We start from the raw sequence: 112,520 nt of genomic DNA on the forward strand, positions 1-112,520 counted from the left end.
CGCGGCGTACGCCCCGGATCCGCCCGGCCCCGGGCTGCCGCCCACCTGGCCGCTGGTGTCGCCGGACACACTCGCCGGCGCGGGCTGGACGGCCTTGTCCAGACCGGACTTGACCGCGTCGTCGCCGGACGAGACGCCCGTGCCGCCGCCCTGCGAACCTTCCTTGCCGTCTCCGTCTGCGCCGGTCGGATTGGCGGCGATGTCGCCGGGGAAACCGGCGGCGTCGGGGCCCTGCGGTGGGGCGCCCGCTCCGGCGGCAGCGCCACCGGTTCCGGCGGTGGCCGCAGCCGCAGCGGCCTTGCGGGCGGCCTTCTCGGCATGCGCCCTGGCGATCTGCGCTCCGGCACCGCCGGCACGGTGGAGGGACTCGCCGTCGGTCCCGTCGGCCGCCCAGTGCACGAACTTGAAGACGGCGTACGGGCACAGCAGCACCAGGATCATGATCACGATGCCGGACATGACGTCGGCGAGAGCCGCGATGCCGTCCTTGGCCTCGGTCTTGCCCATGGCGGCGATGCCGAGGATGAAGATCACGGTCATCAGGAGCTTGGAGACCACGAGGGTGGCGGTGGCTTCGATCCAGCCCTTGCGCCAGCGCCGGGCGACCTCCCAGCCGCCGCCGGCGGAGGCGAACACGGCGAGGGTGACCATGACGAGGATGCCGACCTTGCGGACCATCATCACGCACCAGTAGAGGAAGGCCCCGATGGCGGCGCCGAGTCCTGCGACGACGGGGACGAGCCAGCCCAGGGCCGTCAGCGACCCGATCTGGTCGACCTTCACGATGCGGCGCACGGCCGACTCGATGTTCAAGTGGGCGGTCTTGAACAGGCCGTCGCTGACGGCGTCGACCACTTCGACGGCGACCGTGGTCAGGGCGATGGCGCAGAAGGCGAACAGGACGCCGGACGCGGTGCCGGTGAACGCCTGGGTGAGGGCTTGTCCGTCGCGTCGGACAGCGGCCCGCACCAGTTGCGCGCAGAAGGTCGCGACCAGCAGAGTCAGCCCGAGCGGCAGCAGCATCTCGTAGTTGTCGACGAACCACGTCGCGTTGAGGTCCACCTTCGTGGTGGTGTCGACCGCCTCGGCGGCCAGATCGGCTGCGGCGGCTGCCAGTTCACCGGCGGACTTCGCCATCCAGTCACCGATGGCCTTGCCGGGATCCGAGGCGAAATCCACCGCGTCACCGACGGAGCACAACTTGTCTGCCAGGGGGTAGTCACAGAAACCCACGGGGAGTTACTCCTCCTTTCGTGTCTCAGGCGCGGATCACTGCGTGACGCTCGGGGCGATGGCGGCCAGGGTGCAGTCGTGGCTCGGGCGGCATTGGACGGCGAGGGTCACGGCCCGTTCCTCGGCCCCGCTGCCGCCCTTCTTCCAGGCGATCTGCTGCGTGCCGTTGACGGTGACGACGTAGATGTACGCCTCGGTGATCGCGGACGGGTCGTCGGCCAGCGCCTGCTTGAACGCGGAGGGGTAGTGGCCCTCGGTGACGTGGGCGGTGGCGTGCTGGTCCTGGTCGGACATCCGCGACCACAGCACCGGATCGGGTACCTGACCGGAGACCGAGGCCCAGTCGGCGTACTTGGTCTCCGTGGCCATCCAGGCGCGCATGCCGGCGAGCTGCTGGTCGCGGCTGGTGTCGCGGGTGTCGTAGGACCACAGCATCTGGGCCGCTGCCTTGGCGTAGGCGACCGGCTCGGCGATCTGCGGGGGCTTGGGCACCGATCCGGACCCGGACGACGGCTCCGGGGCAGCCTCGCTGGAGGACGGGCTGCTGTCAGCCGGGGCCGACGCGTCGGTGCCCGCAGCTTGATGGCCGCTCCCGCCGCCGGTCACCACGGCGACGATCCCGGCGATGGCGAGCAGGACGGCGACGACGCAAGTGACCATCGCGATGCGCCGGTTGACCGACCAGCCCACGCCGTACGAGGACAGCGAAAGGAAGGGGAGTCGGTTCCGCATCAGTGGACCTGCGCCCCCAGGCCGGAGAAGAAGGCGACGATCCCGTTCGCGGCACCCAGACCAAGGGCAGCGCCGGCGGCCACGACCGCGCCCTTCTTGCCGTTGGCTTCGGCCTGGTGACCACCGGTGTGGTGTCCCCAAGCCCATACGCCCAGCGAGACGGCGAGGGCGCCGACTACGGCAATGATCCCGAACAAGTTGATGCTGTTGACGACGTTCTTCAGCACGCTCAGGCCGGGCAGGCCGCCGCCCTGGGGTGAGATTCCTGGGTCGTAGGCGAGCTGGATGACGCGGTCTGCGAGAGGGACGGACATAGGTATGGCAAGGCTCCTTGCGTACGCAGGCCCGGTGGGGGCCGACGGGAAGGGGGGAGGCGCGAGGCGACTGCCTTGGGAGGGAAGGCCGGCAACCGTGCGGGAATTGGCCGGCCCGGATGACACCCGTGGCGCGGCAGGGTGGCGTGCACGAAGACATGCAGGTGTCGTCTCGAGACCGCAGCGGGGCCACAGTTCGTGCCAGGGCCTGCCGGCGGCAGCGCTTTGACTCACATGGCGGGGCGGCGGCCGGGGTGCGCTACTTCGGGATCGACGGCTTCGGCGCGGGGTTGGTCTTGTAGGGGTTCGCGCAGTTGTAGATCATGTAGCCGCGCAGCTTCTTGCCGTCGGCCTTCCGGGTGACGGTGCCGCGGGTGTACCAGGTCTTCTCGGCCTTCTTGTACGCGAACTGGTCGTAGACGACCTTGTCGTGCCGGTAGCCGATGCCCACGACCGTCGACGTCTTCGACGGAGCCTTGCGGACCTTGACCGCGCTGCAGCTGATCGTGGTGGTGTCGGTGTCGTACGCCTGTGCCGTGGAGGCCGTGACCAGGCCGCCTGCGGCGACGCCCAGGGCCAATGAGGCTGCCGTGATGGCACGCTGGGCGCGGTGGTGGGTTATCAAGGAAATGCTCCGTACTGTGGAATGGGGTGGCCAAGGCTGCGGGTTCTGTGAGGCTCGTCCGCTCAAGTGCTGGCGAAGCCCAGGGGATATCCCGGGCAGGGGCGGTGCGGTGGGGCGCACCGGTGGTCAGATCACGCGTCGCGCGGCGAGAATGTCCCAGTTCGCGAGCGCAGTGATGCGAACTGGTTTTCCAGTTCTGGGTGCTTCGATCGCGAGTCCCGAGCCGAGGTACATGCCGACGTGCTCGGGCCGGGCGGCGGTGCCGCGGCTGAAGATCAGGTCACCGGGCTTGAGCTGGGCGGGCGGGACCGCCTTGCCCTCGTTGACCTGCGTGTACGTGGTGCGGGTGAGTGTGACGCCGGCATGCGCGTACGCCTGCTGCATCAGGCTGGAGCAGTCGCAGCGGCCCATCGGGTCGGGGCCGTGCGCGTTCTTGCAGGACCCGCCCCACTGGTAGAGCGTGCCGAGCTGCTGCATCGCCCACTCGATGGCTGCGCGTGCCTTCGGATCTGCGTCCTGGGGGATCTTGTAGCCCTTGGGGACGCTTCCCTCGGGGATGCGGCCGAAGCCGGAACCGTCCTCACCCGGAGTGCAGCCGCTTGTGCCGGGCGACGGCTGTTTGCTCTGGTCCGCACCCTTGCCGTCCGTGTCGTTGCCGCCGCCGGGGAAGGTCTGGACGATGGCCTCCTGCAGCACGGTGGCCAGGTTCTCCCACTGCGCGTAGGCGTCCGGCAGCCCGGACTTCTGCACGGCCTGGGCGGCCTGGGTGACGGTCATCTGCTGCCAGCCGTCCACCTTGATCAAGTGTTCGTAGAACTGCTCGGAGGCGTAGACCGGATCACGGATCTGCTGGGCGCTGCCCCAGCCCTGGGAGGGACGCTGCTGGAACAGCCCGAGGGAGTCACGGTCCCCGTAGTTGAGGTTGCGTAGCCGGCTCTCCTGCATCGCGGTGGCGAGCGCGATGATCTGTCCCTTCTTGGGGACGTCGAGGGAGAGGCCGGTGGCCACGATCGTTGCCGCGTTGGGGACTTGTTCGGCGGGCAGGTCCAGGCCCTCGACGTGGACGTCTTTGCCGGACGCGCCGTCGAGGATCTTGGTGACCTGCTCGGCGACCTTGTCGGTGTCGATGTCGGTCAGACAGCTGCTGAAGGAGCCGCTGCTCTGCACCGCGTCGGCCGAGGAAGCGAGCATCATGCCGGTGCCGGCGATCAGGATCGGGGAGAGGAAGACGACGCCGATGCCGGCGACGAGCGCCTTCAACCCGAGCGGACCGCTCGCCGGTCAGCGAAGTCGGACAGGGGCGGGTAGCGAGACGTCATGAACGTGTCCTTCGGGGTGCGGTGTCCGGCGTGCCGCGTGCACTAGGCGAGTCGGAAGGGCGCGGCAGCCGGGGTGGGCGATCAAGGCGGGCCGGTGTGGGCGAGTTGCCGCTCGCTCCGCGTCGCCGGGCCGTGAGCTAGATGTGCCGGGACAGGGGGTACCTCCGTGAGGCGTGGCGGGGAGTAGCCAGCGGCGGTGTGCGCCGGGCGGTTCAAAAACTGTAGGCGCAGATCGGCGGTTGACCAAAAAGTCGGCGTGGGGTGCCGGAAACCGATACCTCGGCAGGGCACTTCTTGGTCGTCGGCGGTTTCGCCTCTACAGTTTTTGGACTCCCCCTCGCCCTCCTCGGTCTGCGGCCCCGGGCGTCTGCATGCCCACTTCCGGCCCGCGAGGACTCCTGAGCGAGGCGGCTATTTCCCTCCGCGTTTCCGCACCCGAATCGGGGTTCCTCTTTGCCTTTTTCCCTGCACCAGGGCGACGCTCTGGCCGTTCTCTCCGGCCTTCCGGACGGCTGTGTCGACTCCGTCATCACCGATCCGCCGTACAACTCGGGCGGTAGGACGGCGAAGGAGCGCACCACCCGCTCCGCGAAGCAGAAGTACACCTCCGCCGACGCCCAGCACGCCTTGCCGGACTTCACCGGCGAGAACATGGACGGCCGCTCGTACGGGTTCTGGCTGACGCAGATCATGACCGAAGCCCATCGCCTCACGAAGACCGGCGGCACCGCGCTGCTTTTCACCGACTGGCGCCAGCTCCCCACCACGACGGACGCGATCCAGGCGGCCGGGTGGCTGTGGCGCGGGGTGCTGGCCTGGCACAAGCCGCAGGCCAGGCCGCAGAAGGGCCGGTTCACCCAGAACTGTGAGTTCATCGTCTGGGCGTCCAAGGGCGCGATCGACGGCTCCCGCAACCCCGTCTACCTGCCCGGCCTCTACAGCGCCTCGCAGCCCTCGGGGGCGAAGCGCCAGCACATCACGCAGAAGCCCGTCGAGGTGATGCGCGAGCTGGTCAAGATCAGCCCCGAGGGCGGCACGGTCCTCGATTTCTGCGCCGGCTCCGGCTCCACGGGCGTCGCCGCCTTGCTGGAAGGTCGCGATTTCATCGGCGTGGAGAAGACCGAGCACTACGCGTCGATCGCAGCCGACCGGCTCACCGAGACGATCCGCGAAACGCTCACCCAGGACGACGTGGTTCTCACCGTCTGATCCTCTACTGCGTATTCCATTCCGGGGACTCGCGCACCCTCCCAGCCTTTTCCGGAGTCCGCCGAGATGCTCGTGCAACCCTCCGGCGGGTCGGTGCGCCGTGCATTCCGCTTACCTGTCATCTCGTGTCTCGTAGGAGGCCGTACCTTTCATGTCCGAAGCCATAGAACCCGCAGACGGCGCGGAATTGGAACCGGTTCGCATTCCGGACCCGCAATTGGAGGGGATCGAGGCGAGCGTCCGACGGCTCATGGAGCAGTCGGCGCAACAGGCCCAGCAGCTCGACCATCTCGCGTCCGCCCCCGTGCCGGGCGGATCGCCGTTCGCGGCCTTCGGCATGCCCGGGCTCGGCGGGCCGCCGGCTCCGGCCGTTCCGCCAGAGCCTCGGCCGATCCTGGAACTGGACGGAGAGGACCGCGAGGACGAACTCGACGCTCTGTCGGACTGGGTCGACGACTTCTTCCTCCCGGTCTACGGGGCGGAGGTCACCACCGCGGCGCCCTGGTGCCTGCAGTGGCAGGAGCACGACGACGTCGTGGCCTGGCTCCACGCCCTGTGGCTCGCCTACCAGCAGCACAAAGACCCCGAAGCCGGGCTCTCCGGCCTGTTCGTGTGGCACCGGGACTTCCTCACCCACGCCGTTGCGGCGATCCGCGCGCCGGGCGGGCCGCTATCGGCCTGCATGACCTCTCCCGACCGGCCCGCGCACCGCCTTCTGCCCGGCCCGCCGCCATCGGTACGCACGGAGACGGCGCCGGCCACGGCAAAGGCCCCAGAGCCGGACGAGCCGACGTCATGACCGCGGGACAGCCCGCCTTCGGCCTGAGCTTCGACCCGCGCGCGCTGACCGATCTCCTCCAGGCGCCCAGCGATATCCGCGACCTCACCCTCGCCTACCTGCAGGAAGTCGTGAACGCGCAGCGCTTCGGGCTGCGCCTCGACGGCGATCTGGAGGGTTACCGAAAGCTGTTCGTGGATTCACGCAAGGACTGGCGCGTCGTCTACGGCGTCCGTCCAGCGCCTGCGGAGTCCGCGCACCTGAAGGAGATTCACGTCGTCGCGGTCCGGCCGCGTGCGGGCAACGACGTCTATGACGAGGTCGGCCGCCGCCTGGGGATGACCCGCCGGCCGCTGAGCGCCCGCACCCACGCGGCCCGTTCCCGTTCCCCGCAGCTGACCACCCGCACTCCCGCGCCCCGGCCCGGCCCGTCGTCCACTGCACTGCCGGGCCTGCCCCGTCCCGCACACAACCCCGCGCACCATCACACCCGCTGAACGCACGGAGCGTCGCCTATGCCCCCTGAACCCGCGCCGCCACCAGGCCGGCGTGCGGTGTCCCCGCTCGACCACCGCATCGAAGCCGTCACCGGCCACGACATCGACTCCCTGTGGGCTTTCCGAGACCGCGGCGTCCTCGACGAGCCACACGCCCACTTGGTCGACCGGCACCGCGAGCTGGCCAAGACCCAGACCAGCGTCACTTTCTACCTCCGCCTCCTCCATCGCCTGTCCAGCGGCGAGTTCGAAGTCGATGACGCCCTGTTCACGCGCATCGACCGCACCGTGACCCAGCTGGAGGAGGCCACTGACGCGCGAGATACCGCTACCCGGGAGGTGCTCGCCGCCCTGGAGCCGATCGACGCCGCTGGGGCAGCCTCGGCACCCGGCTCGCAGCAACTCTCGACGGACGACCAGGCCGCGCTGCTCGCCATCGCCGGCGGCGCCAAGCTCTACGAACACCTGTTGACCGGCCGGATGTCCGTGACCACTGCCTCCAGCACCCGCATCCCTCACGCCAAGCTCCAGCGGCTGGAGGACGCCGGTCTGGTCGTCCGGGACACGGGCCACCCCGTGCACGCCGGCCAGCCGGTCGCCCTCACCGACGCCGGACGCGCCGCGCTGTTCGCCGCCCGGCGGACCCCCACGACCCAGGCACCCAAGCTCCCGGCCCGCCCCGGCACGTCGCCATCTGCCCCTGCGCAGCGGCGCTGAACTTCACCGAAAGGCCCTTGTTGTCTCCCACCGAACCGCCACCGGCTCGGAGATCCATCCCCCAGGTCGACTTCAAGCTGGACGACTTCGACGCCGACGAGGAGATGTACCGCGACTTCTACCGCAAGGTCGCCGTCCGCGAGGACATGCTCGTCCCCCTCGCCGAACACCACAACGAAGCGCACAGCTACTACGTCCTGTTCGACCGCACCGCCACCTGGGGACACCCCGGTATGCCGCAGGTCCTCGCCGTTCATCTGCAACGGGACCGGGAGAAGAAGACGTTCGCCTTCGAGCAGGCGCCTCTGCCGCTGCCCGCGATGGCGCAGTCCTGGCTCATCCACCGCGGCTGCCCGCACGACGCCATCAGCCTCGACCCGAAGTCGGGACCGCCACCGGCGGACGAGGCCACGCGGGAGCTGGAGCGACGCCTCGCGGGCGACGGCGACCACTACGCCCTGGGCTACTCCTACACCTGCGACGACCCGGACGACATGGTCACCGTCGTGGCACTGTGCGCCCTGGACGCGCGAGCCCCCAGCCCGTTCCGTGTCGTGGTCGAGGAGGTCGACACCGACACCTGGACCCACACCCTGCGCGAGGGCGGCTTCGACACGAAGGATGCCGCCCTGCAGTGGTGCGACGACCGGCTCACCGGCGAGGCCGGTCCTCTCCCTCCGGTCCGCCCGGCAGCCGCAGCCAGCCGTCCGGCCGGTGTGGCGAAGGCCCTCACTCCGCTGGCGCCCGGCCGTTCGCGCTGAGCATCGCCGTCGACGCGGGCTGCGCAACATAGCCGACGATCGCCGGTTAGCCAAACCGGCGATTCTCCGGACTCTTGTACAGCCGCCGGAACAACTCCCGCAGCGCTATTTCCTGCAGTCCCTATGCCTTCACGGGGGTTTCTTCCGCATGCGCTCCACCCGAATTGCCAACTCCGTGGCAATGCTCGGCGCGCTCGCCCTGCCGATGCTCTCCGCCGCTACCGCCAGCGCGGGACCCGCAGCCGTCTCCGCGGCCTCGGCGAGCAGCTGCTCCTCCGCGCCGCCGCTGCGGTACGAGGTGCACGCTCAGGCCGTGACCATCCGGTCCAAGGCCAGCTCGAAGTCCACCGCGCTCGGCGTGCTCTACAAGAGCCACACATTCAGCGTGGACAAGAAGTCCGGCAACTGGCTCTACATCACGGACAAGACGACCGGCGTCAAGGGCTGGGTGTCCGGCACGTACGTCAACCGCGACGTCCGCATGCGCCTGGACTGACAGGAATTCAACAGGCGCCCATAGGCGGCTGAGCCACCGAATACGGCGTCCCCTCACATTCCCTAAGGCATCGGCACCATTTTCAGAACAGGAGCTTTCCTTTTGTCCGACGGCATATCCGATGACGCTGAGGATGTCGTGGGCGTGCTCACCGAACGGATCGAAGCGCGCTTCGGCATGGACATGGACCAGTTGAAGGCCGCGGTCGCCGCAGCTCCGATGGCGAATCCTGCCGCCACCGATGTCGTCCGGTGGTATGGCCTTCTCGTCGAGGCTCAGTCCGTACTCGACCGCGCGGAGAACGATCTTCTCACAGCGCTGGAGACTCAGCCGAACGACGTCGACGACCCGACGATGGGCCTCGCCCACCGCGTGAACGCGGCCGTCACCGCCCGCGACGGCCGGGCCATGGTCGTGCGATGGCTCCTTGAGCCCGACGCTCCGGGCAAGAAGGACCTCGCCGCCGAACGGCTCGCCCTCCTTCGCCCCCGAACCGGTCCGGCGGTGCAGACCAGCGCTCCCCACCAACCAGCGGGTACACCCGCGCCGGCGTCGGCGTGGCGGGCGGGAAGGCCGACTCGATGAGCCCGGTCAAGGCCAGCACCATGGACGCCGACCTGCAGCAGGTCTTCGGCAGCCCGGTCCCCGAACTGCACGAGGCGGCCGTCGGCCACGATGCCTCTCCGGCCCTCGCCCGTGCCCTGGAACTGCGCTCGTTCCTGGCCCTGACCGAGGAGCAGGTCGTCCGCGTCCGCGACCGGGTGCACGCGGACATGGACCCGGACCGCGACATCGGCGAGCTGTCGGCGGACAAACTCCGCTTCGACGCGCAGTGGCTGGAGGCCGCGCTCGACGCCCGCGACAGCTACCGCGCGGCCCTCGGCGAGCTGCTGTGCACCATGCCCCCGCCCGACCCGCAGGCCAGGCCCGTCCGCATGACGCAGCTCAAGGCCACCGTCACCCTGCCCCCGTCCGCCGCCCCGGCACCCCAGCGTGCCGGGACGGCCCGGGCCCGCCGACCCTGAAAGCCCCGGATTGCCCCACCTCACGTCCACCGAAATCGCCGGACGGATCGAGGACCTGTACGGCGTGCCGCTCGCCGACCTCGCAGCCCACGCTCAGGATCAGCCGCCCGGCATGCTCTCCGCCCTGCTCGGCATGCACGACGACCTCGCCCTCGCCGAGCGCAGCATCGACATCCACCGCGATCACCTCGCCCGGCTCGTCCACCCCGAGCGGCAGATCGGCCGGCACGAGGTCTCTCACCTCCTCGACGGTTCCCGTCGGCTTGCCGAAGCCGTCGCCGTGCGTGATGTCCAGGCCAAGTCAGTTGCCGCTGTTCTCCAGAGCCTCACCCGCGTCCCGGCCCCAGCGCAGTCCCCGCAGACGCCTTCGCCGTCGCTACCGGCTCCGCCCCTTGAGGCCCAGAGCGCGGCGCACAGCCGCTGACCCGCAGGCGATCCCCCTCAATTCACCCAGGAGTTCCTCCCTTGGCCATCACCGCTCTGCCTCCCGACACCGACGCCGACATCGCCCGGGTCACCGAGGCCCTCGCCATGATCACCCCGCGCTGGAACGTGAGGATCCTGCTGGCACTCTCCGGCCCGCCGCTGCGGTACACCGAGCTGGCGGCCAAGGTGTCCTGGCTGCAGAGCGGCCAGCTCCACCCCAAGCTCAAGTCGCTGTGCGACGCCGGGCTCGTCGAGCGCGCCGAACACACCGCACGGCAAGTGACCTACGGCCACACCGAGCGGAGCGTGGCCCTGCTGCCGGTCCTGCCGATGCTCGTCACCTGGGCCGAGGAGCATCTGGAGACCGCGGACCACCCGCTGCCCGCGATCGAGCAGATCGAGGACAGCCTCACCCTGCTCACCCGGCGGCACGCCGCCGCCATCCTGTGGGTGCTGAAGTCCCGCGAGGAGGTCAGCGGGCGGGCCCTGGCCCGGATCGTGATGCCCAGCAGCGACTGGACCAATATCTACCCACCGCTGCGGCAGCTCGTGGCCGACGGCCTGGTCGACTCCGAGGGCACCGGCCGGCCCTACCGGCTGTCGGCGGCGGGCGACGGCCTGGGTCCCGTCCTCGGCGCGCTGTCCGCGTGGTCCGCCGGGCAGCCCCTCAACGGGGCGACCTGCCACCCGGTCTGGGGGCTGCCGCAGGCGACGTCCGCGCCGAAGCCGTGGGTTAGCAGCCCCTCCCGGCCCGCCCCCGCGACACTCCTTCCGGTCCGGACGGGCGAGTCTGCTCCGGCCTGGCAGAGCCGCGATCTCTTCTCCCATGCCATGATCGCCCGCCCCAAGGCGGCCGTCCCGGCGGGAGGCCCGCGCCGATGACCACCCTCTTCGCCCCCGCCGAAGTGCGCAACGCGGTCGAACTGCTGGCCTCTCGCTCCTTGATCCGCCTGGTCACCGAGATCGACGACAACGGGGCGATACCGGCACGACGGCTGGCCGCCACCCTGCCCGACCTCTCCACGCACGAACTGCGCCGCGCGTTCGAAACAGCCCGCACCCACGCTCTCGTCCGGACCGCGCCCGGCGCCGCACTCGAACTCACGAACGCTGGTGCGGAGTTGGCCGACCTGTACGACGCGGCGGCGCGATGGTCCCGACGCCACGCCTCCCCGGCACCGGTCTGCGCGTTCAGCACCCGCGTCCGCCACGTCCTCGACCTGCTGACACCCTCGCTCGCGGCCGACAGCGCCGAGGCCGAGGCGGACCTTGCCCGTCCCCGCGCCCTCCTGCTCCAGTGGCTGACCGGCAACCCGCAGGTCACCGCCCTTTCCGATCCTGAGCCGGTCGCGTGAGCGCAGCGGTCACACCCCGGCAAGCGAGATACACCGCCGGGCTGATGCGCGGCATCTACCTGCCGCGCACAGCGGACGCGTTGGCGTTCGCGATGTCCACCTACGGCATCCCGCTGCTGGTCCTGGCCACCACGCGCTCCGCCGCTCTGACGGGTACTGCGTTCGCCCTGGAATGGATCCCGCGGCTGGCAGCTTTCGGGTGGGCCGGATCGATCGTGGACCGGCGCGGGGCATCCGTGGTCTTCCGCCTCGCTTCCCTCGGACGCGCGCTGGCCCTCGCCGCCGGCGCGGTCCTCCTCCACCTCCACCCGGTCGGCACTGTCGCGAGCGTGACCGTCATGGTGCTCGCGGCGGCCACCGGAGTGCTCACCGAATTCAGTTACATCGCGGCCGAGACCGCGGGCGCCGCCGCCAGCCGCCGGGCAGGTGCACGGGCCCATCGTGTCCAGGCTGTCCTGCTCGGTATCGACCAGACCGCGACGCTGGCCGGCCCGGCGCTCGCCGGACTGCTCCTGCTTGCCGGGCCGCCGCCGATGCTCGCCGTGATCACGGTGCTCTCGCTGCTCGCCGCGCTGCTCGCTCTGCGCACACCTCCCTCGCCCGTCGTTCCGGCCCGCGCGCCGAAAGGGCGGCCCGGCGCCGGCCTCCTCACTGGGTGGCGCACCATCCGCTCGCTGCCCTCGCTTGGCTGGCTGGTGACCGGGCTGACACTGTCCAACCTGGCCACCGGACTGCTCCAGGCGGCCGGTCCGGTGATCATCGTCGAGCACTTCGGGCAGTCCACCACTGCCGTCGGCCTGGTCTGGTCCGCAGCCGCCGGAGCGACGCTCCTCAGCATCGCGCTCTGCCGGTTCGCGCTGGACCGTCTGGGCCTGTGGCCGGTCGGAGCCGCCTGCGGTGCTCTCGCCTCGCTCGCCTGCCTCGCCACCGCCCAGGCCCCCGACTACCTGTCCTACCTGGTCCTGGTCGCGATCCTCATGGCGGCAGACGGCGGCATGGCGGTGGTCCTGCGCACCCTGCGCTCCCGCCTGATCCCAGCGGAGAAGTTCGGCAGCACCCTGTCGGCGACCGTTCTCATCCTGCTGCTGCCGTTCCCCGTCGCCGGCGTACTGACCGCGCTCACCCCGCCTGACGCGATGGGCCACGTCATCACGGCCTGCGCCGTCCTGCAGGCCCTCGGCCTGTTCCTCGCCTTCGCCCGACTGCGCACGGATCCCGCCCTGCGCACCTGACCCTGCTTCGTCCCCAGCCTGTGGAGAACCTCCATGCCCCCACCGTCCTCGGGAGGAACCGCGCCAGCGGTCGCACCATCACCGAGCAGTTCAACGCCTTCGACGCGCACAACCCCCACGTCTACCGCGCTCTGGAAGGCCTCGCCAACCGCCGCTTGGCCGCAGGCGCCGCGCGGGTCAGCCTCAAAGACCTCTGAGAAGACCTGCGCCGCCAACTTCCCTACGGAGTCGCCGGGCTGAACAACAACTTCACCGCCCTCTACGCCCGCCGTCTGATCGACGACCACCCCCACTGCGCCAGCGTGTTCGAACTGCGCCGCCGCCGCGCCGCCTGACAACCCCCTCCTTTCCCTCGCTTCCGCGCCCTCCTCGGCCGGACGAAAAACGCCCGTCGGGCCACCTGGCAGGCCCTCGTCAGCACAGCCACCGCAGTCTGCGGACTGCGCGAGCAGCCTCGGCCCGAGGCCCCACCACACCGGCCGCCGCGCGCCGGCTCCTCGCCGAGCAGCCGTCCTGTGCCGCTGCGGTCCGCCACCTCATGCCCTGCGAAATTCCTCCCTCCCATCCCAAAGGAGCTTGCTCTTGTCCGACCGCCCAGTCGTCCTGGTCGTTGCCGCAGCCGACATGGAGGCCGAGGCGTACCGCGGGTACTGCCTTCAGTCCGTGGCCGCCGCCTATGACGTTGTCCTGATCACCGGCGAAGAACCGTCGTGGGAGGTGCCGTACCTGCGGGACTGCGTGGTCGTGTCCGATCCGAGAGACCAGGCGGAACTGTCCGCGGCCGGCCGGACCCTGGCCGAACGCTACGACCTGGCCGGGGTCTTCACCTGGACCGAGTGGTACCTCGTCCCCGTGGCCCGCCTCGCCCGCCGGCTCGGCCTGCCCACCACCACCCCGGAGGCCATGCAGGCGTGCCGCAACAAGGCCACCTCCCGAGCCCTGTTCGCACGGCACGGCGTGCCGTCGGCTGCTTCGGTGAGCGTGCGCACTCTGGCCGAGGCCGAGGCGGCGGCCCAGCAGATCGGCTATCCGCTCGTGCTGAAGCCCGCCGCGCACGCGGCCAGTATCGGCGTGATCCGCGCCGACACCCCCGGACAGCTCACCGCTGCCTTCGCGTTCGCGGACCAGGCGGCCGGGCTCGGGCGGGAGTCCACCAGCGTCCTCGTGGAGGAGTATCTCGACGGGCCCGAGGTGTCGGTCGAGTGCGTCACCTACCGCGGCGAGACCACCGTGGTCGCGGTCACCCGCAAGACGGTCAGCGCTCCGCCGTTCTTCGAGGAACTGGCCCACTGCGTGGACGCCGCCGACCCTCTGCTCGACGTGGTGACTCCCGTGGCCCGGGCCGCGATCCGCGCTCTGGGGATCACCGACGGCGTCTGCCATGCCGAGATGCGGCTGGTCGACGGCCGGCCGCGGCTGGTCGAGGTCAACGGCCGGATCGCCGGCGACATGATCGGCCACCTCGTCCGGCTCGCCACGGGCATCGACCTGCCGCGCGCCGCCGCCGACATCGCCTGCGGCCGGGCACCCGACCTCACCCCGACCAAGTCCTCGGCCGCCGCGATCCTGCTGCTCTACCCGGACACCTCCGGCACCCTGCTCCGCCTCGGCCTCGAAGGCGTCAACCCGGACTGGGTGGACCGCGTGCACTTCCAGCACCAGGCCGGCGACCAACTGCTTCTCCCGGCCGACGGCGGCAACATGTGGACCGCGCGGATCGGCTACCTGATCACCACCGCACCCACCGCGGACCTCGCACAGGCCCGCGCCGAGGAAACCGCCCGCCGCATCCAGGTCCACGTCGAGCCCCGCCCGGCCGACGAACCTGTCGCCGCTGGGCGCCCCGCATGAGCCGCACCGGCGTTTCCCTCCGGCGCAGCCGTGCCCTGCTGACCAGCTACTTCCTCGGCCTGGGCATGGTGATGGCTGTCTGGGGCGCCCGGATGCCGGCCGTCCAGCACGCTGCCCACCTCACCACCGGCAGCCTCTCCCTCGTCCTGCTCGCCGCCGCTCTCGGCATGGTCGCCGGACTGCAGGTCGGCGGCCGGCTCGCCCGGCCCGAACGCCTCCCCGCGCTCCTGATCGGCGGAGCGGTCGCACTGGCGGCAGCACTCGCCCTGCTGGGGCAATGCCGGACGCTGGCCTCGCTGCTCGCAGCGGCGCTGGCCTTCGGCGCCGCACACGGTGTCCTGGACGTCGCCGCCAACACCGGGGCGGTCCGCTGCCAGAACGCCTACGGCAAGCCCATCATGTCGTCCCTGCACGCCGCGTACTCGATCGGCGCGCTGGGCGGCGCAGCCCTGGCCGCCGCCACCGCCGGCACAGCCCACAGCACTCTGTTCCTTGTGGTCGGCACCGCACTGACGGCGAGCGCGCTCGTGGCCGGGCCGCGCACCCTCACACTGAGCGGCGCGGAACCCAAGATCTATGCCTCCCAGGGGGCCGACCGGGACCGGGCGCCGGGGAGGGTATGGCTGCTGGGTGCGATGGCGGCCGCCAGCCTGTTGGGGGAGGGAGCGGCAGCCGACTGGGCGGCCGTGCACGTGCACGCCCTGCACGCCGGTACGGCCCTCGCCGCGAGCGCCTTCGCCCTCTACAGCACCGGCATGGCGATCGGCCGGCTGACCGGTGACCGGCTCACGACCCGCTTCGGCGCCCCCGCCGTGGTCCGCGCCGGCGCGATGCTCGCCACAGCCGGACTGGCCACCGGCGTCCTGGCCGACAGCGTGGCCGCGGCGCTGGCCGGCTGGGCAGTCTTCGGGCTCGGCTTGTCCGGCACCGTCCCCTCCCTGATCACCGCCGCCGGGAGCCACGGCCCGAGGGCCGTCGCCACGGTGTCCGTCACCGGCTACCTCGGCCTGCTCGCCGGCCCCGCCCTCATCGGCGCCCTCGCCAGCACCACCACCCTGCCCACAGCACTGCTGCTGCCCGCCCTCCTCGCAGCCACCCTCGCCGCCCTCGCCCGTCGCACCCTGGAGAACACCCCCCTTTGACCCACCCCACCAGCCCCGACGCCGTCATCCTCGATTACAACGGCGTCATCGGACTGCAGCCCACCCGCGCCCACTGGCTCCGACTGGCCCGCACCGCCTCCTGGCCCGAAGACGATCTCGCAGGCTTCCAACGCGCCTTCTGGAACGCCCGCGACCTCTACGACGCCGGCCAGCTCAGCGACCTGGCGTACTGGGCGCGCGTCCTCGGCGCCCACCCAGGCGCCCGCCTGCTGCGCGAACTCCTTGCCACGGACACCGCCATGTGGACCGAGACCGACGAGAGCGTCCTGGCCGTCCTCCGCCGCGTCCACGCCACCCGACTGCGCATGGTGCTGCTGTCCAACGCTCCCGCCCATCTCAGTACGGTGCTCGACACCCACGGGTGGCGACGCATGATGACCCAGGCGCTGTACTCAGCCCGACTTGAGGTGTGCAAGCCCGACCCGGCCGCCTACCAAAGCGCCCTGCGGGCCACCGGAGCTCGCGATCCACGACGCGTTCTGCTCGTGGACGACCGCGCCGACAACTGCCATGCCGCCGCCCGATTGGGCCTTCGGACACTGCACTACACCGGCTCCAGCAATGCCCTCCTGGAAGCCCTGGTACTCGCTGCCTGACCCGCCGCCTTCACCACTCAGGAATCTGTGAACCCTCCCGACGACCTGCACACGATTGACGGAGACGTCTTCGTTTCTCCGCGCTACCTCGCCAGCAGCACCTTTACCGGCGACCCAGCCCTCGGCCCGCTCCTCGACCTCGGCTGGGACCTCCATCACGACGACCTCGGCAACGCCTACGTCACCGCCCCCGACCGCAAGGTCCACCTGGGCTACCTCCCCGAGGGCGAGGACGACGGGCTCTGGCGCATCAACGCCTACCGCGATCCGTTCGGGCCGCCCAACTGGGGCGTCTGCTTCAACGACCGTGTCCCCACGGAGTTCGTCCAGGCATTCACCGCTGCCCTCGCCACGGCGTACCAGCAGGGGCCGGACGCCTACCTCACCCGGCCGGTTTCCGGAACGGACGACCACGACCCTTTCCTCGCCGTCGTCCCGCTCCTGAAACAGGGCTGGGAGATCGAGCGCCCGCGCTGGGGAGTCTTCGCCGTCCAGGCCCCGGACGGACTCGCCGGCCTGGAGTTCACCACCGGCGACCTCGATCCGGAAGCCGAACTGACAACCCGAGACGCCCGTTGGCAGCTGTGGGCGGGCAAATCCATCGACCGGGCCGCCTGGTACGCCACCGCCAGCACCGACACTCCCGTCGCTCTGCTCACCGCCGTCACCCAGTGCGTCGCCGCCCCGGCTCCGCTGCCCCGGTGGCGCGAGGAGACCCTCAGCTACATCAAGGGCATGGCCCAACTCACGCCCATCCTCCCGCCCGGACCGCCGACCCCCACTCCGCTCGACGTGCAGCGGGCCGTCGGCATCCGCCGCCCGGCCGCGCTTCCCGCGTCCAGCGTCCCGCGCTGGAGCACCACCAGCCGGCCGTCCCTGCCCGGCCCGCGCCGATAGCACGCTCCCGATCCCGACTGGAGATCCTTCTTGTCCCTGCAGGCTCCTGAGTTCTTCGCCGAGCTGTTCCTCCCCTTCCACGACCACACCGTCGTGGGCACCTCCTACTACGCCACCCCGACCCCGGGCACACCCCTGCGGCTGCGGATCGACTTCAGCCGCACCATCTACGCAGACACCTACGGCGGCCTGCGCCTGGCGGTCGTCCACCCGGACCGCGGCGAGATCGACACGGTGGCACTCAGCTTCGCCGACCACGGCACCTTCCAGCGCCGCGACGAGGCCCACAGCACCCCCTGGAACAGCTCCAAGTACGGCACATTCGACAAGTACCACCGCGCCGGACAACCGCCGTGGGAAGGCGCCGTGTTCACCGGGCTGCGCGACGCCATCGAGCAGTACACCGCCGTCTGGTTCCCCGGCGCCTGGACCGCGTCCGCGACCAGCCGCATCGCGCACACGGCTCCCGCCGTGCCGGTCACCCGCAGCGGCACCCGCGCCCGCTGAGCCGCGCCCACACCTCCAGCCCCGGCATTCCGCACTCTTCAGCAGGAGTCCTGCCCGTGACGACCCACCCCGTGGAGAACCTCGACCCTGCCCAGACCGTGAGGTCCTTCCCCGCCACCTCGCCGGGCCCGGCGCCGTTGACCCACGCGCCGCATGGGCCTTCCCCTATGACGAGGGCTGGCCGTTCGCCCAGACCGACGACGACAAGGCCGCCGCGTTCAGCCCGTGCTTGCGACTGCAGACCACCTACGACCCCCAGCCCGACGAGCGCGGCAAGGGCACATGGACCATCAGCGCACACCGCGTCCCCTTCACCGAGCCGACCTGGCGGATCACCTTCGACGCCACCACCCCCGTCGAGCTGCTCCACGACGTCCACACCGAATTGCTCGACCTCTACCTCGAAGACCGGCACAGCGATCAAGACCGGCTGTTCCAGGACGAGACGGCGCCACACGAGGCGTACGCACCGCTGCTCACCCGCGGCTGGAGCCACGCCGTCAAGACCGACGGCACACAGACCTTCCTCACCCCGGAAGGACTAGGCGGCGTACGCCATCGCTACGCGAACAGCGGCTCCACCAGACCGGCCTGGCGGGCCTGGGGCGGATACCCCAGCGAGCCGCACTGGGCGGCACGCTTCTCGTTCGGCACGCCCACCACGCTGGTCGCGGCCTTCACCGCCTCGCTGATCTCCACCGTGCCGTTGCACCGCGCCGTGAAGGACGTTCCCGTCCACACGCGCCGCGCCCTCTATGTCGCCACCACGACGGCCAAGCAGTCTGGCAGCACACCTGTCGCCCCGCCGCCTCCTGCCCCGGTCTCTGGCCGGAGCCGATGACCTTCCCCGCCCACTTGTCCAAGGAGTCCCTTTCCTCGTGCACGCGCGTCTCGTCCGATCCGCCGCTGCCGTCGCCGTCGCGGTGATCGGTACCTTCACCTGGGCGCCAGCCGCGAGCGCCCAGCCCTCCGAACCGGCCCCCTCGGCGTCTGCCGCTGCCGCCGAGACACCGGCCCTGGACGCGGGCAGCGTCGAGATCACCACGAAGGACACAGCCGGGGACGTCCTCGCCGGCGCCGTGTTCCTGCTGCTCGACTCCGCCGGCCAGGAAGCCGGACGCGGGACGACTGACGCACAGGGAAAGCTGACGTTTCCCGACCTTGCTCCGGGCGTCTACCGGCTCAAGGAGACGGCCACCGGCAGTCCGCTCCACGAGGTCGTCGCCGACCAGGACGTCATCGTCACCCCGGCCGCGGCCACACGGCTGGCTATCATCGACCCGTTCAAGGCCGCCAAGGTTCTGCTGAAGGCCAAGGACGACAAGACCGGCAAGCTCCTGCCCGGCGCGACCGTGAACATCGGCACCGGCACCTCGACGCTGCTCACCCTGACCACCGGCGCCAACGGCATTGCCTCCGCAGAACTGCCCGTGTCGAGCCGTAAGACTCAGTTCTGGGTCACGGAGATCAAGTCCCCAGCCGGATACGGCATCTACAAGGCGACCAAGACGTTCACCGCTGGCCCCGGCGCTCCGGTGACTGTGACCGTCACCAACGCCAAGACCGTGCCTGACCCGAAGCCCGACCCCTCGGACAAGCCGACGCACAACCCCAGCAGCGCCCCGTCCACCCACGCGGAGAAGCCGGGCGGCGGGACCGGAAGGGCTACGCCCTCCCCGCAGGGCAAAGGCACACCGGATGCCGACTCCTCGTCCACCGCCGTGGCCCCGGCCGACGACTCCACGCTGAAGGCACCGGCAGGCTCCCTCGCCCACACCGGGGCCGACGCCACACCGTGGCTGATCGGCGGCGCGGGGGTGTTGATCGCCGCCGGTGGAGGCGCTCTCGCCGTAGCCCGCCGCCAGCGCGCGGACGAGTCCGTCGACGAGGGCTCCACCGTGCGCTGACCTCACCCCTCCCACCACGCAGAGCCCCCGGATTCCACACGGTGGAGCCCGGGGGCTTTGTCCTCGGCGAACGCGCGGATGCGTCGTTAGGCTGCCGCAGTGATCGAGCCTTCCTCGCTGCCCGGCGATCGCTCCGAGCTGCACCTGCGCATCTCCTACGACGACGAACTCTGGGACACCCCACAGGCCGACACGTTGGAGCGATGGAACGTGGCTGTACTCCACCGCCGACGTACTCACGGCAGAGGTCAGGGGACTGCGGCTCCCGGTGGCTGCGTCACCCCGGACTGCCGCTCGTGCACAGTCGAGGACGCTGTCGTCGGGTCAATGACGTTCTTCCGGGTGCACCTCGACCGAGGCCGGAACGCCTACTGGGCCACGGGGGAGGAGTCCGAGGAGCTGTGCGAGATGGCCCAGGTCTTCCTCGATCCAGAGACAGGATCGTTCACGGAGGAGGTTAGCGCGGTGCTGGAGTATGTCGGCTCAGCGCTGCTCGTCATGGACCGAGTGACGCTGGATCCCCCGTGGCGCGGGCACGGTCTGGCGGCCGTACTTGGCTGCGAGGTGATCCACCGGCTCATGGACGGCTGCCGGGCCATCGCCTGTTCACCTGGCATTACCGACCTCAGCAGCCAGCGCCTGACGGACAGGTCCGAGTGGGACCGCGTGAACGCCAAGATCATCCAAGGTTGGGAGAGCCTGGGCTTCCGCCTGTACCGCGACAACGTCTATCTCCTTTCGCCCAGCTCGCAGTATCTGGAGGACCAGCGCGGCGTGCTTCGGAGACGGCTCGCGGAACTCGGCGCCTCCTGGAAGAGAGCACCCTGACCCGAAACCGCCGACTCCTCGCCGACGACCACCCCACACCCTCCGCGCGATCCGGCGGAAGAGTCGTCTGTGCGAACCAGTTGGAGGCTGCGAACAATGAACGCCACCCGTCGGGCGAGACCGTGCCCGACGTTAGACGGTGGTGACGATCCAGCCAGACGGGACCTGCACCCGACCGCACCATCCGGATCGGCCCGGGCCCGCGAACAATCGGTTGAGCGGTGCTGCAATGACCAACCCGTTGCGGCACTCACGCGGCCGTACGAGATTCGGGGCAGCACAGCTGCCCCGGCAGCCAGGTCCCTGTCGGCCCGCGCGGCGTCGACCTCCGGCAGGTAGGGCCAGTAGGGGAGTTGCTGCACCCAGCCGGGGGCGGGACTGGACGGATCGAGCAGTACGCGGGTTCCCAGGTTCGGGAGGATGGGTCGGTGCCGGTCACGAGGCCCGTCCGAAGATGGCTGCCGGGTCGATAACGCCGGCGCCGAACTTCTCGCGGACTCGGTCGACAGCCGCTTCAGCCACCAGGCGCGCTTCACGGGTGTCATCGAGGCTGATCTGTCTGATGGCCTGACCTGCGCGCACCGGGGTTATCCACAGGCCCACACGAGACGGTCTGCCGCGTCGTACGGTGCCTTCCCAACGAGTACGGGGGTGTGCGATGGCGTTCAGGGTGGACCTGGCCGTGCAGGTTGAGGATGCGCTCGAAGAGCTGCCCGCTGCGGGGCATCGCGACGTCATGGAGGTGATCGCGGCCGCCCTGACCAGGCGGGTGTCGTGGCCGGCGCCCGGCGGCTGGGACGGTGCGGTGCAGCAGGGTCGGCGCGCGTGGGTGGCGTACACGGCGTATGGGGACGGCATCGAGGTGTGGAGGTGGGCTGGACCGGATGACGGTCTCCGGCGGTCCCGTTGTCAGTGCCGTCCGGCACGATGCCGCTCATGCCGACCCTGGATGACCTGCCCCCGTACCGCCGGGCGAAGTTGCTTTGGGAGTACGCCCACTTCGGCGAAGCCGGAGTTGATGACATGGTGCGGGAGCGGGCCGGGGAGCCGTGCACCCTGTCGGGCGTATCCAAGCCTGCCTCGCCTCGGGTCGCCGTGCTCGGTGGTGACGACCGGTACCACCTCATGAGCGACGGCCAGATGGTTTGCGGCAAGAGGCATGCCAAGCAGGGCTGGCACCGACAGAACTGCTCTTGGACGGAGACAGACGGAGTGCTGTCCTACGGCTACCGCACGGGCGGTACGTACGACTCGATCGTGCTGGAGTGGTTCGTACAGGCCGGAGCCGAGAGCGTTCCCCTGTCGTCGGTCATGCCGGAACAGCGGTGCCCGGGAGATGACACCTATAGCGCCATGCACATGTGGCCTCCGCCCCCGGCGAAGACCGCCCCGGTCCGGAGGATGCGCGCGGCCCTGGTCAAAGCTCTCGGGCCGGACTGCCACCTGTGCGGCGCCCTGCCCGGGGCGATGGTCGATCACGACTACTCCACGGGCATGGTGCGCGGTCTCCTGTGCAAACTGTGCAATCGGACCGTCGAGGAGTGTCCGCATGTCGACGGCTGCCCGAAGGCCGAGTACATGGACCACCCGCCGGCCGCGCACCTGGCGCTGCCGTATCCGCCGTTCCTGGCGTACAAGCCGACGGAGTCGGCGAGGCGGCAGAAGATCGAGTTGCTCGGGTTCGATCCGCTCGCCCCGTGGCGGCCCGCCTGCTCCTGAGTCGCCGCGGCAACCATCGCGACCGGGCCAGGCCCGGCACACAGGTGGTTTCGGAGGTCTATCGCCGGGCGCACGGGGGCCTCACCAGCGCAGGGCGATTCCTCGGCTGCGGCTGCGTCCGATGAGCCCAGCCTGCTCCAGCCTGGTGAGCTGGTAAGCCACCGATGCTGTGCTGGACAGCCCCACGGCCTCGCCGATCTGCCGCTGCGTGGGCGCCTCGCCGTGTTCGGCCACCCAGCCCCTGATCCACGCCAGGATCCGCCGCTGCCGGTCCGTGAGGCGCCCCTCGGCCGCCTTCATCTCCCGGACCCGTCGGCGCAGGTCGTCTCGCGCTGAGGGGCTCTTGCCGTCCTCCGTCTCCCAGAAGGAGTGAACGGCGACCCGGGCTTCCAGGGTCCGCAGTCGGTTCAGCAACTCGGGCGGCTTGACTGGCCGGCGCGCAAGCACGGCTCGGACGTGGCTCCACTCGCGCATGGCCTGGAGCAGGTCGAGCGGGAACGTCGTGTCGTCCATAGCCCGGATTCAATCATGTGTTCGAATTCTGGGGCCAGGATGCGGATGCTCGTGTGACGCTCAGCTGTGACTGAGTGCGCCAGTTGGTTGTGGCCGCGTTTCCGTGATGCCTACGGCTGGAGGAGGATTCGTGCTCTGAGCAGGGTGAAGGAGGCGCGGCCGTACATCTGGCGCTTGATCGTTTTGATTCTGTTGACGTGGCCTTCGACGATGCCGGAGCTGTAGGGCAGGGTGAGGCCGGCGGTCACGGCCTTGAGGTCCTGGCGGATGGAGTCGGCGAAGACGCCGATGGCATCTGGTCCGCTCAGCTCGGCCTTTTGGATCCAGCTCCGGAGTTGGTGTCCGCGGCGGTGGCGGAGCATGTCTGTGAACTCTCGTGCGAGGTCGCAGACCGAGACGATCTCCGGGCAGGCGTTGCGCGCGGCTTCCAGTTGCGCTGCGTCGGAGGGGCTGAGGGTCCCCTGGGGGCGCATGATCCATGAGGTGATGGTGCGGGGGCTGGGGGGGGGCGCAGTCCGGGCAGGGACCGCGATGCCCTTGCGGGTGGTCATCACGTAGCGGTTCACAACGTGATACCCGCCGGTGTAGCCGAGGGCGAGCAACTCGCGATAGATCTGCATCGAGCTGGTGCAGCCAGCCTTGAAACGATGCTGCACGTGGTCAATGTACGGGTCGAGAACACCGTGGCCGCGATCTTGCGCTGAGGCGAAGAGGTCATCAAGGTCTTTGTTCCGGTAGCGCCGCACTGTTTTGCGGTCCAGACGCAGGCGGCGGCCGATGGCGCTCAGGGACATGCCGGTGGCGACCAGTTCGTTGACTTCCCGGTGGCGTGGGCTGTCGCAGGCAGTCACGATGTCCGCGACAGATCTTCTCCACGGCTGTCGAGAGGTTCTGGAGGAGGTTCCAGCGATCTGCCACCTCCAGTGCGTCGGGGACTGCCTGGCTGATGCCTTGGTGAAGGCCATCAGTCGGTCACGGCAGACGATCTCGGCGCCGGGTTGCTCGCTGAGCCAGGCGGCGACTGTGCTGGTCTCGCGATCAGGCAGCACGTCCACCGGCCTGGAGGTCTCGATGTCGACGAGGACCGTTCCGTAGGTCCGTCCTCGGCGGAACGCGAACTCGTCGATACCGAGTATCCGCGGCGCCCGGTCCGGCACGGCTGGTGCCGTCAGCTGTTCCAGGAGGGCAGTCCGCCGACCGTGGAGTCGTAGCTTCGCGCAGAGGCGCTGGCCAGGACGACCACCGAGCTCTACCGCGACCGCCTTCAAGGCAGACCGTAGCGCGGCCGAACAGCGGCGTCGTGGCTCGGTCAGGCCCTCTGCCTGTTCCGCGAATGTACGACGCCTGCACTGGCGTTGATCACAGAAGAACCGACGCACACTGAGGCGCACGATCATCGTGTGTCTGCCGACGGGCGACCCAGCAATGCGACGCCAATACCGGCTGTGAACCCGAGTGGCAGGACGCTCGCACTGAGGGCACCTTCCAGGCGGTCCGCACCCCGCTGCGTCGATGATTAAATCGTCATCGACGGCCACGACCTGCCGCACCGTGAGGTGCAGGCCGGGGAAGAGGACATCCTCAAGCGTTTCCGTCTTCATGACGGGGGGATCCTCTGGCGGAACGGTCCTGCAATCCGGTGGTCACTGCCAGCCGGCCGCCCTGATCACGGGTGCGGCCATATCAGTGACGGAGCCTGCACCGATATCGCCGATGAAGTCATTGGCTCCCTGCCGTAGTCGTCATGGAAGCGCGGGAACAACCGAACCGAGTCCTGTAGTTGGCTAGTCGGGCGGGGGCTTACCGGTGTGGGGCATTGAGACTTGCACGCATGGCGGCCTGGAGGTCCTTGCGGGCTTGGTGAAACCGTTCCAGTCCTTCGAGGTACTCCGACGACGACAGGGAGAGTCCGGGGTGCGTGTCGAGCAAGTCGCGCCATTGCCGAAGCATTTTGTACGCCTGGTCGGACTTCTCTTGAACCGCCGGCGGGGCTTGTAGGGCGATCCTGTACCGCTGCGTCAGTACCGAGGCGTCGCGAAAGGCGTCCAGAGCCGCCTGGTATCGCGCCGCCGTATCGCTCTCCCTCAGGATGATCACGCGCAAGATGGACGAGCTGTCGTTCAGAGAGGCAAGGTAGGTGCTGTAGAGATCCCGAAGGGTGTCGTGCATGCGGTTCGCTTGCTCGCGACGGGATCGTGCGTGGTCAGCGATCAAGGTCGAGCCGATCCCTAATACGGCGCCGACGGCAGTGCTGAGCAGTGTCCCCCAGTCCATGAGCGGCACCGTAGTTCGATCAGCTCGCCAGGGAAACGGGACAAATGCAGGCATGGACCTTCCCGACGACGTACAGCCTGCCCGCGCATTGGAGGTCGCCATCACGGAAGCGCGGTCAGAACCAACTGGGCTGCTCAGTCACATCAGCGTTAGTTGGCCAGGCGCATCGATGGTTGGCCACTCGGTCCGGCGTTGGAAGATCTACTTTCCGGCCGGGCAGCTCACCCACCCTTGGGGGGCACATGGCACTGGATAAGTCGAAAGTCACCGGACTGCGACGGTTACCTTGTGCCCATGTCATCGCTGTTTGAGGACCTCCCCCTGACGGGTGAACCAAGCGACACACCGCAGCAAGAAGCGGCTGTCACGACAGGACGCCGGTACGTGCCGCCGGGACGTCCGTCCGGGCCTCCTCAGCTGGACTTCCCGCCCGTCCGTAACGGCATCGACTACCTCGCAAGCGTCGTCGAGCACCTGGACGAGAACGAATCGGCCGTCGAACCCCGAGACCTCAAGTACGCCGTGCTGCACCTGCAAGCCGCAGTCGAGGTGCTGCTCAAGGCCCGCCTGCTGCGTGAACACTGGAGCCTGGTGTTCAAGGACCCTGGCAAGGCGACGAGGGCGGACTTCGAGAGCGGGGACTTCGAGAGCTGCGGGACCGACGCCGCGGTCGAGCGCCTCCGTGACATCGCGGGGATTGCCATCGACCGCAAGGAGACCGAGGCGCTCAAGGACCTAGCGAAGGACCGCAACGCCCTGCAGCACTACGGCCTAACGCACAACGCCCACGCCGTCGAGGCTCGCGCCGGCCGGGTGCTCGACTTCCTCATGCGCTTCCTTGACACCCAGCTTCTGCCGCTGCTCCAGGGCCCGGAGCGCGACCGGGCCCAACGGGACATGATCCCGGTGGACGCGGGAGTGAAGAACATCAGCTCCTACGTCAGGCGACGCCTCAACCGGCTGCGTGGGGAACTGGCCGGGCTGACGACCCAGACCATCATGTGCCCCTCCTGCGAGCAGATGACCCTCGTTGTCACCCCCCAGAACGGGGAGTGTCGCTTCTGCGGCCAGTCCTGGGACTCGGCCGAGCTCCTGGCCTTCTCCTACGTCGGCTGCTCAGACGGTTTGTTGGCTCGGGTCTATCCCTGTCCCCAGTGCGACAACAGCGCTTTTGTCGAGAGCGTCCGGTTCGTGGACAGCCTCAAGGGGTCCGACACCCTGTACTGCTTCGGCTGTGCTGTCCGCTACGAAGCCCAGGATCTCTCGCTTTGCACCAGTTGTAGTCGCCCGTGGCCCACCGAGGCAGATGACGACGGCTCGGTCGCGACCCTCTGCCCAGACTGCTGGGAGCAGGTCGCACAGGAAGACGTCGGATGATCGCGTCTTGGAGCGTGCGTCGTCCTTGCTCGGTCGCCGCGTACCGCCCACGTAAAGGAACCGGACACACGACGATATTGGTCGCTAAGCGGCGGAACATCGGGCATCCGGAGGGCGCGCAGTTGGTGGGTCATCCGGACTTCCGATGGCAGGCCCCGGCCGACGGCCGGAAGGCCCCGGCTGGAGCCCCGCAGCCACAGTGTGGCGTGGGCGCCACTCGCCGGTGATCCGGTCCTGATGATCCACGGCTACGCGGACGGTATAGAGCTGGGCAACGTCGACCCGGCGGACGGTCCCCGTCCGCGACCACCCCTCACCTGCCTGCCGACCCGGCAGCCGACGATGTCGCCGCGGCCAGATCCCTCGACCCGCGCGAGCACTGGCCTGAGCGCGCCCGGAAGCACTACGCCCACCTTGTCGCCCCGCGTGACGCGTCTAGGTTCTGGGACCTGTATGGCCAACTATCTCTGAGCGAAATGGCCAACTGTTTTTGAGCGCAGCCCGGTCACCAGCGGTCTCGCCACCGTCTCTGGCCAACTATCGCTGAAGGTCACACCTCGCGTGCGAACCGCGCTGTGACTGAGCGCTTCGCTTGGCCCCTGAGCGAGACAATTGACCCACTGGGCAGTGTAGTTGGCCGCGTCGCCAACGGCCGTGGCCGGTGCACACTGCACACGGGCCGGGATAGTGGTCTACCGACTCACCGATCACCGCGACGAACGGGCGGCGGCGGTACCAGGTGGCATCCATCCTGCCGCAGGCTGCGTGTCGGCGTTTCTGGGACGGTTGCGCCGTCGGCAGTGATGGTCCAGGTTGAGCTGTTCGGCGACCTGGCCACGCCAGCTAGGTCGGTCGTTTGGATGGCCACACATGTTCCACCGTCGCTGCACCCCGTGCCCCTCGACAGTGCGGAGCCAGAGGCCGACCGTTCCGCTTCACCTTAAAATGGATGATATGTACCTGCCGCCGTAGGTGCTGCACGCCACGGAAAAGTTCAAGCCAGTGAGGATTTTCATCGGCGCGCACCACCCGGGTCGCACTCGTGTCCGCGTCCAGGGCCAGCGAGAGCTGACTGCGCTGATCCCGCACCGCCCGAGCATAAGCTGCAGCGCACCTGCTGCCGACCAGCACACATCCGCAAGATGGGGGTCCCGCGCTCGGTCCAGACGGTGTCCGTGCACACCCCACATCAGGCCGGTCACGAACAGCCGCCACATCTGCGTTCGCGGTAGCCGCTGCCGGATACGCCATCTGGCTACGACGACTACGAGCGGCCCGGCGTCGTGGCCAAGAGTTGCCCCGCACGGTTGGGGCTTCCGGAAGGTCTGAAGGGTGTAGCTCCTTTGGAGGGATGGGCCGAGCTGGGACGTCGGTGTCTGGCGCATCGCCCGTGCCCGATGCGGCTGCCCCTCGTCGGAGCGCCGCGGGTAGGCGTGCCGGCCAGGCCGAAGATCGGCCGAGCGGTCCTCGGTGATCAGCGGCGGGACAACCGGAACCGCCGGAAGGATCACACCTCACATGTGAACTCGCGGCTCGGTGCCGGTGAGAGTGGCGGTTGCCTGCCAGAGCCTCTTGGCGACGGCCGGGTCCAGGCCGGCCCGGCTGGGCTTGCGGATCAGTGGGTAGCCCGTGAAGCTGAACAACCCGTCCGGACCGACGTAGGCGTTGCCGGGGACGTCTTGTGTGGCTGCGTACATGAGTGGCAGCGCTCCGTGTTCGACGTCCTGGACCAGGAACGGGAGCCGGTTGACGAATCCCAGTGGCGAGTGCGTGACCAGTCCGGTCCGCGCGACGCCAGGGTGAGCGATGACCGAGCGGACATGGCTGCCCGAGGCGGTCAAACGGCGCTGCAATTCCAGCGAGAACAGCACAACGGCGAGCTTGGACGACTCGTAGACGGCCAGCCCGTTGTACTTGCGGGTGCGCCAGTCGAGGTCGTCGAGGTCCAGCTTGCCGAATCGGTGCAGTTGGCTGGAGACCGTCACCACGCGGTCGGTCAGCCGGGGCAGCAGCAGGTTGGTGAGCACGAACGGCCCGAAATAGTTCGTGGCGGTCTGTACGTCCAGGCCCTGCGCGGTGCGCGCCGCCGGGATGTCCATCACCCCGGCGTTGTTGATCAGAACATCGATGTCGCCGGTGTACGACGTCGCAAACGCACGTACCGAGTCCAGGTCGGCGACATCGAGTTGCCGGACATCGAAATCTCCACGCATACCGGCCACTGCCTGGCGCGCCTTGTCGACGTTGCGCACGGCCAGCACCACGTGGGCGCCGACCCGTGCGAGTTCGCGAGCGGTCACCAGCCCGATCCCCCCGCCGGCACCGGTGATCACCACCGTCGCGCCGGCCATGCTCGGCAGCCGGTCCGCGGTCCATTTGGCCATGGTGAAATCCTCCAGAGACTCTTTCATCTGATTCCTGACGTCGTCCAGTGAAGAGGGCCCGTGCCGACGGATGAAGGACCTGCTCAACCACTGAATGGCAGGGCGTGGCTAACCGTGTTGACCTGCCGGACAATGAGGCGGCCAGGTATGCGACATCCGAGTTGGGGAGCCCGATGATGGACACGGCGGTGGATGGCGAGGGTCTGGCCGATTTCCTGCGCGGACGCCGGGAGTCCCTGCAACCCGAGGACGTCGGGTTGCGCCGCGGCGCACGACGGCGGGCGACCGGGCTGCGCCGGGAGGAGGTCGCCGAGCTGTGCGACATGTCGGCCGACTATCTGGCCCGGCTGGAACGCGGTAGTGGTTCCCAGCCGTCGCAGCAGATGGCAGCGGCCATCGCCCGGGGCCTGCGCCTGACCCCCGACGAACGTGACCATCTGTTCCTGCTGTGCGGGCACCGCCTCCAGACACGGCGACTACGCGAGGCGCACATCAGTCCCGGGCTGCTGCGTGTCATGGACCGGCTTCAGGACACACCGGCGCAGATCGTGGGCACGGTCGGTGAAACGCTGCAGCAAACGCCGCCCGCCGTGGCGCTGCTCGGCGACGAGACGCGTCACACCGGCCCGGCGCGCAGCGCCCTCTACCGGTGGTTCACCGACCCCACCGCCCGCCATCGGTACCTGCCCGACGACCACCACCTGCACAGCCGCGTCTACGTCGCCATCCTGCGCGCCAGTGCCACCGCGCAGGGGCCCGGATCGCCGGCCGCCTCGCTCGTGGCCGACCTGCAACACAACGAGGAATTCGCCGAGCTGTGGAACCGCCACGAAGTGGGACTGCGGTGGAGCAACGCCAAACGCTTCGTCCACCCCGAGGTCGGACGCATCGACCTGTACTGCCAGACACTGCTCGACCCCGACCAGGGGCAGTCCCTGCTCATCTTCACCGCCACACCTGGCACGGAGAGCCACGACAAGCTTGCCCTGCTGACCGTGCTCGGCGCCGACACGTTCGCAGGCTCCTGACGCACGAGCGGCATTCTCGGTGCCGAGCGCATGTGGGTGTAGCTCCTCTCAAGGTACGACCTCACCGGCACCGAGCCGCGAGTTCACATGTGAGGTGTGATCCTTCCGGCGGTTCCGGTTGTCCCGCCGCTGATCACCGAGGACCGCTCGGCCGATCTTCGGCCTGGTCGGCACGCCTACCCGCGGCGCTCCGACGAGGGGCAGCCGCATCGGGCACGGGCGATGCGCCAGACACCGACGTCCCAGCTCGGCCCGTCCCTCCAAAGGAGCTGGGTGCGGATCCTTTCGAGGGATAGCTGAGCTGGGAAGATGCTGATTGACGTGTGGGCGGTGTCGTCGTACTTCTACCGTGGCGAGGTGGAGGTGGGGCGCGATGGTGTCGTTGCCGGAAGAACTCCAGGCGCGGGAGGCCGCGGCTCGACAGCGGGTGGAAGAACTCCAGCCCGAGGCTGCGGAGTTGGCTGTCCGGCTGGAGAGGGCCCGGGCTGATCTGTCGCGGTTGGAGATCACGCGGGAGACCGTGATGGAGGTGCTGGCGGACTTGTCGGCTGCGGACGTGGCGCCGGAGGTGGAGGCGCACGATACGCCGGAACCCAGGGAAACGCCAGCTCCTCACGGTATCGGGGTGATGGCGGTGCCGCCGTGGCGGAAGGGCCTGGTCGCTGGGGTGCTGCCGGACGTGTACCGGGACATCGTGGAGATCGTCGCTGATGCTCCGGGTCCATTGCAGGCCAAGCAGATCGTGCCGCGGATCGGGCTGGAGGCCACCACGGCGAAGATCGAAGGGACGCGGGGGAAGCTGAAGCGTCTGGTGGAGCGGGGCTGGCTGGACGAGGACACGCCGGGACGGTTCACCCTCGCCCGCCATGACGGGGACGCCGGCCACGTCAACTCCCGGTGACCAAGGGGCTCTTCTCCGTAGATTCGAAGGTGCCAACCGAACGAACCGCAAGAAGAGCCGAAGAAGAGCCCCAGATGGAACCCTATGACGCCTTACTCGAGCCTGAAGGGTATGCCGCCTCCCGTGATGCTTTCGAACGCCTCGTCTCGACGCTGGCCGACGCCCCAGCGCGGAATATGGCCCATGACGAGCTGGAGGGCCTGCTCGAACAGCAAGGACGCGAACCGCTGCGGCAGTTGATGCAGGATCACCTCGACCTGCGTGCGAGGACGGAAGAAACGGCGGCCCGCATCGGCGTGGAACGGCCGGTGGTGCGCGGGCCGGAAGGACGGCCTCGGACCTGGCGGGAGAGCAACCATCCCCGCAGGCTGACCTGCGTGTTCGGGCCGGTACGGGTGAACAGGATCGCCTACCGCGGCCGGGGCGTGTCCAACGTGCACCCGGCCGACGAAGCGTTGTCGCTGCCCGCCGGCCAGCACTCCCGCGGCCTGGTCCGGCTCGCGGTCCTGGAAGCCGTGAGAGGCTCCTTCGACCAGGCCCAGGCCGCGATCGAGCGACGATGCGGAAGAGTGCTGGGCAAGCGCCGCCTCGGCGTGGTGATGCGCCCCGAAGCCCTGCGCGAGGCCACCCGTCGGGCCGCAGCCAAGACCGCGGCGGCCGGACGGCGCGGACGCCTGGCTCCCGGGGAGAAACCCAACCGCAAGCGCATGGCAACGGTGGCCTGCGTCTTCGACACCGCACCCGCCCCGCGCCGGCCGCACGACATCGTGCATCCGCCCGGCGGCCGCAGCGAGAGCCGGACGCCGAGGCCGGGTCCGAAAGCGGAGCGCAAATGGTGCACCGCCTCGGTGATCCGTCCTTCGGAGCAGGTCATCACCGACGCCTTCGACCAGGCCCAGGCCCGCGACCCGCAGCATCTGCGGGACTGGATCGTGCTCGTCGACGGCGCCCGCCACCAACTCGACCTGATCCAGGACGAAGCCTCCCGCCGCGGCATCCGCCTGCACGTCCTGCTCGACTTCGTCCATGTCGCCGAGTACTGCTGGACGGCCGCGCACGCCTTCCACCCTCCCGGCAGCCGGGAGGCCGAGACCTGGGCCGCGGACAAACTCACCGCGATCCTCGCCGGACACGCCGACCGCGCCGCCACCGAGATGACCGCCCAGGCCGCAGCCGAACAGCTTCCCGCCACCCGCCACGAGGCCGTCACCACCTGCCACCGCTACCTCACCGGCCACCTCGACCAACTCCACTACGACACCGCCCTCGCAGCCGGCTGGCCCATCGCCACCGGCGCCGTCGAAGGCGCCTGCCGCCATCTGATCGCCGTCCGCCTCGACATCACCGGCGCCCGCTGGGGACTCGACGGCGCCGAAGCCGTCCTCCGACTCCGCGCACTGATAACGAACGGCGACTTCGAGGACTACTGGATCTTCCACACGGCCCGCGAACATCAACGCCTCTCCCCCAGCCCCGACCAGCAGAACTACAGCCTCACCGCCTGATCACGGCGGTCGTTCGAAACGAACTGCACTCCGCCGCCGACCTTACTTGGGGCGACGGCGGCCGAGAGCGCGCGCGAGTTCGCCGACCGGCGCCAGCATGTGTCCGCCATCGCCCGCGCACCACCACACAACCTCGCGATCACGCTCCGAGGCGTGGACGCCGAGGTCATGCCCGGGGCACACCGGCCAGACCTGCCAGGTCCATTCGAGCAGGCTCTCCTGGATCAGGATCGCCAGGCCGGTCAATGCCATGACCGGGTCGTCGCACATGTTCGGCAGGATGGGGCCGTCCCAGTTGAGCCGTTCGCCGTCGGCAAGACGGACACCGGCTCCCACCGGGAACCAGTCCTCCAGGATCTCGATCTCCGGTTCGCCTTCGATCCCACGCGTGGGCAGGTCGCGGGCCACGACTCGCAGTGCGGCGCGCAACGCCTCCAAACGTTCGGGGGCGAGGTCGAAGCCGGGGTCGAAGCCCACATCGTCCAGGATGCGCCGGGCCAGGACGGTCATCTCCGCCTGCGGCACCTCGGCCGGGTTCCGCTCGACGACCTCCAGGACGGCGTCGGTGTGATGGAACCAGTCGAGCAGTTCGCAGGCGAGAGCGACGACGTCCTGTGGGTCAAGGCTGTCCTCGCGCACGCCGAGGTAGACCCTTCGCATCAACTGTTCAGTATCCGCTTCGTACTCAGCCATGGCGTCTCTCACCGGCCCAGTATCCCGACGAAGCACGGTTCCCCGCCGCATGGTTTTCCAGCATGACGTCTGACCCACTCACCAGCGGAACTATGACCCCACAACTTGATCGCGGCCGTCACTTGAAAGGAACCGCACCCAGGTCTGAAATGGCCCCGACCTTCGGAGCAGGCAGGTCAAGGAGTATGTCGGAGCCAGTTGCAGTCGTCGCGGCCACGCAACCGGCAGCGGCTTGTGCTCATCCGGATGTGCTGGCGGGGGAAGGAGTTAGGGCTCGGTTGTCATACCCCGACCATACTGGCCATGCGCCCCCTTGTGAGGCTGTACGCCGATCAATGCGCATCTGCCGCCAGCAATGATGGTGGGCAAGTCTCTTGGCACATGAAAGGGCCCTCGGCGCGCGTTTCTGGCTTCCCAACCTGAGGCGCATCAAGGGCCCAATTCCCAGGCGAACCTGAGAGGAGAAGTACATGCCAGTACCTCAATGTGTGACTGCCCCAGGCGATGAGCCGCTACACGGTGCGCAGCAGTGGCATGTAGTCGTGGTCACTGTGACGATCACAGTGGTCGTGCTTGTATGCGCGGGTGTGAGCCCTGAGTGGCTTTCCGGGGTTGCCGCCCTGGTCAGCGTATTGACAGGTCCATTCAGCACCGCTAGCACCAGGAGTGAAAGGGCACACTATGGCGGGCTGGCTTAGCGCGAAAAGTCCCACTCGCCGAGCTGCCTCGTTCTGGACGTGACGGCGGCCCCCTTCAACCCTCGGAGTGAGGGCGTCTCCTGAGCGTCTCAGGTGGCCAGCGTGGCCACCTGAGACGCTCAGTCGACCACAGGAGTGCGACAGTTTGGGAGTGGAGCAAGTTAACTTGCGACTTCACGCGGAGTGGCGATCGGCTCACAATGAGTTATAGGCGGTGAGCGTAGGTGGCCTGTCCGGCTGACTACGACGCATCACACCAGCGAAGGAGGTCCGTCGAGGTGCGCGCGGACAGCGTCAATGAATGCTTCGATCTCGTCCCGTGCGTGCTGGTAGGACTCGAAGAAGTCGGACAGTATGGCCTCGGGTGGATCGGTCCCGTCGAGTAGCCGGGCCAGACGAGCCACCTCCGCGATGGGCTGAAGTCCACTCTCCCTCAACTCTCTCCACACCGGAACTTCCCTGCAGCTCCAGCAGGCCAGGCCGGTGAGCGTCATAGCCAGGTATGGCCCTCGTCGCGGAAGACGGGCCACGGCCGGTCTGAGGTGTCTGGGGACAGCAACAGGTGCCGGATTCCTGCTGCCCAGCAGTCCTGGTCCAGCAGTTCGATCAGGTAGCGGTCCATTTCTGAGCGCCTCAGCTGCAGTGTCCGGGACAGCTTGGCGGTGAGTCCGTTGGGAATGCGCCATTCGGCCCGGCTGTGCATCTCCATGAGGACCTCGCCAGCTACGAGGTCCTCGGTTCCCGGTGGGCGCACCCACTGCGCTGGGATGTCCCGGGTGGTCAGGTCTGCGGCTAGGGAAGGGCCCGAGGTCTCCACCGCGAAGGTCATCACGTCGCCGATCAGGCGTGCTGCGGCAATGGGGTGTAGGGGGTAGACGCCCCATGGGACGCGCAGCGGGTCGCGTGAGACGCTGTCCAGACTCGTGGCGTGCATGTTCAAGTCGGGCTGGTCCCCGATGCGTGCGCGGCGGCGTGCGGCGTTCCATTGACGGGCCAGCCGTTGTCCGAACTCTTCCGTCGTCCACCCCTGGCCGACCACGCCGTGCAGGTCGACGGCGATCAGGGCACGGCTGCCGGGCATCTTGGCGGCGAAGATCCCGTCTTTGGCGGCGCGTTGGGTCGCGGTCTGCAGTAGCTCCATGTGCGTCAGCAGCGGAGTGTCGATGTCATGGAGCCGCTCGCGGGGGTTGTCCCCGGGCAAGGCGGATCCGGTGCGGATGGCCTCGTACGCGGTCGCGATCCGCTGCTCCTGGACAGCGTTGCGGTACCTGGCGTTGGTCTTGATCTCATAGGTATGGGGTCCGTCGTCCTGCCAGACGGTGATGTCGCCGATCCGCAGGCAGTAGGTCAGGTCGTGCATGAGTGCGAACTGGCCGTTGTCGCGCCAGTGGCTCTCTACGGTCTCCAGCTCTGTCTTCAGGCCAGCCTTGCCCGCCATGATTCCGGGCGGCGCGTTTCGGCACAGGGCCAGGATGTACCGGCGGTCGTGGTTGAAGGCCCTCCAGGCCAGCGCGTCGCCGATCGAGCGGAACTGCCGCGCCACCCGCTCGCACAGCTCGCGCTCGAGGATCCACGTCTTGATGTCGGACGCGTCCAGCCCTGACTGCGGTTCGGGCGCACCGACTTGCGGCGCCTTGCCGGCGCGCATGCGTTTGACCGCCTGGCTGAGGGCGTTGCGGTGGTCCTCCACTTCGAGGATGTGTCGCAGCAGGTCCTGTTGCAGTTCGTAGCCGTCCTGCGGGCTGCGGCAGGCCCGTACGCGCTCGATCAACGGCACCAGGTGTGCCTGCGCGGCCTGGTGTCGGGGATGCGTGATCACCTCTTCGGGCTCGAAGCCCGGATCGAACAGCTTCACCTGCACAGTGTCGTCCCATCATGACCCTCAACGGGACAGCTTTTCCCGCGGTCCGGTACAGCAAGCTGCCGTGACTGGCCAGCACCTGGGCCAGAGCACCGGCTTGCGGTGATGACCGCGTTGCTGTGCTTGTCAAGTCACGCATCGGTTCGCCATTTCGAGTGCTCAGTCACAGGAACAGCGGGCTCTCTCCGGCTTCGCCTTCGGCCTGGGCCGCGGCCTGCTGGTCGGGCGATTAGGGGTGTGCTGGGGGCAGGTCGTAGCGGCTGACGGCCAGGTACGTTTCCGGCGTCGCCGCTTCGAGGAGACTCTCGTCGCCTTCCAGATCGAGTACCGGTTCCTGGGGACGGCGCAGCAGGTCACTCCAGTTGCTTGTGGCGCCCCGTTCGTAGGCGTCGCGGAGCAGGGGACGCAGCCGTGGGCGGGCTTCCTCCTGCTGTTCGCGGAAGATGCGCCGTTGGGTGAGGCGCTGTTCTTCCTGAGCTTCGTCGCTGAGTTCCAGGTCGGCGGCCGGCTGGTCCTCGGCGCGTAGTCCTGGGGTGCGCCGGGCGATGGCTAGGTCTTCCTCGTGGAGGCGCTCGCAGGCGGCGAACAGCTTCCGGGACATGCCGAGGTGGACCTCAGTGCCGGGGATGCGGCAACTCAGAAAGTCGTCGAGGCCCATGGAGCGGATTCCGGCCCGCAGGGTGTGCTGCTCGACGTCGGGCGCTGCTTCCCCGCGGGCGTCGGCCCGCATGGCGAAAGTGAGGCCATCGTCTTCCAGGGGCGTGGTCAGCCCGGAACGCCGGTGACGGGAAGCGCGGTCGGCGGGAACGGGCACGGTGCGCACCTGCGAGGCGGGAGCCGAGCGCAGCGCCAGGTAGGCGAGCATCTGGGCACGGGCCGCGCCGATGAGCGCGTCGTCGCTGTCGCCGAGGTGGTCTTCCAGGTTGCCCGGGCCGGCCGCGTCGTCGGTGCCGGACCCGGCAGGGGGGAGGGGCGGTAGGCCAGGGTGCAGGTCGTGGTCGACGGTGAGAAAGAGATCGTCCCCAGGCCGTACAGACGCCCCGACCAGGACGGTGCGGTGCGCGTGCGCACCGAGGACCTTGCTGCCGGCCGCCAGCTGCGCCCACCCTTTGCGGAGCGTGCCGAGACCAACGTCGCCGCCCTTGGCCTCGACCAGCCAGTACAGCTCCTCCGCCTCGTGGCGCCCCCACAGGTCGGGCAGCATCTTCTTCGGATCCTTGAACGTGTTGCGCAGGGCGGGAATGGGGCCGCCGAGTTCGAGGTGCTCGGTCTGGCCGAGGCCCAGCAACGAGCGGCAGGCCCACTCGGTCATCGTCATGCCCAGCCGGTAGCCGGCGGCATTCTTCGCGCTGCGCTCGGTGCCGTGCGCGTACACCGGGTTCCAGGTCAGGCGCCGGCCCTTGGCGCCCGGTACGGGATGGCGCGGCTCGACGGGGTGCGCGCCGAGGTAGGCGTACAGCGGGGAGACCCGGGCGACGAGTTCCCCGTGTGCGTAGCGCGGCTGGTTCTGCAGGTGCGGGGTGACGTCGCGGCCGACCTCGGTCGCAGCCTTGATGATCTCCCGCCACGTAGTAGTCGGGGCGTACCAACCGTCGGCCGTCGGGAACCCGTCCGATCCTGCCCACGCTTTGTGCTTGGCAGTCCGCCACTGCCTCCGAGGCTTATTCGCCGGCCCGTTTCGGAATAGGACCGGTATGTCGAAGCTGTCCAGGTAGGTCAGCGGCGGCCCGTCGGGAACGTGTGCGGGGATCATGCGCATCACTCTGGCACGGACCCAGACCGCCCCGGCGCCGGGTTTTGCGCGTCCGCGGAGCCGCAGCGGGAGCGGGCTCGTTTGACCACGGGGAAAGTGGGGGGCGGCATCCCAATGCTCAGATGTCGATGTACGGTTCGCCTTCGAAGGGGGAACGGTTGGTCCTGATGGAGTGAACGACGACTTCCATGGTGGGGCGGCCGTCCTGGTCTGTCGGGACGTGGGCGATGGCGTCAACGACGTCCTGTCCTTGCAGTACCTCGCCGATGATCGTGTGCAGTCCGTCGAGGTCCGGCGCCGGCCGGGTAGTGATGAAGAACTGTGAGCCGATGGCATCTGGTTCGGTGGCGGTCAACGCCAGCATGTAAGGCCGCTCGAACGTCAGATCCGGATGGAACTCATTCGGGCGCGAGAATCCTGGCCCGCTGGTCCCATCACCCATCCGGTCCCCCCCTTGGATCATGAGTCCGTCGATCACGCGGTAGATGATCGTCTCGTGGTAGATCGAGCCGATGCCGATGCTGCCAGTCCGTGGGTCTACCCACCTCCCGGTTCCCGATGCGAGAGCGTAGAACTGGATGACAGGCTCCCTTACTTCTTCCAGGAACAGCTTCACGAGGATCTGCCCCAGCGACGTGCTAATCGTCGCGGTGAACTCTTGCTGCATGTGATCCGTCCTGTGCTGCGGCTTACAGATGAAAGGGCTTCATCACATCGAAGCAGGGCATTTACCCTCGTCAGCTTAAAGACACGGCACCTGCTGGCAGAGATGGAGCAGCCGATCTCGGCGGTCCGCAAGGCTGGGCTGCTGGGCCTGGACACTGATCGTTGCGCCACCGGGGTGACCGCATTGTTGGGGGTTTCTGCGCCGCCACAGGCTGGCTCTCGATTTGCGAGCATGGGGGCATGTCCGTGGGCACGGACAGTGGCGGGAGCCCCGCGCCCTCGGCTTCCCGCCACCATCGGTCTGGCCGGGCCTTCGAGTGCCCGGTGTCCGCCATGCTGTTCTGTGTGCGGCCGACGGAGTGGTGACCAGTCAGGGTCGGCAGCGCGATCGATCTGTGCCGCCTGGCAGTGCGTGTGCGATGCAGTTGCCAGCGCCACTCTGCATGGTGGTTGCGGTCTCGCATCCGATCCTGGCCCCCGCCTCGCCGCCTGCGGTATGACCAGCACCGCAGGCGGCGTGAGCGACGGTGCGAACCCGATGGCCCCGCTCTGCGTCGAAGATGTGAACACAGAGCTGGCGTCAGGAACCAAACAAGCTGCTGCACGCCGTGCTTCCGCCAGAGAATGCATCGACGGCACATCCCGAGGGAACGACGTGAACAAGCAAACGAAGCGCCCTGTCGGCCTGGTTCTCGTGCCCTTCCTGGGCATTTGCCTCCTTGCAGGATGCGGCGGCGGTTCGCAAGCCGACGACGGTCACACAAATGGTCAGTCGCTGCAGAGGCAGGAAGAGCGCGCCCGCCAGGTAGCGGATGCCTGGCGGGGGTCCGGGGCTGCCGCTGCATGGCGCCAGGGGTACTACCCCATGGCCGACGCGGTACAGATTCCGGAGTCCGGTTGGCACAGTCAGGCGGACAAGCGGGCCTACGAAACCCAGAACTTCGCACTGAAGGGGAATTTGCCGGTCGCGACCACGGAGCAGGGGAAGATTGACTGGACCGATGGGAAAGCTCTGACTCGTCCGCTGGGGAGGGCGAAGAAGGCGTACCAGTCGTTCGCCCTCAACCGCAGTGAGGGCCCCAGGCTGACGGTGACGGGAGCGAAGCTTGGCCAGACGACGATCATCACAAGCCGGGGAACAGCCACTGTTCCCGCGTGGCTGTTCACACTGGAGGGCTACGACACCCCGCTCAAGCGTGTGGCCGTCACCCCGTCAAAGCTTCCGCAGCAACCGATCTCACAAGCCCGGCAAGGGTCTGCCGGCGGCCTCAAGAGTGTCCCTGGGCTTGCCGGAACAGCGACGGACGGGCGATCCATCACGGTAAAGGCCGCTCACGGAGCGTGCGACGACGGCCCCGTCGTCAAGGCACTGGAAACGGACGAGAACGTCGTACTGTACGCCTCCGTCAAGGGAGCACAGACCGGTCCCTGCAGCGCCGACCTGATCGAACAGAACGTCAAAGTAGAGCTGCAGAAACCGCTCGGGGACCGCATTCTCCTCGACGCCTTCACCGGTCGGCCAGTCCCCTACGGAGAGCCCGACGGGCGGTCGCCGAGCTGGACGTAGACCATTTAGCGACCAGCCCTAGCTGCCGGCTGGCCGATCGCCAGCGGCACCGTCGGAGGCGCCGCACGCCATCTGATCGCCGACCGGTTCGAGATCGCCAGCAGCCGACGGAGCGTCCCCGGCGCCGAAGCCGTTCTGACCCTCCGCACCATCATCAGCTACGGCGGCTTCCCGGCCTACTGGACCTACCACACCTAGAAAGAACGCGGACGCCTCTATCCTCCGCCCAACCGACACAAACACGAATCCCCAGGCGGACTCACGATCTCACTCAAGAACAGCCGCACCCGAGCAGACTTGTTGACATCCAACCCAGTCGACCAGGTCAGCGGCCTGCACACGACTAACTTCGCTGTTGTAGGTTCTCACCGGCCGTGTCACATGTCGCCTTCCTGGCCATTGGCTTTGTAGCTGGTCTCGGCGGGTGCTGAGGTTCCTCAGTCTCAGGGCCGCGTCATTTCTTCACCGGTCGGTGATTTGCTTCGCGTGGTCGAGGGCTGGGAAGAGGGTGCGCGCGGCCTCTGGGGCGGGGGCGAGGAAGATGCCGTCCGCCTCTACGAGGACGGTGGACGGGGCGTCCTCTGTGGTGATCGTGCCTTTCACGAAGAGCTTGCGGTCGTCGGTTCCTGTGATGTGGGCGGTCACCTGCAAGGAGGTCTCCAGGGGGACAGGGCCTTGGTAGCGCATCTGCAGTGAGATGGTCATGCCCGGTTTGCCGACGGCGGCGCAGGCCCAGCCCATCAGTTCGACGAGGAGCATGGTGCTGATGCCACCGTGGCCGTAGCCGGGCGGTCCTTCGTGGGCGATGCCGAGGAGGCACCGCCCGATGACGCCGCCGTCGACGGGCGTGACGTGCATCGGTGGCGCGAGCGGGCTGCCGGCGCCGGTGACGGGGCTGTACATCCGTGCTCCGTCCGGGAACTCATCCACCTCGGCGATCTCTTTCGGTGAGCGGCGGCGGCCGGTGAGCTGTCCGGTGAGGGCGCGGACGCCGTCTGCGTCTGCCAAGTGGTGCTGGGTTTCCGGGGAGGCCGCGGTGCGGACGGTGGCGTCGACGAGCAGGCGCAGCTCGTGGCCGAGGGTAGCGATCGCCTCCCGCTGGCCTTCCAGGCCGCCTTCGGCTGCGGGATCGTGCGGGGTGGTGGTGAGGGGCGCGTTCATCGAGTGTCTCTGTGCGCGTGGTCGCGGGTGGCGACGGCGGAGTCAGCGTGCGGGCTCAGCCGGGGTGGCCTCGCGGACGAAGACGGGCTTGAGGTGCTTCTCGGGCAGGGCCTCGGGGAGCTGTTCCCAGTCGAGGACGTGGGAGACGACGCGTTCGGGTGCGACGGTGCCGGAGGCGGCGAGGTCGAGGGCGTCGGGGATGTGGGCGCGGACGTTGTCGCGGGCGATGCGCAGGGTGACGCCGGTGAGGTACATGTCGAGGAGCGGTAGTTCGCCGGGGCGGAAGTGGTTGCCGGCCGATTCGCAGATGCCTTCGGGGGCGAGGGACTTGACGGCGAGGGTGAGTTGGTCGACGCGGCCGGTCGCCTCGACGGCGAGGTCGAAGCCGTGGCGGATCGGTTCGATGGTCTCGGCGGTGCGGGCGCCGAAGCTCTCGGCGAGCTTGCGGTGTTCGGGGTCGGGGTCGACGTAGAGGACGTCGGAGGCGCCGAGGGCGCGGGCGATGTCGCAGACGTACAGGCCGATGCTGCCGCGCGCGACGACCAGGACGCGGGCGCCGGGGCGGGCCTTGAGGTGGGGTGCGACCAGGCGCCAGGAGAGCGACCAGTTGTCGCTGGCCGCGGCCATGGCGACCGGGTCGAGTCCGGTCGGCAGCGGGACCAGCATGGCGTCCGCGTACGGGACGCGGACCAGGTCGGAGAAGAGGCCACCCCAGCTGCCGCCGATCGGCGCCCCGTACATGGCCATGTGCGGGACCGAGATGCAGTGGGCGGTGAGCCCGGTGCGGCAGTGGTCGCAGGTGCCACAGCTGATGGGCCAGGGCACGACGACGAGGTCGCCGGGCGCCACGGTGGTCACGCCGTCGCCGACGTCGGTGACGCGGGCGACGCACTCGTGCCCGAGCGCGAACGGCGGGTCGATGAAGCCGTGTCCGGCCAGGATCGCGGAGTCCACGTCGCAGGAGGTGGCGGCCACCGGCGCGACGATCGCCTCCTGGTCGGACCGGAGCTTCGGGTCCGGGGCCTCGCGCCACTCGACCGTGCGGCGGGCGACGTAGGTGAGCTCACGCATCGGCCCGCTCCTTGTCCTGCTGGGACAGGGCGACCAGGTCGGCGTAGCGGATGACGGAGCCGCCCGCACCCCAGGTGCCGTCCGGCTGCTCGTGCACGAGCACCCACACCCGCAGCGCATCGTCCGGAGCGAGGCCGGCGGCGGCGAGGACGGTCGTCGTCACGTCCTGGACCAGTCCGGCCTTGCGCCGTTCGGACAGTGCCCCTTGCGGCACCGTCACCTCGACAAGGAAGCGGGGTGCGTCGTCCTCGGCGGTCGTCTGGGTGCCTTCGGGCAGCTCGGCGAGGTAGCTCCACGCCTGCGAGCGGAAGAAGGCGGTGTCGGGCGCACCCTCCCAGCGCAGCAGCACGGCTGCGAGGTCGCGCTGGACGGCGGCGCGGCCCTCCTCGGTGAGGGCGCCGGTCGGCACGGTCAGCCGGATCATGGGCATGGCAGCTCCTATGACGAGTGTTATAGACGCCGCCACGGTAGGCTATGACGGACGTTATAACCAGAGGGGAGCGCACAGGTGGTCAAGAGCAGTGCGCCGTCGCGCGAGCGGATCGTGGCCGGCGCCGCCGACATGATCAGCCGGCGCGGGCTGAGTGCCACGAGCATCAGAGAGATGGCCAAACACGCCAAGGCCCCGCTCGGCTCGACGTACCACTACTTCCCCGAGGGCAAGCAGCAACTGGCCACCGAGGCTGTCCGGTACACCGGCGAGTGGGTGGCCCGGAGCCTGCGCAAGGAGCTGGAGGCGGGCCCGGCCGAAGGGCTGCGGGCGTTCCTCGGCCTGTGGCGCAAGATCGTCGTTGACAGCGACTTCCACGCGGGCTGCCCGGTCCTGGCGGTGGCCATCGAGGAGCCCCCGGCCGACGAGATTCCCCCCGCCCTGGCCGCCGCCGCCGAGGTCTTCGAGCAGTGGGAAGAACTGCTCGCCGCCTCGCTCCGGGCCCACGGCGCCGAGGCCGAACAGGCCGCGCAGCTCGCGACGCTCATCGTCGCGGCTGTCGAAGGCACGGTGGCCATGTGCCGCGCCCAGCGCAGTATGCGGCCGCTCGACCGCACCGCCGGGCAGCTTCAGGCCCTTATCGCCGCCGCGATCAAGGACTGAGCAAGACACCTGCCGGTGCCCCGGCCGAGCTGCCCTCAACTCCCTTGCCCTGCTCGACCTTCCCGGCTGAGAGCACGATGGCGAGCGGATGCTCCAGGTCGTGGGAGATCTGCTGGTCGACGGCGCGGAACGGCGTAGCCGTGAGGGCGCACCCGAGCCGATGTGCAGAGCGTGCTGACCCGTGCGCCTGCCCTGCCCGACGAGGGCGGACGCACAGGAGGCCGGGTCACGCGCCGATCGCGGCGCGGATGGCCTTGGCCTTCTCCCCGGTGAGCATTCGATGAGGGGGGCGGCCCACAACACCACGGTGTCGCCTGGAGAGCCGGGGACGAGCGCGTCTCGCCCGCTGTCACCCGAATGGGCGTCGGCGCTGAACAGCGAGTCTCACATCGACTGCACAAGTGCAGTCGGAGTGCAGCCAGCCCTGAGACTGTGCAGCGAAATTTGCGACTCTACAACTGTCAAAGGACAGCATTTCGCCGGGGGCAGACAGGAAAGATCGCGGAATGACTGGCCAACGTGCGCGACGGCATGTCAACGTAGACGACCTTGTAGGAAACCCCAGGTCAGAGAGGTGATTGCCTGTGACCGTAGCGTCTGTGGGCCTCGGTTTCTCCACCACCGTGGAAGCCTTGCGGCTTCGCGAATGGCAGCTCGGCCCCGGCCAGCCAACGCTGGTCATGGACCAGTTCGCCGCGGAGGAATTCCACCTGATCGTGGACGACCGTGCGGACGTGCACGTCAGCTCGAAGGACGGCCGCTTCTACCTCGGCTGGTTCCCGCTCGGACGCCCCGGCACGGACGGCGAGGGATGGAAGATCGCAGTCACCGGCACGGCCAAGGTGCGCGGCTACCGCCTGTCGTTCGACATCGAGACGCCAGCTGACATTGTCGCCGCCGCCGTGGCGCGTGTGCTGGAGACCTCACGTCGCGTATGACAGCACAGGCGCCCACCGGTACTCCGCGCTTGAGAGTGGCCGGCTCTCCGCCGGCCACCATCCCGTTCCATCGCTCACCGTTTCCCTCACCCATGGAGGCTGTTCGTGACGTCCGCGGAGATGACCGTCGGCGATCTCATCGACCTGCTGGCTGAGTTCGACCGGAGTGCTCCGGTCCGCCAGGCCATGAATCCGTTCTTTCCGATGGCACACCGCTTGGCACAGGTCGTGCAGTCAGTGGACCGGACCGGCCGGACCGTCGTCTACCTCGCCGAAGGACGCGACGAGGACGCACAACTCGGCCACCTGCCTCCCGAGGTCGCCATGGAGCTGACGTGGCAGGGCCCCGTCGAGACACCCCCGCGCCGCCCCCGCCGCCGCGCCGGCGGCAACTAGTGCTGTGACCGCGAAGCTTTGCCGGGTTGCTGGGCCGGTGATCAAAAAAGGAGGGGTCGCTCCCTCCGGGCGAGGTACGGTCCTGCCATGTCCCGATCAGCCGATATTGCCCTCTCCCAGCCCCCCGTCACCGCGGACGACCTCGACCTTGCCGTGAAACTCGCTGTGGCAGTCCTTTGCGAGGCGCCCCCAGCCGCGTGGGAAGGCAAGGCCGGTTCGCTGGAATGGGACTGCTGGGAAACCGTCGAGCACCTCAGCGACGACCTCTTCGCCTACGCTGCGCAACTGGGCCCCAAAACACCGCCCTTGGATGGTGAGGTGCCCTTCGTGTGGGAGAGCCGACGGCCCGGCGGCCCAGCGAACGCCATTCACGCGGACCGCGAGGCGGGGCCCGCCGGCCTGCTGCAGGTCCTGGAAGCGAGCGGTGCGCTGCTGGTCGCCATGGTGCGCACGACGCCTCCGCAGAGCCGCGCCTACCACGTCTTCGGCGTCTCGGACCCCGAGGGCTTCGCCGCGATGGGGATCGTGGAGACCCTGGTGCACACGCACGACCTGGCACAAGGGCTCGGTCTCGCATGGAGCCCGCCTGCCGATCTGTGCTCTCGGGTGCTCGCCCGGCTGTTTCCGGACGCACCGTCGCCCACGGACCCCTGGCTCACCCTCTTGTGGGCCACCGGACGCGCCGAACTACTCGGACACCGTCGTCTCACCACATGGCGCTGGGACGGCACACCCCGGGCATAGGCTCAGGCTTCTCCGCCACAAAGGAGAGGTTCGGTCGGGGTTGGCTGGTCAGGCTGCTGCTGAGATCGGTCGGCCACCCCAACGGATGCCTTTCTCGCTGCGGATGCGGGCGCGTTCCTTGCGTTCGGCGGCCAGGACGTCGTGGTGGCGGGTGTTGGCGTTGCGCCAGCGCAGGTAGGCGTGCAGGGCCTTGGTCTGCACGGTGTGGTTGGGGTGGTTGGAGTTGGCAATGGTGAACTGCCTCAGTGGTCCGAAGTGGGCCTCGATCGGGTTGGCCCACGAGGCGTAGGTCGGCGTGAAGCACAGTTCGACCTTGTGTTTCTTGGCCCAGCGGCGGATGTTGGCGCCCTTATGGGCGGACAGGTTGTCCAGGATCACGTAGATCGGGGCACCGTCGGGCCGGGCGGCGCGGATCGATTTCAGCGCGGCGAGCGTGTTTCCGGCGCCCTTGCGTCGCCGGTTGACGCCCCACAGGGTGTCGTCGCCGACCGAGTAGCAGCCGTGGAAGTACCGCACGCCGTGGGTGCGGTGGTAGGTGGCGGGCAGCCGGTCGGGCTGTTTGCGCTCTGCCCAGCCTGAGCCTGCGGTGGGTCGGATCCCGAGTGGGCCGAACTCGTCGAAGGCGAAGACCCGGTCGGGGAAGCGGTCAAGGACTTCCTCGATGCGGTCCAGCTTCGTCTCGCGGTTCGGGTCGGGGGATTCCTTCCACGTCTTGGTGCGCTGGAAGGTCACGCCGCGGCGGACGAGCAGGCCGCGTAACGCCTCGCGGCCGATCCGGATGACCCGGCCGTGAACTTTCCGCAGGTAGGCGACGAGTTTACGCAGCGACCAGCGGGTAAAGGGCTGGCCGAGCTTGGTGGGTCGGGTGGTGGCCGTCTGGACGACGAAGTCCTCGTCGTCACGGTTGAGCAGGCGGGGACGGCCTCCCGCCCACCGAGGGTCCAGGCAGGCCAGGCCGATCTCGTTGAACCGGTGGATCACATCCCGGACGGTGTCCTCGTCGGCCTGCACCAGCTGGGCGATCACCGGCACCCGGTTGCCGCCGGCGGAGGCCAGCAGCATCATCGCGCGCCGGTAGCGCACCGAGTTGGTGCTGCCTCGGCGCACGATCTGCTGCAGCTTCTGCCCCTCCTGGTCGGTCAGTCTGCGCACACGGACAGGCTCGGCCACCGCGCCTCCAGCAGTCGGATCGGATGTCACCGCACATCCAACCGCCACGACCACCGACCCGGCGAACCTATGCGGTCACAGCACTAGATACGCACCGAGCCCTTGGAGGCGCCCCTGTACCCCGACTTCCCGCTCGACCCGTCCACTCCGCGCGGCGGCCAGCCCGCGTTCTGGGTCGGTCCCCGGCATCTGGCCGGTGATGATGGACGCCTCTACGACGTAGTCGCCGACTCGCTCGACGGCCTGGGCTGGACGAGTCTGACGATCGTCCGCGGACGGCACGAGCCGGACGAGGCGCCGGAGGACCGCCAGGTCCTGCGCAGCACCGTCCTGCACATCAGTCCCGACACCCTGCGCTGGGCACAGTGGAGCCTGGCGGACGAGCCGTTCCACCTGGGAGAACTGCCGATCGCCTGGCAGATCTCCGCTCGCGTCGAGACGAGCAGCCCGCTCGCTCAGTGGTCGGCCTACTTCACCTCCGATGTCCCCGGCGAGGCGGTGACCGACTTCCTCGTCGCGCTCGATGCCCGCGACCAGCCCGCCGTGCCGTTCGTCGGACCCGAGCTGGTCCTCGACGCTGTCGCCGCACATGGATGGTTCCGCGACATCGACCAGCCCGAGGCGGCTGCGACGGACCCGACGTTCACCTCGCACATCAGCCTCGGCGAGGTGCCGCCCCTCATTCAGGACGGCGACCCGCGCGCCCTGACCACTGAGGCCGACGAGGCGGGACCGGCCGGCTGGCAGGCATGGGCCGAGCCCGTGCTCGGCGCACCGTGCTTGTGGGCGGCTTCTTTCTCCGCCGGCGTCCCGCACGACGTCGTGGCCGTTTTCGCCGCCGCCCTCAGCTCGACAGCACCGGTCCTGCGCCGGGTGTTGCCCGAGGCCACCCAGGAGCGGCTCCTGCGCGCGCCGGCCATCTAGCACCTCGCCCCGCGCCGCCACCCGATGAACTCAGCCCGGCTCCTCCTGTGCGGAGGGCCGGGCCTTCTACTTCTCGGGCCAGACCGTAGCGCCCGATGCACTGCCGCCCCCGACTACCTCAGTCGGGGGCAGCATGCGTTGGAAGCCGGTCAATTTGCTGCGGTTGCCTTGGCGAGGGCCTTGCCGAGGTGGCGGTCGACGAGAGCCGGGGAGCCGGAGACGACCAGCAGCAGACTGCCGTCGCGGATCGCGGTCTGCTTGACCACGGTGCTCCGCCCGCCTGTGGTGAACGTCAGGAGCTGGCTCCAATGCTCATCACCGAGGCCGTGGGGCGCAGGCAGCTTCTGCGAGGCCACGTCAATCGGGGTGCCGCCCGCGACGACCTGATAGGTCGGGCAGCCGGTCATGGCGTCGAAGATCCGGGCGATACCGGCGGACAGCGCTTTCGCGCTGTCGCTGTACAGCTCCTCGGAGATCTCCGAGGAGCTGCCGCCGTAGGTGAAGTCCGCCTTCGCCTTGTGCGGGAAGGCGAGCGTGCCGCCGGTCGCAGCGTCACCGCCCAGCTCGCTCAGGGCCGGGCAGCCGATGACAGTGACGTCGTCGTGCTGGGCTAGACGTTCCGGCTTGGGCAGGTAGCCGTTGCCGAGGTCGCTCGGGTCGAGCAGACGGGACGCGAGCGCGGCCGAGGAGAGCGCAGCCGTCTCCTGGACGTCGTCGGACGGCTTTCCCGCCCGGGCGGCGGAGGGGGTTTTGTGCTTGTCTCCGGTGGTGTCGGTGGAGCAGGCGGGCACGGCGAGGAGTGCGGCGGTGATGCCGAGTGCGGTGGTGGCGACGCGAACGCGCATGACGGAACTGACCCCTTGGTGCTAGGCGACGGGTGGTCAGTACGGGCCCGCGGCCCGGTGGGGTCGTAGGGGCGGTGGTCAGTGCCCGAGGTGGCGCAGGCAGTCCTCGAACGTGGCGTGCGTCGCATCCGCCGGTCCGCTGTTGCGGTTGTACCAGGCGGTGTCGAGGCGGGTCTCCAGCTGCTGGTGGCCGGCCCGGCAGCGCAGCCAGATCTGGCTGCGGGTGGAGAGGATGAGCCAGTCCCGGTACGCGCCGCACTTGGCGCAAGCGGCCATCTCGCCGTCGAGGACGAGCGGCTGCTTCCACGGCATCATCTTGCCGTCGACCTGGTCGTGGCTCGGCACGCGCAGCTCGGGCGGAAGGAAGTCGCTCACGACGGCGGCCGGCTTGGCGGGCTCCGGCTCAGGCGCCGACACTCCAAAGCCGGGCGGAACCTGGCCCTGCAGCTGCGCATGCAGTTCGGCGAACTGCCTCTGAGCTTCGCTCGGCTCCTTAGCCCGGCGGCGTATCCGGTGAAACACCCTGGCCTCCTCCTCTACCTTGTCACCTCGTCCTGCGCGTTTCATGATCGTGCCCTACGCCTCCGGCGGTTTCAATTCACAAAGTCCACAGTCGCCTTCGGCCAGGTCAACAGGGGGTTCCGGCTTCTCGGTTGCCCAGATGACGAGTTGACCACGGTGCGTGTCTCCATGCGGCGAGGCGCCGTTGCCATGGTGCGCCCGATCACACGCGTCGCCTCCCTCGACCGCTCAACTGTGCGACGCCTACTGGCTCGACTCGCCGCACCTGCGTCATGCTCGTTTGTCCTGCGGGTGCACCGGTGCCGACGGCCTCCAACGCGGAGCTGGTCGTTACCGAGGCCCGATGTGACGTACGACCATGCTGTGGATTGCGGTCAGCGCGGTGGCGCTAGCCCTTCTCTCGGCGATGCGTTGAGGCCGCGTGTTGGCATCCGGCGGGCTCACAGGGTCTTACGCGATGGCTCCTCTCCGTTGCGCCGCCTGCCGGGCGCGGAGGGCCTGGTCGTCGAACGGCGCGGTGCGGACCGGCTACCTGCGGTGCTGATCTCGGGCAGGTGGGACGCGTCGGCGGGTAGGTCGGCTGTTCGCCGCATCCGCCACACGAGCACGTCACTGACGGAGTCCGCGGTGCCGAGTTCACGGCGTTCTGCAGCGTCGGTCAGGAGGGTGGCCGGGTCGTGGCCGACGACTTCGGCCTCCGCGATGGTGGCGGCCAAGGCGTACCAGCCGGGCTCGGCGAGGATCTGCTCGGCCAGCTCCGGCAGCGCCTCGCGCAACAACGCGGTCTGCCGCTGGAGCATTGGCCTGCCCAGACGCCGGCCTCGCTGGTAGAGCACACCGAGGGGCTGGGCTGAGGCGGCCTGATAGGCGGTGCGCAGGTGCTCGGCGGCCCGGGTGGCGGCTTTGGCCTGCTGGGCGTGTCCCTTTCTGGCGTGCCAGTGCGCGGCGGCGGTGATAAGGAAGAACAGCATGTCGATCGCCATCGCAGTGGTGGCTCCGTCCTCACCGCGGCTGAGGGCCGGCCCGCCGTGTACGAGGTCGCGGGCGGCCTGCCGCAGCGCTCGATCGTGCCCGCGTACGGCGCGGACATGGGAGCGTGAGGCCCGCTCGAAGGTCGTTGCAGCGTCGCGCAGTTCGTGGCGGGTGTGGGCTGCGGACGTCTTCGCGAGGGCATCCAGGACCTCGCCGGCCGCGGCGATGTGGGCGGCGGCGACCGCGTCGGTGCCGTGCTCGACAACGAGCACGGCCTGCCACGCTGCCGATGCCGTCCTGCATCGGGCAGCGGCCGGTGTGCCCGGGCCCGTCCGGACCGCATCCTCCCGCCGGGGGGCCGGGTTGTCCTCAGCATCTGCGGACCAGCGCTCCTGGATGCGGGGCAGCGAGAGGTCGGGTGCGAGGCGTGCGCCGGGGTAGAACACCGGCTCGCCGCCCTTGTTTCGGTCATCGGGCAGGGCGACCTTGTATCCGAGGAGGTCCCCGGAAGGTGCGGCGCGCTTACGGATCAGGAGACCGGCGCCGACGAGCCGGTCGAAGAACTCCTCCTCGCTCCTCGCGCCGGCCACGGCCCGTCGTACCGTCTCGCGTAGCTCTTCGCGGGCGGTCCGCTCGCGGCCCTGGCGCTCGGCTTTGTGGCGTTCGGCGCTGGTGGGCCGCTGAGCGGCTGTGCCGTCGCCGGTTGCGACCTCGTGGAGACCGAGTTCCTTCTCGATAAGCCGGGCTTCTGCCTGGGCGCGGGCGCCGGAGCGGTAGTCGTCGGGACGGTGGCCGTCCTCGGTTACGAGGGTGGCCACGATGTGGATGTGGTCGTCCGCGTGCCGTACGGCAGCCCAGCGGCAGCCGGGCTGTCCGTCGCCGGGGTCGATGCCGGCGGCGGCGACGATACGGCGGGCGATATCGGCCCACTCCTCGTCGGACAGAGTCCGGTCCTTTGGGTCGGCGCGGACGGACGTGTGCCACACGTGCTTGGCCGGACGTGCGTGCTCGGCGAGGGCCATCACGGGCTGGTCCAGGAGCTGCTGGAGGTCCTTGAGGGTGGCGTTCGGGTCGCGACCGGGATCGGGGGACATGCCATCGAAGGAGGCCACGAGGTGGGGGTCGCTGTGTTCCTCGTGCTTGCCCGGGCCGTAGAGGTAGGCGAGGAGCCCGATGGTGCGGGACCCCGAGGAGTTGACGCTGGGGATCACGAGCTGCGGCGCTCGATCAGTCGCGCGGCGGCATCGTGCGCGGTGTCGGCGGCGCGCCGCACAGCGGCGACCGCCGCTTCGAGGTGGGGAGCGTCGGCACCGGAGTTGAGTGCCTTGACTGCCTGGTTGAGGTTGCTGCCGGCCCAGCCGAGGCGACGCCGACTGTCGAACAGGGCGGTGATCACTTCGCGTTCGTCGGCGATCTCGGCGCTGGTGCGGTCGAGGTCGCGGGCGGCGGCGAGCGCGGAGCGGGCGAGGAACCCGGCGACGGACAGATTGCACTGGGCGGCGGCGGACTTGATCAGAGCGAACTCTTCGTCGTTGAAACGTGTGTTTGGCTGATGCTGGCGCTTCTTCTCGGACGGCTGACGCGGGCGCTGACGGACGCGAGGAGCACGCTGGCGGCGTGCGCGGAGGTCAGTCGGCTTCTCCTCCTGCCCCAGCTCCGATCCGCCCCCGGTCGAAGCCTGAAGGACCTGCGCCCCCCGGTGCAGGTCCTCTCGCGCCCCCTCGGGGGCGGGTTCGGCGGAAGCTACGCTTCCGCCCCAACTTGCTCGCCCCAAGACCGAGTTGGGGTCGGGAGCAGATTCCGGGGTGGTGCCGTTCTTGGGCGCGTTCGTCATCGGGATTCGGGCCTCGTGGAGCGGGCGCGATGTTGGATGGTCGCGGCCAGCGCGAGGACGTCGGCTGGCCCTCGAAGGACGTGGACGGGTCCATCGGGATGGTCCTGCACGAGCCACTGACCGGTTGGCGTGAGGACGGCGGCATGCAGGAGCCGTTGGCCGACCAGTACGTGTTCCCAGGCGCTGGCCTCGGCAGCCGTTGGCTCGGAGGGGCGAGAGGGACGCGGTATCACGGTGTGTCTCCTAGAGCGGGGCGGGTGGCGCGGTTGAGCTGGAGTTTTGCCGGGTCAGCCGCATTCGGGGCAGCGGCTGACGTGGCTGCTGAGCGTTCGGGCCATCCGCTGCTTCGTCGAGGCGGCAGTCTTTGCGCTGGACTTCGCTGCGGGCCTGCCCTCGTGCCGTTGGGAGTGGGCGACCAAGAAGCCGATCTCCCGCTCGTACTCCGCGCGGACGGTGTCGAACTGGTGGCAGGTCTTCATCGGGTGGTGTTCCTTGTCGTCGTGGTGCCGTCGCTCCGCAGTTCCTGGAGGACGAGGCTCAGCCGGTCGTTCCGGCCGCCCTTCAAGCCCTCGCGGCGGAGGATCTCCCGCAGCTGCACACGGGTCACTGCTTCGTTGCCGTCCCGTTCGAGTAGGGCGGGGACGTGGGGGCGGACCTGCTGGACGAGCTGGTCCACCGACTGCTCCGGCTCCCCGGGAGGGCGCTGTGTCTGCGGGGTGCGGGGCCGGCCGCGCTTCGCCTTGCTCTTCGTCCTGGTCTTCGTGGTCGTCTTCCGGCGGAGGGGGACCTTGTGTCCCCGGTCCCCGGTGGTGTCGGTCCCCGATTCGGTGTCGGTCGGTCCCCGGTCCCCGGTGGTGTCGGTCCCCGAATCGGCGGCGCTCGGTCCCCGGTCCCCGGTGGTGTCGGTCCCCGAATCGGCGGCGCTCGGTCCCCGACGCGAATCAGGGCCCTGAGCAGGTACTTCTCGCGCACTGCCGCCGGTCCCCGCGCCCGCTGCGTCCCCCGTCGCAGTCTCCGGCTTGGCGGGACCGGTCCCCGGGACCGAGCGAGCTTCTGGGGCCATGGTCCCCGCGACGGTCCCCGCTTCGTGGCCTTCGGTCCCCGCGTCTGCCGATGCATTCGAGTCCGCGATCTCGGGGACCGGTCCCCGAGGGTCACCCGGTCCCCGGTCCGGGTTCAGTTCGCCGAGACAGTGGGGACCGTGGACGGGGATCGGCGTATTCGACGTCGCCTGCGCGGGGACCGTGGCGGCCATTGAGGTGCTGAACGTCGGGGACCAGGGAGAGGGAAGTGGGACCGTGGCGAGCGCGAGAGCGTGCCGACGTGCGGCGAGCTGGTCGAGCAGCTGCGCGCGCTGGAGGGGGTCGGTGCCGACAGAGGCCCTGCCGACCGCCTTCGACAGACGCCGCGTGAGTCGTCGCCCGCGTCGGTTCCGCTGCTGCTCGGGTGTGCGCTCGGCGAGGCGGGCGGCGAGGGCGACCGCGCGTGCAGTGGCCCGGTCCCGGGTGATCTGCGCGGCGTTGCGGTCTCGCGCGGCGATGCCTAGGCGGGACAGGAGCCGTTCGCGTACCTCCCGGCCCAGGACGGCGATCAGACCGTTGGAGGCGGCACCCGGGGTGCGCAGGCGCAGCTCGATACCCATCGCGAGGTGCCACAGCATCGCCGCCATGACCGGCCCCACGAAGGCCCGGACCGTACCGCCGATGGGACCACTCTCGGCGTAGGCGGGGATCACCTGCACCCCGGTGATCACCCAGACCAGCGTGCCCGGTACGCCGGGGGCGCCCTGGGCGGCCAGGTTCTGCCGGGCCATCAGCGCGGTCGCGAACAGGGCGAGTTCGGCTGCGGCGAACATGCCGGCCCGCTCGGCGGTGCCTGCCATGTCGAGGTAGTCGGCCGCGAAGCGCCACGAGGTGTCGGCGCTGTAGGCGGTGCAGCCCAGGGCGGCAACGGCGGCGACCTTGATTGCCGGGCCGCTGAGACGTTTCTGCGGGCGGGTCCCCCGGCGTCGGATGGTCCAGGCGGTCAGCCCGAGGGCGAGGACGGCGGGCACGGCGGCGGCGAGGAGGAGTGTGAGGTCCGGAGCGGCGCTGAGGGCGAGGACGGCGTGGGTCATGCGGCCTTTCCGAGAGGGGCGTGCGCCGGGCTCGACGCTGCCGGGCGGGCAGTCGGCTGCTGGGTACCGTGCGCGGCGGGCGTGGGGCTGCCTTTTGCTGGGGTGGCCTTCTTCCGCTTCTTCTTGGGGCGCGGCACGCCGTAGGTGCGGTCGCGGTCGAAGACCTTGTTGGCGGCCTGCCGGAGTAGGTCACGGGCGTGCTTGTGGCTGATCTGCAGGGCGGCGGCGAGCCGGTCGGGGCGCCACCCGCGTACGTAGGCGTGGTCGATGACGACCTGCCGTTCGGCCTCGGTCAGGTGTACGTCGCGTCCGTGGAAGAAGGCGGTCACGCGCCGGTAGTCGAGGCGCTTGGGCAGTCCGTCGTGCCAGGGGCGCCGCTCGGCTTCGGTGAGCCCGCCCCAGATGCCTTCCTTGAGGACGTTCTCCAGAGCGAAGTTGAGGCAGTCGCTGCGTACCGGGCACCAGCCGCACAGCTCTTTGGCCTCGGCTATGGCTTCGTGGTCCCGGGGGAGCGGGAAGAACACGGCGTCGGCGTCCTCGACGTCCATGCCGTGGCATGCCCCGTGGGTGTGCCAGCTGGTGTCTGCGATACCGCGTAGGCCGCTGGCCGGCGTGTCGTGGGTGGTGATGTGGCGCAAGGGGGTCTCCGATGTGCTGCCGTGCCGGCCGGTCAGGGGGCTCCGGCTGGGATGCGGCGTCGGGTACCGGCTGCGGCGCAGAGGGGGCGCCGCAGCCGAGGCGGGACGGTGGCGTGGTGATGCACCGGACGGGGTGCACCGGCCTTTCGCGCCGGTCAGGCCATGGCGGGCTGCTGGACCTTGGCCTGCTGTGCGGCGGCAAGATCTCGGCGGCCGGGGTGCGGGGTGGCGCGCGGGGCGGTGGCGCGGACCCCGTCGTCGGGGCCGATCCGCCGGCGGCGGCAGGGCTCGCCCGGCTGGGCCTTGCACCACTCGCAGCGCACGCCCAGGGCGTCGGGCTGCCCCTGGACGATCGCCGCCTCCCGTGCTGCCCGGGCGGGCCGGAAGGGCGCGAGGGCGGCTCGGGCAGCGGGCGGAATGCAGGAGCCGACCTGCTCCAGCATCGCCTCCAGCTGCGGATCGGTCCCCTCGCGACCGCTGGTGATCGCACGGGCCTGAGCAGGCTCCGCGAGGCCGGCGGCGACGGCGCGGCGGGTGCCGGCCAGCTCGGCGGCCCAGGCGGCCTGGTCGTCCGGATCGGCGGACGGCGTCGGGTCGGAGTGCCGGGCCAGGCGGTCACGCCGGTAGCTCTCCCAGGGACGGACCACGTCCGCGGGCAGGATCTGGTACGGCGAGGTGCGGATGTGCTGGCGGGCGGCGACGCGGGCGTCCCAGCCGTGTGGAGTGGCCATCGGCACGTCGCCGAGCAGCTCGTGCCACTGGGCGAGCTGGTCGCGGGCCTCGCCCTGGTCGGTGCGGGTGGTGCGGGGGTCGAGTCGGCCGATGTAGGCCAGCAGGGCGGCGGTTTCGCGGCGGTCCACGGTCAGCCCTCCGTTCCGGTCGGCTCGTCCAGAGCGGCGAGAAGTGCGGCGGTGTGGGCCTCGGCGCGGGTCATGCCGCCGGTCGGGGCGGGACCGCTGCCGGGCAAGGCGTACAGGCCGGTGTGGGCGGGGGCGTGTTCGCGGGCTATCCAGGAGCGCCAGTCGGCCGCCCAGGAAGCCGCCGTGCGGGGACTGAATCCGGCGCGGTGGCTGCGCCACTTCGCGTCGGCCGCTCGCATGCCCTGCTCGCCGAGGCGGTCGAGGTGTCCGTTCTGGCGGGCCCAGGCGTGGCTGTCTGGGTCGACCTGCCATGCGTCGGCCGGGGTGACGGCGGCACCACTACTGCTGCCCTTACGGTTCACCTTCGGTTCTCTACGGTTCTGGGGGTCGGATCCCGCACCGTGCGGTGTACGGATTCCGGCACGTCGACGGGTCGGATTCCGGCGTGAGGGGCCGGATTCCGTACCGGCCGGATTCCGGCGCGGGGGCCCGGAATCCGTACCCCTCTTGGGGAAGATTCCGTACCGTCGCAGGCCCTTCTGGTCCTCCTCGTCCAGGTCGGGTACCGGGTCGGATTCCTCCGGAGGCTCGACATACGCCTCCGGGTCCCTACCCCTGGTGGCGGTGACCTTGGCCAGCCACGCAGCAGCGCGGGGCAGCCGGTAGACCGTGGTGCGCTGGGGGCCCTCCAGATGGTCGAGGACCTTGAGTTCCCCGCTCTTGTCGAGGGCGGTGAGCGCGTCCCGTACGGCGGTACGGGACGCGTTCGTGCGCTCGACCAGACTTGAGATGGAGGCCCAGGCGACGCACGTGTCGTCGGCGACCCGGTCGGCGATCGACAGCATCACCAGGCGGGCGGTGCCCCGGCTGGAGCTGTGCTCCCACACCCACTCGCGGGCGTCGACACTCATCGGCGGCCCCCGGTCATGAGAGCGAGCTGCCGCTTCGCCGCCTTGCGGGTGCCGTGCGGCGGGCGGGAGCGGAGAGTCGTCAGGACGAAGGTGGTTGTCGCGCAGGCCGGACCCATGGGTCTTTCGCGCAGGGCAGGAGGCATGCAAAAATCCCCTTTGCAGTGCTGCCACGCTGACGCGCCCCGTGCAAAGGGTTCAGCGTGGTGGTGGGCAATCTCCGTTCCCGTAGGGCCTAGCCGGGCCTTCGTGGGAGCGGTACGTGCCGCTATGCGTCCGGCGTCCGGGAGTAGCCGCTCTCGGGCGCCGTCGCTGTATGCGGTTCTGTGTGGCCTGGTTGGTACTAGCCGTGCTCCTCTTATTCACCGCCCCCGGAGCGGGCTGTCCGAGGGGACGACGAACATACGCACGGCGCCGCAACAAGATCCAGAGTTGGTTCTAAAACTCTGTAGTAGTTGCAGAACGTGAACCCTGAAGGGCGCTCCGTCACCGTGGTTGCCCTCGTGTAGGCATGAGATCCGTGCGCGGTCCGCCGCCTACCGCCGTGGGTAGCGCCGGCGTGACGGTGTGGTCACGCTGCCCGGCGTAAGGGGTGCTGTGGCATCGCGCGGACTTCCTGATGGAGGGGCAGGGGCAGGCTCGAACCGAAGTGGGCCTCGTGGCCGCCCGGTGGAACTGTGGGCGAATCGGGACACCTTCACGTGCAGGGGCGCCCGTCTTTCGCTAAGCTGAAGTTATTCTCGGTGGAAACAAAAGTCAACAAGATGCATAGGCTTCATTTTAGAGAAAAAGCGAGGTCAGATGTCTGCCCGTCACTTCGACCGGCACCGCGCTCGCGCGGTACGGCGAGCCGCCGAGCGCTCCCAGAGCGACGTGGCGGCAGAAGTGGGTGTGGGCAACTCGGCGGTCGCGAACTGGGAATCTGGCCATACCTCGCCCGATCCGGAGAAGCTGCCCGCATATGCGGCGGCGCTCAGGAGCAGCCTGGACGACCTGTTCCCCCGCGAGGGCCTTCCGGATCTAGCCGACCTGCGATGCGATGCCGGCCTCTACCGGTATGAGACGGCCGAGGTGATCGGCACCAAGAGCGCCGGCCCTGTCACCGGAGCCGAGCGCGGCGACCGTCGGCTCAAGGACATGTACGTCCCGCTCCTCGCGAAGAAGTACGGCGTCAGCGAAGTGGAACTGCGCCGGGCACAAGACCGTTCCATGGCCGCAGCTGAGACGAGGAAGAGCAACACAGCAGCAGAGCCCGGCTCTCAGAAGCCCGCCGTTGAGCGCCGGAGCGGGCCGCCGGAATCGCTCGCCGAGAAGATCACTGAGATCCTGCAGCGCTCCTATCCCGGGCCGGACGGTCCGCCCTCGGATGCGGAGATGGCGGCAGAGGTCAACGCGCGCGCTGGAGCGGACCTCATCACCGCCGGCGACTTCGAGGATCTGCGGACCGGTGCCACGGACACGGTGCTCCCTGCGGTTCTGGACGCGCTGGCCGACATCGTCGGCGTCTCGCGGATGTACTTCGAGGCTGATGAGGCCGTGGCCGCCCAGGTCTACGAGGGGCTGAGGCTGCTGGCTGCCGCAAAGCAAGGTGCTGTGGGCCGTGTGAGAGCTCGTGGACTGGGCGCACAGGGCCTGCCGCCCGAGGCGATGGCACTGATCAACGAGCTGGTGGCAGAAATGGCGGAGAAGCAAGAGAACGTAGACGGATAGTGCGCTTCACGCTCTGCTGGTGGAGCTATTTGAATGAATCTCCCCACCCCCTGCTTGCTTGATAACACCAGGCCGACTGGGGCGAGGAGCAGCCCTGGTGGTTTTCAAGGCTGTGGCGGAGGTTTTCTGAAGATTGTCGCGCTACGACAGTTGATGCACCGCCCGGCCGGTCGCGCACTGTTGGTCGTCGCTCAGTCTGCCCCCCGCGGCGGGCCGCTCCGCCCATGAGTTCGGGCAACCGGCTTGAGTGATCCCCTGCTGGCTCTATCCGCGTGGTGTGGTGATCTGCCGTACGGCGTGGACGACGGCGGCGCGGTGCTGGATCAGTCGCTCCGCCGGCCACGGGGCGCTTCCGCTGGTCGGGCTCATGCCGCCGGTGAGGCTGAACCAGGTCTGGGTCAGCGCCAGCACGAAAGCCACCAGGTCCTCGGGGCCGAGCTCCGGATCGACTCGGCCCTGCTCCTGGGCCGCCGCAACGGCTGTGGTCTTCGCGGTGTAGGTAGCGGCCTCCTGGTCGGTGGCGCCGGGGCGCTCCAGCAGTTTCCAGAAGAGCAGCCGCATCAGGTGGGGGTGGGCGACCAGGTCGTCGAAGATCTGTCCCGCGACTTCGGGGAGGTCCTCGGCGTCGAAGCGCACGGTCTCCGTGCCCACGGCCAGCACCCGCTCGATCACCGCGTCGAACAGCTGCTCCTTGTTACCGAAGTAGGCATAGATCCTCTGCTTGTTCGCGTGGGCCGCCTCGGCGATGCGGTCCACCCGGGCGCCGGCCAGACCGTGCGCGGCGAACTCGGCGGTGGCGGCGTCCAGGAGGCGTTCCTTGGTCGCGGCGGAGTCTCGGGGCATGCAGTCACTCTAACAAGTAACCATCCAGTTGGTTTGACACCTGTGAAGGCGTGCCACACCATAGAAACCATCCAGTTGGTTGCTACAGCTTGGCGACCTCGGCACAAGGAGGATCAATGATGGAAATCCGCCCGCTCGGCAGCCAGGGCCTCACCGTCTCCGCCCAGGGACTTGGCCTCATGGGGATGAGCGCCTTCTACGGCGGCACCGATGAGGCCGAATCGCTGGCCACCATCGACCGTGCCCTGGAACTGGGCGTGACCCTGTTCGACACTGCCGAGATCTACGGCCCCTTCACCAACGAGCAGCTCCTGGGCAAGGCGCTCACCGGCCGCCGCGAGCAGGCCGTGATCGCCACCAAGACCGGCATCGAGATCGGCGACGACGGTGCGGTGACCGGCCTCAACGGGCGCCCCGAGTACATCCGCCGCGCCCTGGATCGCTCCCTGCGCCACCTGAACACCGACCACGTCGATCTCTACTACCTGCACAGGGTCGACCCGCAGGTGCCGATCGAGGAAACCGTCGGCGCCATGGGCGAGCTGGTGGACGCCGGCAAGATCCGCCACATCGGACTGTCCGAGGCCTCGCCGCAGACCATCCGCCGCGCCCACCGCGTCCACCCGCTGAGCGCGGTCCAGACCGAGTACTCGCTCTTCGAGCGCGGCATCGAGCAGGACGGGGTCATGGCCACACTGAAGGAGCTCGGGATCGGCCTGGTCGCCTACTCGCCGCTGGGGCGCGGCTTCCTCTCCGGCGCGATAACCAGCCCGGACGACTTCGCCGCCGACGACTACCGCCGCATCGACCCCCGCTTCCTGGCCGAGAACTTCCGGCGCAACCTGGCCGTGGTCGACGAAGTCCGCCGGATCGCCACGGCCAAGGAGGTCACACCCTCCCAGCTGGCCCTCGCCTGGGTCCTGCACCAGGGCGCGGTCGCCATCCCCGGCACCAAGCGCCGCCGCTACCTGGAAGAGAACAGCGCCGCCGCCGACGTGACCATCACCGCGCGGGAGATGGCCGCCATCGATGCGGTCGCCCCGCACGGGATCGTCGCCGGCGACCGCTACACCCCCGACCAGATGCAGCTTCTGAACGGGTGAGAACGGGGCCTCCCGTCGGGCGGCCCGCCACGGCTCGGCCTCCCGGGAGGCCGAGATACAGCAATCCCACCAGTCCTGGACGCTTGCGTAGGCGGCGTCCTCAGTCTCCGGAAAGAGATGAGCACAATGATCGACCATGTCTTCCTGACGGTGCGCGACCGGGAACGCTCAGCCTCGTTCTACAGCGAGGCGCTGAAGCCGCTGGGCATGCGCCACGTGTTCGACTTCGACGGCTCAGCCGCCCCGGAGTGGGTCGGCGACCTCGCGGGGTTCGGATCCGACACGGCCTTCACGTTCTGGCTGCGCGAAGGCGACAGCCAGGGACACGCCGCGCACGTCGGCTTCACCGCATCCTCGAGGGAGGTCGTCGACGCGGCGTACGCGGCGGCCATGGCAGCGGGGGCGACCGACAACGGCGCACCCGGGGAGCGCCCCTACTTCGCTCCCGGATACTACGCGGCCAACGTCCTCGACCCCGATGGGTACAGCCTGGAGTTCACCCACCACGGGCGGCCCTGACCCGGAGGTTCTCCGCGGGCCTGCGTGGACGGCGACGGGCCGGCCTGCCCCCGCTTCACGGCGACGGCACCAGCACCGGCGGGAGGAGGCCGACGACTCGCCCGTGACGGCGTTCGGGCGCCCATAGGCGGCGCCTGAACGCCGTTTCAGTTCAGGAAACAGACATTTGGTGAAGGGCGCGGTGCCGTCCGGCACAAGGGTGGCGGTCGCGTTGAGACTGAGCGCGAGACTTGGCGGTTGAGCGCTCGTGCCGGCGAGCCACAGGCGGACGCGCGCACGATCGTCCGAAATCGCGATGACCTGCGATGACGGGCCGTTGCGCAGTACACGCATGTCGAACGACATCGCCTATCCCGTCTTCCGTACGCCCGACCTCGCACTCGCCCTCAGCACCGCGCGCCGTCTCATGGAGTTCGGTCGCTGCGAGTACTCCGAGGTCTCCGTGTACGCAGAGATTCGTTCCGTCGCCGAGGTGCGGCGTGTGGCGAAGGAGCTGCCCGAGGGGTGGTTCCGGGGACAGGCGGATTGCCTGGACGTCGACGGGGTGCCGTTGGAGGAGCAGCCCGCGCTGGTCGTCGGCGTGCAGGGGCCCGGTCTGCCGGCCGACCCGGCCGCGTACGAGGGACGGCTGCCGGTGGAGTGCGAGCTGTACGACCAGCCGGTCGGCAGCATCGAGGACGCGTTCACGGCGGCGATCGGCGCGGAACGTGGGCTGGATCAACTGGGAGATGCTGTGCTGGCCGGACGCGCCCGAGGTGGGTTTTCACGGCGAGTCCAAGCACGCTGAGGTGACGCTCCTCTTCAACACCCGCACCCGCGAGCTCGACGATGACCACACCGTCCTCGTCCATGTCCGCAGCACCAGCGTCGACGGCCGCCAGATGAGGGTGCCGTACGCGCACTGGCTCGTCGAGCAGGGGGGACTCACGGTCATAGGGCCTGGGCGGCGGCTCTGAAGCAGGCCGGCCGCTCCGACCAGTGACGCCTCGCCGCCCGCCGTGCTGGCGGTGTACCTGCCGCTCCGAGATCCACAACGCCAAGGCAGATTCAACGGGAGGGCTCTCGGGCTCCTCCCGTGCGGTCCGCGTGCAGGAGGCCGGCTACGCCCTTCATGATTGCTCCAGCCACCGTGCCCGGGCCGCTGACGCCCGCGCTGAGAAGGTGCTGCGCGCCAAGATCGCAGAGAACTCCCCCAACCCGCGCTGACGCAAGTGGACTTTGGTGACCATCGCCAACCCCTAGGCTCAAGCTTCGCCCGTCGCCCTCCGGCGTGGCCGGGACCGGTTCCTAGACTCGCTCGTCGAACCCCGATGGGGGTTATGGACCGCCGATCGTATGCGTGCTTATAGATCGTATGCGTGCTTATAGAAGGGAGGACCGGCATGCCGAGTCCACGCGGTCCGGGCTGCGACCCTGTCGGGCGCAGCCCGGGGCGCGGCTACGACTGCGGCTGGGGCCGCGAGTCCGGTTCGCACACGCGGCCGTCGGCGATCACCGCCCGCTTCTGTGTGAGGGCGGCGAGGTCGGACAGGGGGTCACCGTCGACGACCAGCAGGTCCGCTCGGAACCCGGATGCGATACGGCCGGTCGACTCGCCGAGCCCGAGGGCCTCGGCGGCGTGGACGGTGGCCATGTCGATGACCCGGTCGTTCGAGATGCCCAGGTGCGCATAGAACCCGAGGGCCAGCGCGAGCGACCCCTCGAACCCGGTCCGCTGCACGCCGGCGTCGGTCCCGGCGAGGAGCCTGACGCCGGCCTCCGCCATCTCCCGGACCTGGCCGAAGAGGACCTTTGCCCGCTCCTCCCCGAACATGCGCGGCACCATCTTCCAGTGCGGGCTGACCGCGGGACAGACTGCGATGCCTTGGTCGATGATCTTTGCGACGACCTCCGGGCGCAGGCCGAAGCCGTCCTCCGTCATCCAGGAGCAGTGCTCGATGGTGTCCACGCCGGCGTCCACGGCCGCGGTGATGCCGTCCGCCCCGTGCGCGTGCGCGGCCACCGGCACACCGGCCCGATGCGCCTCGTCCACCAGAGCACGAAGCTCGCCCGCGGAGAACTGGCTCTGCCAGCTCTTGGGCCCGTCCTTGGTCAGGCCGCCCCCGGTCGCCATGACCTTGACGACGCCGGCACCGGCCGTCAGGTTGCGCCGCACGAGGTCACGGACCGCGCTCTGGCCGGAGACCTCGCCGCCCAGGAAGTGGCAATGGCCGCCAGGCGCGGTCAAGGGGGTTCCCGCCGAGACGATCCGGGGGCCGGCGGCGCTGCCGCGTACGATCTCCGCGTCCAGACGCAGCGCCAGATGGTTGCGGTCGCCGAGGTCGCGCACGGTCGTCACTCCGCTGGAGACGAGCTGGTGCGCACGTCGGCGCATATCCCTCAGGAGACTCTCGTCGTCCGAAGCTTGGAGCGAGGCCACAGGATCGCTGCCGCCGTCGAACACCAAGTGCACGTGGGCATCGATGAGTCCGGGAACGACCGTGGCGCCGGGAAACGCGAGGCGTTGTCCGTCCGGGCTGCAGCGGTTGTCCATCTGCGCTCGCGGCCCGACTGCGGTGATCGTGCCGCCTTCGATCAGGACGGCGCCGTCTTCCAGGTAGGAGCCGGAACCGGTGAGAACCCTGTCCGCCGTGATCAGCATGTCGTCTCGTCTCCTCGTTCTCCTACGGTCACGCGGTCTGCCGGAGGGCTTCCGACACCGCGATCAGCTGAGAGACATCCTCGTCCTGGCCCTGCACTGTGGGTGCTGCCAGGGCGACCGCCGGCCCGGGTGCCGGGACATCGCGCTTGATCATGTCGGCGGCGAGCTGCAGACGCGAGGCCAGATGGGCAGGCGCAAGATTCAGCAGGCTGGTGGCGTCTCCCCCTTCCACCACGTAAGGGCTTATGTCGACGAGCCCGTCCCGGCATTCCACGATCCGTCGGTGGTAGCGGCGGTGAACGCCACGGTGCCGCCAACGGTCCCAGATTCCCAACGAGGCGGGACGCAGTTCGTTCTGCGGATAGACCTCGATCAGGAGCTGCCAGAGCGGGGCCAGCCGGCGGTGATCCCGTCGTCGACGCAGCCACAGCCGGGTTGCGGTGATCCTGGCGCGGGCCACCGAGTAGGTGACGCCTGCGGCGAAGAGCAGGCTGGACACCACCAGCAGGACCGACACCGAGGTATTGACCCGGTACGGTACGGATCCACCGGTCCAGCGGACGGTGACGAACACCGCGCGGATGGCGCAGGCCACGGCCATCCCGCCCAGGCCGATCGCGGTCATCCACAGACCCGTAGCGTGAGGCCGGCGCGACATACGCGCATAGCGGGCGGACCACCACCCGGCGGCACCGACCGCGTACATCATGTACAGGCCGGCGACCGTGTAGAAGATGAAGATCTGGGCCATCGTCATGTCCACCGTGACGTACGGCTTGCCGAGCTCCTCACCAGGCACGGCCAGGGCCGCCACGGTGATCACCACCGCGACCAGCCCCACGACGACGCCTTCCCGCCGGGCACGACGGTGCGCGGAGGGCCCGTCGGCCGAGTACAGGTAGAAGCACATCAGGAAGTACAGGGCCGCGAGCAGCAGCAGGTTCTGGACGAGCCTGGCCACGCCGTGCCCGGCCAGGGTGTCGATGCCGTGCGCGCCCCCGGGCATGGCTACCGGATACGACAGCCCCATGGACAGAAGCGCGAGAGCCACCGACCGGGTGGGCGCGTCGTGCGGAGCGCGTGACCACAGGTAGAGCCGCCAGACGGCGGCGCCGGCGATGATCAGCAGAAGGTACTGAGCCACGGCCTACAACCACCCTCGCCGGTCACCGAGCGCGGACTGCACCCGACGCACCTGGGGATCCTCGGACAGGGGCGGGAGCGCATCGACCACCGAAGACCACTCCAGGATGATCGTCGCTGCCAGCTCGACCGAGCACTCCTCCGCGTCTTCGTACGAGCAGCGTGCGGCGACCCGCCGGATCAGCTTGGGGTCCAGGACCGGTATGAGGTCGGACCAGACCTCGACGAACTCGTCTGCGGACATCTCCGCAGCCTCCTGGTCCTCTCCCCATTCGGCGACGAGCATGTGGAGGACCTCGTGGAGGATGATCTGCCGCTGGTGCAGCCGGGTTGTCTCCTCCTGGTAGAGGATTACGTCCATCTGCGGGTGATCGATCCACAGCCCTGACGGCCCCGGCTTCTTCAGCGCGCACGGGCGCAGGACTATGGGGCGCCCACGCCGTTCGCTGAGGGCCTTGACCAGTTCGTGTACGTCCAGGGGCGGGGTGATGCCCAGGCTCCGCAGCTCTTGCCGCAGCCGACGGTGCAGATCGCGTTCCACGGTGCGGCGCTCGGCCGTACGCCACCGTCCCAGCCGGCGCAGGCTCACCCGAGCTCTCGCGGGCACCGTAGATTCCGGGCCGTCATGGCGGCTTCCTCCCGGAGGCATTGAGTAATCCCTTCGTACCGGCCGGCCCGCGGCTCATGTTCGGAGCCAGGGGCCAACCACCACGGGTCAACGTTGTTCGCTGCCCCGTCGGTACTCACGAGGGTGATCACAAAGCCCGGGCCAGCACCGGCGGAGGTATCTGCGTCCGCCTTCGCGAGCGAGGCGCATGGGCGCGGAAACTCCGCTCCGTGCAACCACAATCACTAGAGCGAACTGCAATCACCCCGCCAGGAATCCTTCAGTGAGGTCCTCAGGGGCCCCTCGGACTTTACGTGAAGCCGCTAGTGGATCAAGGCTGAAAAGTACCCATCCTGAGCCGCCTCCGGATGCTGGTTGGGTAACGGAGAGCGATCAAATTGACTTGTCGTTTTAGTGATCATGGCCGTGACCTGCCGCTTCATCTTGCGTTCATAGTGGTCACGGGCCTCCCGTCATTGTGCACTTCCGTTACTTTTTCGAGACCTTGCAACGGTTAGTTACCGGACGTAACGGCAGTAAGTTCCCGACTTCTGCTCGATGTTGGGTGTGGAAGTGTGAATGTGGGGGCTATCACGTCCGTATGCCTTGCATCGGATTATGTGGTGTGACCCTGGTTGCTCGTGGGGGCTTTCGGTCACTGATGCGGGTGTCTCGGACGGCTTCGCGCAGCGAATTCACGCCATCGCTGGTTGCGTTGACTGCCGCCGATGCACCTGCCGGTGCTGGCGGTGTACTTGCTGGGCCCACGCTGCTACTGCTCATGACTTCTCGGACGCAAATAGAGCGAGAAGATCGCCGAGAACCCGGTGTCCGCTCAGATCCCGGTGAAAGCCTGCAACTTGGACGTGGACAGGACGTGACACAGCTCCCCGGTCCGGGGTCCTAGACCGGGGTCCGGTCGGCTCCCAGCCCGAGGCGCATGGCGTCGACCAGCTGGCTCAGAGCGGTCTCGTACTCGGCGCGGCCTCGGGCATACGCTTCGTCGTCTGCGCGAGTGCCGACTGCGGCGAGGTCCCGTACGTCCCGAAGGCGGCGGAAGACGTACTCGGAGGCGGCGAAGACTTCCGGCGCGGCTGTGACCGCCATCTGGTATCGCACGCCGTAGCACGGCGCGAAGCTGTCGCGGGCGGCGTTTTCCCGCTCGGTCGGATCCAGGCCATCAGTTCGGGCGAGGCTGCGGAAAGCGTTGCGGGCCTGTGACAGGCAGGCAAGGTACTCGCTGTACAGAGCGCGACGCGCAGTGATCAGGCGCTCATCTTTGTCTCGGTGCCATCGAGTGCGGTCGAGTAAAGCGGCGGAAGCGGTCGCGATCAGAGCACCGACGACCGCGCTGGCCAGAGTCATCCACGGCATGCGTCAAACGGTAGAGAAGACGCCGTGTGGGTTCAGGCTCATCATGGTCAAGAGCACCGCTGATCCACCGAGTTCACGGGCGGGTCGGCGAAGGGGGTGAAGGCTGCAGGCGGGTGGACGATGGGCAGTGTGGGCTGCCAGGCCGTGAGGATCTGCGCGCTGCACACGAACAGTCCGTTGGGCAGGGCGTTGAGGGGCCACCAGCGCCAGGTGCCGACGCTTTCAGCGTCCTGGTCGGCAGGCTCGCCGTGCCAGCGGGTGACGACGGCGCCGACCGTCATGCGGACCACGTCGCCCACGCTGTCCAGCAGCGTTCCCATAAGCCGCACATCGGCTGCATCTGCGATCAGCCCGGTCTCCTCGGCGAGTTCGCGTACGACCGCCTGCTGGAGCGGTTCGCCGGGCTCGACGCTCCCGCCGGGCAGCTCCCAGGTTCCGAGTCGGTGCCGGCCCAGCAGTACTCCGTCCGGACCGTGGAGGACGGCGCCGACTCCGAGGGCCGCATGTGCGTGCGGCGGCCGGCCGGTGCGCGGGCGGGAGCTGATCCGGTTGGGCCTGCGGACCTCGAAGAGCCGGTAGGAGGCGTGGTTGTTGGCCTCGGGTGCGTCCAGGGCCGTGACCTTCTCCACCTCAAGCCCGTACTCGACGAGGAGTTCCTCCCACAGCGCGGAACTGAGGACCCACATCTGCACCGTCACGTCTTCGCCTCCGGCCAGGCGCAAGGTCTCCGGCCGTGCGGTGACAGAGGTGCCCGGCCCGCCGCCGAGGGAATTGGTGTGCAGGACGGTGAAGACGAGGCGGCCCCCGGGTTTGAGGGCGGTGGCCAGGGCAGGCAGCAGGCGGTGCGGGTCGATGTAGGGGAGGGCGTGGACGGAGTAGATCACGTCGTACGGTGCGCACTTCTGCAGGTGCGCGACGGCGTCTGCGACGGCCAGGGTGAGTCCAGGCTGCTGGTGGTACCGGGCACGGGCGCGCTCGATCTGCGGGGCTGAGGCATCAACGGCGTCCACCCGTGCTCCGTGGTCGCGGGCGAGGTGGGCGGCGTGCCGAGCGGTGCCGCAGCCGAGATCGAGAACCCGCTTGCCGCCGAGATCGCCGAGCGGTTGATCGCCCGGTCCGGTGCTGCCCGGTCCCCAGTCGACGCGGTCCACCTCCGCCGGCTGGGTGCCCCTTTGGAGGTGATGGGCGCCGTACGCCCTCCACGCGATGCCGTTGGCCTTCTCCGGGGTGTCCGTCATGTCGTGTCTCCGCGTTCGGTCGGCCAGGTGAAGGGCGAGGCGGGCCTCGGGCTGGCTGATCACCTGGGGGGCTTGTGAGGAAGGTGTTGGGGGCGCCGCCTCTGTGCGGGCAGTGGCGGCGCCCCGGGGCTCAGCGGGTAGTGGACAGGGCCAGGAGTTCAGCGAACAGGCCGCCTCCGGCGGCGAGTTGGTCGTAGGTGCCCTGCTCGGCGATCCGGCCCTGCTCCAGGACGAGGACCTGGTCGGCGATCTTGCAGTTGATCAGCTGGTGGGTCACCACGATCGTGATGCAGTCGCCGGCCAGCGCCTTGATCTTCTGGAGGATCGTGTGCTCGCCGCGGGCGTCCATTTCCGAGGTCGGCTCGTCCAGGATCAGCAGACCTGCCCTGCGGTACAGGGCCCTGGCGCAGGCCAGGCGCTGCCACTGGCCGCCGGAGAGTTCGCTGCCGCCCCACAGTTCGCGGGCGAGCAGCGTGTCGAGTCCGGCCGGGAGATCCTCGACGGCCTCGGTCAGGCCGACCGCGTCGATCGCCTCCCGGACGAGGGCGTCACCGTCCTCGTGTGGCTGGCCGAGCGTCACGTTGTCGCGCACGGACAGCGGCCACTGCGCGAAGGACTGCGGGACCAGCCCGGACATGACCCACAGGCTCTCGGGGTCGAGACCGGCCACGTCCTGCCCGTTCCAGGTGACCCTGCCCTTGTCGGTCAGGTAGATGCCGGCGAGCAGGCGGGCCAGGGTGGACTTGCCCGATCCGTTCTCGCCGACCAGGGCGATGATCTCGCCCCGGCCCGCCCGCAGCGACACCCCGTCCAGGGCCGGCTTCTCCTTGCCCGGATACCGGTAGACGACCTCCTCCGCCCGGAGCTCTTGCACCGGACCGGCGAGAGTCCGCTCGCCTCGCTTGGGGGCGCGGTCGGCGGCGAAGGCGAGGAAGGCGTCCATGTCGGCGAGGTAGAGCGAGGTGTGGAACATCGCCGCTCCGTAGATGACGACCTGGCTGAGCGCGGCGAGGCTGGTCTGCACGGCGATGACCGCGGTCCCCGCGACCGCCGGCTCGATCCTGCCGGTGCTCGCGAGCCAGGCCAGCGCGGCCCAGGTGGCGACCAGGAAGATCCCCCCGATCGCCGAACTGGTCAGGACGATCCTGAGCATGCTGGGCGCGGCGGCCAGCGTACGGGCGTCGATCCGCTCGGAGATCGACCGGTACCAGAAACTCAGGTAGCCCGTCATGGTGTTGGCGCGGATCTCGTCGGTGTACTTCACGCTGGTGGCCCAGCCGCGCAGGTTGTGACGGACGTTGCGGTCGCCCACGTTCGCGTAGTGCGTCTGATAGGTGACCTTCGCGTGCAGCACGGCGCCGGCACCGGCGGGGACCACGGCGAGCAGCAGCAGGGGCAGCAGCAGCGGGTGCAGAACGGTCAGGACCCCGCTCGCGGCGACCAGGCGGATGAAGGCGGCGGTCAGGCGGGTGGCGTCCTGCACCATGACATGGCCGCGGACCGCGCCCATCTCGGCGGCCTCCTGCCGGTCCGCGCAGCCGTCCTCGGCGCGGGCGGCGGCCTCGATGCCGCACACCGCCTCCACCAGGCTGCTGTCCGCCTCCGTGGTCAGCCGCGGGGTGATCCGCCCGTCGGCGTAGGAGGACAGCGCGGTCGCCGTCCTGCCGGTCATCGCGGCCAGCGCGATCACCACCAGGGCGGGGAGCGCCTCGTGAAGCCGGCCCGCGACCGGCCCGGCGGTGAGAACCTCACGCATGGCGTGCGCGGTGCCGGTCAGCTGGACGGCGGCGCTCACCCCGATGGCCAGCTGGCAGCCGGCCAGCAGCATGACGGCGTGGCGGTCGATGGACCACGCGATCCCGGCGGTCCGTGCGAGCACCGCGGGCAGTTTGCGGACCATGGCCGTGAACCCGGTCTCTTCGAGGGGGTTCTTGCTGTGCTTTCCGGTGTAGCGCAGCTCGGCGGGCGGCGGGGGCGGCACCCGGCCGGCTCCCACCACACCCGTCGCCTGCGGCTGGGAGACAGTGTTCACCGCAGCCCTCCGCGCAAGCCCGGGCGGCGAACGGACAGTCCCTTGCCGGACGGTCGAGGTGGTGTCCAGATCACGGCTGCACCTCTTCGTGGAGGCGGGCCAGTACCACCCGGGCGTCTTCAACCGCCTGACGGTGGCCAGGGGCACACTCGTCGGCGGCCAGCGTACGCACGGCGTGCAGGGCGGTCAGCGCGCGCAGGGCGAGGCGCTCGTCGGTGCTCAAGGCGCGGCCGTAGCCGCTGAAGAAGTCGTTGCGCAGGCGCGGCCGGGCCACCCACGGGCCACAGGCCAGGCGGGCGAAGTCCACGACGACCGGCGCGAACCGGGATTCCTCGAAGTCACGCAGGGACAGGTGCGCCTGGGGACCCCAGACCAGACCGGATTCGAGACAGCCGTGGACGAAGCCGAGGGGGAGCCGTCCAAGGACCCGCAGGCGGTCCGTCAGCAGGAGGATGAGTTTCTGCTCGACCGTCGACAGCCGGTCCTCTGCCGCGTCCAGGTACGGGCGGGCGTCGTCGGCCAGGCGGGCCAGGGCCGCGGACGCGTCCTGGTGGTCGGCGGCGGTGGGCTTGCCGGCGCGATGCAGCCGGGCGACCAGCGCACCCGAGCGCCAGTGGATCCGCTGCAGGGCGGTCAGCTTCACGTGAAGGTCCGGAAGGGGAAGGCCGGGCAGGTCGGTGAGGAGCAGGGCCAGGTGGGAGGGGAAGGTGGCCAGCAGGCGCGGCGCGTTGCCCGCGCCAAGGGCAGCCACCGCGTGCCGGTAGGCGAACGTCTCCCGGGTGTAGCCCTCGCCGCTTCGGGCGATCTTGATGACGAAGCGGGCGTTGTCACCGGCCCGGACCACGCGCCATGAACCCCGCGAGGACAGGTCCGGCGAGGCGGTGTGTGCGGGGGTGAGCGTGCCCAGCTTCTTCTCGGCCCAGACGCGTACTGGTTCGGGCAGCAGGGTCGGGTCGGTCATGCCCCCCACCTCGGTGTCGTGCGTGATCGGTCTGCACCGGCCAGAGGAATGCTGTCGACCCGGTGCACGGGAGTGCCCGGTGTGTGGTGTGCCGAAGCAGGGGGGAGCGAGGCGGGGGCGGGAACGGGATTCATGGATTCCTCCAGTAGTCGGCTGATGAGCGCGGCCGAGTGGCGGTCATCTCCGGGGGACACGGCCTTTGCCCCGGCTGCTGTCAACAGCCGGACATCTGGGCCGCGTTGGGGATGACTGATGATGACCGGGACAACGATCGGGCGCCCGCCTTCGAACACGCGTGTTTGAGTCGCATCTCCAGCCCGTGATTCCGGGGCCGAATCCTGTCGGCCCTTTCCCTGTGCGGAGCGCTGGTCGCAGCCGGTGGCCGAATCGCCGCGATCCGATGCAGGAGTGACGTGTGGTGTCTGTGGCACGAGGCCCGGGGTGGGGGACGTGCCCGCAGCCGGGGCCTGGCCGTCGCGGTCAGCAGGTCTGCCGTCGTATCCACCGGGCCGGGTGCCGCAGCTCGGCAAGCGTGGGCAGCAGCTCGTGCTGCACCCACATGCGATTGAAGACCTCGGTGCCGACGGCGGCCAGGGCCGTTTCGACGAACGAGGTGGAACGGCGCTTCCACGCCCGCGCGCCCCCTACATCCCCGGCCAGGCTGGCGCGGATCACGTCCACATGCCATTGCCGGCGGTGTTGGACGGGCTGGCCGAGGACGAGGGGGCTCACCTGCAAGCTCGTCCATTGGGCGTGGCCCTCTCCGAGGTGGAATGCCGGATCCTGCTCGCGCAGGGCGACGAGGCGGCCCTTGCCCGGGATCACACTGGCGCCGCACGCGGCGACCTGGGCCTGCTTGGCGAGGGACTCGACCATCAGCGCACACAGCCGGGTGTGATCGCTGGTCAGCTTCTGCCATGCGAGGGTCGTCGGCACGATCAGGGTCTCTGGCCGGTTGGCTCGGGCGCTGTCGGCGATGGTGAGCGACGTGGTCGTTGCCCACTGCATGCGCACGGTCCATTCCGTGCCCTCGGCGAACACGTTGGCCCCGTCGCGTTGCCGGGCGGTGAGGCCGGCGGGGGGTGTTTCGTGTGCGAAGCGGTGCCGAACGAACGCGTCGTACTGCTGAGCTGCGGTGACGATATCCAGGAGACGCACGGTGACCTGGGGCAGAGCCAGCCCCGTGGCCTTCTCCACGTACGGCGCCGCCGTGTGCAGGAGGCCGGTCATCCGGTCGGCTAAGTCGTCGCAGTGATCGGTCTCGCTGATCACACGGATGGTGTTCATCTGAAGGTCCCTGATCGTGGGCTGACGTGATGGGGGAGCGGGCGGAGGACGCTGCCCGCGGGGAGGCCGGGATGTGAAGTTGGCCGCGCTTGTCCCGGGACGGGACACCGACCCAGGGAAGGCCGCCCGCTTCACCGCCCCGCCGGATAAGGCGAGGCGGTGAAGCGGCTTCCTCGACACGGGGTGTGGGATCCTGGCGGCGGGCCCGCACCGTGAGCTGTCCTCGTCCGGCGGGTTTCCGCAGCCCGGCATGGCACCGCTCAACGGCTCTTACACAGCGGTGCTAACGCTGAGCTCTATCCGCGCTCGTCGCCGACGCTCTGGCGTGGCAGTCCGAGGAGCAGTTCCAGGAACTGCCCGGTCTCGGCGGCTTTGAGGCATTGCTGGATGCGGCGCAGGGAGTGATCGACGGCGAGCTCTTCGATGGCCGCTCGCTCGACCCAGCGTGCTTCTCCGAACCGGCCTGCCTCGGTGACGACCGGTTCTACGTTGTCGGGGAGGTGCACCTCGTAGACGTAGTTGACGCCCTCGTCATGCTTGCCGGGAGTCGCCGGCACATGGTCCGCAGCCAGCAGACGGCCCGGGGTGACCCGGAGTTCCAGCCTCTCGGCGAGGCTGCGGCTGAGCGTGCGCCACGGAAGCTCGTTCGGGCCAGCCGAGCCACCGGGCATACCCCACTGGGAGACGGTGATGCTGTACGGCCGGGTAACCATGAGCATCCGCGATCCCCTCAGAACGAGGGCGTGGGTACCTACCCGACGCGGCGGTGGGTTGTCGAACCAGTTGTCATTGTCTGCTGCTTGAGCCATGGGCCCTCCTTGAAGAGACGGCAGTGACGGGGCGCTCCCTCGCACTGGCTACAGCGGTCGCCGGCGGGAGGGGCGTTCGTGTCCCGCCCTCGGGTGCCGTCACGCCCCCTGCGTGACGGCGGCGGGTGTCTGTGCGGCGCCGATGCAGTCGGCAATCACAAGAGGCTGCGAAGGGCGCCCAGGGGGATCGTGATAGCCCGCTCGATGTCCCAGTGGCAGGTGACGATCCGGGTGTGCAGGTTGCGGTACGGCACGCGGCACCGCTCGTCCGCAGCCCACTGCCTCAGCGTTTTGGTCTCGCCGAAGGCGTTGTAGAGCGTCTCGGAGGTAGCGGGCCTGCCGAACTGTCCTGGAGTTCGGCCCGTCGGCGCGGTGACGCATACGGTTTCTGGCCCGCCACTGGTCAGGCCGCCGCGGGCGAGTCCTTTCAACGCCGCGCGAATGACGCGGCCATCGACCTTGCATCCGGCGGCGAGAGAGGAGCAGTCCATGGTGGCGCCGGACGGGATCTGGCCGTCGAGGATGGCTTCGCGGAGTCTGCGGTACACGACGCTGGCCTGGTCCGCCTGTTGCGGGTCGAGGCCGACAGCTTCCCTGTTCAGCAGTGTGATCGTTTGCGTGGGCACGGTCATCCTGTGGTCGTTGGGCTGGTTGGGGCTCTCTGCCGGGAGGACACGGATCATCGGCGGGGAGGAGCCGCTTCGCGTCAGGGCAGTGGAAATGCGCGGCTATGTGCTGGTCAGCCGGAGGCAGGCCGAGGGCTACACCAGGGCCCCTGGCTTCTTGGTTGCGGCCGGGTGAGGTGTAGTAGGTGTCAGGGCAACTTTTCCGGCTGGAGACCCGTTCCTAGGGCAGAGGCCGCCAGAACCCGTGCGGAGCAGGGCTCAGGTGTGGGAGCTGCCAACGGGGTGGGCAACGGCGGTGACTTGGCCCAGGACAGCGGCATCCGTGACCGTCGCGGCACCGCTGGCAGGCACGGGAAGCTGCCTTACGGTCAACAGGGCCCCGGCCTTGAGAGCACGGCCGACGGCGGGATCGAGCATCACCTTGAGGACAACCGCCCCATCCGAATCTTCGGTCCTGTCGCCAGCCAGGAGGGGACAGCCGATGTAGGTCAGCGCCGGAACGCCCTGTGCCGCAGAACCGTCGGCAACGATCTGATACGAGCGAGGACTGCGCGGATGGCGAGTGACCAGGCCCTTCTCTTCCAGCGTCTTGAGCTGGCGGGCCACCGATGACGTGCTCGTCAGCCCGACGGCATCGCCGATCTCCCGGTACGACGGAGGGAAACCCCGCTGTCGCGTTGTCTCCCGTATGTGGTTGAGGATCCGGAATTGTCGATCCGTCACGCCTTTCGGTCTGGAGCTGGCGTTCGGGCTCGGACTGCCGCCCGGAACCTGCGGATCATCAATTGGCATAGGTTTCCTCGGTGGTTCGTGTCGGAAGTGCGGTTGCTTCTGATGGGCAATGGGCGCAACCCCGCTGCGAGGGTGGCGAGCGGCCGTCGGCGTTAGCGCGGTCGTGCGCCGTACCGAGTTCGGTGTGTTCCGGCCCCTGTACGCGCGATGCCCCACACGCGGTGAGTACAGGGACCGGATCCTCGCGGCCTCCGGCTCTCAACCGGCCGGGGGATCGAGGAGCAGTGCCTGCTGCTGAAGTAGTGAGGTCTCGGCTGCAGGCGGGGGCCCGTACGCGGCAGTGGACGGTGACGGGGCTGCCGCGCACGGGGCTCAGGGGCGGGGGTGGCAGGCGACGTGATGGGCGACGGCGGTGACCTGGCCGAGGACGACGGTGTCGCCGAGGGCGCTGGCGACGGCGTTGGCCACGGGCAGGTATTGGACAGTCAGCAGGGCGCCGGCGTGCAGAGCGCGGCTGGCCGCAGGGCTGAGCACGACCTTGAGAATGACGGCCGGTCCCTCCTCGTTCTCAGTGTCGGCTTGAGCGAGGAGGGGATCTATCGCCGGGGTAGGGCGTCCAGCGGGCGCTGGCGGAACTTCAGTCGTCATGGGCTTCCTGTACCGATCGTATGGAGACGGGACGGAGTCCGGGCGGAGGCAGCCGGATTTCTCCGTCGTGCGGCCACCGGACCCGTGAATTGAGCGGATGCCCGGCACCGCTGTCCTTGGCGCGGAGGTGCTCGTCGCGCGTGGGGGTCAGGCGGCGGTCGGATCCGGGGCCGGCCTGGTCCAGGCGGCCTCGGCTGCGAAATGTTGGGACCACTGGATGGTCTCGGTGCCTAGGGCGTACTTGGCCAGGCGCAGTCGCTGGAACTCCCCGGTGCCGGCGGGCGGATAGATGTTCTGGATGTCCCGCCACATGCGCTGGAGAGCGTAGTCGGCGTCCAGGGCGCGGGCGCCGTGCAGTTCCATGGCGTCTTTGCCGCTCTGGAAGGCCAGTTGGTGGCCGGTGTATTTGGCGGTCAGCAGTGCCTCGTCACAGCTCGCGCCCTCGTCCAGGAGGTGGACGGCCGCGTAGGCACCGGTGCGCGCGTTGTGGAGACGGGCTTGCATGTCCCCGAGACGGTCCTGGGCGACGGGAAGGTCGGCCAGGTGTCCGTGATAGCGGTGGCGGTTGCTGAGGAAGTCTGCGGTGAGATCGACGACGGCTTCGTGCAGGCCGAGACTGACGGCGGTCAGATTGGGCAGGCCACACAGGGTGCTGCTGCTCAGGGCGACATACAGGCCCTTGCCGACTTCGCCGAGCACATGGTCGTCGGGGACTTTGACCCGGTCGAGGCAGAGCCGTCCGGCGGAGAAGCCGTGCAGACCCAGTCGGCTGCTGTGAGGGTGGAGGGCTACGCCCTCACGGTTGTCCTCGACGATGAATGCGGTCAGCGCCTGTGAAGCCGTGACGTCGGCGGAGGCAGTACGGGCGACGACGAGGTGCACTCCGGCGATGTGGCTGTTGCCGATGTGCAGCTTCTCACCGGTCAGCACCCATCCGCTGCCCTTGCGTTCGGCGGCGGTCTCGATGCCGCCGATGTGGCCGCCAGCCTCGGGTTCGGTGACCGCGATCGACCACAACAGCGACCCGTCGGCTGCGGGAGGCAGCCATGCCTCCTTCTGCTCGGCCGTGCCCCACCGGCGCAGCGCCTCGTACGGGATGAGGCTGGCCTGGAAGATTGCCGCCGTGGCTGCGGAGACCACTGCGAGGCGGTGGATCATGATCGTTTTGGCGACGTGACCTGCGCCCATCCCTCCATACCGTGTGGGGATGGTGACTCCGAACCAGCCTTGTTCGGCGAGGCGTTGGGGTACTGCTCGTTCCACCTGGTTCGGGGTGGTCTCCATGCGCGGCACGCACGGGGCCACGACGTTGGTGGCGAAGGCGTCGGCCTCGGCCCACAAGCGGTGGTGGTGGGGGGTGAGGTAGGGGGTGAGCTGGGGTGGCGGCGTGGTGGGCATGGTCGTGTCCCTCTCCCAATGCGGGGGTCGCAGGTCCCTGTGTGGGGTCGCAAGGCGGGTGCGGCCGGATCTCCGAGAGTCCGGGGATCCCGGGTGGGGGGTGGCGCGGTCGTTTTCAGCGCACCAGGTCACGCGGCGCGGAGGGCATGCATGACCTCGGTGCCGGTGGACTTGACGATGCTGAGGAGCCGTCGGGCGTCGGACTGGGGGCGGGCTTCGGGGTCGATGGTGCACACGGTGCCGAGCACGATCCCGGTCTGCTGGTGGATCAATGGGGCGCCGAAGTAGCTGCGGATGCCGACCGCGTCGACGACGAAGTTCCCGGAGAAGCGCGGGCTGGCGTGGACGTCGAACAGGGGCAGTCCGGTCTTTCGTTTGACGACGGCGGGGCACCAGCCATGCTCAAGGCTCATGGTGCGTCCGAGGATCAGATGGCCCGATTCCATCGGCGGGTTGTGCAGGCCGACGAAGGTCTGCTGGTCCAGGAAGATGTTGACGAAGCCGTAGAGCATGCCCGTGGCCTCGGCCAGGTGGTCCGCGAACTGGTCCATGAAGGCGTGCGCGCCGGTCGGCATGCCCAGATGCTGGATCAGCTCCATCCGGGCCTGTTGTTCGGCCAGTTCCTGGGCGCGGGCCGCGCTGACCGTCTCCTGGCCCAGACGGACCGTGTCCGGCGGTGGTACGAGCAGGTGCCGGTCGGCATGCGGCAGTAAACGGTCTGGGGTCCGGCGGTCGAGCGCGGCCGGGTGAGGCGTACGAGGCTGGTTTGTCATCGGGTATCCGGTAGGGGAGAGTTGTCAGGGGTGAAAGGTGTCTCGAAGAAGCACGGGCTGATGCCGTCAACCGGGGGAAGACTGGCCACCGGCAGCGGTAGCCGGCGTTTGATCGGGTCGGGCAGCCACGTGTCCCACCACGCGGGGTCCGGCTGCTGATGGGCCCTCCCGTTCTGCGTGCCGGCCGGGCCTGACTCGGAAACGATCCGAGCGAGGGCCTCGACAGGGAGATTCTGAACTGCGGTGCCAGCGGGCTGCGGTGACTTGGGGTTCGGCTGTTTGGGCATCACGCGTCCTGGAAGCTTGGGGTGGTCCGGGTTTGGTCGAGGGCGTGGTCGACGAGGCGGAGCAGAACTTGGACGATGGAGTTGGCTTCGCGGGCATCGCAGGTCATGAGCGGGATGCCGGGAGCGAGGGACAGAGCCTGACGGACCAGGGGGAGTGGGTAGCGCTGTGCACCGTCGAACTGGTTGACGCCGACGACGAACGGGAGGTGGGCGTGTTCGCAGAAGGTGACCGCGTCGAAACTCACCTCCAGGCGTCGGGTGTCGGCCAGGACCACCGCGCCGACAGCGCCGCGCGCCAGGTCGAACCAGAGCTCCCTGAAGCGTTCCTGGCCGGGTGTACCGAACAGCATCAACTCGATCGGCACGGGCAGCTCGAAGTCGACCCGACCGAAGTCGAAAGCCACAGTCGTCTGGCTCTTCGCGGCCACCCCGGTCAGGCTGTCCGTCGCGGCGCCGGCCTCGGTCAGGTACTCCTCGGTGGAGATGGGCTCGATATCGCTGACCGTGCCCACCGCGGTGGTCTTGCCGACCCCGAACCCTCCCGCGATCAGGATCTTCAACGTCGCGGGCCCAATGGCCGCCGCTGTCGACTGGGGAGGCTGTTCAGCCGGCCTTGACGTCGGCGTCGGGCCACTTGCGGGCGAGACCGACACGGAGTGCCTCCAAGAGCTGTGTGGGCGGTGCGTTTCCTGCGGGGGAGTCGGTGTAGACGGTGACGGGCACCATCAGGACGCTGGCGTCGATCAGATCCGAGATGAGCACCCGGGCAGCCGTCAGCGGGAGGTGGACGGTGCCCGCCAGTTCCGCGACCGACCGGTGCCGTTGCCGGCACAGCTTGACCATCTGCTGGTACTCGACGTCCCTGAGGTTCGGCCCTGCTCTGCCGTCGCCCGCCGTCAGCAGGGTGTCGGGACGCAACCAGCGGTGGCGGGGGTGCGCGCGGCCCCGGGTGGCCAGGTAGGGCCGGATGGTCGCGGCCTCCGGGCCGGCGGAGGACGGCGTGCGCCCGCTCGGCCCGGTCATCAGGCGCTGCGGACGGACTCGACCATGTACGGAGCGAAGCGATCCACCAGGCGGCCCATCTCGAAGCCCACTGTGCCGGCGTTCGTCTCCGGGCCTGCGATCACGGCGAGAACCGTGGCGACCGACCCCGACACGCTGCCCGGCTGGTTCGGGAAGACTGCGCTGCTCCCGGCGATCGACGCGAAGATCAAGGCGTTCTCGCGCTCGACCAAAGCCAGCTTCAGCCCGCCCCGGTCGCCGCGCGGACCCGGGATGCTCTCGCACAGCGACGCCAGCGATCCCAGTGTTGCTGCCCACCGGTCGGCCGCATCCCTGTGGACCTTGCTGTCCACCAGCCTCAGTCCGTCCCGCGACACCAGCAGCGCGTGCGTGACACCGGGCACGGTCTCAACGAACTCCTCAAGCATCCCGCCCATCTGCTGACGGGCCTCCTCGTGCATGGAGGCGGCGACCGGCGCGCTATGGGACTGGGGGGTCTCGTAAGTCATGGAAATCACTCCTGCGGATACAAGGCCGGCCGCCGCCAAGGGGGCTGGCCACGTGTGTGGGGGAGTCAGGGGTGTGCGGGAGGCGGCACGGCGGTGGCCGTGTGGTCCCGGTTTCGGGCCGCGTTCACACCGCTTTGGAAGGCGCCCGCCAGGCCGTAGCGCGGCGCCGTCGACACATGAGCGGGCCGGGCCGGCTCAGGCATCCTGTCCTGGTCCTGGGACACCACCCGCCGAGGCAGCGGAGCCAGACCACTCGCCTCCACGGCCGTCGGCGACTGCTCCGGTCCAGGAACGGAGGGCTCTCCTCGGTCCGCCGCAGCCCCGGCCGGCCGAGCCGACTGCACCGGCGGCACGGCGCTCGCCGCTGGGCGGGCGAGAGTGTCCGGGGGAGGCGTCAGCGAGACCAGCCGCTTGGCTGGGACTACCACCAAGGCGGTAGTTCCGCCCGTCGGGTTCTCCGACAGCTGGACGGAGATCTCGTGGCGGGCGGCGATCCGAGCCGCAGTGAGCAGCCCCAGTTGCCCCATGCCGACCAGAGCACTCACGTCGATACGGTCCGGAGCCTGGAGAAGCTTGTTCCACCGCTCCCGTACCTCCGGCTCCATCGGAATCGCGACCCGGTCCTCGATCTCGATCGCCAGCCCCCTCGCCACGCGATGGGCCCGTACCTGGACCTTGGTCGCAGGGTCGGAATACTGCGTGGCGTTCTCGACGAGTTCGGCCACCAGATGTGTGACATCCGGACCTACATGCCGGGGAAGACCGACCTCAACCCCGACCGTTCCGACCGCGACGGTCACCCGGGAGTAGTGCATGATCTCCTGGACCGCGCCCCGCAGAACTTCCACCACGTTCACCGGATGCTTGGGACTGCGCAGCGAGTCGCCGGCCACCACAGCCTTGCTCTCCGCCCACCGCCGCAGCCGCGTGGCCAGGTGATCAATCTTGAAGATCACACTCAGCTGATCCGGGTCCTCGGTCAGCGCCTGGAGCTGATCCAGCCGCTCCAGCACCCTTTCAACAAGGGCGTGTTCGCGCCTCGACAGCTGCTTCATCATCGACAGCACCACGGTTGCTTGCGACTCGCTGTGTACGCGGATCAACGAAACGACGGTCTGCCACTTCACCTCGTCCAGCCGGGCCAATGCCTCGTCAGTCGGGCCCGCCCCCTCCGGGTAGGGAACGCTCTCCGGTACGGGGGGCGTGCAGCCCTGACACAGCTGATCTGCCGTCCACAGCACAGCCTTCTCGAGCGCTGCCGCTGCCTCGAAAATCCGCTGCAACTGGGCATTGTGCGCCCGGGTGATTGCCAAGGCGGCCGAGCGGGCCCGCAGGATTCCGGCCACCGCTGCGGCTACGAACCCGCACAGCACCCAGACCAGCAGCAGGAAGCCCGGCACGGGAATCACTCGCCACGCCGCCGCGGACACACTCAGCACCAAGAATACGATTGTCAGAGGGATCAGGACTGCCTCCCTCACCGGCTTCAGCACCTCGCGGCCAGCTAGCGGTTGGTGCCGACTACGCCGGCGATGCGTGACCGGACGGGTAGGGGACACGCCGTCAGACATGAGTTTCCTCAAGAATCGGTATCTGCCAAGGCAGGCGGGACGGGGACGGGAAATTTGGGGCGCCGCACAGGTCTGTCAAGGCATGCCGGAGACCTACTCCATGAACGGGGGCGGCAGAGACTCCTGACCGCCTTCGGTGCGGCTAGCCTGGGTGCTTTGGGTCTGTTATGGATTAACAGCGCAATGGTTGCGGCCAGCACGAGGCTCGGAGGGGCGGATTTCCGGGAACGTGCGGCATTTCGTGGATGGTGGCGGCCGTTCGGGATGTTTTTCGATATCAATCGGCCTTGAGAGGGCTGGTTGTACGGCTGCAGGTCTGGCGGTATCTACCCACGCCAGGAATGGGGCTGCAGGGCCGACAGAGGCTCCGGCGGTCGGAGCGCGCCGCATAGCCGGGATGCCGGCGAAGGCAGGAAACGGGGTGAGCACCTTGTCCTCCGGGGTGTGCAGACTTGACGTCTAGCGTCATCTCCGCGACGCCCGGGTGACCGTTTCCGGCTCTTGTTTTCGATTATAGGGAAAGCGAGACGTAACTGTCCCCTCGCGGGTCAAAATTCTGTGAAAACTGCATGCCCGGTCGAAGGGTGCGCCCGGAACGGGGAATTTGGTCGAATTGTGCGAATGGTGGCGGCTGTCGCGTAGACCAGAATTCATCGTGCCGCGCGAGAGTACCTTGCGTTGTGGCACCTGCCCCTCAGGGTGCGTTTGGTGCTGCGGAGCGTCCTTTACTTCGGTTAGGCGCGGGATAGTAGGGATGCCGGATGGACACGTCAGCTGCTTTCTGGCGGCGAAGCCCGGCTGACATCGATTGCTGCCCGGCGGCCTGGACCGCGAGTTGCCGTGCGCTCCTGGGCGAGGCAGTGAGCGAGGCTGGCGCCTGCTGTGCTGACGGCCTGCACCATCGTGGACAGCACCGATTCCTGCAGGGTGCCCCGGCCGAGGCCGCCGTCGTGAACGATCGCCTCCAACTCGTGGCGTGACCGCTCGTCGGCCGGTGGAGCGGGGTGACGGAGGATTTCGCGTGCTGCGTACGCGTCGCGCGCCTGTGCGGTGTCGCGAACGATCGCGTCGTACAAGGGTCGTGCGAGGGCCTCGCAGCCTTTCGGTACCAGGTCGATCGCCGCCAGAGCCAGCCGCACCCGGAACATGCGCAGGTGCGGCGGGGCCGGCTCCAGCGCATCCCGCACGGCGAGTGCCGCAGCGGCGAACCCTTTTGCTGTGGCGCGGCCCGCAAGGTGGTCGGCGTAGTGGCGGAGGACCTGCGCGACGGCTTCTTCCCACGGCTCCGTGATCGTGGCTTTGTCGATCAGGGAGTTGGCCGTGTCCAGAGCGTCCGTGCGCAGGCTCGCCACGATGCGTGCTTGCCTGCTGCCGTGCAGCCTCTCGGGTTCTCTGTCGTAGGCGGTCGCGTGTTCTGCCGCTTGACGCCATTGGTCAGTGGCGACGAGGAGGCGGGTGCCGTCGTCGAGCAGGAGGTCGTGGAGCCAGGGCTGGATGTGATTCAGGGTGGCGTCGGTGGTGAAGCCCGTGAGGTCGATGGTCTGTCCGTGGATGGTCACCGCGCCGCCGTTGTGTGCGGCGCGGTGCACGCTCATGAGCTGCTGGTAGGCGGTCTGCGAGTCGCCGGTTCGGGCGGTCAGCCGTACGAGGTTGACGATGGGCTGGAGGCTGGCGATGGCGGTGTCCCCGCTGACGGGCCATGCGGCCTGGAAGAGACGGAGCTGACGCATACAGAGGTCTGTCGCCTGGTCAGTCAGCCCGCAGTCGGCGGCGATCAGTGCGGACAGGTTCCAGGTGGCGCATGCGAGATTGATCCGGTCGCGGAGGGGTCGGTCCTGCGCCGACTTCTCGCTGCAGGTGCGGACTTCGTTGAGCCGGGCGGTGAAGTTGGGGTAGACAAGGTGGGGTCGGCTGACCAGCGGGAACCGCCTGGAGAGCCGACGGAGCCTTGCCTGTGGGTGCTGCGGCGGCACGGTCACGGCATCGGCCTTTCGGCGGGGGCAACGGGATGCAGGATCGCGGTATGTGCCGCGTGAGCGAGAACGCTCTGGGTGCGGGCGGGCAGGCCGATCCGGTTCCAGTGGAAGATCACGTGGTACGAGATGACCTCGCGCAGGCCGCGGTCGAGGGCTCCCTCCCGGGCGGCTGTGCCGAGGTCTCTTCCGGCCTGCCGGAACGCGCTCACCCAGTCGGCGGCGGGCTTGAGAAGGCGGTCCGACCGGAGTAGGGGGCCAGAGGGGCTGGTATCGGCGATGAGCAATTGTCGGAGGCTGTCGGCCATGGTGTGGACGTTGGCGGCCGGTACGTCTGAGGGAAGAGGCCGCTCCCGGGTGATGCGATGCCAGACGTCTCCTTGCTCGTACCACTCCAGTCCGGCGGCGCGCATCAGGGTGGCACACAGCAGCAGCGACAACTCCCGGCGGCCCAGCTCGCTATGGGCTGTGGTGAGGATGGCGTGACTGTCGGCGTGGAACAGGGTGTGGGCGATGGTCATGCTGGTGTCGCCGCCGAAGGCTGCGGTCTCGGGCTCGTAGATGCCGGGCCACCAGCGGTGGACTCGCCCGTCGGCCGTGAGTTCGTCGAGCATGTCGGCCAGTGCCAGGGGGAGCTGCCCTCCGAAGGCCGGGAGCAGCCGCATCCGCCAGCAGGGGTGCTTACGGATGAACCACCACCCGGTGATCAGACCGTCCTGTTGTGCCAGGTCCAGGACGGGAGCGATGTGGTCGGCGGCGATCTGCTCGGCCTTGCCCCAGTCGGTGAACTGGATGTACAGCTGACGCCATGCCGGGGATCCTGCCTGGTGAGCGAGGGCCTGTTGCCCGGCCTGCTGGTAGACGGTGACGGCGGCATCCAGGTCGGCGGGCTCAAGTCCGGCGCAGGCTGCGACGGCGTTCGTGTCACCGCCAGCCAGGACGTCCAGCACGGCGTGCAGGGTCGCTTCCAGTCGGGAGGGTTGGTTCAGTCGATCAGTAGGCATGCGTCCCATCCCGAGGTCGGCGCAAGGTAGTGGGCTGCGGTTGTCAGGGCGAGGGCGGTGCCTGCGGCGCCTTGCAGTAGGCCGGGGTCATGGCAGGGTTGGGCGTGTCGGGTCAGGGCGGTGGCCAAGTCGGGCAGGGCGGCGCGCAGAGCCGGGGTGGCGGCGTCGTGGGCTGCGCGGAAGGCGGTCTGGTAGACGCCCGCCCAGCCGTGGCACAGGCCGGCGTCTGTGATCTCGGACAGCTGATCGGGATCGGTCAGGCAGCGGATCAGGGCGTCCTCGTATAGGTGTTGGCGAGCCGGGTCGCGGCGAGCGAGGGCCGCGAGTTGACCGGCGCGGGCAATGCCGGGGGTGCCGTAGCACCAGCTGGGCCGTGCGGGGCCGCGCTGGGCGGGACGGCCGGCGCGGAGTTCACCGAGGCGGAGGTGTTCAGGCCACCAGCTTCCGGCGGGGCCGTCCTGCCGCCATGTATCGAGCCAGTGAAGGATGGTGTCGATAGCGTCTTCCTGTCCGTCGACCCTCACGCCTTGGCGCAGGGCGCGCGCAAGGAACAGCAGGGGGCCGGTGATGCCGTGGGCGGCGCCGAAGTTGGCGTGGCCGGCGGGGACGGCGGACGGGGTGAGGTCGGGCTGGTGATCGACCCACCAGCCAGGCAGTAGGCCCTGGTCGCCGTGCCGGATGGGTTGGGTGAGTCGTACAAGGTAGGCCAGGACGCGTGCCATCGCGGTGCCGGACGGGGACCGGCGCAGCAGGTACGCGCCGATGCCGGTGAGCCCGTAGAAGATGTCGTACTCGTGGAAGCTGGCTGGACGCCCGTGGCGCATACGTGATTGGGCCGCGTCGCATCTGCGGTGGGCGAGTTGGGCCACGTGGTGATCGAGAGCTGTCAGCGCGCCCTGGTACCGGGGTGCCTCCGCGGTGACGGCGCAGTCGAGCATGAATGCTGCGGCGGGCGCCCCCAGGTACAGGCCGCTGGTGTCGGCGGCGCTGACGGGGGTGGCGACAGCGTTCTTGATCCAGGGGTGTGCCTGCTGCCAGGTGCCGTCTCCGGTACGGGCGCGCTCGATGTGGAGGAGCGCGGTTCCCGCGGCGCCGGCGGCCAGGTCCTGCGCCGCCCAGGGCTGGTCTCCGGGTGGCGGGACGGGGGTGGTCAGGCGGCGGGCGAAGTAGTGCGCCAGCATGGCCGGGCTGGTTGCGGTGGTCATGACTGCCGCTCCCGGTGTCGCAGGGCGCAGGCCCGCGCGAGCCGGCCGGTGACGCGTTCGTGATCAGGGTCAACTGGCAGCGCCCGGATGCAGTGCTGGTGGAGCAGCGACCGCAGCACGCTGTCGGAGTTGTGCCCGGGGGCCAGCTGCTGCCGGTAGGCGGTCAGGGCGGCAGCACGCTGCCGCCATGCGGCCATGACATCGGGGCCGCCCGGCAGGGCTTGGAGAGCGGTGTGTTCGGGATCGGCCAGAGCCTGGGCCAGAGCGATTCGATCCCGGGGTATGGGGCCATGTTCTTGAGGGAGAGTGCGGGTCAACCAGTCCGATGCCTGATCTGCGTTACCGGTGAACCGCACCGTCAGGTCGAACATGCTCGCAGCGGTCAGAGCCTGCCCGGCGGCGAAGTCAGCTGCAGCGGCACGGATCTGCGCCACGCCGGCGGCCGAGTCTGCGGCGAACACCAGGTGCGCGGCGTCCAGAGCGTGGCCGTGCCCGTACGGGCCGGCCTGTGGCGGATGGGGGGCCAACTCCAGCCGGGACACCAGATGGTGGCTGTTGAGTGCGTCTGCCCAGTCGGTGACCAGCTGGGCGGCTGGACCGAAGGCGGCTGGCTCGGGGAGGCGCAGGTACAGATCCAGGTGCTGGTCGGAGTCCGGGCGGGCTGTGTCGCGATGGCGCCTGAACCACCAGAGCGGCATGGTGTCGAACTGGTCGAGCAGAGTGGGTAGGTGGCCGGTCAGGATCTCGTCGTACCGCTGGGAGTGCGCGAACAGCCGGGCATACAGAACGGTGGACTGGCTGGACGTCCCGGTGGCGGCGGCAGCGGCATTCGGTACGCGGGGCGGGCCGGCGGGGGTGGAGCTTGCCAGAGGGATCAGGAGCTGGTGGGGGCGGCCGATCCATGCCCAGTCCTGCACAGTGGTGCTTTCGCGCAGTTCGACCACGCGGTTTCGGTCCACGCCGGCGCGCAGCAGCGCCCGGTGGATGCGCTGGTCGAGGTCGAGGGACAGCTGCTGGCCATCTTCGACCAGAGCAAGGTGATCGGGGACGCAGAGCCGCTCACGCCATCGGGCTAGCGCCTTGTCCCAGTCGGCCATGGGGGCGGACCGGCCGGGCAGTTCCTCCGCAGACAGCAGCCAACGGGCAGGCGCGAGGACCGTCCGCTTGTACCGCACGCGTGGTAGGTAGGGCAGGGTGGAGGCGACACCGAAGGTGAACACCCTGTAGGCGGCACTGCGGGCGGTGGTGATCTCCGCCAGGAACCGGGCGAGCGGCGGTGTGTGGACGGACGCTTCCAGCGCATGGGTGACGCGAGGCTCGACGTGCTGCCCCGTTGAGGAGCGCACCAGATAGAACCGGCGGGCATCGGCAGTCACCGCCAGGTCGTCGAGCGCGATCACGCCGGGGCCGGACTCGTGGTGCTGGCCGAGAGGGATGGTGAAGGGCAGGACCTGCGCGGTGCGGGCGATGTTCTCGTTGCGGCGCCGCCTAGGGTTAAACGACAGTTGCGCCGCGACGGCGCCGGGGCTGGCGGTCGCGTACGAGTTGGTGAGCGCGGCCTGTGCGGACGGCGGGAGCAGGTGCGTGAACCGGCCGAGCATGCTGCTGCCGGGGCGGGGGGCTCCGGTGATCAGCAGCCGGAAGTCGCCGCACTGCACGGCATCCAGAGTGGGGGCGTGGATCTCCACGGCGATCTCAGCCCGGGGCAGCGGCAGCAGCGGTTCGGCGTGGTCGGCGGTCAGGTCGGCGATCGTCGCCCGGGTGAGGACCAGCTCGCGCCTCCCATTGAGCATCGCCTCCTGGAGCAGGCGCAGGATCTTCTCGTCCCGATCGGTCACCTGATATGGCGGGCGGGCGCGCTCGGAGCCCAGGAAGCCCGCGGGCAGTCCGAGGCCGCTGTCCGCAACCAGGTCCAGTACGGGCACGAGGGCCTCGTTGCCGTACCGGTTGAGGAACCGCTGGTGGTAGTCGCGCCATTGCGGATACCCGTAGGGATAGGGCGACAGTTGGTGCATGACCTGGGCGGCTTCGGCGGCTTCGGTCAGGAGTGCTTCGGGGATGTGGGCGGTGCAGTCCAGCGCGGCATCCACAAGAAGGGGCACGCGACCGGCGGAACTCACGCGCTGCATGCTCTGCGTCAGCCGGGCGCTAGGCGTCCAGGGGGCGACGGTGTCTGGGTGGTTCAAGCCGTCTTGGATTGACGCGAGCTGGGACGTTAGTTCTGCGACATCGGGGATGGCGGCGGCGTCTGCTTTCTGCAGCTCATCGCATAGGTGGGTGAGCGTGTCGATCGACGTCATCGGGGGCCACAGACTGCTGATCAGGATGTGCTTGCCCAACAGGCCGGAGATCAGGCTGGTCAGCTGGTCGGGGCGCGCAGTGGGGAACCGGTCGGCCAGGCGGTGCACGAGCAGGGAATAGGGGATCGGGGTGCGGGCCGCCTCCAGCACCGCGGCCACGGGCCGGCTGAGGCGGACCGATAGCTCGATAGGGGCGTAGCTGGGGGTATGAGCGTCGGCCGGAATTCCCTCCACGACGAGCCGGTTGCCGCGGGAGTGGCCGGTGTTGTTGGCGACCACTGTCAGCCGGGCCAGTAGGGCGGGGCTGCCCTCCAGCCGGCTGATGACGTCCGTCAGCCAGTCGGAATCGGGCCGCAGAATCGTCCGGTACCCCTCTCCCCACCGGACGTGGGCAGCTTGAGCCGGCTGTGCGGGGGCGACACCGGCGAATACCCCGAACGGCGTGGGCCGGTGATTCCACCGCAGGAGGTAGGCCGCCACCGACCGGACGGCCCGCCGGATGCGGCGGGCATCGGCCAGGCTGCCGCTCAGGATCTCCTCGACGCGTCGGCACAGGACAGGGCTGGCAGCGGACAGCGCGTCGGGTACCGGGGCGCGCCACACCTCGGCCAGCCACTGCCGGCCACGCGCCGTGACGTCGTCGCCGTGCAGGTCGAGGTCCGGCACGGGTATTTGGCGGGAAGAGGTGGAGGCGCGCAGCAGCAATCCCGGCTGCCACTGATAAGTGATGGGTGATCCGTGGGCCACCGGTGCCCCTTCTGGTCGGGGTGCGCGGACAGGTGGTGCCGGGGCGGCAGCGGTGATCGGCTGCCGCCCCGGCGGCCGGAGGCGCGTCAGGCAGCGTCCTCGATGGACGAGGTGCAGGCGCTGGCCCCGTTCTCGCAGGTGTTGCCGCAGCCGTCGCTGGTGGGGCACATGAAGACGGTGAAGGGGCTCTCGGAGACAACGACCCGGATGTCCAGCTCGAAGTCGTCCTCGGCGAGGGAGTCGACCGCCAGGCCGACCGGGGCGGGGACGCTGTGCAGTACGGCGGTGGTCATGTGATCACTCTCTTTGTCCGATGGGATGGTGCAGAACACCCTGGCCCAGCACCGCGGTTCAGACGGCCGGCCAGGAGATCGAAATCCGGCTGTGCCTCTTGTCGATGATCCGATCGCCGGTGATCCGGTCATCGGGCGTGCCCGCCGGGTAGACGGCGATGCGCGGGCCGTCAGCGCCGCGAACCTTTTCGCCCCAGGTGCGGAGGATGTCGGCGATTCGCTCAGCGAACTTGGACGCGTCGGGCCCGAAGGCGTGGACGCCGTACTCCGCGGTCTTCTTCTCGGTGTCGCGGCGCACGACGGTGTAGGCGAAATGCGGCCCGTCGATGGCGACCATGGACCAGCTGCTGCCCGTGGGGCCGATCTTGCCGGTGGTCAACTCAGGACTGGAGGACATGAAGCAATACGTCGGGACCTGCGTGGACAGGTACATCTGGAGGGTGCCGATGGGCTCCTGGCTGGCGACGGTCACCCCGGTCCACGTCTCGGCGCGTGCGCTGTTCAGGACGCCGTCCAGCAGAGAGGGGTTCGCGGGCAAACCCTCGTCGAAGCGCAGCGTGACGCCCTCCTCTCCGGGGAGCTGCATGACCTGCTGCGTGTGGGAGCCGGCGCCCTGTGCCGCCACGAAACCGCACACGTGGGCGCTGGTGGCGATGAGGTGGTCATCCTGCTGGACGAACCCGTAGGTGCGGGTCAGGCCGTTGATGCGGAGCGGCACGACGAGCCGACCGTCGTCCTTGAGCTGGTTGATCCAGGCGGGCGGGATGTCCCAGGCACCGACCGTCACCACGATCGCGTCGTAGGGGGCGTTCTCGGGAAGGCCGTCCTCGGCGTCGGCGACGACGACATTGACGCCCGTGTAACCGGCCTCGGTGAGGAACCGCTTGGCTCGGTCGGCGGGCGCGGGGTCGATGTCGAGGGTGGTGACCTGTCCCGTGGGCCCGACCAGCTCCGCGAGGTAGGCAGCGTTGGGCCCGTTGGTGCCGATCTCCAGCACGTTGTCACCGCGGCGGATGTCGGCCTGCTCCAGTTGCATCGCCTGGATCTGCGGAGCGGACACCGAGCTGGTGTGATTGCCGTGCTCGTCCTCCTGCGTGATCACGGCGTTGTAAGTGCTGTATGCGGCCTCCAGGGACGCCTCCGGTACGGCAAGGTGCCGGGGCACTTTGCGCATGGCGGCCTCCACCGCGGGCGACACGATCGTGCCGTCATCCTTGAGCTGGTCGACGACCTTGTTGCGGAGCCGGGTGGCTTCGTCGGAGGTCACGGTCACATCGGTCATAAAGGGTTCCTTACGGGGCCTCGTACGCCTTCGCCTTGGGCGTCGGCGCCAACTGCATGGTGGTTCGGCGAGAGATTCCGGCTGGCGGAAGCCGGCTGTTGTTCAACGCCCCAGGGGCAGCTCCTGGATACGCTCGAAGGTGTAGGTGTGGCAGTCGGGATGTTGGGTTTCCATCACCAGCCGCACGGAATTGACGCGCACGGTCTCGTGATGGCGAGCGCGGCCTAGCAGGGCTGAGGCGAGGGCGTCTGCCCGGTTCATCTGCTTGAGGTAGTGGGTGTCGACCTTCCCGTAGGCGGCCGACACATGAGGGAAGTACGTCTCGGTGGCCTCGGGTAGGACCAGGCCGGCGTTCGCCAGGCCGGTTCGGACGCGCAGATTCAACTGCAGCGGCGGGTTCGAGGGGGCGTCATGGGGCCAGACGCGGATGCGGACCGCGCTACGGCTGCGGGCGAAGCAGGCCAGACGCGTCGCCGCCCGTACCTCCGCCTCGGCCTGGTCGGGGCGCATGGTCTTGACGAAGACCCGCCGTCCACCGTCGAGTACGGCGCGATGGTTGACGGCGCTCGTCCCGGCTCGCACACGCGTCGCTGCGGTTCCTTGTACCCCGAACACCTGGAGCAGTGCGGCTTGTACGAACTTGCTCTGCGCCGTGTGATGCGAGGCTGTCTGCCCGTTCATCGCCGGCCTGCCCGACGGGGATGCGGCCGGTGACGACTCGCTTCCGGGCACTCGGGCGTGGCATCGGCCGACCGACCCACACAGGGACTCTCTGGAACGCGCGGGAACGCGCGGGCGTTGGGCATGCGGATCTCCGGGGCGCAGACGTGACGTCCAGCGTCAGTGACCGCGACGCCCGGGTGCCCGTTTCCGGACGCCACGGAGTTTAGCCGTGACACCAACGGGAGTTGGCTGCTCACCGACTTGATCACGCCGGTCTGCTGATCAGACAGCTCGGCCATGCGCTGAATCCTTTCGAGCTGTGCCGGCGTAAGACGCGGCCTGTGGCGGGACCGGGTAGTCGAGTGCCAATGTCTGGGGCGCGGTCAAGCCGGGGGAGGTCAGTCGCCAACCGGCGAACAGCCGGGCGATCTGTTCCTTCGTCCGCAAGTGGACGGGGCAACTGGCGTCCGTCATGGTCTTCGCGAATCTGCGTACGGGTTTGCCCGAGAGGTCGGCGGTGGCGTGCGTGATGATGAGAGCGCTGCCGGTGGCGGCGACGTGTTTGTACTGGTCGACGAGGACGGTCAGGGGCTGTGCCGTGGTGTCCTGGATGTGGTGGAGCACGCTGCCGAGTAGCAAGATGACCGGTTCTCGCCAGTTGATCGTCTCCAGGACCTCTCGCGAGGCGAGGATCGACTCGGGGTCGCGCATGTCGGCGCACAGGCTCTCGACGACAGAGGGCGCCTTGACTGTCACCATTTTGTCGGCGTGGGTATGCACCAGCACGTCGTTGTCGATGCACACGGCGCGTGCGTCGGGATGAATGCGGGTCAGGACATCCACCGGCGTCGGGTTGTGGGGAAGACCGCAGCCGAAGTCGACCAACTGCCGGATGCCCGCGATGGCCAGGGCCTGCACCATGAGGAGCACGTACCTGCGCTCGTGGCGGACGGCGCTCTCCAGGAACGGCATACGGTCGGCTGCCTGAAGGGCCCCGTCACGGTCGACGATGTAGTTGTCTCGCCCGCCGAGCAGGTAGTTCTGCATCCGGGCGCTCGACGGCCGCGACTCCAACTCGGTGATCGCTCCGGAGGGGTGCAGGAGCATCGGATGGTCAGGTCGCATGCCGCTCCACCTCGCCGGTGATCATGTGGAGTTCGGGCAGACGCCACGACGGACCGTCCGGTGCACCGAGCCACAGCATGTGCTCCGTCTCCGTGATCGTCACGCCCAGCTGCTCAACCTCTGGTTCCCCGGCCGCGTGCCACTGACCGAGCGCGTCGAACAGATCAGAGCCGAGATCGCGCGGCCCCCACTCGTAGATGCGCGGAGAGTGGAGGAAGACCACCGCCCGAGACGCCTGGTGGTCATGAAGACGCAGGCGGTCGGCAACGTCCCCTTCGAGCTGCGCAACACCGCGCACGACCTGCATCCGAAGGTCAGGGCGCAGGAGACCGGCGAACAGCCGGGCCGCCGGCCGCACGTGCGCCCCCCTCACGTCCACGGCTTCCGACGCCCGCGGGCGGCCCTGCGCCTCGACAGAGGTGCCCTCACCGGGGCGCTGCTCACGCAGCCACACGGTCTGCAGAGCCGGTCCGGCGTGAAAACGTCCACTGGCCGACACCCCGTCCCGCGCCACGGTCAGGACGAGCAGCGTGCTGGACCCGCCCAGAGCGGTACGGATGGGCAGACATAGCCGGCCACCCGGATGAACCCGGGTGACCCACGCCCACGGCACGCGGCGTACCGCACGATGGGACAGAAGCCCCTGGAACGAACCCGCCGGTCCCAAGACCTCGGCCTCCGGCCGGCTGACCACTCGCACCCTCGGGTAGGGGCGTAGGCGCTGCCGGGCGATCTCGGCGAGACGTTCTGTGTCCGCGACCGTCACCACCTCGCCGCCCTGGAGACGGTGGTCCAGAGCGGCTGCCGTCCAGCCGCAGTCCGTACCGATCTCGGCAATGGCCATTCCCGGCGCTGGAGCGAGCGCGGCCAGGCGCGCCGCGACATCCTCTTTGGACGGGATCACGCCTGTGACGATGCCGGGCCCACCTTCCCCACCGTCGTCGACGTCGAACACGAGCATCTCCGAGCGATGGACGAACTTCGCCCACTCGCCGGCGGTCTTGCTCCGGTCCACCCTGCGCCAGCGACCGCCTCGGTGGGTACGGATCACATGGGGCACGAAGTCCTGCCGCCGATCGCAGATGAATACGTCCCCCGCATGCTGGTGAACACGGTCACTGCCCGGCCGCAGGCTGCCGGCCTCGACGCGGGCCTTCACGACTGCCCTGCCCCGGCGGCGATGCTTCCGGAGCTGTCACGGTCGGTCGCGTGGCCAAGGAGACGGAACTGCCACCCGCGCGTGATCGCGTGCGCGGCCGAGGAAGCGCCCAGCGCCCGCAGCAGGTGTCGAGCGTCCTTGCGCACGTCGTACACCGGACGCTGCTCGTCGGCCGCGATCTCCTCGACGGTCTTTCCATCGGCGAGCCCTGCCAGGACTGTGAGCTGCCCCTTGGGTAGCTCGACGACGCAGTCCATGGGCCCGGGGACGTTCAAGTGTCCGTGACGGTAGGCGAGATCCACCATGCCCGCACGCTCCGAAGTCCCGAGCTTTCCGCCGATCCGGAGGACGTACGTCTTGACCGTGCTGTCGGACACTCCCATGTCACAGGCTGTCTCTGCGGTCGTCCTTCCCTCAGAGATGCCCAGCAGAGCCTCCCGCTCCTGAGGGGATAGCGGCGGCGAGACGGTCTCGTCCGGGGCCGGCATGGTCCTACTCCTTCGGTGTTCTGGCGCAGTCGTCGTCATATCGGGGATCGCCCCACTTCGCTGGTCGGCTCGTTGGGGCGTGAGCTACGACCCGCCGTAGAGCTGCAGGGCGAGGTCGGCGAAGATGCAGACGGTGGGCAGGCTGATAGCGGCAGCGAGGAGGACGGCGCCCCAGTGCTCGCGAGCCTGTCTCCAGCCACGTCGAACGCGCCCCGGGGCTGGCTCGTCTCTCCGGGGGGAGACCGAATCCGGCGGGGAGGCCGGAGTACGGTGAAAGCGCTGAGGGTGCGCAGTGCGACAGGACCTGGCCATGTCACTCACCTGCCCGATCGAAGTCCTGTTCGGCGTAGCGGAGGAGGGCTTCGGTATGGGTCGCGAGACGGAACGAGTGCTCCCTCGCAGCCTTGAGCCCCTCGTCCGGAGTGAAGTCGCGGGCCTCTTGCGAGCGCTCGATCGCCTCACCGCATGCGGACCACCCTCGGCTGCCGGCGGTGAGCGAGTCCAAGTGGATCGAGACGTAGGGGACGAGCGTCGTGACGTAGCCGTTGAGCGCTCGCGTGACCGTCGCGAGGGTGTGCGGATGCGGGTATACCCCCGCTTGCTCCCAGGACTTCGCGGTACGAATGGCTTCGCGGATACGCGTCGAATCGAACCCGGTGCACACCGTCCTGCCCCAGCCGTCGACCACGTCGCCAGTTGCGTCGACAGCAGGAAGGACGGCGAGCAGCTCCCGCCCGACCTCGGACATTCGCCGGTGCAGGGACGCCGCACGCACGGCGTCGCCGGGAATCTCCTCGTTGAGCAGGGCATGCACGCGCACGACCAGCCGATCCTCATCCAAAGGAGGCTCGTTGGAATCGACGGGAACGACTGCTCCGAGCAGTCGCATCAAGTGGCCGCGCGCGAGCAGAAGTTGGACATGGCGCTCGTCCGGGTCTGCGCTAACGGAGACAGTCTCAGCGAAGACCAGTCTGGTCAGTTCGCGATGAAAGGTCTCCTGCACAGCGAGGGGCGACGGTCCGGGTGTTAGGGCTGATACAGCGATCCTTAGGTCACGACCCAGTTCCTTGAATGAGCCCTCCGGACGGGACGCACCGTCCACCTGCCCGCTGCCTACTGTGGGGGCCGAGGTCGTGGTGCGAAGCATCAGGGCAACTCCATTAGTGAGATCGGAAGTTGGCGATACGAGCGCCACCTCGGCGGCCCCCAGAGAGGGGCCGCCGAGGCATTTCGAGCCGCCTCTCGCCGACAAGGGCGGTTCGTTCAGGAGGGACACGGCGCGGCAAGCTAGATGGGCATCGTTCAGGGAGAATGGAGACGCCGCTACCGCCGCACAGGACTCGGTCAGGACGTCCTGGGACGTCCTGCTCATGGCATCGACATCAGGACCAAGCAACTCAGCGGAGGTACGCAGTTGCGTCTGAAGAATGTTGTTGCGGCCCGCCGGTGTTGCTGTTGAGGGCTCTGAAGGCGACGTGGATGCATGTAATGGATTTGCATCGTCGGTGGAGCATCCCAGGCTCAGTCCTGCTCGAACTTCAGGTGTGGCGGCGGCCATCACGACCTCCTCGCGGGGACGCGGAAGACGCACCAGGTCGTCTTGCCGTCGTTGCTGACGCCCCACTTCTGCGCGAGGGCAGCGACCAGGAGCAGACCGCGACCGGACACGTCCTCGTCGTCAACAGGGCGAAGTTCGGCGGGGATCGGGTTGTCGTCAGTTACCTCGATCCGCAATTCTTCGTCGGGGTTCCGGACCCGAAGTCCCACGTCTCCGGTCCCGTGCTCGACGGCGTTGGCGACCAACTCGGAGACGGCGAGCACGACGTTGTCGGCCAGCTCGCCGTTCACCTTCCACAGGCGCAGGAACGCGCGCGTGAGCCGGCGTGCTTGACTGACAACGGCCGGGGCAGAGGTGAAGGCCAAGTCGAAGGCACGTGACGTCTGCGGCGGCGCCTTCGTGGGCGCCGCCGCGACGGCTGTAGAACGGCTCATCGAGGCCCTCCTGGGTGGGCGGCGTGGGGGAACGTGCGCTGTGTGGCTTCACTGGTCGCTGGGCGCACCTCGTTCCCTTGATCACCGGGCGTGTTCGATTGGTGACAAGCGAAGGTCGTGTGGCATCGAGTCGGCTAGCGGGGGCGGTGCCGCCCTGCGGAACGTCGTCGTAGCCCCATCACATCGCGTGTCCAGGCCCCGGACCAGGGGAATCCTGAGGGGGAAAAAGCTGTCAAGGGGGGAAACTGAAGGGGGAATTGAGGCCATGATTGGGGTCCACCCCCGGACAGAGGTCACACTCATGGCAGATCCATTCGCCGAACTGCTCCTCCGGCTCCGGAAGGAAGCAGGACGAACGCAAGAGCAGCAGGCCGATGCCATCAATGCTGTCTCCGGTCGGGACACCGTGACCCGCCGAGAGATCAGCCGCTACGAACGGTTTGAGAACGTTCCGACCGACCACACGCTTGGACAGATCGCGGTGGCCTGCGGTGTCTCATTTGAAGACTTAAGGCGGGAGGCTAAGGCCGCTCGCGCTCGGAAAAGGAAGGGATACGCCCGTGATGAGGAGGACCAGGAGGACGTGAAGCGTCGCACGTTGCTGGGGGGCGCTGCCATCGGCGTGAGCGCGGCTGCCGAGCCTTGGGGACGGTTGGCCCTCGCCCTCAGTAAGGATTCCAAGGCTGATGCGCTTTCCGTGGCCGCGCTCGTCGACCGAGCCGCCGAGTTGCACGTCCAGGAACTCAACCTCAGTGCGCGCCGGTTGCAGCGCACAGTCGAGTCTCACCTTGACGCGATCACCGCAGCTCTGCCTCGTGCTGGCGCGCATGAGCGGGTTCTCACCATCGCGGCCGGAGAAACTGCAGCCCTGGCCGGGTGGGTGGCTTGGGATCTGGGGGAGGGCAATAAGGCTGATGCCTACTACCAGGTCACGTCGGAGTGTGCATCGGCCGCCGGCCACCCTCCGCTCCGAGCCCTGGCCCTGACCTACGCCAGCTACGGAGCTCCGACGCCTAGGGAGAAGCTGAGGCTTCTTTCCCAGGCAGCCCAGGATGTTCGGGGCCACGGAAACGCCACAGCCGCGGCCTGGGTGTTCGGCAGACACGCCGAGGAGGCTGCGGCGCTTGGCGACGACGCAGAGGCACTGCGTGCGCTGGAACGAGCGCGCTTCGCCTACGATTTTGCAGATCCCACAAGCGAGCAAGCGTGGGTCCGATTCGTGACCCCTCACCGGATGGACTCACTTGCGCTCTCCGTCTACGGACAGCTCGGACGCCCCGAACTGACCGCCATGGCCAGCAGTGCCGTCGAACGCCTCGGGGAGGGCCTATCGGATGGTGGTGTTGTCGTCCTCGGCGACCTTGCTTCTGCCCTGCTGCGCGGCGGAGATGCCGAACAAGGCATCCACGTAGCACGCCAGTTTGCAGTTGCAAGCCAGGTCAAGCCCAATATGATGGGAAAGCAGCGTGCCAGAGCCATCGCGACCAGGCTTCCCGAGCACGAGCGAGAACTCGCCGATCAGCTAAACCGGTTTGCGTCTTGAAGCTCTTGGCGCACCCAACGTAGAGCTTCGCCATGACTCGAAGACCTCGCGTAACGCGTCAGTGCTTGGTCGTCTCCTCAACGACCCAGGACAGGTAAGCACCCGATCCGCCTGTCACGGGAAGAGCGACCCACTGCGGTACCTCGTACGAATGGTTCTCGGAGACCCACGCCTCTAGCTCCGAAAGTCGGCTCGCGGTTGTCATGTACGAGATACGCCACTCCCGTGTCGCCTCGATCTCACCTTTCCACCAGTAGATGGCGGTGACCGGTGCGTCGATGTGAGCTCCCGCTGCCAGTTTGCCCTCAACCGCGCCCCGAGCCAGTGCCTTCGCCTGGTCCTCGTCGTCGATGGTCGTCTGCGCGATCACGATGTCGGTCATGCCACTACCTCTCAAGCCGGGGGTAACCCGACCCTATCCATCGACTTCATGCGGTGGGCAGGCACCAGACCACGAGATGCTCTCTGTAGCTGGCGGAGTCGCGGCCGAGCCCTGGTCACCGGTTACAGGCCAGTGCCTAGGCTCGACAGGCTGCTACGCCTTGCCCGCTGACCTGCCATGTTTCAACGTCGACCTTCGAGGAGCCCCCCTTGCGGCGAGGACAGGCCGACTCAGGCCGCCGCTGCACGTAGGTGGGCCAGCAAGTTCTCCGTATCAGTCAGATCCGGAATGACGAAGTCGGCGCCGGCGGCCCGGAGCTCCGCCACCGAGTGGATGCCCGAGGCGACAGCAATACAGCGCGCTTCGGAGTCATAGGCCGCCTGGATATCGCGAGGCGTGTCACCGATCAGCACGGTCGGCGTCGTCATTGCCACGCCATGGGCGGCGTAAATCCGGGCCCGGGCGGCATCGACGAGACGAGCCCGGTCTTCGCTGTCCTCGCCGTACCCACCCACGGACAGGTCGAGGAGGTCGTCGAGATCGAATGCCCTCAGCTTGACGTGCGCATTCGCCGCGATGTTGCCAGTGAGGACCGACGAGCAAATCTTGGAGTCTGTTGCGAGCGCCATCAACGCCTCCTGGGCCCCAGGCAGAACCCGGCCCCGTCTCCGTAGCTCCTCCTCGCGGTCCTGCCCGGCTTCTTCCAGCGACTGCTGCGCTGACTCCCATCTGGGAACCGGCAGGCCGTGCTGGACGAACATCTCGCGCATGATCGCCCGGTCCGTGCGCCCTTCTGTCGGCGCGGGCAGCTCGGCATCCTGCCCCGCGAGGGCTTTGAAGGCGCTGGCGTAGATCTCCTTGCTGACGCCGGCATTGTCTACGAGGGTGTGGTCCACGTCCCACAGAACGATGAGCTGCACGTGCCCAGGGTACGCAGCGTGAACTGCCTGCTATCAGTGACCTCTTGGGACGTCCTGGCGTCCCGCAAGATCTTGCCGCGTCCCAGGACGTCCTGCGAGGATGCAATTGTGAACGAGCGGCTGCGTACGGTGATGATCCAGCGAGAGGTGACCCCGGAGGACCTTGCGGCCTCCTGCGAAGTTGACGTCAAGACGGTGGAGCGCTGGATCAGCCTGGGGCGACAGCCGCTCCGACGACATCGTTGGGCGGTTGCGCGGAGTCTTGGTGTCGATGAATCGTATCTGTGGCCGCCGGAGGCGGACGACATCCCGGGACATCCGACGGAGCAGGCGGAGCTGGTTGCCGCCTTTCCCAACCGCGCGAGCGTCCCCCAGAAAACCTGGGTCCGTCTCCTGAAGTCCGCGCAGGAGCACATCGACGTCCTTGTCTTCAGCGGGACGTTCTTCGCCCAGACCAACCCGCGCGTGGCCACGATGCTCGCTGAACGTGCCGACGCCGGCGTCCGGGTCCGCCTCTGTTTCGGTGACCCGGCCGGCAAGGCGGTCGCCGTCCGTGACGAGGAAGAAGGGATCGGCGGCACGCTCTCCGCGAAGATCAGGGCATCGCTCACCTACTACCGCAAGCTGATCGGCACTCCCGGCTGCGAGGTGCGTCTCCACGACACGACCCTCTACAACAGCCTCTTCCGTTTCGACGACGCACTCCTCGTCAACCCGCACGTCTGGGGGCAGCCCGCCAGCGCCAATCCCTTGTTCGAACTGCGACGCCTGGGGAACGACGGCTGGTTCGACCACTACGCGGGCAGCTTCGACGCGGTCTGGGAGACTGCAAAACCGTGGTCACCCGAATCCATGTAAGGAGCCCGGCCCGCGATGGGACGTACGGAGTACTGGTACGACGAGAGCGCACCCAAGCCGAACACGCTGATCCCGGCGTGCAACATGCTCGTCGTCCGGGAGACCGACGGAGCCATCCTCTTGCAGCGCCGCCGGGACACGGGGCAATGGGCCCTGCCCGGGGGAGCCATGGAGATTGGGGAATCCCCGTCGCAGTGCGCGGTCCGGGAGTGCAAGGAGGAGACGGGAATCGACGCCGAACCCACCGGGCTCCTCGGTGTGTACTCGCCCCCTGAGCATGTCGTGGCGTACACGGACGGGGAGATCCGGCAGGCGTACGAGGTGACCGTGATCGGTCGGCCCGTCGGCGGTGAGCCCACCATCAACGACGAGGCCGATGGCGTCCGCTGGGTCGTGCCCAGCGAACTGGAGTCCTACAACATCCACCCCTCCATGAGGAAGCAGATCGCCCACTTCCTCAACGGGAGGTACCCGCACGTGGACTGAAGTCCGCGCCCCCTACTTGCCGACCGAAGCGAGCCGGACTTCGACCCTGTGCACAGCCGCGCGCAGCTCGGGTTCCGCTCGACGGATGAACCGGCCGACGATGCTGTCGACACCGTATCGACCGAGGATCTCCGCCAGGCGGGCATCGACCGTAGTCGGCTCACCGTCCGGCGTCGTGGTCATGTCGCAGTAGGCCAGCGCGTCCACCAGCGCGGGATGATCGAGAAGGGGGAACTCGTCCTCAAGTTGCTCCCTCAGCCCGCGCTCCTTAGCCTCCAGCACGGCACACGAGTGGTTGGCCACCAGTCGTACCAGCCTCTCGTCCGCCGCCGTTTGGTCGCGCAGGTATCGAGCCCCGTCGAGCGGATGGAATCCGGTGGCTGCCAGGGAAGGCGTGTAGCCGATGTCATGCAGCACGGCTGCTGCCCATAGCAGTTCTGAGTCCTTGCCCAGGAGCCCTGCCAGCGAGCCCGCCCGGGCGGCAACGCCCTGCGAGTGTGCCCAGCGTCGTGGCAGGGGCTCGGCGAGCAAGGATGCGGCCAGCTCACGTGCCCACACGGTGAGATCCATGATTGGCAGACTATGACGAGGAGTGTTGCAAACGTGCGCTGATCATCCGGACGTCCCAGGACGTCTCGCGGGGTGCTATGCCGTGTGGGGCGAATCGCGATCGGGAACAACGGCGTTCAAGGCAGCTGCTGAGCGGCTGCTGGCCGGCACGCCTCTGCGCTCGCTCTCGGGCAAGCTGACCGCCACGGAACTGATCGTCGAGTCTGGGTTGCGCCGTGACGTGGTCTATCCACAGCACCAGAACCTGGTAGACGAGGTCCGGCTCAGAGCCAAGGCGCAAGACAGAGTGCCCGCAGCCGCCCAGGAGCTCGCCGAGCGATATGCCACTGTGGTCGAGGCGCTAAAGAGACGAAGCAACAGCTGGCAGCAGAAAGGACGTTGACCTCCTTCTTGCGCCGCACCACGGTAGAACTGTCGATCGAGGTGGGGAACCTCCGCCGTGAGCAGGAGGACGCCACCGATGCAACGGTGGTTCAGATGCTCCGGCGGCGTGGCCCAATCCGCAAGTTCTCGACGCCGGACCCAGGGACCTGACCGGCCGCGACGTACGCTGACTGGAACGACCAGCGGGACAAAAAGGTCGTGGCTGCGACCCTGCACCAACTGATCGACCTGATCATCTACGACGGGGCTGTTTTCCCAACCAGGAGCACCACGCTGGTAGCCACGATACGTGATCGTATCCACGTCGGGCTCCGAGGCGATCGCGGCCAATCGGCGAATGCCGGGTCACCTGAGTACCTCTGTGTCACCCAATGGGCGCCATCGACCTGAAGCCCTGATGTGGAGGCTGGTTGGGCACCGCGACGGCATCGCTACAGGGGCGGCAATGGCGGAGGCGAGTGCGAGCAGCGTGAAATGGTGTGGGTATCTCCCGAGGGGTGGGGCCGGCAGCAGCGGCGAATGGGGTGAGGGCTGAAACCGTGGCCGCTGGTGCTGTGAGAATTTCCGGCAGGCGGCCATAGGAGGCGGTCCTCAGTTGTCGGTTACAGCTGTGGTTTGTAAGAGGTGAAGTTACCCCGAACCGTGCTGGCCAAGATCAAGATGAGGAGTCGCTGGGCGACGGCTTTAGTAGCCGACGGTGAAGCGGCGGTTGAGGTGCCGGGGGTGCTCGATCTCGTCCACGAGGGCGACGGCGTAGTCCTCGTAGGAGATGCGGGCCTGGCCGTCCTCGCCGGTGACCGGGTGGTCCAGACCGGTGCGGTAACGGCCGGTGCGCTCGCCGGGCGCGAAGTGCACGGGGGGCGGGGAGAGGTAGGTCCAGGTGACGTCGTCGCCGAGGCCGAGGTAGGCGTCGAGGGCCTGGATCTGGCCGATGGCGTAGGGCTTGAACTCCTCCGGGAAGCCAGGAGTGTCGAAGAAACGCACGCCATCGGCGTTGAGGAGGCTGGCCCCGCCGCCCATGTGCAGGATGCGGGTCCCGGCCGCGGCCAGGGCACGCACGGCTGAGGCGACAGACGCCACGGCGTCGGTGTACAAGTGGGCGTCGGGCCCGCCGATCGTCAGCACCAGCGCGTCGGCGTCCTTGGCCAGGTCCGCGACCGTCCCGTGATCGGTGACATCGTTGGACACCAGCCGCACCCCACCGGGCACGGAAGCGATCCGCGAGCGGTCCCGGACCACCGCGGTGACCGCATGACCACGTGCGGCGGCCTCGGCGACGACACGGGAGCCGGCCTTTCCGGCGGCGCCGAACACCACGATCCTGCTCATCGTCCTTGTTCTCTTTCCTTGCTTGGTACGGCGGTACAGGGTCCGGTACGACGGTTCAGGCGCCCTGCGCGCCGAAGAGGTACTGGTTGCCGATGTCGATCAGGAACGGGCCGCCGTAGGTCGGGTAGCGCTCCAGGATCGCCTTCTTGTACGCCTCAGCGTCGTCGCCGAGGAGTTCGCGGGCGGCGGCGAGGTAGTCGCGCAGCTCGGCGTAGACGCCCGGCGTGGCGGGCAGGCCGTGCCCGGCCAGGATCGTGTCGTACGAGGTGTCGGCGGCCAGAGCGTCGAGGGCCTTCTGCCAACCGTCGATGTCGTTGTTGCCGAGGAACAGGTGTGTGGCGTGGTAGATGAGGTCCTGGGCGACCAGGACGCCGTGCACGGGCAGCCTGATCACGAGTTCGTCGGCCGCCTCGCCGCCTGTCACGGCCTCGAAGACGAACGGCACGCCGTCGATGACCTCGGTACCGGGGCTGATCTCGACGGTCGGCGTTACGTCCGTGATCGGAATGAGTATGCCGGTCGGGTCCTGGGCGTCGCCCTGGGCTGCGATCTGGTCGCGCACGGTGGGCAGCGCGTGCACGGGCGCACCGAAGCGGGCCGCGCCGTGGAAGTGGTCGGGGTGGGCGTGCGTGACGATCAGCCGGTCGATCGGCTTGCCCAGCCCCTTGGCGTAGGCGACGACCTCGTCCGCGTACCCCAGCGCGTACTGCGCATCGACGGCCACGATCCGGGCCGGGGTCTCGATCAGCTGGGTGGTGACATTCAGACTGTCGTCCGGTGCCATGTAGCTGTGGACGCGGACCGTGCCCATGTCGATGACCGTCACAGTGCCGTTCATGCTGCGCTTCTTCCTGGTCGCGCGGTATCCGATCAACCGTCGTTGCGTCCACTGTCGCCGGTGCACCACGGCTGGGCGAGATACGCTGGAGACCTCTGATGGTCAAAGACGGACATGAGTGAGGTCTCCCGTGTCGGCCTCCGAAGTCGCCACCGCCCATGACGGACCGATCCCCGGGTTCGGCTTCAACCCGCCCACCGCGCCAGTCGCCGGATTCGAGCTGACCGAGCTGGCCGACCTGCACGAGCGGATGGCCGACGGCAGCCTCCAGCGCGTCCACCGGGTCGACTTCCACACAGTCACCCTGATCACCGAAGGCAGCGGGGAGCACTCCGTCGACTTCGTCACCTACCCGTGCCGCCCCGGCACACTGCTGTGGATCCGTCCCGGCCAGGTCCAGCGCTTCGGCCGCCCCGGCACCATGAACGGCACCCACCTGCTGTTCACCCCCACCTTCCCTCCCTACCTGGCCGGCACCGACCGTCTCGTGCGTGAGTGGTACGGCCCCGCCTGCCGGCAACTGGGCACCGGCCACGACTACGGCACCCTGTCCGCCCTGATGGGCAGGGTGCGCGCCGAGTTCAACCGCCCGGTCGGAACCGTGTCGCAGGAGATCCTCCAACTTCTCCTCGCCACCGTGCTGTTGCACATCGACCGGCTACCCCAGCCGGGACCGGACGGCGACCCGCACGCCGGCGGCGAGGTCTACGCCCGCTTCCGCGCCCAGCTGGAACGCTCCTACGCCACCACCCGGCGCGCCGAGGACTACGCCCACCTCCTGGGCTACACGGTCAAAACCCTCACCCGCGCCTGCCTGGCCGCCACCGGACAGCCCGTCAAACAGGTCATCGACGCCCGCGTCGCCCTCCAGGCCCAACGGCTGCTCGCCCACACCGACGAACCGGTCGCGGTCATCGCCCGCCGCCTGGGCTTCTCCGAACCCACCAACTTCGGCAAGTTCTTCACCCGCCACACCGGCACCACGCCCGGCGCCTTCCGCCACACCCACCAGCCCCCGCAGTGAGCGGCGTATCCAGGAATCGACTCGAGCGCGCGGGCGAGTACGGCGGCCGCCACGGCTCTCCTCTGGCAGATCCAGCCCGCCCGCAAGGCGAAGGGCGGCACGGTGCCCGCGCTCCACGGACTCGGGCTCGTCAACCGGACGGCACGGAATTCCGTAGATGATCGCCCTGCGCAGAGGGCTTGCCGGTGCGGAGCTGTCGCCGACGACCCACCTGCACAGCGAGTTCTTCCTCGGCCGTTTCCCGACGTGACCCGTGTGCCGGTGGTGCACCGACGCACGGCAACGTCGGGTCGAAGAATCGGGATCCGGTTACTCGCCGCGGCGCAGTCCCGCCCAGATCCGCGGCGGTAGGAGCTTGGCGGCTCTGTCGAGGTCGACGTCCGCACCGCTGAGCCACCTGCAGGACAGTTCCGCAAGCGGGCCGATCAGCATCATCTCGATCAGCGGATCCGTCAGGTCCACGATCGAGCCGGCCGCGATGTGCGGTGCCGGTCACGCGGAGGTGCGGGCCATGCGGGGGCGCTTGGCCTCGGCGATTACCTCGGCGTGGGCGGGCCGGTAGGCGATGTACTCCGGCAGGTGGATCACTCGTGCCTCGGCAGGCCGGTCCATGGTGAAGGAGAGGTAGGCCTTGGCCGCCGCGGTCACGCCGGTGCGGGCCGTCCTCGCCCGCTCCAGGTCGGCCACGGTCGCGTCGAGCATCTCTCCCAGGCATCGGGCGAACAGGGCCGCGATCAGCCCGTCGAAACTGCCGAAGTGGTGGTAGGGGCTCCCGAGGCTCACCCCGCTGCTCGCAAGGACGGACTGCACGGTCGCCTCGCCCGCCTCGTGGGCGGCCAGCGCTGCGTCCAGCAGGCGCTGTCTGGTCTCCTCCCCCCGGCGTTGCTTAGCGGTCGGCACCGGTCAGCTCCCGTGCCTGGTCCCACAGCCGGCGCGCCAGCTCGGGGTCGCCCTGCAGGGGCTCTTCCTTGTGAGTGTTGAAGTAGCGCCCCGTGCCCGTGGTGTCCGTCGCCAGGCGGACCACGGGGGCCGCCCCTTTGGCCGGGCCCGGCCACAGCCGCTTCGCCACGCGGAGCATCACGCCCTGTGCGCCACCCCGATCGCCCAGGCCGGTGCGGATCACGCAGGGATGCACTGCGTCGATGGTCACGCCGGTGTCCCGCCAGCGCTCCGCGAACAGCGGCATCATCAGCACATTCGCACGCTTGGTGTCGCAGTACGTGCGGGTACTGCTGAAGTCCTTGCCCCACGGCGTGCGGTTCGGATCGATCTCGCCCCTGGTGTAGAGGCCAGCGCTGACCTGCACCACGCGCCGCAGCCGGGGCTCCAGTGCCAGGTTCAGTTGGAACGGCGCCAGGTGGTTGATCGCGAACGAGGCCTCGATGCCGTCCTCGTTGTGCTGCAGTTCGGTCGGCCAGAGGGCAGCGTTGTGGACGAGCACGTCGATGGCGGGACATGCCGCCGCCAGGTCCTTCGCCAAGGCGTCCACCGTCCGCCGTGAGGCGAGGTCGCCTTGGATCACCTCGACTCCCTGAGGCACCGATGCGGCGGGGTCACGCGCCACCGCGACGACGCGGTAGCCCTTGTCCGCCAGCGCCTCGCATACCGCGTACCCGATACCTCGATTACCGCCAGTCACGACTGCTGTCTCCATGACAGCCCGCGATAACCAGAATATGTTTCTAGAACAAATCTCTATTAGCCGGGTCGGTGTCGCGGGACTGGCCGGTCAGGGCCGCCCTGGTCGAACGAGGCCGCTCTCATAAGCGATGACGACGAGTTGGGCGCGGTCGCTCACGCCCAGCTTGGCCATCGTCCGGTTGACGTGGGTCTTCACTGTGTGCGGGCTCAGCTGCAGGCGCGCGGAGATCTCGTTGTTGGTCAGCCCCTGGGCGACCAGCGTGAGCGTCTCCCGCTCCCGGGGAGTAAGCAGCTCCATCTGCTCCGGGCGACGATTGACCGGTGGCTCGGACAGATGCCGGAAGCGCTCCATCAGGGCGCGGGTCGCAGCCGTGGAGAGTAGTGATTCGCCGGCCGCCACCGTCTCGATCGCACCGACGAGCTCGGCCGGATCGGCACCCTTGCCGATGAATCCGCTGGCTCCGGCCCGGATCGCCTCAGCGACGTACTCATCGACCTCGAAAGTGGTGAGGATGAGCACCTTCACGTCGCACAGATGCTCGTCCGACGTCAGCATCCGAGTCGCTTCCAGCCCGTCGACCTCAGGCATGCGAATGTCCATCAGCACGACGTCCGCACGGTGCTCCCGAGCCAGCGCCACGGCATCGGCGCCGTTCGCGGCTTCTCCGACCACCTCCATGCCGGGCGTGTTGTCGATCAACAGGCGGATCATGCCCCGTAGAAGCGCCTGGTCGTCGGCGAGTACGACACGGATGGTCACCGGCCGACTCCGCTCGGCTGCTCGGCCATGCGGACGGGGCGAACAAAGGGCAGCCGTGCGTCAACGGAGAACCCTCCCTGTGGACGTCGGCCCACGACGACCTGGCCTCCCACCGCAGCCGTTCGCTCCCGGATGCTGATCAGGCCCCGTCCGGTGCCGCCTGAAGCACTGTTGTCCGGTGCCGCGGCGTTGACGGACCCGCTGTTCTCGACGGTGATGCGTACAGCATCGTGCCCGAAGCCGACCCGGAGCCGGGCAACGTCCACACCGCCGTGCTTGCGCACATTGGTCAGTGCCTCCTGGACGATGCGGTACGCGGCGAGGTCCACCGCCGACGGAAGGGACTGCTTCTCGCCTTCCTTGACGACCTCGACCCGAAGCCCCGCGCGGGCGAACGACGCCACCAGCTCTTCCAATCGGTGAAGTCCTGGGACCGGATCGCGCGGCGTGGCGCCATCACCAGGCTGGGTGAGAAGGCCCACGATCGCGCGCAGTTCGTCGAGTGCCTGCTTGGAGTGGTTGCGGATGGCTACCAGGTTGTCCACCAGTACCGCCGGATCACGTTGTCCGAGATGGATGGAGATACTGGACTGCGTAGTGATCAGGGTGAGTTCGTGGGCCACCACATCGTGCAGTTCCCGCGCGATGCGCATCCGCTCGTCGGTGACACGGCGGGCTGCCTCTTCCTCTCGATTGCGTTCCGCCCGCGTCGCGCGTTCTGTCAGCGCCTTCACGTAGGCACGCTGGCTGCGTACCGAGTCGCCCAGGGCGGTGGCCAGCCCAATCCACGTGAGCGCGCCGAGGCGCTGGGGTCCAAGGAGCAGGCCGGGTGCCCAGAGCACGGCCGGACCGATCGTGCATGCCGCCGTCACGGCCGCGGCGGTCCAGGCGGTACGCCGCTCGGTGCGCACCGCCATGTTGTACAGGGCCACACTCAACGGGGTGATGAGAGGAGCGACCTCTCCGCCGGTGGCCTGGACGATCACGCATACCGCCGTCGCGATGCCGAGCGCCCAGAAGGGCGCGCGTCGTCGTGCCAGCAACGGCGCGGTGGCGGCAGCGGCCAGAAGGGCGTCCGTCGCCATCGGATGCGCGGACGGCCGCTCCGAGAAGCGCGCCCCGAAAGCGATCAAGGTGCACAGATAGACCACGCCGACCAACGCGAGATCGACGATTACGGGATTTTGCCGCGCCCAGCAGCGTACTGCGGTCCACATGCGCCCAGCGTAAACACCACCGGCAGCGGAGACGTCGCCCCGGCGCGTCACTCACGCCTACCGCAGCCGCGGTATTCCGACGGCTGTTTTCCGTGCCGGAGGTGGCCCCGACGTGGTACGGAAAAGCACCGCGCTCGCGCGACGACACATTCAAGGCTCTCAGGAAAACTCGCCTTGTCGAGGCCTGGCAGCATCTCCTGCCTTCTGCCTCCCGTCTCCTGCCACAGCTCAAAAGGACGCTCATCTGGCAGGCCCGTCGACCTATCCCGTGAAGGAAGCCATGGCATCCCATGCCCAGGACACAGGACTCATCGCCTCAGGGACCCCCTTCGTCCGCAGGACCATGCCGGCCGCGGTACTCACCGTCATCTGGGCTGGCGCCATCGCGGTGACAGGCCTGTGGTGGAAGAGCACCGAGTCCGTCTCGGGCAGTGGCGCGTGGCTCAGTGAGGCCGGTCGGATCACCGGACTGCTGGCCGGATACGCCGCCCCCGTGCTCATCGTGCTCATGGCCCGCCTGCCCTTCCTCGAACGGGGCGTCGGCACTGACCGCGTCGCCCGCTGGCACGCCATGGGCGGCCGGTACCTGACGGGTCTCCTCATCGCGCACATCGTGCTCATCATCTGGGGGTACGCGCTGACCGGCGGGAAAGGGATCATGACGGAGACGGTGGACATCGTCTTCCACTACCCGGACATGCTCAAAGCCACGGCCGGCACCTTCCTCCTCTTCGCGGTGGCGATCACCTCCGCACGTGTCGCCCGCCTTCGGCTGCGCTACGAAACCTGGTACTACCTCCACCTGGGCACGTATCTCGCGGTCGCACTCTCCTTCGCCCACCAGCTCTCCGACGGAGCCCAGTTCATCGCCGAGCCGCCGGCTCGTCTGGCCTGGCTGGCCCTGTATCTCGGTGCGGTGCTGCTGGTCTGTTGGTTCCGTCTCTGCATGCCGTTCCTTTCGGACTTGCGGCACCGACTGCGGGTGGCGGAGGTGCGGCGAGAGGGGCCCGGCACCGTCTCCGTCTTCGTCACCGGGCGGCGGCTGGAGAAGCTGCGGGCCAAGCCGGGACAGTTCTTCCGACTGCAGTTCATGGCGCCCGGTCTGCGCTGGACTGCTCACCCGTACTCGCTCTCGGCCCCCGCAAACCCGGAGTACCTGCGCTTCACCGTCAAGGGGCTGGGAGATCACAGCGCGGCGGCGGCCCGGCTGAAGCCCGGTACCAGGGTCCGCGCGGAGGGACCGTACGGAGCCTTCACGGCGGCACGCCGGCGTTCACGCAAAGTGCTGCTCCTGGCGGCCGGGGTCGGCATCACGCCGCTACGGGCCCTGTTCGAGACGCTGCCGACCGCCCCTGGTGACCTGACCCTGCTTTACCGGGCCAGCCACGCGAAGGACATACTCTTCCGCTCCGAACTGGAAGCCATCGCCGCCGAGCGCGGTGCGCGGCTCCAGTACCTCGTGGGGCGGCGCAACAAGGTGGGCGAACTCCTTACCGCCGAGAACCTGAAAACCATCATTCCCGATCTGGCCCGGCACGACGTCTTCCTCTGCGGGCCAGAGGCGATGACCGCCACGGCTGTGTCCGCACTCCGCTCCGCCGGGGTGCCGCGCAGCCGCATCCACTTCGAGTCCTTCGCCTTCTGAAGTCCATCACCCGCCCGCACGCTCGTAGGAGTTATGGTGCGCCGATTCATCGTGACCACCGCCGCCACCGCCTCAGGCGTGGTGCTGTTGCTCTCCCTCAAGACAGCCGTGGCCGATTCCAACCCCTTGCCTCCGACTACAGGCGGCGCTGTCGCCAGTGGCCCGCTGCCGAGCGGTGCCAGCCCCAGCGCGACGTCTGGCAGCGGCTCCGCTTCGGCGGCCAAGACCGTCACTGGGGACGCGGCGAACACGCGCTACGGTCCGATCCAGGTCAAGATCACGGTCAAGGACGGAAAGATCACCGACATCTCCGTGCCGGAGTACCCCAAGGAAAACCCCGTCGACCAGATGCTCAACAGCCGGGCGCTGCCACAGCTCCGTCAGGAGGCAATAGTGGCCCAGAGCGCCCACATAGACGTGGTGTCCGGGGCCACCTACACCAGCGACGGCTACACCCAGTCCCTGCAGAGCGCGATCGACAAGGCCGGACTGTGAGCGGCGCTCCGCTGCGCCAAGTCGTGCACGTCATGGGCACCGTGTTCTCCTTCGACGTCCGCGACGCGGAGACAAAAGGACGACTCCTGGACGTCGAGGACGCACTGCACGAGGCGGCTGACCGACTTCACCGCATCGACGCGCTGTACTCCACGTACCGGGAGGACAGCGCGGTCAGCCGCCTCGACCGCGGCGAAGCCACGCCCGACACCTGCGAGCCCGAAGTCGCCCGGGTGCTGGCGGCTTGCGCCGAAGCGGAGCGGGAGACGGACGGTTGGTTCAACCTCAGGTCCACCGGCCGCCTCGACCCCTCCGGCTACGTCAAAGGATGGGCCGTGACGGAGGCGTCGCGGATCCTGCAGGCAGCGGGCTCGCGGCGGCACAGCATTTGCGGAGGCGGAGACGTCCAGACCTCGGGCGGCCCCGCGCCGGGTCAACCCTGGCGCATCGGCATCGCGCATCCGCTGCGCCCAGGCCGCCTGGCCGCGATCGTCGCGCACGAAGGGCTCGCCGTGGCCACTTCGGGCACCGCAGAGCGGGGCTGCCACATCGTGAACCCGCACACCGGCGAGCCGGCAACGGGCCTTGCCTCACTCACGGTCGTGGGCAGGGACCTGGCCCGGGCCGACATCTGGGCCACGGCCGGATTCGCCATGGGAGCCGACTGGCTCGACGCCCTTGAGGCGGCCGAGGGTCTGGAGGCCCTGGCAGTACTGCCCGATGGCGAACTGCGGTACACGTCTGGCTTCCACACCTACACGGCCACCGCTCCCGTGGGTTGAGCCGACTGGCGATCAATTGGTTCTCGGAACGAGCCGCCCCAATCGCAGGATCGATAAAGGACATTGACGGAATCGATTTCACTAATCGCCGTCGATTGCGCACAGTAGGTGATTGCGGGGCGGCCACGTGAACCAACGTCGTCGGCCCGGTTCGTGTGCGACCCATCGCCGTCGTGCGACGTGAGCCGTCCGGCCCCCGCCCTCCGACTGCAGCCAGTTCGCCGACCGGCATCCCCCTGCACGGTGCGGAGGGTCACCCGCTTCCACTCCGCTGCCGCTCCAGGCAGCCTTCTGATGACATTGGCGGAACCGTTGCGTTCGTCCCCACTTACATCCCACCCGCTGCACGATCCGGACGGGGACCACCCCGATGCGAGAAGCATCGCCCTCACCAAGATCCGCGAGGTCTCGCGGAGACTGGATCGCTCGCTCGTCGGTGCCAACGCCGTGTGCTTCGTGCTGATCTCTGCAGTGGGTCTGACCGGCAGTGCCGTGTTCGGTACCACCGTGCTCACCGGTCCCCTGACCGTGGGACTGCTGATCTGCCTGATACAGGCACTCATCCTGCTGTGGACCGTCGACCGGTACGACCGCCAGTGCGCCCGTCACCTGGAGCCGCTCACCCGGCTTGCCGCCGGTGGAACCGCAGAACCTGCCCCTCAAGGGCCGCACACGCTCTTTGCCAGACCGGGGAGAAACCCGTGACCTGGTCCGCAGCCGAAAGTGCGGTCGACGTCGGCAGCCCGTCGTTCGTGCTGGTCGGCTTCCTTGGATTCATCGTCGTCGCCCTGTTCCTGTCCATCATGGGAGGACCTGACGGCGACAGCGCGGCCGACTTCCACGTCGGCTCGCGGACACTCTCGCCCCTGCGGAACGGTGCCGCTCTCTCCGGCACTTACCTGGCGACCACGGTTCTGCTGAACGTCACCGGAGTCGTGGCCATCAGCGGCTTCGACGGCATCACCATGGCCTTGGACCTGGTGCTCTCCCTCGGTGTCCTGATCCTGTTCGCCAGGCCGCTTCGGCAGAGCGGCGCGCACACCCTGGGCGACCTTTTCGCCCTCCGGATTTCCGGTACCTCGCCGAGAATCGCCGCCGCCGTGGCGACCCTGGGCGTCTGCGTGCCATTCCTGGCCATTCAGCTGAACGGCGCCGGCGCCATCACCGCCCAGCTCATGGGCCTCTCCTCGCTCGGCGCGAAGCAGGTCTGCACGTTGTTGCTCGGGGTGCTGGTGGTGCTCTGTGCCGCTCTTGGCGGCATGCGGGGCCTCACGTTGGTGCAGATCCTCTCCGGTGCGGTCACTCTCGCAGCGCTGGCCGTGAGCAGTCTGGCGGTGCTGGTTCATTTCCACGGCAACCTCGACACGCTGGTGTCGGACGCCGCGCGCGGGAGCCGACAGCAGCACTACCTGCAACCAGGAAACCTGCTGGGGCACAGCGCCGAGGGCCGTGTCGACCTGATCGGACTGCAGCTGGTGCTGGTACTGGGCACGGCTTGTATGCCGCACATCCTCCTGCGGATGCACGCCGCTCGGGACGGCGCCGCCGCGCGGCGTTCGGTCCGGCACACCGCCATCGTCGTCGCCGTGGTCTGCCTCGCGCTCGTCCTGCTGGGACTGGGAGCCTCCGCTGTGCTCGGCAGCGACGCGATCAGGAGCGGCGACGCCGACGGGGACGCCGCTCTCCTCCTGATCACCCGCTCGCTGCTCGGCGGGCAGGCAACGGTTCTGGGCAACTTGCTGTTCACCGCCGTCGCCTGCGCGGCATTCCTCACGGCGCTCTCCGTGATCGGAGGCACCACCCTGGCCGCGGCCTCATCGGTCGCCCGCGACGTCTACGTTCATGTCGTGCGCCGCAGTCCGGCCGCCCCCGGCACGGAAATCGCCGTAGCACGCACCGCGTCTCTCGCTCTCGGTGGACTCGGCGTCCTGGTAGCCGTCGTGCTGCAGGGTTCCCCAACCGGCTTCGGTTCGCAGCTCGCCACGAGCGTCGCCGCCTCTGCCATCCTTCCGGCGCTGGTCTACAGCTTGTACTGGCCCGGATACAACCGCAGCGGACTGCTGTGGACCGTCTTCGGAGGAGTGGTGCTGGCCGTGTTGCTGCCGCTCTTCTCACCCGCGATGTCCGGCAGCCCCAACTCCCTTCTCCCCGACGTGGACTTCGCCTGGCTCCCGGTGCGCAACCCCGGTCTGATCTCCATCCCGGTCGCCTTCCTCCTGGGCTGGCTGGGCAGCCGGTGGGGGCGTTCGCGTACGACATCGGACGACAATGAGCGCCGCCGACAGGCCGAGGCCCTTCACCTCACGGGAGCCCGTCAGCCCGGCTAGCCGCTTTCCCGCACCGCCGCCGGACGCACCAGAGCGGACGTCGACTCCGGCACCGGCGCATAACCGTCGGAAATCCCAGGCATGGACGATGTTCATGAACCACGTGGTGGTCCTGCCCTGGGCTTCCGTGTCAGCTTCTCAGCGAACGACATCCTCGCTCAGGAAGTGGAACAACATGGCTGACCAACCTTCCCAACGGATTGTTCCCGGCGAATTGCGGACCCTGAGGCTGGTGCCGACCGAACCCGTCCCCGAGGTCCTTTTCGTCTGCTCGGCGAAAGTGCGTGCCGACTTCGCCGCAGCGTTGCAGGCCAGGTTTGACCTGGGCTCTGAGCTCCCCGAGGGCATCCGACCCGTCTACGAGAGTCATCTTTCGTACAGCGACGGCCTCGGCGACGCGTTCTACGAGGCCGGGCCTTCGGCCGACTTCACTGAAATCCTGTACATATACCGGACGGAAAGCTTGGAGGAAGCGCGGAAGCTGATGCGGGCCGACCCTCTGTACGCGGCCGGGGTCTTCCACGACGACTCGTACTTCGAGTGGCACATCCATCCGCCGCTGTACAAGAGCCGGCTGCCGTTCATGCCGGAGCAGGTGCAGGAGGTGGAAGTCGAGGTGACGACCCCGCGGACGCTGATCGCGTCATACGGAACCTTCGACCTGGAGCCGATGAAGGACTGGCAGCAGGGCAAGGCCCCGCGTCCGCTCTTCCAACTGCTGCACCTCTACAACCTGTACGGCGAGGGCGGAACGGCGACGATGGGCATCACCTGGGCGTGCGGCCCGAACGCCGACCTCGACAAGGCCCTGCACATCCTCGCGGTTCCTTCGATCGAGATGGCGAAGTTCCACAACGAGATGGACGCCCTTTACCGGTGGGGCATCGTGTCGGACTTCCGCTACTTCGAGTGGTGCATTCACTATCCGCGACGAAAGGCCACGCCACGCCACAGGGCGGTCCTGGGGGATCTCATCGAGAGTGCGCAGACGGAGCAGCACTAGAGAATCTCATGCTCCCCGGCCCACGCGCGGCGACGATACCTGCCATGAACTGGGTCCCGCACCCACAAGGGACGTTCTACCCAAAAAGATCAAAGTGCGCACGCCAGTGACCCCGTGAATATCCAGCATCAACGGAATCAATTTCATGAGGCGCGAGAAGGCTGGCAGAGTTGATATCCGGGAGGGTATTCCCGTCGATGCTGCACCGCGCGGGCCTATCTCGTTCCGGGCCCTGCCGTCGCTCTGTGAATACCGCACCGCACCGCCATCGTCGATCAGCGAAGGACGATCATGACCGACCGCCTTATCACTCACCTCCGGCATGTGGACATCGGTGTGCCGGACTACGAAAAAGAGCTTGAGTTCTATTCCGGGGTCTGGGGTCTTACCAAGGTCGCGGAGGATTCCGGCATTTCCTTCCTGGCCGCGGAGGGCAGTCCGGAGCAGTATGTGGTGCGTCTGCGGAAGTCGGAGGAGAAGCGACTCGACCTCGTGTCCTACGGTGCGGCGACCACGCTGGACGTGGACGCCCTGGCGGAGAAGCTCCTGGCCGGGGGCGTCCAGCTGATCACTCAGCCGGACCGGATCGACACGCCGGGCGGCGGCTACGGTTTCCGCTTCTTCGACGGTGACGGGCGCACGGTGGAGGTGACGGCCGACGTGTCGCCGCGCA

116 protein-coding genes and 1 pseudogene (2 of these 117 only partly in view) are annotated in these 112,520 nt (G+C 68.7%); 49 read left to right on the top strand and 68 right to left on the bottom strand.

What is annotated here, in order from left to right:
* From ACFWXC_RS00335 to ACFWXC_RS00355, 5 genes are all read right to left on the bottom strand, one after another.
* A protein-coding gene (locus tag ACFWXC_RS00335; RefSeq protein ID WP_384470583.1) for an ATP-binding protein crosses the window boundary here: on the bottom strand, window positions 1-1,233 show its 5' portion. It extends 135 nt beyond the left edge of the window; 1,233 of the gene's 1,368 nt are visible here — the first part of the coding sequence; it begins with the start codon at window positions 1,231-1,233; its stop codon lies beyond the left edge, outside the window.
* Between the two features lie 36 nt (window positions 1,234-1,269).
* Window positions 1,270-1,965, bottom strand: coding sequence for a hypothetical protein (locus ACFWXC_RS00340; RefSeq protein WP_384470585.1), 696 nt, complete (start codon window positions 1,963-1,965; stop codon window positions 1,270-1,272).
* A complete protein-coding gene (locus ACFWXC_RS00345) occupies window positions 1,965-2,279 on the bottom strand; it encodes a DUF6112 family protein (RefSeq protein WP_384470587.1) in 315 nt (104 codons plus the stop codon). The genes ACFWXC_RS00340 and ACFWXC_RS00345 overlap by 1 nt, the downstream gene beginning before the upstream one ends.
* Window positions 2,280-2,538: 259 nt before the next feature.
* A complete protein-coding gene (locus tag ACFWXC_RS00350) occupies window positions 2,539-2,904 on the bottom strand; it encodes a hypothetical protein (RefSeq protein WP_384470590.1) in 366 nt (121 codons plus the stop codon).
* Window positions 2,905-3,030: 126 nt separating this feature from the next.
* Window positions 3,031-4,164: a C40 family peptidase gene (locus ACFWXC_RS00355; protein WP_384470592.1), complete on the bottom strand. Its 1,134-nt coding sequence runs from the start codon at window positions 4,162-4,164 to the stop codon at window positions 3,031-3,033.
* A gap of 512 nt (window positions 4,165-4,676) precedes the next feature.
* Between ACFWXC_RS00355 and ACFWXC_RS00360 the strand changes: the two genes are divergently transcribed.
* From ACFWXC_RS00360 to ACFWXC_RS00460, 21 genes and pseudogenes are all read left to right on the top strand, one after another.
* A complete protein-coding gene (locus tag ACFWXC_RS00360) occupies window positions 4,677-5,432 on the top strand; it encodes a DNA-methyltransferase (RefSeq protein WP_384470595.1) in 756 nt (251 codons plus the stop codon).
* Between the two features lie 250 nt (window positions 5,433-5,682).
* Window positions 5,683-6,231, top strand: a complete 549-nt coding sequence (locus tag ACFWXC_RS00365; RefSeq protein ID WP_384471550.1) for a DUF4913 domain-containing protein — start codon at window positions 5,683-5,685, stop codon at window positions 6,229-6,231.
* Window positions 6,228-6,707: a hypothetical protein gene (locus ACFWXC_RS00370; RefSeq protein ID WP_384470598.1), complete on the top strand. Its 480-nt coding sequence runs from the start codon at window positions 6,228-6,230 to the stop codon at window positions 6,705-6,707. Before ACFWXC_RS00365 ends, ACFWXC_RS00370 begins: the two co-directional genes overlap by 4 nt.
* Window positions 6,708-6,725: 18 nt before the next feature.
* Complete coding sequence (locus ACFWXC_RS00375; RefSeq protein ID WP_384470600.1) at window positions 6,726-7,424, top strand: hypothetical protein; 699 nt, start codon at window positions 6,726-6,728, stop codon at window positions 7,422-7,424.
* Window positions 7,425-7,441: 17 nt separating this feature from the next.
* Window positions 7,442-8,185 (top strand): hypothetical protein, encoded by a 744-nt coding sequence (locus ACFWXC_RS00380; RefSeq protein WP_384470603.1) that lies wholly within the window; start codon window positions 7,442-7,444, stop codon window positions 8,183-8,185.
* 181 nt (window positions 8,186-8,366) lie between these two features.
* Window positions 8,367-8,681, top strand: coding sequence for an SH3 domain-containing protein (locus tag ACFWXC_RS00385; RefSeq protein ID WP_384471553.1), 315 nt, complete (start codon window positions 8,367-8,369; stop codon window positions 8,679-8,681).
* A 102-nt stretch (window positions 8,682-8,783) separates the two neighbouring features.
* The gene (locus ACFWXC_RS00390; protein WP_384470606.1) at window positions 8,784-9,266 is read left to right on the top strand and encodes a hypothetical protein; all 483 of its coding nucleotides are present in this window, start codon (window positions 8,784-8,786) and stop codon (window positions 9,264-9,266) included.
* The gene (locus tag ACFWXC_RS00395) at window positions 9,263-9,706 is read left to right on the top strand and encodes a hypothetical protein (RefSeq protein WP_384470609.1); all 444 of its coding nucleotides are present in this window, start codon (window positions 9,263-9,265) and stop codon (window positions 9,704-9,706) included. The genes ACFWXC_RS00390 and ACFWXC_RS00395 overlap by 4 nt, the downstream gene beginning before the upstream one ends.
* A gap of 10 nt (window positions 9,707-9,716) precedes the next feature.
* Window positions 9,717-10,130 (top strand): hypothetical protein, encoded by a 414-nt coding sequence (locus tag ACFWXC_RS00400; protein WP_384470612.1) that lies wholly within the window; start codon window positions 9,717-9,719, stop codon window positions 10,128-10,130.
* A 41-nt stretch (window positions 10,131-10,171) separates the two neighbouring features.
* Window positions 10,172-11,014 carry a winged helix-turn-helix transcriptional regulator gene (locus tag ACFWXC_RS00405; RefSeq protein WP_384470615.1) on the top strand — a complete coding sequence of 281 codons (843 nt, stop codon included), beginning with the start codon at window positions 10,172-10,174 and terminating at the stop codon, window positions 11,012-11,014.
* Window positions 11,011-11,487: a regulator gene (locus tag ACFWXC_RS00410; RefSeq protein WP_384470618.1), complete on the top strand. Its 477-nt coding sequence runs from the start codon at window positions 11,011-11,013 to the stop codon at window positions 11,485-11,487. Before ACFWXC_RS00405 ends, ACFWXC_RS00410 begins: the two co-directional genes overlap by 4 nt.
* Complete coding sequence (locus ACFWXC_RS00415; RefSeq protein ID WP_384470621.1) at window positions 11,484-12,719, top strand: MFS transporter; 1,236 nt, start codon at window positions 11,484-11,486, stop codon at window positions 12,717-12,719. The genes ACFWXC_RS00410 and ACFWXC_RS00415 overlap by 4 nt, the downstream gene beginning before the upstream one ends.
* A gap of 20 nt (window positions 12,720-12,739) precedes the next feature.
* A pseudogene (locus tag ACFWXC_RS00420) lies at window positions 12,740-13,054 on the top strand (hypothetical protein).
* A 289-nt stretch (window positions 13,055-13,343) separates the two neighbouring features.
* Window positions 13,344-14,570, top strand: a complete 1,227-nt coding sequence (locus ACFWXC_RS00425; RefSeq protein ID WP_384471556.1) for an ATP-grasp domain-containing protein — start codon at window positions 13,344-13,346, stop codon at window positions 14,568-14,570.
* Window positions 14,567-15,712 (top strand): MFS transporter, encoded by a 1,146-nt coding sequence (locus tag ACFWXC_RS00430; RefSeq protein ID WP_384470624.1) that lies wholly within the window; start codon window positions 14,567-14,569, stop codon window positions 15,710-15,712. The genes ACFWXC_RS00425 and ACFWXC_RS00430 overlap by 4 nt, the downstream gene beginning before the upstream one ends.
* Window positions 15,709-16,329 carry an HAD-IA family hydrolase gene (locus ACFWXC_RS00435; RefSeq protein ID WP_384470627.1) on the top strand — a complete coding sequence of 207 codons (621 nt, stop codon included), beginning with the start codon at window positions 15,709-15,711 and terminating at the stop codon, window positions 16,327-16,329. Before ACFWXC_RS00430 ends, ACFWXC_RS00435 begins: the two co-directional genes overlap by 4 nt.
* A 27-nt stretch (window positions 16,330-16,356) precedes the next feature.
* A complete protein-coding gene (locus tag ACFWXC_RS00440; RefSeq protein ID WP_384470630.1) occupies window positions 16,357-17,226 on the top strand; it encodes a DUF317 domain-containing protein in 870 nt (289 codons plus the stop codon).
* Window positions 17,227-17,256: 30 nt separating this feature from the next.
* A complete protein-coding gene (locus tag ACFWXC_RS00445; RefSeq protein ID WP_384470633.1) occupies window positions 17,257-17,733 on the top strand; it encodes a hypothetical protein in 477 nt (158 codons plus the stop codon).
* Window positions 17,734-17,962: 229 nt separating this feature from the next.
* The gene (locus ACFWXC_RS00450; protein ID WP_384470636.1) at window positions 17,963-18,574 is read left to right on the top strand and encodes a DUF317 domain-containing protein; all 612 of its coding nucleotides are present in this window, start codon (window positions 17,963-17,965) and stop codon (window positions 18,572-18,574) included.
* 37 nt (window positions 18,575-18,611) lie between these two features.
* Window positions 18,612-19,640, top strand: coding sequence for a SpaA isopeptide-forming pilin-related protein (locus ACFWXC_RS00455; RefSeq protein WP_384470639.1), 1,029 nt, complete (start codon window positions 18,612-18,614; stop codon window positions 19,638-19,640).
* A gap of 99 nt (window positions 19,641-19,739) precedes the next feature.
* Entirely contained in the window at window positions 19,740-20,468 is a 729-nt protein-coding gene (locus ACFWXC_RS00460) for a hypothetical protein (protein WP_384470642.1), read from the top strand.
* Between the two features lie 435 nt (window positions 20,469-20,903).
* On the opposite strand, the gene ACFWXC_RS00465 is transcribed toward ACFWXC_RS00460, so the two are convergent.
* Window positions 20,904-21,071 (bottom strand): hypothetical protein, encoded by a 168-nt coding sequence (locus tag ACFWXC_RS00465; RefSeq protein WP_384470645.1) that lies wholly within the window; start codon window positions 21,069-21,071, stop codon window positions 20,904-20,906.
* A gap of 333 nt (window positions 21,072-21,404) precedes the next feature.
* Here ACFWXC_RS00465 and ACFWXC_RS00470 point away from each other — a divergent pair, with 333 nt between their 5' ends.
* Complete coding sequence (locus ACFWXC_RS00470; RefSeq protein ID WP_384470648.1) at window positions 21,405-22,187, top strand: endonuclease domain-containing protein; 783 nt, start codon at window positions 21,405-21,407, stop codon at window positions 22,185-22,187.
* 81 nt (window positions 22,188-22,268) lie between these two features.
* On the opposite strand, the gene ACFWXC_RS00475 is transcribed toward ACFWXC_RS00470, so the two are convergent.
* The 3 genes from ACFWXC_RS00475 to ACFWXC_RS00485 all read right to left on the bottom strand — a co-directional run bounded on the left by ACFWXC_RS00475 (window position 22,269) and on the right by ACFWXC_RS00485 (window position 24,974).
* Window positions 22,269-22,700 (bottom strand): LexA family protein, encoded by a 432-nt coding sequence (locus ACFWXC_RS00475; protein WP_384470651.1) that lies wholly within the window; start codon window positions 22,698-22,700, stop codon window positions 22,269-22,271.
* Window positions 22,701-22,810: 110 nt separating this feature from the next.
* Entirely contained in the window at window positions 22,811-24,301 is a 1,491-nt protein-coding gene (locus ACFWXC_RS00480; RefSeq protein WP_384470654.1) for an ISL3 family transposase, read from the bottom strand.
* A 199-nt stretch (window positions 24,302-24,500) separates the two neighbouring features.
* Complete coding sequence (locus ACFWXC_RS00485) at window positions 24,501-24,974, bottom strand: hypothetical protein (RefSeq protein ID WP_384470657.1); 474 nt, start codon at window positions 24,972-24,974, stop codon at window positions 24,501-24,503.
* A gap of 288 nt (window positions 24,975-25,262) precedes the next feature.
* On the opposite strand from ACFWXC_RS00485, the gene ACFWXC_RS00490 reads away from it, so the two are divergent.
* Window positions 25,263-26,351: a hypothetical protein gene (locus ACFWXC_RS00490; RefSeq protein WP_384470660.1), complete on the top strand. Its 1,089-nt coding sequence runs from the start codon at window positions 25,263-25,265 to the stop codon at window positions 26,349-26,351.
* 1,514 nt (window positions 26,352-27,865) lie between these two features.
* Here the strand turns inward: ACFWXC_RS00490 and ACFWXC_RS00495 are convergent.
* On the bottom strand, window positions 27,866-28,735 hold the full coding sequence (locus ACFWXC_RS00495) for an SDR family NAD(P)-dependent oxidoreductase (RefSeq protein WP_384470663.1): 870 nt from the start codon (window positions 28,733-28,735) through the stop codon (window positions 27,866-27,868).
* A gap of 173 nt (window positions 28,736-28,908) precedes the next feature.
* Here ACFWXC_RS00495 and ACFWXC_RS00500 point away from each other — a divergent pair, with 173 nt between their 5' ends.
* The 3 genes from ACFWXC_RS00500 (at window position 28,909) to ACFWXC_RS00510 (ending at window position 32,169) form a co-directional block, all read left to right on the top strand.
* On the top strand, window positions 28,909-29,763 hold the full coding sequence (locus tag ACFWXC_RS00500; RefSeq protein ID WP_384470667.1) for a helix-turn-helix transcriptional regulator: 855 nt from the start codon (window positions 28,909-28,911) through the stop codon (window positions 29,761-29,763).
* 373 nt (window positions 29,764-30,136) lie between these two features.
* Entirely contained in the window at window positions 30,137-30,664 is a 528-nt protein-coding gene (locus ACFWXC_RS00505; protein ID WP_384470670.1) for a hypothetical protein, read from the top strand.
* 74 nt (window positions 30,665-30,738) lie between these two features.
* Complete coding sequence (locus ACFWXC_RS00510; RefSeq protein ID WP_384470674.1) at window positions 30,739-32,169, top strand: ISKra4 family transposase; 1,431 nt, start codon at window positions 30,739-30,741, stop codon at window positions 32,167-32,169.
* Between the two features lie 42 nt (window positions 32,170-32,211).
* On the opposite strand, the gene ACFWXC_RS00515 is transcribed toward ACFWXC_RS00510, so the two are convergent.
* The 4 genes from ACFWXC_RS00515 to ACFWXC_RS00530 all read right to left on the bottom strand — a co-directional run bounded on the left by ACFWXC_RS00515 (window position 32,212) and on the right by ACFWXC_RS00530 (window position 37,841).
* Entirely contained in the window at window positions 32,212-32,829 is a 618-nt protein-coding gene (locus ACFWXC_RS00515; RefSeq protein WP_384470677.1) for a hypothetical protein, read from the bottom strand.
* Window positions 32,830-34,050: 1,221 nt separating this feature from the next.
* Complete coding sequence (locus tag ACFWXC_RS00520) at window positions 34,051-35,415, bottom strand: hypothetical protein (protein WP_384470680.1); 1,365 nt, start codon at window positions 35,413-35,415, stop codon at window positions 34,051-34,053.
* A gap of 235 nt (window positions 35,416-35,650) precedes the next feature.
* Window positions 35,651-37,174: a gamma-glutamyltransferase gene (locus ACFWXC_RS00525; RefSeq protein ID WP_384470683.1), complete on the bottom strand. Its 1,524-nt coding sequence runs from the start codon at window positions 37,172-37,174 to the stop codon at window positions 35,651-35,653.
* 118 nt (window positions 37,175-37,292) lie between these two features.
* Complete coding sequence (locus ACFWXC_RS00530) at window positions 37,293-37,841, bottom strand: peptidylprolyl isomerase (protein ID WP_384470686.1); 549 nt, start codon at window positions 37,839-37,841, stop codon at window positions 37,293-37,295.
* A 495-nt stretch (window positions 37,842-38,336) separates the two neighbouring features.
* Between ACFWXC_RS00530 and ACFWXC_RS00535 the strand changes: the two genes are divergently transcribed.
* Window positions 38,337-39,407 carry a hypothetical protein gene (locus ACFWXC_RS00535; RefSeq protein ID WP_384470689.1) on the top strand — a complete coding sequence of 357 codons (1,071 nt, stop codon included), beginning with the start codon at window positions 38,337-38,339 and terminating at the stop codon, window positions 39,405-39,407.
* A gap of 462 nt (window positions 39,408-39,869) precedes the next feature.
* Here the strand turns inward: ACFWXC_RS00535 and ACFWXC_RS00540 are convergent, their stop codons facing one another.
* The 3 genes from ACFWXC_RS00540 to ACFWXC_RS00550 are packed head-to-tail and all read right to left on the bottom strand — an operon-like array spanning window position 39,870 to window position 42,069.
* On the bottom strand, window positions 39,870-40,568 hold the full coding sequence (locus tag ACFWXC_RS00540) for a PaaI family thioesterase (RefSeq protein WP_384470692.1): 699 nt from the start codon (window positions 40,566-40,568) through the stop codon (window positions 39,870-39,872).
* Window positions 40,569-40,610: 42 nt separating this feature from the next.
* Window positions 40,611-41,639 carry a zinc-binding dehydrogenase gene (locus ACFWXC_RS00545; protein ID WP_384470695.1) on the bottom strand — a complete coding sequence of 343 codons (1,029 nt, stop codon included), beginning with the start codon at window positions 41,637-41,639 and terminating at the stop codon, window positions 40,611-40,613.
* Window positions 41,632-42,069, bottom strand: a complete 438-nt coding sequence (locus ACFWXC_RS00550) for a 4-oxalocrotonate tautomerase family protein (protein ID WP_384470698.1) — start codon at window positions 42,067-42,069, stop codon at window positions 41,632-41,634. The genes ACFWXC_RS00545 and ACFWXC_RS00550 overlap by 8 nt, the downstream gene beginning before the upstream one ends.
* A gap of 78 nt (window positions 42,070-42,147) precedes the next feature.
* Here ACFWXC_RS00550 and ACFWXC_RS00555 point away from each other — a divergent pair, with 78 nt between their 5' ends.
* The 4 genes from ACFWXC_RS00555 (at window position 42,148) to ACFWXC_RS00570 (ending at window position 44,810) form a co-directional block, all read left to right on the top strand.
* Entirely contained in the window at window positions 42,148-42,732 is a 585-nt protein-coding gene (locus ACFWXC_RS00555) for a TetR/AcrR family transcriptional regulator (protein ID WP_384470701.1), read from the top strand.
* A gap of 584 nt (window positions 42,733-43,316) precedes the next feature.
* Window positions 43,317-43,670, top strand: a complete 354-nt coding sequence (locus ACFWXC_RS00560) for a DUF317 domain-containing protein (RefSeq protein ID WP_384470704.1) — start codon at window positions 43,317-43,319, stop codon at window positions 43,668-43,670.
* A 105-nt stretch (window positions 43,671-43,775) separates the two neighbouring features.
* On the top strand, window positions 43,776-44,066 hold the full coding sequence (locus ACFWXC_RS00565; RefSeq protein WP_384470707.1) for a hypothetical protein: 291 nt from the start codon (window positions 43,776-43,778) through the stop codon (window positions 44,064-44,066).
* Between the two features lie 87 nt (window positions 44,067-44,153).
* On the top strand, window positions 44,154-44,810 hold the full coding sequence (locus ACFWXC_RS00570) for a hypothetical protein (RefSeq protein ID WP_384470710.1): 657 nt from the start codon (window positions 44,154-44,156) through the stop codon (window positions 44,808-44,810).
* A 48-nt stretch (window positions 44,811-44,858) separates the two neighbouring features.
* Here ACFWXC_RS00570 and ACFWXC_RS00575 read toward each other — a convergent pair whose 3' ends face one another.
* Window positions 44,859-45,980 (bottom strand): IS630 family transposase, encoded by a 1,122-nt coding sequence (locus ACFWXC_RS00575; RefSeq protein WP_384470714.1) that lies wholly within the window; start codon window positions 45,978-45,980, stop codon window positions 44,859-44,861.
* A gap of 102 nt (window positions 45,981-46,082) precedes the next feature.
* Here ACFWXC_RS00575 and ACFWXC_RS00580 point away from each other — a divergent pair, with 102 nt between their 5' ends.
* Complete coding sequence (locus tag ACFWXC_RS00580) at window positions 46,083-46,904, top strand: DUF317 domain-containing protein (RefSeq protein WP_384470717.1); 822 nt, start codon at window positions 46,083-46,085, stop codon at window positions 46,902-46,904.
* 149 nt (window positions 46,905-47,053) lie between these two features.
* Here the strand turns inward: ACFWXC_RS00580 and ACFWXC_RS00585 are convergent, their stop codons facing one another.
* From ACFWXC_RS00585 to ACFWXC_RS00625, 9 genes are all read right to left on the bottom strand, one after another.
* Complete coding sequence (locus tag ACFWXC_RS00585; protein WP_384470720.1) at window positions 47,054-47,749, bottom strand: hypothetical protein; 696 nt, start codon at window positions 47,747-47,749, stop codon at window positions 47,054-47,056.
* A gap of 78 nt (window positions 47,750-47,827) precedes the next feature.
* Entirely contained in the window at window positions 47,828-48,271 is a 444-nt protein-coding gene (locus ACFWXC_RS00590) for a hypothetical protein (RefSeq protein ID WP_384470723.1), read from the bottom strand.
* 440 nt (window positions 48,272-48,711) lie between these two features.
* Window positions 48,712-50,454, bottom strand: coding sequence for a relaxase/mobilization nuclease domain-containing protein (locus tag ACFWXC_RS00595; RefSeq protein WP_384470726.1), 1,743 nt, complete (start codon window positions 50,452-50,454; stop codon window positions 48,712-48,714).
* Entirely contained in the window at window positions 50,451-51,077 is a 627-nt protein-coding gene (locus ACFWXC_RS00600; RefSeq protein ID WP_384470729.1) for a plasmid mobilization protein, read from the bottom strand. The genes ACFWXC_RS00595 and ACFWXC_RS00600 overlap by 4 nt, the downstream gene beginning before the upstream one ends.
* 287 nt (window positions 51,078-51,364) lie before the next feature.
* Window positions 51,365-51,556, bottom strand: coding sequence for a hypothetical protein (locus ACFWXC_RS00605; RefSeq protein WP_384470732.1), 192 nt, complete (start codon window positions 51,554-51,556; stop codon window positions 51,365-51,367).
* Window positions 51,553-53,193, bottom strand: a complete 1,641-nt coding sequence (locus ACFWXC_RS00610) for a hypothetical protein (protein ID WP_384470735.1) — start codon at window positions 53,191-53,193, stop codon at window positions 51,553-51,555. The genes ACFWXC_RS00605 and ACFWXC_RS00610 overlap by 4 nt, the downstream gene beginning before the upstream one ends.
* A complete protein-coding gene (locus tag ACFWXC_RS00615) occupies window positions 53,190-53,831 on the bottom strand; it encodes a WhiB family transcriptional regulator (protein ID WP_384470738.1) in 642 nt (213 codons plus the stop codon). The genes ACFWXC_RS00610 and ACFWXC_RS00615 overlap by 4 nt, the downstream gene beginning before the upstream one ends.
* A gap of 155 nt (window positions 53,832-53,986) precedes the next feature.
* Window positions 53,987-54,691 carry a hypothetical protein gene (locus tag ACFWXC_RS00620; RefSeq protein WP_384470741.1) on the bottom strand — a complete coding sequence of 235 codons (705 nt, stop codon included), beginning with the start codon at window positions 54,689-54,691 and terminating at the stop codon, window positions 53,987-53,989.
* A 2-nt stretch (window positions 54,692-54,693) separates the two neighbouring features.
* Window positions 54,694-55,602 carry a helix-turn-helix domain-containing protein gene (locus tag ACFWXC_RS00625; RefSeq protein WP_384470744.1) on the bottom strand — a complete coding sequence of 303 codons (909 nt, stop codon included), beginning with the start codon at window positions 55,600-55,602 and terminating at the stop codon, window positions 54,694-54,696.
* A gap of 798 nt (window positions 55,603-56,400) precedes the next feature.
* Here ACFWXC_RS00625 and ACFWXC_RS00630 point away from each other — a divergent pair.
* Window positions 56,401-57,309, top strand: coding sequence for a helix-turn-helix domain-containing protein (locus ACFWXC_RS00630; RefSeq protein WP_384470747.1), 909 nt, complete (start codon window positions 56,401-56,403; stop codon window positions 57,307-57,309).
* Between the two features lie 264 nt (window positions 57,310-57,573).
* Here the strand turns inward: ACFWXC_RS00630 and ACFWXC_RS00635 are convergent, their stop codons facing one another.
* Entirely contained in the window at window positions 57,574-58,152 is a 579-nt protein-coding gene (locus ACFWXC_RS00635) for a TetR/AcrR family transcriptional regulator (protein ID WP_384470750.1), read from the bottom strand.
* A 119-nt stretch (window positions 58,153-58,271) separates the two neighbouring features.
* Between ACFWXC_RS00635 and ACFWXC_RS00640 the strand changes: the two genes are divergently transcribed.
* The 4 genes from ACFWXC_RS00640 to ACFWXC_RS00655 all read left to right on the top strand — a co-directional run bounded on the left by ACFWXC_RS00640 (window position 58,272) and on the right by ACFWXC_RS00655 (window position 60,730).
* Window positions 58,272-59,255, top strand: coding sequence for an aldo/keto reductase (locus tag ACFWXC_RS00640; protein WP_384471558.1), 984 nt, complete (start codon window positions 58,272-58,274; stop codon window positions 59,253-59,255).
* Between the two features lie 117 nt (window positions 59,256-59,372).
* Window positions 59,373-59,774: a VOC family protein gene (locus ACFWXC_RS00645; RefSeq protein WP_384470753.1), complete on the top strand. Its 402-nt coding sequence runs from the start codon at window positions 59,373-59,375 to the stop codon at window positions 59,772-59,774.
* Between the two features lie 331 nt (window positions 59,775-60,105).
* Window positions 60,106-60,561, top strand: a complete 456-nt coding sequence (locus ACFWXC_RS00650; protein WP_384470755.1) for a hypothetical protein — start codon at window positions 60,106-60,108, stop codon at window positions 60,559-60,561.
* A gap of 1 nt (window position 60,562) precedes the next feature.
* Window positions 60,563-60,730: a hypothetical protein gene (locus tag ACFWXC_RS00655; RefSeq protein ID WP_384470758.1), complete on the top strand. Its 168-nt coding sequence runs from the start codon at window positions 60,563-60,565 to the stop codon at window positions 60,728-60,730.
* A 482-nt stretch (window positions 60,731-61,212) separates the two neighbouring features.
* Here ACFWXC_RS00655 and ACFWXC_RS00660 read toward each other — a convergent pair whose 3' ends face one another.
* The 30 genes from ACFWXC_RS00660 to ACFWXC_RS00805 form a co-directional block, all read right to left on the bottom strand.
* Entirely contained in the window at window positions 61,213-62,415 is a 1,203-nt protein-coding gene (locus tag ACFWXC_RS00660) for an amidohydrolase family protein (protein WP_384470761.1), read from the bottom strand.
* A gap of 28 nt (window positions 62,416-62,443) precedes the next feature.
* Window positions 62,444-63,559, bottom strand: coding sequence for an MAB_1171c family putative transporter (locus tag ACFWXC_RS00665; RefSeq protein ID WP_384470764.1), 1,116 nt, complete (start codon window positions 63,557-63,559; stop codon window positions 62,444-62,446).
* A 3-nt stretch (window positions 63,560-63,562) separates the two neighbouring features.
* Window positions 63,563-64,165: a hypothetical protein gene (locus tag ACFWXC_RS00670; RefSeq protein WP_384470767.1), complete on the bottom strand. Its 603-nt coding sequence runs from the start codon at window positions 64,163-64,165 to the stop codon at window positions 63,563-63,565.
* 903 nt (window positions 64,166-65,068) lie between these two features.
* Complete coding sequence (locus tag ACFWXC_RS00675) at window positions 65,069-65,539, bottom strand: hypothetical protein (RefSeq protein WP_384470770.1); 471 nt, start codon at window positions 65,537-65,539, stop codon at window positions 65,069-65,071.
* Window positions 65,540-65,586: 47 nt separating this feature from the next.
* Window positions 65,587-66,777, bottom strand: coding sequence for an NUDIX domain-containing protein (locus ACFWXC_RS00680; RefSeq protein ID WP_384470773.1), 1,191 nt, complete (start codon window positions 66,775-66,777; stop codon window positions 65,587-65,589).
* Between the two features lie 130 nt (window positions 66,778-66,907).
* Window positions 66,908-68,809: an ATP-binding cassette domain-containing protein gene (locus ACFWXC_RS00685; protein ID WP_384470775.1), complete on the bottom strand. Its 1,902-nt coding sequence runs from the start codon at window positions 68,807-68,809 to the stop codon at window positions 66,908-66,910.
* 70 nt (window positions 68,810-68,879) lie between these two features.
* Entirely contained in the window at window positions 68,880-69,770 is an 891-nt protein-coding gene (locus ACFWXC_RS00690; RefSeq protein WP_384470778.1) for an aminoglycoside phosphotransferase family protein, read from the bottom strand.
* Between the two features lie 480 nt (window positions 69,771-70,250).
* The gene (locus ACFWXC_RS00695) at window positions 70,251-71,042 is read right to left on the bottom strand and encodes a zinc-dependent metalloprotease (RefSeq protein ID WP_384470781.1); all 792 of its coding nucleotides are present in this window, start codon (window positions 71,040-71,042) and stop codon (window positions 70,251-70,253) included.
* A gap of 311 nt (window positions 71,043-71,353) precedes the next feature.
* The gene (locus tag ACFWXC_RS00700; protein WP_384470784.1) at window positions 71,354-71,866 is read right to left on the bottom strand and encodes an NUDIX domain-containing protein; all 513 of its coding nucleotides are present in this window, start codon (window positions 71,864-71,866) and stop codon (window positions 71,354-71,356) included.
* Between the two features lie 155 nt (window positions 71,867-72,021).
* Complete coding sequence (locus tag ACFWXC_RS00705) at window positions 72,022-72,498, bottom strand: hypothetical protein (RefSeq protein ID WP_384470787.1); 477 nt, start codon at window positions 72,496-72,498, stop codon at window positions 72,022-72,024.
* A 252-nt stretch (window positions 72,499-72,750) separates the two neighbouring features.
* Complete coding sequence (locus ACFWXC_RS00710) at window positions 72,751-73,284, bottom strand: MarR family transcriptional regulator (protein ID WP_384470790.1); 534 nt, start codon at window positions 73,282-73,284, stop codon at window positions 72,751-72,753.
* A gap of 312 nt (window positions 73,285-73,596) precedes the next feature.
* Window positions 73,597-73,758 carry a hypothetical protein gene (locus ACFWXC_RS00715; protein WP_384470793.1) on the bottom strand — a complete coding sequence of 54 codons (162 nt, stop codon included), beginning with the start codon at window positions 73,756-73,758 and terminating at the stop codon, window positions 73,597-73,599.
* A 261-nt stretch (window positions 73,759-74,019) separates the two neighbouring features.
* Window positions 74,020-75,270: an acyl-CoA dehydrogenase family protein gene (locus ACFWXC_RS00720; protein WP_384470796.1), complete on the bottom strand. Its 1,251-nt coding sequence runs from the start codon at window positions 75,268-75,270 to the stop codon at window positions 74,020-74,022.
* 128 nt (window positions 75,271-75,398) lie between these two features.
* The gene (locus ACFWXC_RS00725; RefSeq protein ID WP_384470799.1) at window positions 75,399-76,043 is read right to left on the bottom strand and encodes a GAF domain-containing protein; all 645 of its coding nucleotides are present in this window, start codon (window positions 76,041-76,043) and stop codon (window positions 75,399-75,401) included.
* A 286-nt stretch (window positions 76,044-76,329) separates the two neighbouring features.
* On the bottom strand, window positions 76,330-76,890 hold the full coding sequence (locus ACFWXC_RS00730) for an ATP/GTP-binding protein (RefSeq protein WP_384470802.1): 561 nt from the start codon (window positions 76,888-76,890) through the stop codon (window positions 76,330-76,332).
* A 43-nt stretch (window positions 76,891-76,933) separates the two neighbouring features.
* A complete protein-coding gene (locus tag ACFWXC_RS00735; protein WP_384470805.1) occupies window positions 76,934-77,353 on the bottom strand; it encodes a DUF742 domain-containing protein in 420 nt (139 codons plus the stop codon).
* Window positions 77,353-77,841, bottom strand: a complete 489-nt coding sequence (locus ACFWXC_RS00740) for a roadblock/LC7 domain-containing protein (protein ID WP_384470807.1) — start codon at window positions 77,839-77,841, stop codon at window positions 77,353-77,355. The genes ACFWXC_RS00735 and ACFWXC_RS00740 overlap by 1 nt, the downstream gene beginning before the upstream one ends.
* Window positions 77,842-77,906: 65 nt before the next feature.
* Window positions 77,907-79,322: an ATP-binding protein gene (locus ACFWXC_RS00745; protein WP_384470810.1), complete on the bottom strand. Its 1,416-nt coding sequence runs from the start codon at window positions 79,320-79,322 to the stop codon at window positions 77,907-77,909.
* Window positions 79,323-80,182: 860 nt separating this feature from the next.
* Window positions 80,183-81,391, bottom strand: a complete 1,209-nt coding sequence (locus tag ACFWXC_RS00750; RefSeq protein WP_384470813.1) for a hypothetical protein — start codon at window positions 81,389-81,391, stop codon at window positions 80,183-80,185.
* Window positions 81,388-82,389: a thiopeptide-type bacteriocin biosynthesis protein gene (locus tag ACFWXC_RS00755; RefSeq protein ID WP_384470816.1), complete on the bottom strand. Its 1,002-nt coding sequence runs from the start codon at window positions 82,387-82,389 to the stop codon at window positions 81,388-81,390. The genes ACFWXC_RS00750 and ACFWXC_RS00755 overlap by 4 nt, the downstream gene beginning before the upstream one ends.
* A complete protein-coding gene (locus ACFWXC_RS00760) occupies window positions 82,371-83,594 on the bottom strand; it encodes a lanthionine synthetase C family protein (RefSeq protein ID WP_384470819.1) in 1,224 nt (407 codons plus the stop codon). The genes ACFWXC_RS00755 and ACFWXC_RS00760 overlap by 19 nt, the downstream gene beginning before the upstream one ends.
* Entirely contained in the window at window positions 83,591-86,641 is a 3,051-nt protein-coding gene (locus tag ACFWXC_RS00765) for a lantibiotic dehydratase (protein ID WP_384470822.1), read from the bottom strand. The genes ACFWXC_RS00760 and ACFWXC_RS00765 overlap by 4 nt, the downstream gene beginning before the upstream one ends.
* 86 nt (window positions 86,642-86,727) lie before the next feature.
* Window positions 86,728-86,934 carry an FxLD family lanthipeptide gene (locus ACFWXC_RS00770; RefSeq protein WP_384470825.1) on the bottom strand — a complete coding sequence of 69 codons (207 nt, stop codon included), beginning with the start codon at window positions 86,932-86,934 and terminating at the stop codon, window positions 86,728-86,730.
* A 58-nt stretch (window positions 86,935-86,992) separates the two neighbouring features.
* The gene (fxlM, locus tag ACFWXC_RS00775) at window positions 86,993-88,216 is read right to left on the bottom strand and encodes a methyltransferase, FxLD system (RefSeq protein WP_384470828.1); all 1,224 of its coding nucleotides are present in this window, start codon (window positions 88,214-88,216) and stop codon (window positions 86,993-86,995) included.
* 102 nt (window positions 88,217-88,318) lie between these two features.
* Entirely contained in the window at window positions 88,319-88,798 is a 480-nt protein-coding gene (locus ACFWXC_RS00780) for a hypothetical protein (RefSeq protein ID WP_384470831.1), read from the bottom strand.
* Between the two features lie 363 nt (window positions 88,799-89,161).
* Complete coding sequence (locus ACFWXC_RS00785; RefSeq protein WP_384470834.1) at window positions 89,162-90,004, bottom strand: SAM-dependent methyltransferase; 843 nt, start codon at window positions 90,002-90,004, stop codon at window positions 89,162-89,164.
* Window positions 89,994-91,163 (bottom strand): methyltransferase, encoded by a 1,170-nt coding sequence (locus ACFWXC_RS00790; RefSeq protein WP_384470837.1) that lies wholly within the window; start codon window positions 91,161-91,163, stop codon window positions 89,994-89,996. Before ACFWXC_RS00790 ends, ACFWXC_RS00785 begins: the two co-directional genes overlap by 11 nt.
* Complete coding sequence (locus ACFWXC_RS00795) at window positions 91,160-91,651, bottom strand: LuxR C-terminal-related transcriptional regulator (protein WP_384470840.1); 492 nt, start codon at window positions 91,649-91,651, stop codon at window positions 91,160-91,162. The genes ACFWXC_RS00790 and ACFWXC_RS00795 overlap by 4 nt, the downstream gene beginning before the upstream one ends.
* 313 nt (window positions 91,652-91,964) lie before the next feature.
* Window positions 91,965-92,654 (bottom strand): DUF6415 family natural product biosynthesis protein, encoded by a 690-nt coding sequence (locus tag ACFWXC_RS00800; RefSeq protein WP_384470843.1) that lies wholly within the window; start codon window positions 92,652-92,654, stop codon window positions 91,965-91,967.
* A gap of 554 nt (window positions 92,655-93,208) precedes the next feature.
* Window positions 93,209-93,643 (bottom strand): ATP-binding protein, encoded by a 435-nt coding sequence (locus tag ACFWXC_RS00805; RefSeq protein WP_384470846.1) that lies wholly within the window; start codon window positions 93,641-93,643, stop codon window positions 93,209-93,211.
* Window positions 93,644-93,944: 301 nt separating this feature from the next.
* On the opposite strand from ACFWXC_RS00805, the gene ACFWXC_RS00810 reads away from it, so the two are divergent.
* Entirely contained in the window at window positions 93,945-95,186 is a 1,242-nt protein-coding gene (locus ACFWXC_RS00810; protein WP_384470849.1) for a helix-turn-helix transcriptional regulator, read from the top strand.
* Between the two features lie 58 nt (window positions 95,187-95,244).
* Here the strand turns inward: ACFWXC_RS00810 and cutA are convergent, their stop codons facing one another.
* Window positions 95,245-95,568, bottom strand: a complete 324-nt coding sequence (cutA, locus tag ACFWXC_RS00815; RefSeq protein WP_384470852.1) for a divalent-cation tolerance protein CutA — start codon at window positions 95,566-95,568, stop codon at window positions 95,245-95,247.
* Between the two features lie 230 nt (window positions 95,569-95,798).
* Entirely contained in the window at window positions 95,799-96,488 is a 690-nt protein-coding gene (locus tag ACFWXC_RS00820; RefSeq protein WP_384470855.1) for an HAD family hydrolase, read from the bottom strand.
* 108 nt (window positions 96,489-96,596) lie between these two features.
* Here ACFWXC_RS00820 and ACFWXC_RS00825 point away from each other — a divergent pair, with 108 nt between their 5' ends.
* Window positions 96,597-97,346 (top strand): XRE family transcriptional regulator, encoded by a 750-nt coding sequence (locus ACFWXC_RS00825; protein ID WP_384470858.1) that lies wholly within the window; start codon window positions 96,597-96,599, stop codon window positions 97,344-97,346.
* Between the two features lie 15 nt (window positions 97,347-97,361).
* Window positions 97,362-97,832, top strand: a complete 471-nt coding sequence (locus ACFWXC_RS00830; protein ID WP_384470861.1) for an NUDIX hydrolase — start codon at window positions 97,362-97,364, stop codon at window positions 97,830-97,832.
* Window positions 97,833-97,844: 12 nt separating this feature from the next.
* Here the strand turns inward: ACFWXC_RS00830 and ACFWXC_RS00835 are convergent, their stop codons facing one another.
* Window positions 97,845-98,402, bottom strand: a complete 558-nt coding sequence (locus tag ACFWXC_RS00835; protein WP_384470864.1) for an HD domain-containing protein — start codon at window positions 98,400-98,402, stop codon at window positions 97,845-97,847.
* Window positions 98,403-98,484: 82 nt separating this feature from the next.
* On the opposite strand from ACFWXC_RS00835, the gene ACFWXC_RS00840 reads away from it, so the two are divergent.
* On the top strand, window positions 98,485-98,784 hold the full coding sequence (locus tag ACFWXC_RS00840; RefSeq protein ID WP_384470867.1) for a hypothetical protein: 300 nt from the start codon (window positions 98,485-98,487) through the stop codon (window positions 98,782-98,784).
* Window positions 98,785-99,470: 686 nt separating this feature from the next.
* Here ACFWXC_RS00840 and ACFWXC_RS00845 read toward each other — a convergent pair.
* On the bottom strand, window positions 99,471-100,115 hold the full coding sequence (locus tag ACFWXC_RS00845; protein WP_384470870.1) for an NAD(P)-dependent oxidoreductase: 645 nt from the start codon (window positions 100,113-100,115) through the stop codon (window positions 99,471-99,473).
* Window positions 100,116-100,170: 55 nt separating this feature from the next.
* Entirely contained in the window at window positions 100,171-100,953 is a 783-nt protein-coding gene (locus ACFWXC_RS00850; protein WP_384470873.1) for an MBL fold metallo-hydrolase, read from the bottom strand.
* 130 nt (window positions 100,954-101,083) lie between these two features.
* On the opposite strand from ACFWXC_RS00850, the gene ACFWXC_RS00855 reads away from it, so the two are divergent.
* On the top strand, window positions 101,084-101,977 hold the full coding sequence (locus ACFWXC_RS00855) for an AraC family transcriptional regulator (protein ID WP_384470876.1): 894 nt from the start codon (window positions 101,084-101,086) through the stop codon (window positions 101,975-101,977).
* Window positions 101,978-102,286: 309 nt separating this feature from the next.
* Here the strand turns inward: ACFWXC_RS00855 and ACFWXC_RS00860 are convergent, their stop codons facing one another.
* The 5 genes from ACFWXC_RS00860 to ACFWXC_RS00880 form a co-directional block, all read right to left on the bottom strand.
* Window positions 102,287-102,439, bottom strand: coding sequence for a hypothetical protein (locus ACFWXC_RS00860; RefSeq protein ID WP_384470879.1), 153 nt, complete (start codon window positions 102,437-102,439; stop codon window positions 102,287-102,289).
* Between the two features lie 30 nt (window positions 102,440-102,469).
* A complete protein-coding gene (locus tag ACFWXC_RS00865) occupies window positions 102,470-102,877 on the bottom strand; it encodes a TetR/AcrR family transcriptional regulator (protein WP_384470882.1) in 408 nt (135 codons plus the stop codon).
* A complete protein-coding gene (locus ACFWXC_RS00870; protein WP_384470885.1) occupies window positions 102,864-103,616 on the bottom strand; it encodes an SDR family NAD(P)-dependent oxidoreductase in 753 nt (250 codons plus the stop codon). The genes ACFWXC_RS00865 and ACFWXC_RS00870 overlap by 14 nt, the downstream gene beginning before the upstream one ends.
* A gap of 90 nt (window positions 103,617-103,706) precedes the next feature.
* A complete protein-coding gene (locus ACFWXC_RS00875; RefSeq protein WP_384470888.1) occupies window positions 103,707-104,378 on the bottom strand; it encodes a response regulator in 672 nt (223 codons plus the stop codon).
* On the bottom strand, window positions 104,375-105,595 hold the full coding sequence (locus ACFWXC_RS00880; protein ID WP_384470891.1) for a sensor histidine kinase: 1,221 nt from the start codon (window positions 105,593-105,595) through the stop codon (window positions 104,375-104,377). The genes ACFWXC_RS00875 and ACFWXC_RS00880 overlap by 4 nt, the downstream gene beginning before the upstream one ends.
* A 280-nt stretch (window positions 105,596-105,875) precedes the next feature.
* Between ACFWXC_RS00880 and ACFWXC_RS00885 the strand changes: the two genes are divergently transcribed.
* The 7 genes from ACFWXC_RS00885 to ACFWXC_RS00915 all read left to right on the top strand — a co-directional run.
* Window positions 105,876-107,240, top strand: a complete 1,365-nt coding sequence (locus ACFWXC_RS00885) for a ferric reductase-like transmembrane domain-containing protein (RefSeq protein WP_384470894.1) — start codon at window positions 105,876-105,878, stop codon at window positions 107,238-107,240.
* A 51-nt stretch (window positions 107,241-107,291) separates the two neighbouring features.
* A complete protein-coding gene (locus ACFWXC_RS00890; protein ID WP_384470898.1) occupies window positions 107,292-107,735 on the top strand; it encodes an FMN-binding protein in 444 nt (147 codons plus the stop codon).
* Window positions 107,732-108,517 (top strand): FAD:protein FMN transferase, encoded by a 786-nt coding sequence (locus ACFWXC_RS00895; RefSeq protein WP_384470902.1) that lies wholly within the window; start codon window positions 107,732-107,734, stop codon window positions 108,515-108,517. The genes ACFWXC_RS00890 and ACFWXC_RS00895 overlap by 4 nt, the downstream gene beginning before the upstream one ends.
* 294 nt (window positions 108,518-108,811) lie before the next feature.
* Window positions 108,812-109,222, top strand: a complete 411-nt coding sequence (locus ACFWXC_RS00900) for a hypothetical protein (RefSeq protein ID WP_384470905.1) — start codon at window positions 108,812-108,814, stop codon at window positions 109,220-109,222.
* Window positions 109,219-110,844 (top strand): cation acetate symporter, encoded by a 1,626-nt coding sequence (locus tag ACFWXC_RS00905; protein WP_384470908.1) that lies wholly within the window; start codon window positions 109,219-109,221, stop codon window positions 110,842-110,844. Before ACFWXC_RS00900 ends, ACFWXC_RS00905 begins: the two co-directional genes overlap by 4 nt.
* Before the next feature lie 232 nt (window positions 110,845-111,076).
* Window positions 111,077-111,847 (top strand): YciI family protein, encoded by a 771-nt coding sequence (locus ACFWXC_RS00910; protein WP_384470911.1) that lies wholly within the window; start codon window positions 111,077-111,079, stop codon window positions 111,845-111,847.
* A gap of 291 nt (window positions 111,848-112,138) precedes the next feature.
* A protein-coding gene (locus ACFWXC_RS00915; RefSeq protein WP_384470914.1) for a VOC family protein crosses the window boundary here: on the top strand, window positions 112,139-112,520 show its beginning. 560 nt of this gene lie beyond the right edge of the window; the window shows 382 of its 942 coding nt (coding positions 1-382); it begins with the start codon at window positions 112,139-112,141; its stop codon lies beyond the right edge, outside the window.

It is taken from the genome of Streptomyces sp. NPDC058683 (genome assembly GCF_042716195.1).
Classification (GTDB): Bacteria; Actinomycetota; Actinomycetes; order Streptomycetales; family Streptomycetaceae; genus Streptomyces.

Excerpts from the sequence above, each read along its gene's own strand:
- ACFWXC_RS00550 (WP_384470698.1), bottom strand. The coding sequence starts at position 42,069 with ATGCCCATGATCCGGCTGACCGTGCCGACCGGCGCCCTCACCGAGGAG.
- ACFWXC_RS00540 (WP_384470692.1), bottom strand. The coding sequence starts at position 40,568 with ATGAACGCGCCCCTCACCACCACCCCGCACGATCCCGCAGCCGAAGGC.
- ACFWXC_RS00900 (WP_384470905.1), top strand. The coding sequence starts at position 108,812 with ATGACATTGGCGGAACCGTTGCGTTCGTCCCCACTTACATCCCACCCG.
- ACFWXC_RS00625 (WP_384470744.1), bottom strand. The coding sequence starts at position 55,602 with ATGAGTGTCGACGCCCGCGAGTGGGTGTGGGAGCACAGCTCCAGCCGG.
- ACFWXC_RS00660 (WP_384470761.1), bottom strand. The coding sequence starts at position 62,415 with ATGCTGATCACGGCGGACAGGGTTCTCACCGGTTCCGGCTCCTACCTG.
- ACFWXC_RS00705 (WP_384470787.1), bottom strand. The coding sequence starts at position 72,498 with ATGACCGTGCCCACGCAAACGATCACACTGCTGAACAGGGAAGCTGTC.
- ACFWXC_RS00770 (WP_384470825.1), bottom strand. The coding sequence starts at position 86,934 with ATGACCACCGCCGTACTGCACAGCGTCCCCGCCCCGGTCGGCCTGGCG.
- ACFWXC_RS00530 (WP_384470686.1), bottom strand. The coding sequence starts at position 37,841 with ATGCAGCAAGAGTTCACCGCGACGATTAGCACGTCGCTGGGGCAGATC.
- ACFWXC_RS00795 (WP_384470840.1), bottom strand. The coding sequence starts at position 91,651 with ATGCCGGCCCCGGACGAGACCGTCTCGCCGCCGCTATCCCCTCAGGAG.
- ACFWXC_RS00650 (WP_384470755.1), top strand. The coding sequence starts at position 60,106 with ATGTCGAACGACATCGCCTATCCCGTCTTCCGTACGCCCGACCTCGCA.
- ACFWXC_RS00680 (WP_384470773.1), bottom strand. The coding sequence starts at position 66,777 with ATGACGGACACCCCGGAGAAGGCCAACGGCATCGCGTGGAGGGCGTAC.
- ACFWXC_RS00510 (WP_384470674.1), top strand. The coding sequence starts at position 30,739 with ATGGAACCCTATGACGCCTTACTCGAGCCTGAAGGGTATGCCGCCTCC.
- ACFWXC_RS00640 (WP_384471558.1), top strand. The coding sequence starts at position 58,272 with ATGGAAATCCGCCCGCTCGGCAGCCAGGGCCTCACCGTCTCCGCCCAG.
- ACFWXC_RS00345 (WP_384470587.1), bottom strand. The coding sequence starts at position 2,279 with ATGTCCGTCCCTCTCGCAGACCGCGTCATCCAGCTCGCCTACGACCCA.
- ACFWXC_RS00375 (WP_384470600.1), top strand. The coding sequence starts at position 6,726 with ATGCCCCCTGAACCCGCGCCGCCACCAGGCCGGCGTGCGGTGTCCCCG.
- ACFWXC_RS00835 (WP_384470864.1), bottom strand. The coding sequence starts at position 98,402 with ATGGATCTCACCGTGTGGGCACGTGAGCTGGCCGCATCCTTGCTCGCC.
- ACFWXC_RS00370 (WP_384470598.1), top strand. The coding sequence starts at position 6,228 with ATGACCGCGGGACAGCCCGCCTTCGGCCTGAGCTTCGACCCGCGCGCG.
- ACFWXC_RS00700 (WP_384470784.1), bottom strand. The coding sequence starts at position 71,866 with ATGGCTCAAGCAGCAGACAATGACAACTGGTTCGACAACCCACCGCCG.
- ACFWXC_RS00850 (WP_384470873.1), bottom strand. The coding sequence starts at position 100,953 with ATGAACGGCACTGTGACGGTCATCGACATGGGCACGGTCCGCGTCCAC.
- ACFWXC_RS00630 (WP_384470747.1), top strand. The coding sequence starts at position 56,401 with ATGTCTGCCCGTCACTTCGACCGGCACCGCGCTCGCGCGGTACGGCGA.
- ACFWXC_RS00365 (WP_384471550.1), top strand. The coding sequence starts at position 5,683 with ATGGAGCAGTCGGCGCAACAGGCCCAGCAGCTCGACCATCTCGCGTCC.
- cutA (WP_384470852.1), bottom strand. The coding sequence starts at position 95,568 with ATGACCGACATCGTGATCGCGCAGACGACCATCGACGACGAGGACCAG.
- ACFWXC_RS00535 (WP_384470689.1), top strand. The coding sequence starts at position 38,337 with ATGACCAGCACCGCAGGCGGCGTGAGCGACGGTGCGAACCCGATGGCC.
- ACFWXC_RS00505 (WP_384470670.1), top strand. The coding sequence starts at position 30,137 with ATGGTGTCGTTGCCGGAAGAACTCCAGGCGCGGGAGGCCGCGGCTCGA.
- ACFWXC_RS00675 (WP_384470770.1), bottom strand. The coding sequence starts at position 65,539 with ATGCCGTGGATGACTCTGGCCAGCGCGGTCGTCGGTGCTCTGATCGCG.
- ACFWXC_RS00755 (WP_384470816.1), bottom strand. The coding sequence starts at position 82,389 with ATGCCTACTGATCGACTGAACCAACCCTCCCGACTGGAAGCGACCCTG.
- ACFWXC_RS00340 (WP_384470585.1), bottom strand. The coding sequence starts at position 1,965 with ATGCGGAACCGACTCCCCTTCCTTTCGCTGTCCTCGTACGGCGTGGGC.
- fxlM (WP_384470828.1), bottom strand. The coding sequence starts at position 88,216 with ATGACCGATGTGACCGTGACCTCCGACGAAGCCACCCGGCTCCGCAAC.
- ACFWXC_RS00570 (WP_384470710.1), top strand. The coding sequence starts at position 44,154 with ATGTCCCGATCAGCCGATATTGCCCTCTCCCAGCCCCCCGTCACCGCG.
- ACFWXC_RS00485 (WP_384470657.1), bottom strand. The coding sequence starts at position 24,974 with ATGGACTGGGGGACACTGCTCAGCACTGCCGTCGGCGCCGTATTAGGG.
- ACFWXC_RS00645 (WP_384470753.1), top strand. The coding sequence starts at position 59,373 with ATGAGCACAATGATCGACCATGTCTTCCTGACGGTGCGCGACCGGGAA.
- ACFWXC_RS00690 (WP_384470778.1), bottom strand. The coding sequence starts at position 69,770 with ATGACCGACCCGACCCTGCTGCCCGAACCAGTACGCGTCTGGGCCGAG.
- ACFWXC_RS00500 (WP_384470667.1), top strand. The coding sequence starts at position 28,909 with ATGATGGACACGGCGGTGGATGGCGAGGGTCTGGCCGATTTCCTGCGC.
- ACFWXC_RS00740 (WP_384470807.1), bottom strand. The coding sequence starts at position 77,841 with ATGACTTACGAGACCCCCCAGTCCCATAGCGCGCCGGTCGCCGCCTCC.
- ACFWXC_RS00410 (WP_384470618.1), top strand. The coding sequence starts at position 11,011 with ATGACCACCCTCTTCGCCCCCGCCGAAGTGCGCAACGCGGTCGAACTG.
- ACFWXC_RS00525 (WP_384470683.1), bottom strand. The coding sequence starts at position 37,174 with ATGATCCCCGCACACGTTCCCGACGGGCCGCCGCTGACCTACCTGGAC.
- ACFWXC_RS00480 (WP_384470654.1), bottom strand. The coding sequence starts at position 24,301 with ATGAAGACGGAAACGCTTGAGGATGTCCTCTTCCCCGGCCTGCACCTC.
- ACFWXC_RS00880 (WP_384470891.1), bottom strand. The coding sequence starts at position 105,595 with ATGTGGACCGCAGTACGCTGCTGGGCGCGGCAAAATCCCGTAATCGTC.
- ACFWXC_RS00635 (WP_384470750.1), bottom strand. The coding sequence starts at position 58,152 with ATGCCCCGAGACTCCGCCGCGACCAAGGAACGCCTCCTGGACGCCGCC.
- ACFWXC_RS00395 (WP_384470609.1), top strand. The coding sequence starts at position 9,263 with ATGAGCCCGGTCAAGGCCAGCACCATGGACGCCGACCTGCAGCAGGTC.
- ACFWXC_RS00610 (WP_384470735.1), bottom strand. The coding sequence starts at position 53,193 with ATGACCCACGCCGTCCTCGCCCTCAGCGCCGCTCCGGACCTCACACTC.
- ACFWXC_RS00545 (WP_384470695.1), bottom strand. The coding sequence starts at position 41,639 with ATGCGTGAGCTCACCTACGTCGCCCGCCGCACGGTCGAGTGGCGCGAG.
- ACFWXC_RS00725 (WP_384470799.1), bottom strand. The coding sequence starts at position 76,043 with ATGACAAACCAGCCTCGTACGCCTCACCCGGCCGCGCTCGACCGCCGG.
- ACFWXC_RS00710 (WP_384470790.1), bottom strand. The coding sequence starts at position 73,284 with ATGCCAATTGATGATCCGCAGGTTCCGGGCGGCAGTCCGAGCCCGAAC.
- ACFWXC_RS00470 (WP_384470648.1), top strand. The coding sequence starts at position 21,405 with ATGCCGACCCTGGATGACCTGCCCCCGTACCGCCGGGCGAAGTTGCTT.
- ACFWXC_RS00495 (WP_384470663.1), bottom strand. The coding sequence starts at position 28,735 with ATGGCCAAATGGACCGCGGACCGGCTGCCGAGCATGGCCGGCGCGACG.
- ACFWXC_RS00430 (WP_384470624.1), top strand. The coding sequence starts at position 14,567 with ATGAGCCGCACCGGCGTTTCCCTCCGGCGCAGCCGTGCCCTGCTGACC.
- ACFWXC_RS00605 (WP_384470732.1), bottom strand. The coding sequence starts at position 51,556 with ATGAAGACCTGCCACCAGTTCGACACCGTCCGCGCGGAGTACGAGCGG.
- ACFWXC_RS00475 (WP_384470651.1), bottom strand. The coding sequence starts at position 22,700 with ATGGACGACACGACGTTCCCGCTCGACCTGCTCCAGGCCATGCGCGAG.
- ACFWXC_RS00810 (WP_384470849.1), top strand. The coding sequence starts at position 93,945 with ATGGCAGATCCATTCGCCGAACTGCTCCTCCGGCTCCGGAAGGAAGCA.
- ACFWXC_RS00585 (WP_384470720.1), bottom strand. The coding sequence starts at position 47,749 with ATGCGCGTTCGCGTCGCCACCACCGCACTCGGCATCACCGCCGCACTC.
- ACFWXC_RS00720 (WP_384470796.1), bottom strand. The coding sequence starts at position 75,270 with ATGCCCACCACGCCGCCACCCCAGCTCACCCCCTACCTCACCCCCCAC.
- ACFWXC_RS00600 (WP_384470729.1), bottom strand. The coding sequence starts at position 51,077 with ATGACGAACGCGCCCAAGAACGGCACCACCCCGGAATCTGCTCCCGAC.
- ACFWXC_RS00845 (WP_384470870.1), bottom strand. The coding sequence starts at position 100,115 with ATGAGCAGGATCGTGGTGTTCGGCGCCGCCGGAAAGGCCGGCTCCCGT.
- ACFWXC_RS00735 (WP_384470805.1), bottom strand. The coding sequence starts at position 77,353 with ATGACCGGGCCGAGCGGGCGCACGCCGTCCTCCGCCGGCCCGGAGGCC.
- ACFWXC_RS00760 (WP_384470819.1), bottom strand. The coding sequence starts at position 83,594 with ATGACCACCGCAACCAGCCCGGCCATGCTGGCGCACTACTTCGCCCGC.
- ACFWXC_RS00830 (WP_384470861.1), top strand. The coding sequence starts at position 97,362 with ATGGGACGTACGGAGTACTGGTACGACGAGAGCGCACCCAAGCCGAAC.
- ACFWXC_RS00385 (WP_384471553.1), top strand. The coding sequence starts at position 8,367 with ATGCTCGGCGCGCTCGCCCTGCCGATGCTCTCCGCCGCTACCGCCAGC.
- ACFWXC_RS00425 (WP_384471556.1), top strand. The coding sequence starts at position 13,344 with ATGGAGGCCGAGGCGTACCGCGGGTACTGCCTTCAGTCCGTGGCCGCC.
- ACFWXC_RS00885 (WP_384470894.1), top strand. The coding sequence starts at position 105,876 with ATGGCATCCCATGCCCAGGACACAGGACTCATCGCCTCAGGGACCCCC.
- ACFWXC_RS00785 (WP_384470834.1), bottom strand. The coding sequence starts at position 90,004 with ATGCGACCTGACCATCCGATGCTCCTGCACCCCTCCGGAGCGATCACC.
- ACFWXC_RS00515 (WP_384470677.1), bottom strand. The coding sequence starts at position 32,829 with ATGCGAAGGGTCTACCTCGGCGTGCGCGAGGACAGCCTTGACCCACAG.
- ACFWXC_RS00805 (WP_384470846.1), bottom strand. The coding sequence starts at position 93,643 with ATGAGCCGTTCTACAGCCGTCGCGGCGGCGCCCACGAAGGCGCCGCCG.